The 115,343-nt window shown below is 39.4% G+C and carries 96 protein-coding genes and 13 pseudogenes (2 of these 109 only partly in view); 56 read left to right on the plus strand and 53 right to left on the minus strand.

The features are described from left to right. Nucleotides 1–184: the 3' portion of a hypothetical protein gene (locus tag IPK31_11700; protein MBK8088552.1), read on the plus strand. It extends 848 nt beyond the left edge of the window; the window shows 184 of its 1,032 coding nt (coding positions 849–1,032); its start codon lies beyond the left edge, outside the window; its stop codon occupies nucleotides 182–184. Nucleotides 185–339: 155 nt separating this feature from the next. On the opposite strand, the gene IPK31_11705 is transcribed toward IPK31_11700, so the two are convergent. The 3 genes and pseudogenes from IPK31_11705 to IPK31_11715 form a co-directional block, all read right to left on the minus strand. Continuing rightward, entirely contained in the window at nucleotides 340–600 is a 261-nt protein-coding gene (locus IPK31_11705) for a hypothetical protein (GenBank protein ID MBK8088553.1), read from the minus strand. Nucleotides 601–750: 150 nt separating this feature from the next. After that, a complete protein-coding gene (gene dinD / locus IPK31_11710; GenBank protein ID MBK8088554.1) occupies nucleotides 751–1,596 on the minus strand; it encodes a DNA damage-inducible protein D in 846 nt (281 codons plus the stop codon). 52 nt (nucleotides 1,597–1,648) lie between these two features. Continuing rightward, nucleotides 1,649–4,827: pseudogene (locus IPK31_11715) on the minus strand (Eco57I restriction-modification methylase domain-containing protein). Between the two features lie 327 nt (nucleotides 4,828–5,154). Here IPK31_11715 and IPK31_11720 point away from each other — a divergent pair. The 6 genes from IPK31_11720 (at nucleotide 5,155) to IPK31_11745 (ending at nucleotide 12,347) form a co-directional block, all read left to right on the plus strand. Next, entirely contained in the window at nucleotides 5,155–6,654 is a 1,500-nt protein-coding gene (locus tag IPK31_11720) for a F0F1 ATP synthase subunit beta (GenBank protein ID MBK8088555.1), read from the plus strand. 83 nt (nucleotides 6,655–6,737) lie between these two features. Then, on the plus strand, nucleotides 6,738–6,989 hold the full coding sequence (gene atpC / locus IPK31_11725) for an ATP synthase F1 subunit epsilon (protein MBK8088556.1): 252 nt from the start codon (nucleotides 6,738–6,740) through the stop codon (nucleotides 6,987–6,989). 402 nt (nucleotides 6,990–7,391) lie between these two features. Continuing rightward, the gene (locus IPK31_11730; protein MBK8088557.1) at nucleotides 7,392–8,852 is read left to right on the plus strand and encodes a M6 family metalloprotease domain-containing protein; all 1,461 of its coding nucleotides are present in this window, start codon (nucleotides 7,392–7,394) and stop codon (nucleotides 8,850–8,852) included. A gap of 73 nt (nucleotides 8,853–8,925) precedes the next feature. Next, entirely contained in the window at nucleotides 8,926–9,237 is a 312-nt protein-coding gene (locus tag IPK31_11735; GenBank protein MBK8088558.1) for a hypothetical protein, read from the plus strand. A 54-nt stretch (nucleotides 9,238–9,291) separates the two neighbouring features. Then, nucleotides 9,292–11,184: a mucoidy inhibitor MuiA family protein gene (locus IPK31_11740; GenBank protein ID MBK8088559.1), complete on the plus strand. Its 1,893-nt coding sequence runs from the start codon at nucleotides 9,292–9,294 to the stop codon at nucleotides 11,182–11,184. Between the two features lie 98 nt (nucleotides 11,185–11,282). Continuing rightward, nucleotides 11,283–12,347: a VOC family protein gene (locus IPK31_11745; GenBank protein MBK8088560.1), complete on the plus strand. Its 1,065-nt coding sequence runs from the start codon at nucleotides 11,283–11,285 to the stop codon at nucleotides 12,345–12,347. Nucleotides 12,348–12,349: 2 nt separating this feature from the next. Here IPK31_11745 and IPK31_11750 read toward each other — a convergent pair whose 3' ends face one another. Beyond that, nucleotides 12,350–12,901, minus strand: a complete 552-nt coding sequence (locus IPK31_11750) for a YqgE/AlgH family protein (GenBank protein MBK8088561.1) — start codon at nucleotides 12,899–12,901, stop codon at nucleotides 12,350–12,352. Nucleotides 12,902–13,036: 135 nt separating this feature from the next. Between IPK31_11750 and IPK31_11755 the strand changes: the two are divergent. From IPK31_11755 to ftsZ, 14 genes and pseudogenes are all read left to right on the plus strand, one after another. Further along, nucleotides 13,037–14,363 (plus strand): annotated as a pseudogene (locus tag IPK31_11755) (HAMP domain-containing histidine kinase). 331 nt (nucleotides 14,364–14,694) lie between these two features. After that, nucleotides 14,695–15,153 carry a division/cell wall cluster transcriptional repressor MraZ gene (gene mraZ, locus IPK31_11760; protein MBK8088562.1) on the plus strand — a complete coding sequence of 153 codons (459 nt, stop codon included), beginning with the start codon at nucleotides 14,695–14,697 and terminating at the stop codon, nucleotides 15,151–15,153. Nucleotides 15,154–15,158: 5 nt separating this feature from the next. Beyond that, on the plus strand, nucleotides 15,159–16,115 hold the full coding sequence (rsmH, locus tag IPK31_11765; GenBank protein MBK8088563.1) for a 16S rRNA (cytosine(1402)-N(4))-methyltransferase RsmH: 957 nt from the start codon (nucleotides 15,159–15,161) through the stop codon (nucleotides 16,113–16,115). A gap of 64 nt (nucleotides 16,116–16,179) precedes the next feature. Next, a complete protein-coding gene (locus tag IPK31_11770; protein ID MBK8088564.1) occupies nucleotides 16,180–16,506 on the plus strand; it encodes a hypothetical protein in 327 nt (108 codons plus the stop codon). Next, nucleotides 16,506–18,608, plus strand: coding sequence for a transpeptidase family protein (locus IPK31_11775; GenBank protein MBK8088565.1), 2,103 nt, complete (start codon nucleotides 16,506–16,508; stop codon nucleotides 18,606–18,608). The genes IPK31_11770 and IPK31_11775 overlap by 1 nt, the downstream gene beginning before the upstream one ends. Continuing rightward, entirely contained in the window at nucleotides 18,608–20,074 is a 1,467-nt protein-coding gene (locus IPK31_11780; protein ID MBK8088566.1) for a UDP-N-acetylmuramoyl-L-alanyl-D-glutamate--2,6-diaminopimelate ligase, read from the plus strand. Before IPK31_11775 ends, IPK31_11780 begins: the two co-directional genes overlap by 1 nt. A gap of 19 nt (nucleotides 20,075–20,093) precedes the next feature. Next, the gene (locus IPK31_11785; GenBank protein MBK8088567.1) at nucleotides 20,094–21,371 is read left to right on the plus strand and encodes a phospho-N-acetylmuramoyl-pentapeptide-transferase; all 1,278 of its coding nucleotides are present in this window, start codon (nucleotides 20,094–20,096) and stop codon (nucleotides 21,369–21,371) included. 225 nt (nucleotides 21,372–21,596) lie between these two features. Continuing rightward, nucleotides 21,597–22,937, plus strand: a complete 1,341-nt coding sequence (gene murD / locus IPK31_11790; protein MBK8088568.1) for a UDP-N-acetylmuramoyl-L-alanine--D-glutamate ligase — start codon at nucleotides 21,597–21,599, stop codon at nucleotides 22,935–22,937. Nucleotides 22,938–22,942: 5 nt separating this feature from the next. Next, a complete protein-coding gene (locus IPK31_11795) occupies nucleotides 22,943–24,193 on the plus strand; it encodes an FtsW/RodA/SpoVE family cell cycle protein (GenBank protein MBK8088569.1) in 1,251 nt (416 codons plus the stop codon). Nucleotides 24,194–24,345: 152 nt separating this feature from the next. Next, nucleotides 24,346–25,506, plus strand: a complete 1,161-nt coding sequence (murG, locus tag IPK31_11800) for an undecaprenyldiphospho-muramoylpentapeptide beta-N-acetylglucosaminyltransferase (protein MBK8088570.1) — start codon at nucleotides 24,346–24,348, stop codon at nucleotides 25,504–25,506. A gap of 87 nt (nucleotides 25,507–25,593) precedes the next feature. Continuing rightward, a pseudogene (locus tag IPK31_11805) lies at nucleotides 25,594–27,012 on the plus strand (UDP-N-acetylmuramate--L-alanine ligase). After that, nucleotides 27,013–28,167: an FtsQ-type POTRA domain-containing protein gene (locus IPK31_11810; protein ID MBK8088571.1), complete on the plus strand. Its 1,155-nt coding sequence runs from the start codon at nucleotides 27,013–27,015 to the stop codon at nucleotides 28,165–28,167. It begins immediately after the preceding pseudogene. Between the two features lie 100 nt (nucleotides 28,168–28,267). Beyond that, nucleotides 28,268–29,668, plus strand: a complete 1,401-nt coding sequence (gene ftsA / locus IPK31_11815) for a cell division protein FtsA (protein ID MBK8088572.1) — start codon at nucleotides 28,268–28,270, stop codon at nucleotides 29,666–29,668. A gap of 110 nt (nucleotides 29,669–29,778) precedes the next feature. After that, nucleotides 29,779–31,605: a cell division protein FtsZ gene (gene ftsZ / locus IPK31_11820; GenBank protein ID MBK8088573.1), complete on the plus strand. Its 1,827-nt coding sequence runs from the start codon at nucleotides 29,779–29,781 to the stop codon at nucleotides 31,603–31,605. A gap of 140 nt (nucleotides 31,606–31,745) precedes the next feature. Here the strand turns inward: ftsZ and IPK31_11825 are convergent, their stop codons facing one another. Further along, a complete protein-coding gene (locus tag IPK31_11825; protein ID MBK8088574.1) occupies nucleotides 31,746–32,153 on the minus strand; it encodes a hypothetical protein in 408 nt (135 codons plus the stop codon). Nucleotides 32,154–32,458: 305 nt separating this feature from the next. On the opposite strand from IPK31_11825, the gene pta reads away from it, so the two are divergent. Both pta and IPK31_11835 read left to right on the plus strand, forming a co-directional pair. After that, entirely contained in the window at nucleotides 32,459–34,552 is a 2,094-nt protein-coding gene (gene pta / locus IPK31_11830) for a phosphate acetyltransferase (protein MBK8088575.1), read from the plus strand. Between the two features lie 50 nt (nucleotides 34,553–34,602). Continuing rightward, entirely contained in the window at nucleotides 34,603–35,811 is a 1,209-nt protein-coding gene (locus IPK31_11835) for an acetate kinase (GenBank protein MBK8088576.1), read from the plus strand. 21 nt (nucleotides 35,812–35,832) lie between these two features. On the opposite strand, the gene IPK31_11840 is transcribed toward IPK31_11835, so the two are convergent. The 13 genes and pseudogenes from IPK31_11840 to IPK31_11900 all read right to left on the minus strand — a co-directional run bounded on the left by IPK31_11840 (nucleotide 35,833) and on the right by IPK31_11900 (nucleotide 49,573). Continuing rightward, nucleotides 35,833–36,111, minus strand: a complete 279-nt coding sequence (locus IPK31_11840; protein ID MBK8088577.1) for a hypothetical protein — start codon at nucleotides 36,109–36,111, stop codon at nucleotides 35,833–35,835. Then, on the minus strand, nucleotides 36,108–36,731 hold the full coding sequence (locus IPK31_11845) for a class I SAM-dependent methyltransferase (GenBank protein MBK8088578.1): 624 nt from the start codon (nucleotides 36,729–36,731) through the stop codon (nucleotides 36,108–36,110). Before IPK31_11845 ends, IPK31_11840 begins: the two co-directional genes overlap by 4 nt. Before the next feature lie 60 nt (nucleotides 36,732–36,791). Beyond that, nucleotides 36,792–38,420, minus strand: a complete 1,629-nt coding sequence (locus tag IPK31_11850; GenBank protein MBK8088579.1) for a beta-N-acetylhexosaminidase — start codon at nucleotides 38,418–38,420, stop codon at nucleotides 36,792–36,794. Nucleotides 38,421–38,514: 94 nt separating this feature from the next. Beyond that, on the minus strand, nucleotides 38,515–39,039 hold the full coding sequence (locus IPK31_11855; protein MBK8088580.1) for a DinB family protein: 525 nt from the start codon (nucleotides 39,037–39,039) through the stop codon (nucleotides 38,515–38,517). 106 nt (nucleotides 39,040–39,145) lie between these two features. Then, nucleotides 39,146–40,183, minus strand: coding sequence for a hypothetical protein (locus IPK31_11860; GenBank protein ID MBK8088581.1), 1,038 nt, complete (start codon nucleotides 40,181–40,183; stop codon nucleotides 39,146–39,148). Between the two features lie 148 nt (nucleotides 40,184–40,331). After that, nucleotides 40,332–40,694 carry a hypothetical protein gene (locus IPK31_11865; protein ID MBK8088582.1) on the minus strand — a complete coding sequence of 121 codons (363 nt, stop codon included), beginning with the start codon at nucleotides 40,692–40,694 and terminating at the stop codon, nucleotides 40,332–40,334. Nucleotides 40,695–40,862: 168 nt separating this feature from the next. Continuing rightward, entirely contained in the window at nucleotides 40,863–41,942 is a 1,080-nt protein-coding gene (locus IPK31_11870) for an acyltransferase (protein MBK8088583.1), read from the minus strand. A 220-nt stretch (nucleotides 41,943–42,162) separates the two neighbouring features. Further along, entirely contained in the window at nucleotides 42,163–42,903 is a 741-nt protein-coding gene (bla, locus tag IPK31_11875; protein MBK8088584.1) for a BlaB/IND/MUS family subclass B1 metallo-beta-lactamase, read from the minus strand. A gap of 166 nt (nucleotides 42,904–43,069) precedes the next feature. Further along, complete coding sequence (locus IPK31_11880) at nucleotides 43,070–45,430, minus strand: hypothetical protein (protein ID MBK8088585.1); 2,361 nt, start codon at nucleotides 45,428–45,430, stop codon at nucleotides 43,070–43,072. 149 nt (nucleotides 45,431–45,579) lie between these two features. Beyond that, on the minus strand, nucleotides 45,580–47,199 hold the full coding sequence (locus IPK31_11885) for a M1 family metallopeptidase (protein MBK8088586.1): 1,620 nt from the start codon (nucleotides 47,197–47,199) through the stop codon (nucleotides 45,580–45,582). A 419-nt stretch (nucleotides 47,200–47,618) separates the two neighbouring features. After that, nucleotides 47,619–48,679 (minus strand): annotated as a pseudogene (locus IPK31_11890) (IS3 family transposase). A 217-nt stretch (nucleotides 48,680–48,896) separates the two neighbouring features. Then, nucleotides 48,897–49,169, minus strand: coding sequence for an acylphosphatase (locus IPK31_11895; GenBank protein ID MBK8088587.1), 273 nt, complete (start codon nucleotides 49,167–49,169; stop codon nucleotides 48,897–48,899). Further along, nucleotides 49,169–49,573 (minus strand): Rrf2 family transcriptional regulator, encoded by a 405-nt coding sequence (locus IPK31_11900; GenBank protein MBK8088588.1) that lies wholly within the window; start codon nucleotides 49,571–49,573, stop codon nucleotides 49,169–49,171. Before IPK31_11900 ends, IPK31_11895 begins: the two co-directional genes overlap by 1 nt. Before the next feature lie 82 nt (nucleotides 49,574–49,655). Here IPK31_11900 and IPK31_11905 point away from each other — a divergent pair, with 82 nt between their 5' ends. Continuing rightward, nucleotides 49,656–50,159 carry an outer membrane beta-barrel protein gene (locus IPK31_11905; protein MBK8088589.1) on the plus strand — a complete coding sequence of 168 codons (504 nt, stop codon included), beginning with the start codon at nucleotides 49,656–49,658 and terminating at the stop codon, nucleotides 50,157–50,159. Nucleotides 50,160–50,185: 26 nt separating this feature from the next. On the opposite strand, the gene IPK31_11910 is transcribed toward IPK31_11905, so the two are convergent. From IPK31_11910 to IPK31_11950, 9 genes are all read right to left on the minus strand, one after another. Beyond that, nucleotides 50,186–50,830: a response regulator transcription factor gene (locus tag IPK31_11910; protein ID MBK8088590.1), complete on the minus strand. Its 645-nt coding sequence runs from the start codon at nucleotides 50,828–50,830 to the stop codon at nucleotides 50,186–50,188. A gap of 34 nt (nucleotides 50,831–50,864) precedes the next feature. Continuing rightward, nucleotides 50,865–52,823: a sensor histidine kinase gene (locus tag IPK31_11915; protein ID MBK8088591.1), complete on the minus strand. Its 1,959-nt coding sequence runs from the start codon at nucleotides 52,821–52,823 to the stop codon at nucleotides 50,865–50,867. Nucleotide 52,824: 1 nt separating this feature from the next. Next, on the minus strand, nucleotides 52,825–54,648 hold the full coding sequence (locus IPK31_11920; protein MBK8088592.1) for a sensor histidine kinase: 1,824 nt from the start codon (nucleotides 54,646–54,648) through the stop codon (nucleotides 52,825–52,827). 5 nt (nucleotides 54,649–54,653) lie between these two features. Next, nucleotides 54,654–55,370, minus strand: a complete 717-nt coding sequence (dapB, locus tag IPK31_11925; protein ID MBK8088593.1) for a 4-hydroxy-tetrahydrodipicolinate reductase — start codon at nucleotides 55,368–55,370, stop codon at nucleotides 54,654–54,656. A 43-nt stretch (nucleotides 55,371–55,413) separates the two neighbouring features. After that, the gene (locus tag IPK31_11930) at nucleotides 55,414–56,034 is read right to left on the minus strand and encodes a hypothetical protein (protein ID MBK8088594.1); all 621 of its coding nucleotides are present in this window, start codon (nucleotides 56,032–56,034) and stop codon (nucleotides 55,414–55,416) included. 3 nt (nucleotides 56,035–56,037) lie between these two features. After that, nucleotides 56,038–56,949, minus strand: a complete 912-nt coding sequence (locus tag IPK31_11935) for a ParB/RepB/Spo0J family partition protein (GenBank protein MBK8088595.1) — start codon at nucleotides 56,947–56,949, stop codon at nucleotides 56,038–56,040. A 157-nt stretch (nucleotides 56,950–57,106) separates the two neighbouring features. Continuing rightward, nucleotides 57,107–57,472, minus strand: a complete 366-nt coding sequence (crcB, locus tag IPK31_11940; GenBank protein MBK8088596.1) for a fluoride efflux transporter CrcB — start codon at nucleotides 57,470–57,472, stop codon at nucleotides 57,107–57,109. A 104-nt stretch (nucleotides 57,473–57,576) separates the two neighbouring features. Continuing rightward, nucleotides 57,577–57,981 carry a DUF4878 domain-containing protein gene (locus IPK31_11945; protein ID MBK8088597.1) on the minus strand — a complete coding sequence of 135 codons (405 nt, stop codon included), beginning with the start codon at nucleotides 57,979–57,981 and terminating at the stop codon, nucleotides 57,577–57,579. Nucleotides 57,982–58,179: 198 nt separating this feature from the next. Further along, nucleotides 58,180–59,163, minus strand: a complete 984-nt coding sequence (locus tag IPK31_11950) for a PhoH family protein (GenBank protein ID MBK8088598.1) — start codon at nucleotides 59,161–59,163, stop codon at nucleotides 58,180–58,182. 356 nt (nucleotides 59,164–59,519) lie between these two features. Between IPK31_11950 and IPK31_11955 the strand changes: the two genes are divergently transcribed. After that, on the plus strand, nucleotides 59,520–59,948 hold the full coding sequence (locus tag IPK31_11955; protein MBK8088599.1) for a hypothetical protein: 429 nt from the start codon (nucleotides 59,520–59,522) through the stop codon (nucleotides 59,946–59,948). A 334-nt stretch (nucleotides 59,949–60,282) separates the two neighbouring features. Here IPK31_11955 and IPK31_11960 read toward each other — a convergent pair whose 3' ends face one another. The 9 genes from IPK31_11960 to IPK31_12000 form a co-directional block, all read right to left on the minus strand. Then, entirely contained in the window at nucleotides 60,283–61,005 is a 723-nt protein-coding gene (locus IPK31_11960) for a hypothetical protein (protein MBK8088600.1), read from the minus strand. Further along, complete coding sequence (locus IPK31_11965) at nucleotides 61,002–61,850, minus strand: hypothetical protein (protein ID MBK8088601.1); 849 nt, start codon at nucleotides 61,848–61,850, stop codon at nucleotides 61,002–61,004. Before IPK31_11965 ends, IPK31_11960 begins: the two co-directional genes overlap by 4 nt. Before the next feature lie 301 nt (nucleotides 61,851–62,151). After that, nucleotides 62,152–62,787 (minus strand): methyltransferase domain-containing protein, encoded by a 636-nt coding sequence (locus tag IPK31_11970; GenBank protein ID MBK8088602.1) that lies wholly within the window; start codon nucleotides 62,785–62,787, stop codon nucleotides 62,152–62,154. Between the two features lie 19 nt (nucleotides 62,788–62,806). Further along, nucleotides 62,807–63,715, minus strand: a complete 909-nt coding sequence (locus IPK31_11975; GenBank protein ID MBK8088603.1) for an AMP-binding protein — start codon at nucleotides 63,713–63,715, stop codon at nucleotides 62,807–62,809. A gap of 33 nt (nucleotides 63,716–63,748) precedes the next feature. Next, on the minus strand, nucleotides 63,749–64,447 hold the full coding sequence (locus IPK31_11980; GenBank protein ID MBK8088604.1) for an AMP-binding protein: 699 nt from the start codon (nucleotides 64,445–64,447) through the stop codon (nucleotides 63,749–63,751). Between the two features lie 136 nt (nucleotides 64,448–64,583). Beyond that, nucleotides 64,584–67,067 carry a TonB-dependent receptor gene (locus IPK31_11985; protein ID MBK8088605.1) on the minus strand — a complete coding sequence of 828 codons (2,484 nt, stop codon included), beginning with the start codon at nucleotides 67,065–67,067 and terminating at the stop codon, nucleotides 64,584–64,586. Nucleotides 67,068–67,113: 46 nt separating this feature from the next. Further along, nucleotides 67,114–67,560: a hypothetical protein gene (locus IPK31_11990; GenBank protein MBK8088606.1), complete on the minus strand. Its 447-nt coding sequence runs from the start codon at nucleotides 67,558–67,560 to the stop codon at nucleotides 67,114–67,116. Nucleotides 67,561–67,594: 34 nt separating this feature from the next. Beyond that, nucleotides 67,595–68,245 (minus strand): ribulose-phosphate 3-epimerase, encoded by a 651-nt coding sequence (locus IPK31_11995; GenBank protein MBK8088607.1) that lies wholly within the window; start codon nucleotides 68,243–68,245, stop codon nucleotides 67,595–67,597. 66 nt (nucleotides 68,246–68,311) lie between these two features. After that, on the minus strand, nucleotides 68,312–69,136 hold the full coding sequence (locus tag IPK31_12000; GenBank protein MBK8088608.1) for a tetratricopeptide repeat protein: 825 nt from the start codon (nucleotides 69,134–69,136) through the stop codon (nucleotides 68,312–68,314). A 94-nt stretch (nucleotides 69,137–69,230) separates the two neighbouring features. Here IPK31_12000 and IPK31_12005 point away from each other — a divergent pair, with 94 nt between their 5' ends. After that, a complete protein-coding gene (locus IPK31_12005; protein MBK8088609.1) occupies nucleotides 69,231–70,337 on the plus strand; it encodes a PD40 domain-containing protein in 1,107 nt (368 codons plus the stop codon). 52 nt (nucleotides 70,338–70,389) lie between these two features. Here the strand turns inward: IPK31_12005 and IPK31_12010 are convergent, their stop codons facing one another. From IPK31_12010 to IPK31_12025, 4 genes are all read right to left on the minus strand, one after another. Beyond that, the gene (locus IPK31_12010) at nucleotides 70,390–71,019 is read right to left on the minus strand and encodes a response regulator transcription factor (protein MBK8088610.1); all 630 of its coding nucleotides are present in this window, start codon (nucleotides 71,017–71,019) and stop codon (nucleotides 70,390–70,392) included. A gap of 183 nt (nucleotides 71,020–71,202) precedes the next feature. After that, entirely contained in the window at nucleotides 71,203–71,589 is a 387-nt protein-coding gene (locus tag IPK31_12015; GenBank protein ID MBK8088611.1) for a hypothetical protein, read from the minus strand. Nucleotides 71,590–71,633: 44 nt separating this feature from the next. Next, the gene (locus IPK31_12020; GenBank protein MBK8088612.1) at nucleotides 71,634–72,998 is read right to left on the minus strand and encodes a T9SS type A sorting domain-containing protein; all 1,365 of its coding nucleotides are present in this window, start codon (nucleotides 72,996–72,998) and stop codon (nucleotides 71,634–71,636) included. Nucleotides 72,999–73,016: 18 nt separating this feature from the next. Beyond that, nucleotides 73,017–73,883 carry a hypothetical protein gene (locus IPK31_12025; GenBank protein MBK8088613.1) on the minus strand — a complete coding sequence of 289 codons (867 nt, stop codon included), beginning with the start codon at nucleotides 73,881–73,883 and terminating at the stop codon, nucleotides 73,017–73,019. A gap of 637 nt (nucleotides 73,884–74,520) precedes the next feature. Between IPK31_12025 and IPK31_12030 the strand changes: the two genes are divergently transcribed. The 3 genes from IPK31_12030 to IPK31_12040 all read left to right on the plus strand — a co-directional run bounded on the left by IPK31_12030 (nucleotide 74,521) and on the right by IPK31_12040 (nucleotide 79,669). Further along, nucleotides 74,521–76,773, plus strand: a complete 2,253-nt coding sequence (locus tag IPK31_12030; GenBank protein ID MBK8088614.1) for a PAS domain S-box protein — start codon at nucleotides 74,521–74,523, stop codon at nucleotides 76,771–76,773. A gap of 131 nt (nucleotides 76,774–76,904) precedes the next feature. Further along, on the plus strand, nucleotides 76,905–78,248 hold the full coding sequence (locus IPK31_12035; GenBank protein ID MBK8088615.1) for a PAS domain S-box protein: 1,344 nt from the start codon (nucleotides 76,905–76,907) through the stop codon (nucleotides 78,246–78,248). Between the two features lie 11 nt (nucleotides 78,249–78,259). Then, nucleotides 78,260–79,669 (plus strand): PAS domain-containing protein, encoded by a 1,410-nt coding sequence (locus IPK31_12040; protein MBK8088616.1) that lies wholly within the window; start codon nucleotides 78,260–78,262, stop codon nucleotides 79,667–79,669. On the opposite strand, the gene IPK31_12045 is transcribed toward IPK31_12040, so the two are convergent. Continuing rightward, nucleotides 79,656–80,018 carry a hypothetical protein gene (locus tag IPK31_12045; protein ID MBK8088617.1) on the minus strand — a complete coding sequence of 121 codons (363 nt, stop codon included), beginning with the start codon at nucleotides 80,016–80,018 and terminating at the stop codon, nucleotides 79,656–79,658. The two genes, IPK31_12040 and IPK31_12045, sit on opposite strands and share 14 nt — an antisense overlap. 114 nt (nucleotides 80,019–80,132) lie before the next feature. Between IPK31_12045 and IPK31_12050 the strand changes: the two genes are divergently transcribed. Further along, nucleotides 80,133–80,573 (plus strand): hypothetical protein, encoded by a 441-nt coding sequence (locus IPK31_12050; protein MBK8088618.1) that lies wholly within the window; start codon nucleotides 80,133–80,135, stop codon nucleotides 80,571–80,573. A gap of 148 nt (nucleotides 80,574–80,721) precedes the next feature. Here IPK31_12050 and IPK31_12055 read toward each other — a convergent pair whose 3' ends face one another. After that, nucleotides 80,722–81,819, minus strand: a complete 1,098-nt coding sequence (locus IPK31_12055; GenBank protein MBK8088619.1) for a histidinol-phosphate aminotransferase family protein — start codon at nucleotides 81,817–81,819, stop codon at nucleotides 80,722–80,724. A gap of 60 nt (nucleotides 81,820–81,879) precedes the next feature. Next, the gene (locus IPK31_12060) at nucleotides 81,880–82,380 is read right to left on the minus strand and encodes a metallophosphoesterase family protein (protein ID MBK8088620.1); all 501 of its coding nucleotides are present in this window, start codon (nucleotides 82,378–82,380) and stop codon (nucleotides 81,880–81,882) included. Between the two features lie 277 nt (nucleotides 82,381–82,657). Here IPK31_12060 and IPK31_12065 point away from each other — a divergent pair, with 277 nt between their 5' ends. After that, nucleotides 82,658–83,815, plus strand: a complete 1,158-nt coding sequence (locus tag IPK31_12065; protein ID MBK8088621.1) for a homogentisate 1,2-dioxygenase — start codon at nucleotides 82,658–82,660, stop codon at nucleotides 83,813–83,815. 60 nt (nucleotides 83,816–83,875) lie between these two features. Here IPK31_12065 and IPK31_12070 read toward each other — a convergent pair whose 3' ends face one another. Continuing rightward, the gene (locus tag IPK31_12070; protein ID MBK8088622.1) at nucleotides 83,876–84,244 is read right to left on the minus strand and encodes an SPOR domain-containing protein; all 369 of its coding nucleotides are present in this window, start codon (nucleotides 84,242–84,244) and stop codon (nucleotides 83,876–83,878) included. Nucleotides 84,245–84,392: 148 nt separating this feature from the next. Here IPK31_12070 and IPK31_12075 point away from each other — a divergent pair, with 148 nt between their 5' ends. From IPK31_12075 to aroQ, 19 genes and pseudogenes are all read left to right on the plus strand, one after another. After that, nucleotides 84,393–85,010 carry a TetR/AcrR family transcriptional regulator gene (locus tag IPK31_12075; GenBank protein ID MBK8088623.1) on the plus strand — a complete coding sequence of 206 codons (618 nt, stop codon included), beginning with the start codon at nucleotides 84,393–84,395 and terminating at the stop codon, nucleotides 85,008–85,010. 42 nt (nucleotides 85,011–85,052) lie between these two features. Beyond that, nucleotides 85,053–86,305: pseudogene (locus tag IPK31_12080) on the plus strand (TolC family protein). Between the two features lie 10 nt (nucleotides 86,306–86,315). Then, nucleotides 86,316–87,251 (plus strand): HlyD family efflux transporter periplasmic adaptor subunit, encoded by a 936-nt coding sequence (locus tag IPK31_12085; GenBank protein ID MBK8088624.1) that lies wholly within the window; start codon nucleotides 86,316–86,318, stop codon nucleotides 87,249–87,251. Nucleotides 87,252–87,305: 54 nt separating this feature from the next. Beyond that, entirely contained in the window at nucleotides 87,306–88,223 is a 918-nt protein-coding gene (locus IPK31_12090; GenBank protein MBK8088625.1) for an ABC transporter ATP-binding protein, read from the plus strand. 1 nt (nucleotide 88,224) lies between these two features. After that, on the plus strand, nucleotides 88,225–88,968 hold the full coding sequence (locus IPK31_12095; GenBank protein ID MBK8088626.1) for an ABC transporter ATP-binding protein: 744 nt from the start codon (nucleotides 88,225–88,227) through the stop codon (nucleotides 88,966–88,968). Between the two features lie 62 nt (nucleotides 88,969–89,030). Further along, on the plus strand, nucleotides 89,031–90,194 hold the full coding sequence (locus tag IPK31_12100; GenBank protein ID MBK8088627.1) for an ABC transporter permease: 1,164 nt from the start codon (nucleotides 89,031–89,033) through the stop codon (nucleotides 90,192–90,194). Continuing rightward, nucleotides 90,191–91,308: pseudogene (locus IPK31_12105) on the plus strand (ABC transporter permease). Before IPK31_12100 ends, IPK31_12105 begins: the two are co-directional and overlap by 4 nt. A 186-nt stretch (nucleotides 91,309–91,494) precedes the next feature. Continuing rightward, a complete protein-coding gene (locus tag IPK31_12110; GenBank protein ID MBK8088628.1) occupies nucleotides 91,495–92,940 on the plus strand; it encodes a tagaturonate reductase in 1,446 nt (481 codons plus the stop codon). 20 nt (nucleotides 92,941–92,960) lie between these two features. Next, nucleotides 92,961–94,449: pseudogene (locus tag IPK31_12115) on the plus strand (altronate dehydratase). A 143-nt stretch (nucleotides 94,450–94,592) separates the two neighbouring features. Continuing rightward, complete coding sequence (locus IPK31_12120) at nucleotides 94,593–95,000, plus strand: hypothetical protein (GenBank protein MBK8088629.1); 408 nt, start codon at nucleotides 94,593–94,595, stop codon at nucleotides 94,998–95,000. A gap of 118 nt (nucleotides 95,001–95,118) precedes the next feature. Next, nucleotides 95,119–95,337 carry a translation initiation factor IF-1 gene (gene infA, locus IPK31_12125; GenBank protein ID MBK8088630.1) on the plus strand — a complete coding sequence of 73 codons (219 nt, stop codon included), beginning with the start codon at nucleotides 95,119–95,121 and terminating at the stop codon, nucleotides 95,335–95,337. 46 nt (nucleotides 95,338–95,383) lie between these two features. Then, complete coding sequence (rpmJ, locus tag IPK31_12130) at nucleotides 95,384–95,500, plus strand: 50S ribosomal protein L36 (protein MBK8088631.1); 117 nt, start codon at nucleotides 95,384–95,386, stop codon at nucleotides 95,498–95,500. A 71-nt stretch (nucleotides 95,501–95,571) separates the two neighbouring features. After that, nucleotides 95,572–95,952, plus strand: coding sequence for a 30S ribosomal protein S13 (rpsM, locus tag IPK31_12135; GenBank protein MBK8088632.1), 381 nt, complete (start codon nucleotides 95,572–95,574; stop codon nucleotides 95,950–95,952). Nucleotides 95,953–96,111: 159 nt separating this feature from the next. Then, nucleotides 96,112–96,518, plus strand: a pseudogene (gene rpsK, locus IPK31_12140) (30S ribosomal protein S11). A gap of 139 nt (nucleotides 96,519–96,657) precedes the next feature. Beyond that, a pseudogene (gene rpsD / locus IPK31_12145) lies at nucleotides 96,658–97,259 on the plus strand (30S ribosomal protein S4). A gap of 119 nt (nucleotides 97,260–97,378) precedes the next feature. After that, nucleotides 97,379–98,377 (plus strand): DNA-directed RNA polymerase subunit alpha, encoded by a 999-nt coding sequence (locus IPK31_12150; protein MBK8088633.1) that lies wholly within the window; start codon nucleotides 97,379–97,381, stop codon nucleotides 98,375–98,377. A 164-nt stretch (nucleotides 98,378–98,541) separates the two neighbouring features. Then, on the plus strand, nucleotides 98,542–99,027 hold the full coding sequence (rplQ, locus tag IPK31_12155; GenBank protein ID MBK8088634.1) for a 50S ribosomal protein L17: 486 nt from the start codon (nucleotides 98,542–98,544) through the stop codon (nucleotides 99,025–99,027). 72 nt (nucleotides 99,028–99,099) lie between these two features. Further along, nucleotides 99,100–100,221, plus strand: a complete 1,122-nt coding sequence (carA, locus tag IPK31_12160; protein ID MBK8088635.1) for a glutamine-hydrolyzing carbamoyl-phosphate synthase small subunit — start codon at nucleotides 99,100–99,102, stop codon at nucleotides 100,219–100,221. A gap of 61 nt (nucleotides 100,222–100,282) precedes the next feature. Further along, nucleotides 100,283–100,702, plus strand: a complete 420-nt coding sequence (aroQ, locus tag IPK31_12165; protein MBK8088636.1) for a type II 3-dehydroquinate dehydratase — start codon at nucleotides 100,283–100,285, stop codon at nucleotides 100,700–100,702. Nucleotides 100,703–100,704: 2 nt separating this feature from the next. Here the strand turns inward: aroQ and IPK31_12170 are convergent, their stop codons facing one another. From IPK31_12170 to IPK31_12210, 9 genes and pseudogenes are all read right to left on the minus strand, one after another. Next, on the minus strand, nucleotides 100,705–101,685 hold the full coding sequence (locus IPK31_12170) for a sulfatase-like hydrolase/transferase (GenBank protein MBK8088637.1): 981 nt from the start codon (nucleotides 101,683–101,685) through the stop codon (nucleotides 100,705–100,707). A gap of 530 nt (nucleotides 101,686–102,215) precedes the next feature. Beyond that, nucleotides 102,216–103,799, minus strand: a complete 1,584-nt coding sequence (locus IPK31_12175; GenBank protein MBK8088638.1) for a sulfatase-like hydrolase/transferase — start codon at nucleotides 103,797–103,799, stop codon at nucleotides 102,216–102,218. Between the two features lie 4 nt (nucleotides 103,800–103,803). After that, entirely contained in the window at nucleotides 103,804–103,983 is a 180-nt protein-coding gene (locus tag IPK31_12180) for a hypothetical protein (GenBank protein MBK8088639.1), read from the minus strand. After that, nucleotides 103,980–105,350, minus strand: a complete 1,371-nt coding sequence (locus IPK31_12185; GenBank protein MBK8088640.1) for a hypothetical protein — start codon at nucleotides 105,348–105,350, stop codon at nucleotides 103,980–103,982. The genes IPK31_12180 and IPK31_12185 overlap by 4 nt, the downstream gene beginning before the upstream one ends. 15 nt (nucleotides 105,351–105,365) lie before the next feature. Next, nucleotides 105,366–106,742, minus strand: a complete 1,377-nt coding sequence (locus IPK31_12190; protein MBK8088641.1) for an SAM-dependent methyltransferase — start codon at nucleotides 106,740–106,742, stop codon at nucleotides 105,366–105,368. Next, nucleotides 106,726–106,899, minus strand: coding sequence for a hypothetical protein (locus IPK31_12195; protein ID MBK8088642.1), 174 nt, complete (start codon nucleotides 106,897–106,899; stop codon nucleotides 106,726–106,728). The genes IPK31_12190 and IPK31_12195 overlap by 17 nt, the downstream gene beginning before the upstream one ends. Further along, a pseudogene (locus IPK31_12200) lies at nucleotides 106,896–108,010 on the minus strand (M20/M25/M40 family metallo-hydrolase). Before IPK31_12200 ends, IPK31_12195 begins: the two are co-directional and overlap by 4 nt. A 62-nt stretch (nucleotides 108,011–108,072) precedes the next feature. Further along, nucleotides 108,073–108,867, minus strand: a complete 795-nt coding sequence (locus IPK31_12205) for a hypothetical protein (protein ID MBK8088643.1) — start codon at nucleotides 108,865–108,867, stop codon at nucleotides 108,073–108,075. Between the two features lie 15 nt (nucleotides 108,868–108,882). After that, nucleotides 108,883–109,356, minus strand: a complete 474-nt coding sequence (locus IPK31_12210) for a hypothetical protein (protein MBK8088644.1) — start codon at nucleotides 109,354–109,356, stop codon at nucleotides 108,883–108,885. Nucleotides 109,357–109,408: 52 nt separating this feature from the next. On the opposite strand from IPK31_12210, the gene IPK31_12215 reads away from it, so the two are divergent. The 6 genes and pseudogenes from IPK31_12215 to IPK31_12240 form a co-directional block, all read left to right on the plus strand. Then, nucleotides 109,409–110,386, plus strand: a complete 978-nt coding sequence (locus IPK31_12215; GenBank protein MBK8088645.1) for an acyl transferase — start codon at nucleotides 109,409–109,411, stop codon at nucleotides 110,384–110,386. A gap of 6 nt (nucleotides 110,387–110,392) precedes the next feature. After that, nucleotides 110,393–111,339, plus strand: a pseudogene (locus IPK31_12220) (class I SAM-dependent methyltransferase). Nucleotides 111,340–111,454: 115 nt separating this feature from the next. Then, nucleotides 111,455–113,677, plus strand: coding sequence for a response regulator (locus IPK31_12225; protein ID MBK8088646.1), 2,223 nt, complete (start codon nucleotides 111,455–111,457; stop codon nucleotides 113,675–113,677). A gap of 77 nt (nucleotides 113,678–113,754) precedes the next feature. Then, a pseudogene (locus IPK31_12230) lies at nucleotides 113,755–114,459 on the plus strand (CoA transferase subunit A). A gap of 103 nt (nucleotides 114,460–114,562) precedes the next feature. Next, the gene (locus tag IPK31_12235; protein ID MBK8088647.1) at nucleotides 114,563–115,228 is read left to right on the plus strand and encodes a CoA transferase subunit B; all 666 of its coding nucleotides are present in this window, start codon (nucleotides 114,563–114,565) and stop codon (nucleotides 115,226–115,228) included. A gap of 36 nt (nucleotides 115,229–115,264) precedes the next feature. Then, nucleotides 115,265–115,343: pseudogene (locus tag IPK31_12240) on the plus strand (hypothetical protein); it runs 151 nt beyond the window's last position.

The raw sequence follows: 115,343 nt of genomic DNA on the forward strand, positions 1-115,343 counted from the left end.
TTTGGGTATTAAAACAACACTGCAATATAATAGTTTCGTATTTTTCTTTGATATCAGACAAACTCTAAACACTGCTACTAATATGGCTGATACAAATCCTTTTAAAGGAACCCTTGTTAATGTTGGCTTTTCAACTAATATTAAACTTACTCTTGGAAAAAAGAAGAAAGAAGATGACAATTAATTATGAGTACTGATGCTTTACCGGCTTTTGTTTCAATTGGCTGACCTATGCAAAGCAAAACAGGTGACATCTTTTCAAAAGATGTCACCTGTTTTTCACTTACTTCTTTTCTCAATTTATAAAACGTATACACTTTTTCATTAGCCGTTACTAACCTATGTTAAATAATCCCATGTCTGTTCTTCGTTACCCTTTTTCGTTGCAATGGCTTCCCTGATCTGGCTGCATTTTTCTCTGATGACAGCAGCGCTTTCACTAAAGCCTGCTTCTTCGGCATCAGTGGCATACTGAAAATAGCATGCCTTCAGTTCGTCTAGTTTTTCAAAAGAAAGATCTGTCATCTTTTGAATATTGGCAGACTTGTTTTCTTCCAGTTGCTTTAATGCAGCGATAAATATTTTTGAATCTGGTGACATAAAATTTAGTTACACTACCTCCCCTCCACAACCTTCACTTCCTCTTCACTCAATCCGTAAAGCGTATATACTTTTTCATTGATTTGATCATCGGTATAAGCAATGCGCTGTTCTAACTGTTGCAGCTGATAGGGAAGGGAAGTTGCTGTATTATTTTTTCCCCTTTCTTTTTATTTCTTTGGCAAGTTTCTTTTCTTCGCTTTCTAATCGCCTGGCTGTTTTTTTTACATCTTCATCGGGTGGCAGGGTTTCGGGTTTAACGCCACGCTGCAGCAGCATATCCCGTACTGCTTTGTTGTTTTCTATATGTTCCCTGCCAATTTGCTGTTCGCCTTTTAAATCTTTTTCTGTTACATTATGGCTGGTAAGTTCATTGGCAAAATCTTTGGCTTTAATAGTGAGGGTAGGTAAAAAATCGGCTAATGGTTTGGTGGAGGGCACAGCAAGTTTCCGTTTCATATCAGTGGTGGTAAAACCGCCAAACAATGCCTGGTCGCCTTTTGATCTTATCACAGCAAAACCTGCGCTGTCTATTCCCCGTTCAAACAAAATACCAGACAGTTTTCTTTCGCTTTTACTGAGTTTTTCACGGGCACTTACTCTTGCAACATCCAGCAGGCGCTGTTCAATAATTTCCTGCTTTCTTGTTTGTACTGCAAAATAAGTTTGTGCAAAAGCAATAGATGGTTTGGCAGGGTCGCCATTTTGTGCTACTAAATAACAGGCATATCTTGTAAGGGCAATATCATCCAGTTGTCTTTCGGCACCGCTTCCTAAAGAAACCATTTTCCCGACACCGGCAAAATGGTCGGCAACTGCTGCACCACTGCTTTCGCAGGTGGTTTTTGCTTTGTCAATTACTTTATAAAAATTATCCCATTTGGTATATCCAAACAGGAGTTGCAGTTCCCTTGCGCTCCAGCACTCAATGCCTTTGTAAGCATAAGCTGCCTGTTCAAACTGCAGGAATAATCCTTCGATTAATTCTTTTTTCATGTTAATGTGATTATTCGTTATCGTTAAGTAAACACATTTCCCCTTATTTTTTTTACCTCCCCTCCACAATCCTAACTTCCTCTTCACTCAATCCGTAAAGCGTATATACTTTTTCATTGATCTTGTCATCGGTATAAGCAATGCGCTGTTCTAACTGCTGCAGCTGACCGGGCAGTGTGCTGCTTTGCTTTTGCTGCTGCAGTTGAAGCATGGTTTCGACCAGCTGAACAATTTCATCGTGGAGGGATTGTTCTTTTGGAATAATAATGGGAAGTGTTTGAATGTATTGCTTGGCCATCATAAAATAGCCGCCACGGATTTTCCCGCATATCTTATCAAGAATATAAAAGATGAGTTTTGAATTTAATATTCCAAGCAACAGCTTATCAGAACCCGGTAAGAAAAAACAGGTCTTATTTAAAAATAACTTTGAATTGTCGTTCATGAAATTATTTGGAAATGAATTCTCCGGCCAGATTATTTTAGGCTTTTCAAATTCATCATAATATCCGCAGGCTCTCAGTTCCCACCAATATTCACCCTGATCGGTTCTGTTTTTCCCTTTGCTTTCAAATGGTTTTAAATGACTGGCAATTGCAGTATAATTTTCTTCCAGCCATTTCCATGCGTTTTTAGGATTACTGCCTTTTTGATTCGTAAATCCTTTGGGAAATAAAATAAGATAGGAATCGGATTGCAAAGGTTGATATCGCTTGATGTCTTTACCTGATAAAAATGGTTTTATAACTTCAGCATTTTTTTTATCTTCTTTAATTAACCTGTTCTTAGTTGCCTCATCAATTACAAACGCTTCGTTCAACGCAGTTTTAATCCCGTAATAAATTTTCTTTTTTACATAAGTACCTAATGGAATGCCAACACTTAATAATTTCTTTAATAGCAATTGTTCAGTTTCACTTCCCAAATTCCAGCCAGCATCTTCTAGCGCAGTTTTGTTTGTCCATGTTCTGTGTTCATTAATATATTCTTTCAGGCTGCTGAACTCTAATGTTTTAATATTGGTTACTTCAATGGTTTCTTTTTTTCTGTTCTCATTTGCAGGTGAAGCAATAATTATAGCTGGATATGTAGTTGCGCCCTGGAAAACAGGGAGGTCACCAAAATCAATAATCTCCTTTATCAGTTGTTGCTTAAGCCATTTACGAAGCGGTTCTCCATAATTTGCTCTCATCCATTTATTGGCAATGATCATTCCAAACAAGCCATCGGGCTTTAGTAAGCTGATTCCCTTTTCAAAAAAATAACTGTACAAGTCGGCAGTGCCATGATATACTCTGTACTTCTTCTGAAAATACAATTTCTGTTCACCTAACAATTCCTGCCTAACATAAGGCGGATTGCCAATAACAACATCAAAACCGCTTACTTTACCATAATCAACTTGAGGCTCGTTGAAACTTCCTCCCATCTTACGTATAAGTTCTTTCGCTTTTTCTTCCTGTTCATCTGCCTGATCAAATACTTTTTTATTGTGCCATTTCATTTCTTTTGAAACGCTAACCTTCTGCACTTTAAAAACTTCTGGAAAAGCTCTTTGCCAGTTAAAAGGTTTTATTTTCTTTTCATCACCATAGTCAATTTCGCCATCATAAAAATCAACATCCACTAAACTGTTGCCGCTTTTAATATTACTGTCAAGCGTTGGCAGTATACGTTCACCAAAACGCATTTCAGCACTAATGCTGCTGCCCGTTTCACCTTCCATACATTTCAACAGCAAACTAAGCTTGGTTACTTCCACTGCCTGTGTATCAATATCAACTCCGTAAATATTATTGAGTAAAATCTGTTTCTTTAAAGCCGTGGTTAAATTGCCGGTTGGTGTAAGCGGCAGTTTGTTGCGTTCTTTCAGTGCATCGTTGCGCTGCTTTTCATTATACTCTTTACTGTTCTGTGCAATGGCAGTAAGTTTTTCAAACTCAGGTTTATAATACTGCAAATGCCAGTTGAGTAAATACTGGTATGCACCCAATAAAAAACTTCCGCTGCCACAGGCAGGGTCAACAATTTTTAATTTTGCAACGGCCGCAGGTGTAATCTGCTTTGCTCCTTCAGTAGTATTGAGGGGTGCTAATTTTCCTACGGTATTTTCTACAATGTATTCAACAATATACTGCGGTGTATAATACACGCCGCCTGCTTTGCGCACTTCGGGTTTTTCTTCAATGGTTGCACGGTGGCCTGCACTCAGTTTAATCTGCTTGCCCAAAAACTGTTCATAGGCACTGCCCAATATTTCCACACTCAGCACACTGAACTCATAGGGGCTGATGGGATAATACAGTTCATTGATAATGCCTTTGACAGTTTTGTTATCAATAACGGTTTTGCGGCTAATGGTATCTTTCTTAAAATCAAAGAGGCCGCTGTTGTACTTGCTGTCGGCTTCTTTAAAATAGGTAAAGAGATTGTTATAGTAATCGTCTCCCTTTAATAAATTCTTAAGTCTGCCGTATTCTTCCACACCACGATCTTCAGCAATACGTAAAAAATTAACCGGTCGAGTGTTTGCTGCACCACAAAATTCAGTTCGTCTTCAGTTAATGTTTCATTGCGTAAGGCAATATTGAGTGCAAGCTGTTTTCGCCATTCATCTAAAGAAATTAAAAATTCTTTATCAACGGTGGCGGTTCCTTTCTTGTGTTTGTCGGCTGCAATAAACTGATCGAAGCTGCCTTTGAGTACCCGTTCTTTGGAAAACGTGTTCCAGATAAAATCGAACTCTTTTAAATAATCTTTATAGGTGAGGTATTTAATGCGGCCAACGCTTGACTTATCGGTGGCATTTGGTTTTTTCGTACAATCGTAAATGGCAAACTCTTCAAAGTCGGTTAAAATACTCACGGGCAGTTTGGCGCTCCATGCATAACGGCGAACCTGGTAAGCAGGCAGCACTTCATCTTTCACCACTACACTTGGTTTTTTTGCTTCCACAAAAAACAGCCGTTTACCTCCGGCGAGTTTAAAGGAGTAGTCGGGTGCTTTGGTGGCAGCGCCTACTTTTACTTTGTCTTCATGAATCACTTCACGGTAAGCTTCAGCATTGCCCTGGCTGTTATCCATATCCCAGCCGAGTGCTTTAAAAAACGGGTCAATAAAATCTTTACGGGTGGGGGTTTCGTTGTAATCGCTTTTCTTGTACGACAGAATCTGTTCTCCAAAACGTTCTACCAGTTCTTCAATGGTTTTATAAGCAGCGTCTTTGTTCATCATACCAGCAGACAGGTTAATGATCAAATATAATTAATCTGCTGATGCGGCTTTGGGGTTTAAATCCTGAAAGGATAAGTTGAGGGGAGCTGAAAATGATTGAAATCAGTTTCTTTTTGAACCTACAAACCCCGGTTTTACTGCCTGAAAACCAGCCAGCCCCAAATTTTCCCCAATCGCAAAATTCCGAATCTTCTTATTGGTACATTACCGCCTCACCCTTACCTTTGCGGCCAAATAAAACAAAGGTTTTATTCAGCGAGGCAAAAGATAAGAACAAAGAATAACGAGTTAATTTTAAACCCCTTTTCTTTAAATACATTTAATATGGCCAATTTTGGTAAGGTTAAACAGGTAATCGGCGCCGTAGTTGACGTTCAGTTCCACGGCAAACTCCCCGAAATTTACAGTGCTCTTGAATTGAAACGTCCTAACGGGGATATCCTCGTAATGGAAGTGCAGCAGCATCTTGGTGAAGACAGCGTTCGCACCATTGCGATGGACGGTACCGAAGGTCTCGTTCGTGGAATGGAAGTTGTTGACACGGAGAAAAACATTGTAATGCCTGTCGGCGAGTTGATCAACGGCCGCTTATTTAATGTAACCGGCGATGCCATTGATGGTTTGCCCCAGGTAAGTAAAGAAGGTGGTCGTGCTATTCACGCCAAGCCCCCTGCTTTCGAACATTTGAGTACAACCAACGAAATCCTGTTTACAGGGATTAAAGTAATTGACCTGATTGAGCCGTATGTAAAAGGTGGTAAGATCGGTTTGTTTGGTGGTGCCGGTGTGGGTAAAACAGTATTGATTCAGGAATTGATCAACAATATCGCCAAAGGATATGGTGGTTTGTCTGTGTTTGCAGGCGTGGGCGAAAGAACCCGTGAAGGAAATGATCTGCTGCGTGAAATGATTGAAGCCGGTATCATGAACTATGGCGACAATTTCAAACACAGCATGGAAGAAGGTGGATGGGATTTGAGCAAAGTGGATATGGAAGGATTGAAAACATCAAAGGCAACCTTCGTGTTTGGCCAGATGAATGAACCTCCCGGTGCACGTGCCCGTGTTGCCCTTTCAGGTTTAACCATTGCCGAGTATTTCCGTGATGGAGATGGCACAGGAAAAGGAAAAGACATTCTGTTTTTCGTAGATAATATCTTCCGTTTTACTCAGGCTGGTTCTGAAGTATCTGCGTTGCTGGGCCGTATGCCTTCAGCGGTGGGTTATCAACCAACACTTGCTACGGAAATGGGATTGATGCAGGAGCGTATCACTTCAACCCGTAACGGTTCAATCACTTCTGTACAGGCGGTATATGTACCTGCGGATGATTTAACCGATCCGGCACCTGCTACAACATTTGCTCACCTTGATGCAACAACAGTACTGGATCGTAAGATCGCCGATTTAGGTATCTATCCTGCGGTAAGTCCGCTGGAATCTACATCAAGAATCCTTACACCAAGTATCGTTGGTGATTCACATTATAACACTGCCAACAGTGTAAAACTGATTCTTCAGCGTTATAAAGAATTGCAGGATATCATTGCCATTCTTGGTATGGATGAATTGAGCGAAGAAGATAAAATGACTGTATACCGTGCACGTAAAGTACAGCGTTTCCTTTCTCAGCCTTTCCATGTGGCAGAAGCCTTTACCGGTTTGAAAGGGGTGTTGGTTCCAATTGAGGAAACAATTCGTGGATTTAATATGATTATGGATGGAGAAGTAGATGAATATCCTGAATCAGCCTTCAACCTGGTGGGAAGTATTGATGATGCAATTGAAAAAGGTAAGAAGTTAATGGCAGCAGCGAAAGGCTAATTAGCCAATTAGTTGATGTGCTGATTTGCTAATGGGTTTTCAATTTGCACATTAGCATTTTATCAAATTATCACATTGTTCTTATGAATTTAGAAATATTAACTCCACTCGGAAAAACTTACAGCGGCGAAGTAATTGGCGTACAGTTACCGGGCATCAGCGGTAGTTTTGAAGTACTCGATCACCATGCACCATTGGTAAGTGCACTCAAAGCCGGTCAGTTAAAGATCCTGGTTGAAAAGAACCGTAATGAGCTGTACAAAATTCAGGGTGGTTTTGTAGAAGTGCTGAACAATAAAGTAACTGTGCTGGTAGAAGGCAGTGAAGCAGTTTAATTCAAAACCAAAATTCTCATAGGTGATCCCGTCAGAAATGGCGGGATTTTTTTTGAGCCCCCTTCCGACTTCCCCCGAAGGAGGAAGCCACCGACTCACAGCCCTCGCTTATTTAAATAGGCAGATGATTTATTAATAGTGTGAAATGTGACGATCATCGATAAGATGTTGATGTGATAGAATAAAAAGGTGATTGATAAGATGGTGTACCGTCCTTCTCCTTTGGAGAAGGATAAGAGGATGAGGCCTTACTGGTAGAAGGCAGTGAAGCAGTTTAATCAGAAACCAAAATTCTCATAGATGGTCTCGTCAGAAATGGCGGGATTTTTCATTTCCTCCCCGCAAAGTGGTATTGCATTTTATCAAAGGATGAAGTAATTTTTTACTTCAAACTAAATCATCATGAAATCAAAAACTATTTCTCCGCTCTTTCAGAGTTATCTGCAGCTCATGCAAAAAGCTGCTGAAAGCAATGACGGCGAACGTTGTATGATTGCTCCCCATCCCGACCTGAAAGACAAACTAAAAAAGGAATTCAAAAAACTGAAGAAAGAATTGGGCTCATTTGCTTTGGGAAATTTACTGAAACCCGAAGGCAAAACGAGGCTGGGTATGAACGATGGTATGCTGCAGCCCGGCAATGTTTTTCCATTGGGCACTTCAGCGGCAAGGGTAAGAAGTATCTCGGCAACAAAAACACCACCAACCGGAACCCTGCGGGTAATTGTTGTGCTGGTTGATTTTTCAGATAAAGTAATGACGAAGACAAAGAAGCATTTCCAGGATTTATTTTTTTCTGAAGGAGTTATTCCAACAGGCAGTGTGAAAGAATATTTTAAGGAAGTAACCAATGGCATGGTAACTATTGCCGGTGAAGTGGTTGGTACTTACCGTATGCCACGCACTATGAAAACTTATGCAGGTAATGGTGCCGGAACGGATAACGGATTGCCCAATGCAAGAACCATGTGTATGGATGCGGCTAAAGCGGCAAACGCTGCAGTCAACTTTTCTCAGTATGATAATGACAAGGATGGATATGTAGATGCATTCGTAGTGATCCATGCCGGACGTGGTGCAGAAGAAACAGGAAACAACAATGATATCTGGAGTCACAAATGGGTATTCCCCAGTGTGTATAATGCAGACGGCACACATGTATATGCCTACTTAACAGTTCCTGAAGATTGCAAGCTTGGTGTATGCGCACATGAGTTGGGACATTTGTTATTTGGTTTTCCTGATCTTTATGATGATGATTACACCAGTGAGGGAATCGGTGACTGGTGTTTGATGGCTGGTGGCAGCTGGAACAATGGCGGATTAACCCCCGCTCATCCCTGTGCGTGGTGCAAGGCAGATCAGAACTGGGTGAACACTGTTAATCTCAGCAGTAATAAGAAAGCTGTAAGTATGGATGATGTAAAAACAGGTAAAACGATTTATCGTTTATGGAAAGATGGTGGTCCGGGGAATGAATATTTTTTACTGGAGCACCGTATGAAAAAAAATTACGACAAGTACCTGCCCGGTGAAGGATTACTTATTTATCATATTGATGATGCCATGAGCAGTAATGCCAATGAAATGCATTACAAAGTAGCGTTGGTACAGGCCGATGGAAAGAAACACCTGGAGGCAGGAGCCAACCAGGGCGATACGGCTGATCCGTGGCCGGGGAGTGCAGGCAAAAAAACATTCAGCAATACATCCAAGCCGAATTCAAAATCATACGGCGGATTGCCAACTACAGTTGCTGCAAGAAATATTAAACTCAATGCAGGAAAAATTACGGCTGATCTGTATATCAAAACAGGCCCGGCAACAGCACCAAAGAAAAAGAAAGCAGCCAGGAGAAGATAGTCTTTCATTTCTATCAGCGCATCATGAAGCGGCTATCTTTGTATAGTCGCTTCATCTTTTAAAAAACAGAGTTATGGTACAGATGGCTCCTAATAAATCAACTGTTTCAGCAACTGTGCTGGCTATGGAAACATATGCAGCACAGGCTGATTTTTATATTCTTGATTTAGAAATAAACACTTCTAAAAAAGCAGCGGATCAACTGCAAATGCCCGGCGCTGAAAAGGGCAGTCAACTGAAGGCTATTGTATCAAAATCAATGGCCGATGAACTGAAGATTTCTTCAGGCAGTAAAGTGGAATGTGAGCTGAAAAAAGTTTCACTTAATCTCTGGCGGGCAGGTTCAATTATCCTGAAGTCGTCTGCTAAACAAAAAAAGAAATAAGGCTTTATGTAATCCTCTTCTTTGCTGCATCCTTCCTTCATAAAACAATTGTTTATGAACACGAAATGGATGCAACTCTGTCTTTTTTTCTTCCCCTTTACATTATTGGCACAATCAGTTAAACGTGTTCCTGTTGAAACTAAAATGGAACAGGTAACGGTATTTATGAAAGGTGCCCAGGTTAAACGAACCGCTAAACAAATGATCAGTTCCGGGAAACAGGAAATTGTTTTCACAGGTATTTCAACTGATATAGAAAAGCAAAGTGTACAGATAAAAGCTGATGGAAAGCTGACGATCCTTTCCGTGAAAGTGCAAAGGGATTTTTTGAAAGAGCAGGAAGTAAGAGAAGAAATCAAAACATTGCAGAATAAACACCTGCAGCTAAATGAAAAAATAGCGATGACAGCAAAAATGCTGGAAGTGTTTAAGCAGGAAGAAACGATGATCATTAAGAACCAGGATATCGGCGGAGCAACATATGCATTAAAACCTGAAGAGTTGAGACAGTCGCTGGATTTTCAACGGGCAAGATTAACGGAAGTATTGAAGCAGCAGATGGCTTTGCAGAAAGAGATTGCAGAAATGGAAAAAGAAAGGAATAAACTTTCCAATCAGCTCAGTGAAATGAATAAAAAATTTGATCTCTCCACCAATGAAATCATTATCCTTGCTGATGTAAAAGAAAGTGCAACGGTTCCATTTGAAATTACCTATCTCGTTCAGAAAGCAGGGTGGTATCCAACTTATAATATCCGTGTAAAAGATGTGGTGAGTAACCTGCAACTGGAAATGAATGCAAACGTTTATCAAACAAGCGGAGAGAACTGGAATAATATTAAAATGATTTTGTCAACAGGAAATCCCAATGAAAATAATTCTAAACCATTGATCAGTCCATGGATGCTGTATTATGTAGATGCGCAGATGAGTAATTATATGAAGCAGTGGCAGATCGGCGGAGCAGATCAAATGCTGATGGGAAGAGTAACGGATGACAAAGGTATTCCTGTTGCTGGAGCAAGTGTTGTAATCAAAGGAACATCACAGGGAACCACAACCGATGCGAACGGGTTTTACAAAGTGAAAGCAAGTGGAAATTCGCAGGCATTAACAGTTTCTTCTGTTGGTTTTTATGCTGCAGAATTTGTTGCCGGTACAAGTTTTACCAATGTTTCATTAAAACCAGCCATCACGGCTATGAATGAAGTTGTCGTAGTTGGTTATGGAACTTCAGATGGATATTTAGAAGGAAAAGCTTCAGGAGTACAGGTAAGAGGCGCATCAAGCTTAAAAAAAGAAAAGTCAATTCCTTTACAGGTCGTCACCACTTTTCAACCCATCACCACCCAATACGAAATTGAGGAAGTCACAACGGTGAATAATGATGGAAAGATGAATACTATCAGCATTAATGAAACAAGCATTGCAGCATACTACGAATATTATACCGCACCTAAACTGGATGAGGCTGCTTACCTCACAGCAAAGATCACCAACTGGCAGGATTTGAATTTGATTCCCGGTGAAACGAATTTGTTTTTTGAAGGAACCTATCTCGGTAAATCCTATCTCGATTTATCAACAGGTTCTGATACATTATCACTTTCATTAGGCATTGATAAAGGCATTACAGTTAAACGGACTTTATTAAAAGAATTCAGCAATAAGAAATTTCTTGGAAACAACCGTACCGATTACCGTCAGTTTGAAATTACTGTACGGAATAACAAGAATGTTCCTGTTAATATTATAGTGGAAGATCAGTTCCCTATTTCAACCATGAAAGAAATTGAAGTGGATGATTTGAAATATGATGGAGCCAAACTGAATGAAGATACAAAGGTTGCTACCTGGAGCCAGGCAATCGAGCCAAAACAGGTAAAGAAAATGGAACTGAAATACAGTGTGAAATATCCAAAAGAAAAACGCCTGCAGCTGGAGTAAATCAACGCTGATTTATAAAAAAGAAATAAACTGCCTTAACTGAATGTTGAACTGAAAAACTGAATATCTTCATCTTTTGAAGATAAAACAAACAGGCTATGGAACGTATAATCAGCGGTATTCAACAGGTCGGAATCGGTGTAACAGATGCAGACCAAGCGTTTAAGTGGTACAGTAAAATTTTCGGAACAGATGTAGTAGTGTTTAAAGATGCAGCAAGGGCTGATCTGATGAAACGGTACACAGGAGGTGAAGGACATGAACGTTATGCAATTCTTGCATTGAATATGCAAAGTGGAGGTGGTTTTGAAATTTGGCAGTACACGAGCCGCAAATCACAACCTGCAGCATTTGAGTTACAGATAGGCGATCTCGGCATTTTTGCAGTAAAGATCAAAAGCAAGGATGTTAAAGCAACTTATGAATATTATAAAACACAGGGAGTAAACCTGCTGTCGGAGCCAACAAAGAATCCCGGCGGACTGGAAACGTTCTTTATGAAAGATCCATATGGAAATGTGTTTGAGATAATGGAAGATAATTACTGGTTTGTAAACACAGGCGATTTAACAGGCGCTGTATGTGGTGTTACCATCGGTGTATCATCCATTGAAAAAGCGATTCCTTTTTATGAAAAAGTATTGGGATATGATAAAGAACTTTTTGTAAGCGAAGGAGAATATCCTGAGTTCAAAAATATTCCCGGCGGCACACACAAATTCAAACGGTTATTGCTGGGGCATAAAAGAGAATTAACAGGTGCTTTCTCCCGTTTACTCGGTTCAACATATATTGAACTGATTGAAGTAACAGACAGAACACCAAAGAAAATATTTGAAAACCGTTACTGGGGCGACCAGGGTTTCATTCATGTTTGTTTTGATATCAATGGATATGAAGAACATGAACGAATCTGTAATGAAAGTGGTTTTCCATTTACAGTTGACAGTGCCAACAGTTTTGATATGGGCGAAGCTGCCGGTCATTTTTCTTACAATGAAGACCCTGACGGAACATTGATTGAATATGTAGAAACACACCGTGTTCCTATTCTGAAAAAGATTGGCTGGTACCTGAATCTTAAAAAAAGAAACCCCGCAAAACCTTTGCCCAACTGGATTGTAAAAAGCCTTGGCTTTTCAAGAGTGAAAGAAAAATCTTAAAATTAATTAAGTTGCGGATCAATGGGGTAGTGGATGATTTGCTCATATGGTCCACCCATTGATTTGATAGCATCTTTCCAGATGGCATCTGTTTCTGTATTGAAAATAAGTGTTTGTGTGGCAGATACAGTAAGCCAGCTTTTCACATTCATTTCTTCACTGAGCTGACCGCTGCTCCATCCACTATAACCGAGGTAAAAACGGATTTTCGTTAAATCAAGAGTTCCGTTTTTCAGCCCGCTTACTACCGATTCAAAATTACCGCCCCAATAAATTCCATTGGTAATTTCCTGTCCACCGGGAATTTCATCAGGCAACTGATGCAGAAAATGAAGTGTATCCATTTGAACAGGGCCGCCATAATATACCGGCACCACATAGCCCTCAAGTTCTGTTATGAGTTCATCAAGTGTGTGGTCAAATGTGCGGTTGAGTACCAGTCCAAAGCTTCCCTCTTCTTTATGTTCACATAGTAACACAACAGTGCGTTTGAAATTGGGGTCTTTCAAAAAAGGATCTGATATCAGTAATATGCCGGTGGCTGGCTCAATCATAGAATTAATTTACAAACTAAATTTCAGATAATTATTCTAAGTTTTCAGTAATTGCAGTTGTCAAAATCAAGTTAAAAGGGTACAACTGTTGATTTTAGCATATTTCCTTTTACTTTCACGGGTATTTTTGCAGTTATGAAGAAAACGTTCCCCATAATCATTGCGCTCATTACGTTATCCCTGCTTGGTATTATTTATATCCAGGTATCGTGGATTCGTACGCTTGCATTGTTCAGGGAAGAACAGCTGGAAGAAAATATTTCAGCTATCAGTCAGCAGGTGGGAGAAGAACTGGTAGCGCAGCGAAGTGTAACGTTTAATAACCCCGGTCAAATGCCCGGTTTAAAATTTCCGGGTGAAGCCTATGATATTTATAAACAGTTTTCTGTTACCAACCGTTTTACTATTTATGAGATAAAAGAAAAATTGCAGAAAGCTTTTTTAGCACAGAATATGAAGGACACAAAGTTTGAATTTGCAGTTGCAAGTGATAATGTGTTCGGTCATTATGAAATGAAATCGCCGAAGTTTTATGAAATGGCAATGGATAGTGTTCATAATAAACGTGTTTATTATCCGTTGATTCCTGCAGGTGGAAGTGTGCTGGAAAGTTTAGCACCTGAAGAAGCACTTGTGATTGTTGTGCCCAATTATAAATCATATATATTTCAATCACTGGGGTGGATGATTGCCGGTGCTATTCTGTTTACTGTGATTATTATTACTGCATTTTTCTTACCATCAGAACATTGCTGCGTCAAAAGAAATTGGGTGATATGAAGAATGATTTCATCAATAATATGACGCATGAATTAAAACTCCGCTTGCTACCATTTCACTGGCCGTTGATGCATTGAAGAATGAAAAAGTTTTAAGCAATCCTGAGAAGCATAATTATTTCACCGGCATGATCAAAGATGAAAACAAGCGGATGAACAAGCATGTGGAATCTATTCTGCAGGCAGCACAAATGGACAGACAGGAAGTGCAGTTGAACAAACGGGATACACATGTGCATGAGATTATCAAAAACGTTTTGAATAATCTGCAACTGCAGATTGAAGAGAAACATGGTAAGGTGGAAGTACAACTCAATGCAGCAAGCGATTTAATGGAAGCGGATGAAGTGCATCTCACCAACTTGATCAATAACTTAGTTGATAATGCACTGAAGTATTCGAAAGATGATTCTTTTCAACTGAAAATTTCTACAAAAACTATTGGTAAGAGTATTCGTATCCAGGTTGAAGATCATGGAATAGGAATGAATAAAGAAACACTTGCCCGTGTATTTGAAAAATTCTATCGGGCACATACAGGAAATGTACATAATGTAAAAGGCTTCGGACTTGGATTGAGTTATGTAAAAACAATGGTAGAAGCCCATGAAGGAAAAGTAAAAGCTGACAGTGTAGTTGGCAAGGGCAGTACGTTTACCATTGACTTCCCACTCAAAAAATAGTTCAATCGTTTTTCTTCTTTGATTTCATGAAATATCTTACTTCTCTGCAGTGTAAAGCTGTTGGTGAACTAATACAATGAATCATCTTATAACTGCCCGACCTTATTAGCCTGCTTAAAGGTAATGCACATCAAAAGCAGGCTTTTCCACAGCCAATTCACTGTAATCCACATCACATTGTACTAAAAGCACCCGTAAACGGGCTGTATCCCTTTGCTGTTATGGCTCAGCGCTTTGTGGAAAAAATAAAGTAACCCCATTTTGGTCTCAAAGTGGGAATTTGTGTTATTTTGTGTAGAATTGTGTAGATATATTTCAAAATCAAGTATAAATGATTGGTTTTCTTGGTGAATATGAGGTTACGTTGGATGCAAAAGGTCGCTTCTTGCTACCGGCTGGCTTTAAAAAGCAGATGCCGGAAGACTGGAGCAACCAGTTTGTAATCAGCCGGGGCATTGAGCCATGCCTCACTTTATATCCTATGAAAACCTGGGAACCCATTTTTACACAAATAAGTCAGTTAAATGATTTTGATCCGAAGGTACGCAACTTCCAACGCCTTTTTTTGAACGGGGCAACCAACGTTGATATGGATACCGCCGGCAGGTTACTGATTCCTCAGAACCTGAAAGACATTGCCGAGATCGATAAAGACATTGTGTTGTTTGCCAAAGTAAAGGTGATTGAGATATGGGATAAACGTAAGTATAAACAGCTCTTTGAAACCCTTTCAGCCAATGATTTCAGCAGCCTCGCCAACGAGGTAATGGTGAAGCCGCCAACGGTGTAAGAAAGATGGTGAAGAAAACGAACATACAATCTGCTGACGATGAGTTAACCAATCAGCAACAGGATGCTTATCATATTCCTGTAATGCTGATGGAAGCAATTGATGCTTTAAACATTCAGCCAAACGGTGTGTATGTTGACTGCACTTTTGGAGGAGGAGGACACAGCAGAGAAATATTGAAACGATTGAATGAAGATGGACGTTTGGTTGCATTTGATCAGGATCCTGATGCAAAAAGGAATTTGCCTGATGATGAACGTGTGGTTTTTGTTCCGCATAATTTCAAGCACATCAGCCGTTTTTTAAAGCTGAACCGTTTCGACAAAGTGGATGGTGTGTTAGCTGATCTTGGAGTATCCAGTCATCAGTTTGATGAAGCAGCAAGAGGTTTTTCAACAAGATTTGACGGACCACTTGATATGCGGATGGATCCATCGCAGTCAGTAACGGCATCATTTATTCTTCAAACCTATTCGCAACAGCAGCTGCATAAACTGTTTGAGCAATATGGTGAAGTAACAAATTCAAAAACACTGGCCGCTGTAATTGTTCAGCAACGCAGCAGCAATTCGTATCAAACCATTGAACAGCTAAAGCAGGCACTGCAATCTGTGGTGAAAGGGAATCCCAATAAATATTTTGCGCAGGTGTTCCAGGCGTTACGGATTGAAGTAAATGAAGAGCTGAATGTGTTGAAAGAACTGCTGGAACAATTACCCGGTATCCTGAAACCCAAAGCCCGTGTAGCAATCATTTCCTTTCATTCGCTGGAAGACAGATTGGTTAAAAACTTTTTTAAAAAAGGAAGTTTTGAAGAGGAAGTGTATAACCCTTTTGAAAGGGAAGAGAAGGAAAAAGTTTTCAGCATCATCAGTAAAAAACCAATTGAAGCATCACCTGAAGAACAGAAGCGAAACCCAAGATCAAGAAGTGCAAGGCTGAGAGTAGCCGAAAAATTGTAAACCCATTGTAAACTAACTGACTTATCCGAAAAAAAACTGAAATAAAGAACTTACAAACAAACCAATGGCAGGCAAAGAACCGAAGATTGATTTTAAAAAGTGGTTCAATCACCAGTGGATCGTTAAAAACGTTCCATACTTCCTGTTTCTCTCTGTGATGGCGATCATCTACATCGCCAACGGGCATTATGCCGACAATACGATCCGCAACATTAATAAAACTACCAGGCTTTTAAAAGAACAGGAGTATGAATTTAAAACACTGAACGGAAAACTCATGTTTCAAAACCGGTTGAGCGAAGTGGCAAAATCAGTTGAGCCAATCGGGTTAAAAGAAAATATTCAGCAACCGGTTAAAATAACAGACAGGACACAACAGAAGAAGAATTAATGGAAGTTAAAAACGACATATTGTGGCGGGTGAATCTTGGCTTCCTGGGGTTGGCACTTTTTGGTATGTTCATTCTGGGCAAAGCGTTTTATACGCAGCGCTTTGAAGGAAGCTACTGGAAAAATATGAGCGACAGTATGCACACCAAAATTCTTGACCTGGATGCTGAACGTGGTACTATTTACAGTGAAGATGGGAGTATGCTCAGTACCTCATTACCACAGTTTGATATTTTCATTGATTTTGGTGCAGAAGGTTTGCGTCAGAAAAAAGGTGAACGTTTTTTTGACAATATTGATTCGTTAGCTATTTCATTAGCTGGTTTATTTAAAGATAAAAAAGCTGAGACCTATAAGAAAGAACTGAAACTGGCATATAAAAATAAAGAGCGCTACTATCCGCTGCATAAAAAAGTATCTTTTGAAGAATACAAGGAGTTGCGTGAATTTCCATTGGTACGTTTAGGAAAAAATAAAAGCGGCTTTATTGCTGAAGTAAAAACAAAACGATTGAATCCGTTTGGTGAATTGGGTTTCAGAACAATTGGTTTGTACAGGGAAAACTCAAAACTGGTTGGCCTCGAACGTTCATTCGACAGTGTGTTACGAGGTACTACCGGTAAACGCTTGGTTCGTTTTGTAGCAGGCGGTGTAATGATGCCGGTTGAAGGTTATGAGGTAGAGCCCGAAAACGGAAATGATGTGTACACAACTATTGATGTAAACATTCAGGATATAACTGAACGTGCATTAATGCGTACAGTTGCAACCAATGAAGCATTGGAAGGAACCTGTATTGTAATGGAAGTAGCCACTGGAAAAATCAAAGCCATTGCTAATCTTGGACGCACGCCCGATGGAACTTATTTTGAAACAGATAATTATGCATTGCGTACTTCAGAACCGGGTTCAACTGTTAAACTGGTAACATTGCTGGCTGCACTGGAAGACAAGCACGTAACGATTAATGATAATATTGTTATTAATGGTGGACGCTGGAATTTAAATGGGCGTACAATTGTTGATGATCATCATGGTCCTGAAGTAACAACCATCAAACATGCGTTTACACAAAGCTCTAACGTTGCAATGAGCAAACTGGCTTACCAGTATTACACCAGTGATCCGAAAAAATATTATAAGCATTTCACCAATCTTCATCTCACCACCAAAACAGGGATTGAGTTGAATGAAGAGTTCAAGCCATCCATCAAAAACCCAAACAAAGCAAAGTACTGGCATCCGCAAACTTTGGCATCATGGGGTTTTGGTTATGAACTGATGTTGTCGCCATTGCAATTGCTGATGGTGTACAATGCAGTTGCTAATAATGGAAAAATGATGAAGCCTTACCTGCTCAATGAAATCAAGAGTTACGGAACAGTTATTAAAACAAATGAGCCTGTTGTATTGAATGAAGCAATTGCAAGTGAGTCAACCATCAAACAATTGCAGGAATGTTTGGCCGCAGTTTGTACAGAAGGTACCGGAAAAAAACAGTTTGAAACAGCTGTGTATAAAGCAGCGGGTAAAACAGGAACAGCAAAAGTTAATGATGGTAAATATAAATACAGTGATGGTGTATATCAATCGGCTTTTGGAGGATACTTCCCGGCAGAAGCTTTAAAGTATTCCATCATCGTTGTAATAAAGAATAAACCACACGCAGCTAACTACTATGGAGGATCTGTGGCAGCACCCGTATTCAGAGAAATTGCTGACCATCTTTATAAATACAGCCAGGAACAGCAGCAACCTTATCAACTGCAGCCACTTGTTGATTCTATGCTGTACACATTCGCAGGAATGAAAAAAGAAATACAGTCTATCTCTGCGCAATTTGGTTTCAGTTATACGGATCAATTGGTAGGTAACTGGCGCATTTCTTTTCTGAAAAATAAAACAATGCAGTCGCAGGTGTTCAATACTGCAGGTGCAGTGATGCCCGATGTAAAAGGAATGGGATTGAAAGATGCATTATATGTTTTAGAAACTGCAGGAATGAAAGTGCAGGTGAATGGAAAAGGAAGAATTAATAACCAGTCTGTAGCTGCGGGTTTGCCTGTTGCAAAAGGACAACAAATCATATTGTCGTTGAACTGATGGCTTTGTTAAAAGACATATTATATAAAGTGCATATCCGCAGCGTTCACGGATCAACCGGCATTGATATCAATGACCTGCAGATTGATTCACGCAACGTAAAGCCGGGCAGTTGTTTTATTGCCATCAAAGGTGTTGCAGCTGATGGACATGAATTTATCAGCAAAGCCATAGAGTTGGGTGCGTCAGCAATTGTATGTGAACACCTGCCTGAACAATTGAATGATGATGTTGCATTCATCCAGGTTGCAAACAGTGCAGAAGCAGCAGGTTTTATGGCCAACCAGTTCTTTGGAAATGTAAGTGTGCAGATGAGAGTGGTTGGTGTAACGGGTACAAATGGTAAAACAACCATTGCTACATTGTTATTTAAGTTATTCAGTGCATTGGGTTACAGGTGTGGATTGGTTTCAACAGTTGATTATCATATTGCAGATAAAGTAGTTCCGTCAACACATACAACTCCTGATGTAATCAGTTTGAATAGTTTGCTGAAGCAGATGTATGATGCAGGTTGCACCTATGTATTTATGGAATGCAGCAGTCATGCTATTCATCAGCACCGCATTACAGGTATTCACTTTGTTGGTGGATTGTTCAGCAACATCACACATGATCACCTGGATTATCACAACACATTTGATGAATACATCCGTGTAAAGAAAAGTTTTTTTGATGGGCTTGGCTCTGATGCATTTGCCATCAGCAATAAAGATGATAAGCGTGGTGAAGTAATGCTGCAGAATACAAAGGCAAAGAAGCAGTATTACAGTATTAAAAATTTGGCAGAGTTTAAAGGAAAGATCCTGGAAAATGGTTTAACAGGTTTGCAGATGATGGTGAATAATGAAGAAGTGCATTTCAGGTTGATTGGTGAATTCAATGCATATAATCTGTTAGCAGTATTTGGCGCAGCTGTTTCATTAGGTGAAGACAAACAGAAAGTGTTACAGGTGTTGAGTGGATTAACCGGAGCTGAAGGAAGATTTGATTATATCATTTCGCCAAAAGAATTAATACTTGGTATTGTTGATTATGCACATACACCCGACGCACTGGAAAATGTGTTGTCAACAATTAAAAAATTAAGGCGTGGACATGAGCAGATCATTACGGTGGTTGGTTGTGGCGGCGACAGGGATAAAACGAAACGACCCATCATGGGAGAAGTGGCATGCGAGCTTAGCGATAAAGTGATTTTTACCAGCGATAATCCACGTACAGAAGATCCATTAGAGATTTTGGGTGATATGGAATATGGATTGAGTTCTGCATCGAGAAGAAAATTTATTTCAATCGCCGACAGAAAGGAAGCAATTAAAACAGCCGTGAGTTTGGCAGGACATGAAGATATTATTCTCATTGCCGGAAAAGGACATGAGAAGTACCAGGATATAAAAGGAGTGAAGTATGAGTTTGATGATAAAAAAGTATTGCAGGAAATATTTGAATTATTAGAGAAGTAACAATTGAATAACTGAACGCATGCTAAAGAATTTATTTGACTGGTTAAACAGCAACGGGATCAAATTTCCCGGCGATAACCTGTTTCAGTTTATCACCAGCAGGGTTATGCTGGCAGTATTGCTGTCGCTGCTTATTTCAACTGTATTTGGAAAGAAGCTGATTAATTATTTGCGGAAGAAACAGGTTGGTGAAACCGTAAGGGATCTTGGCTTGGCCGGTGAGCAGCAAAAGAAAGGAACACCAACAATGGGCGGATTGATCATCATTGTTGCAATTATTGTTCCTACAGTGCTGCTGGCTGATGTTAGCAAAGTATACATTTTATTAATGCTGTTTGCTACTGTTTGGATGGGTTTAATTGGATTTATTGATGACTATTTAAAGATCCGTTCGAAGCGTATGGCCCAGCAGCAGGGGCTCAATTATAAGAAAGGCGATAAAGATGGATTGGCAGGATGGTTTAAAATATTAGGACAGGTAGTATTGGGCGTTGCAGTTGCAACAACACTCATGTTCAATGACTCGGTAAGTGCATACAGAGAATTTACCGGAACAAATCTGCCTGCAAATGCTGAGGTTAAAAAACCAAAGCTCAATGGAAAGGAAAAGATTTTTATTAAAGCCGATGAACCGGTAACGACGATACCATTTGTTAAGAGTCATGAATTTAATTATGCAAAACTGTTACCAAAAGCTATACGTGGTATTACATGGTTGTTGTATGTGCTGATTGTAGTATTTATTGTAACAGCTGTTTCAAATGGCGCAAACATTACCGATGGCATTGATGGATTGGCAACAGGAGTATCTGCATTAATAGGAATTGGTTTGGGCATTTTTGCTTATGCAAGCGGTGATATACGTTTTGCTGATTATCTCAACATCCTGTATATACCCGGCATTGGTGAGCTGTCCATTTTTATAGCTGCATTAGTAGGAGCATGTGTAGGATTTCTCTGGTACAACTCATACCCTGCACAGGTGTTCATGGGTGATACAGGAAGTTTAATGCTGGGAGGAGTAATTGCATCATTAGCGTTTTTAGTAAGAAAAGAATTATTGATACCGATATTCTGCGGTGTGTTTTTAGTAGAAGTGTTGAGTGTTACGTTGCAGGTGAGCTACTTCAAATACACCAAAAAGAAATATGGTGAAGGCAGAAGGATCTTTTTAATGAGCCCTTTGCATCATCATTATCAAAAACTGGGATTTCATGAGAGTAAGATTGTAACACGATTCTGGATCATTACGATTCTCTGCGTTGTGTTTGCCATCGTTACACTCAAGATCAGGTAAAAGAGTTTAATGAAAAACCATCGTGGTTTTTTAGGCCAAATCCAATGAAAGATTAAAAATCCAAACCATGAAAACCGGGATAGAGTACTAGCCCATACTTATGAAGAATCTCTTTTTATTTTTTTAACAGAGAATAGAAAGATGGTTCACAAAACCAAAACAAGAAAATGTTACCGGTTCCAGTTACCGGCAACAAGTAACAGGAAACTGGAAACGAAAATGATTATGGCACACAAATGTTACATACTTGGAGCTGGAGAAAGCGGAGCAGGCGCCGCTATTCTTGCTAAACAGCAGGGGTATGAAGTATTTGTAAGTGATGCCGGTCCAATCAAGAACCTGTACAAAGATGAACTGAATGAATTTGGAATTCAGTTTGAAGAAAGCATGCACACAGAAGAAAAATTACTGAGTGCCGATGAAATTGTAAAGAGCCCGGGTATTCCTGAAAAGAGCGACATGATGAAGAAGATCCGCAGCAAAGGGATTCCGGTGATCAGTGAAATTGAACTGGCCTGGCGTTTTAAAGGCGAAAGTAAAATCGTTGGTATTACAGGCAGTAATGGTAAAACAACCACCACTGCTTTAACCTATCACATTTGCCGTCATGCCGGATTGAATTGTGCAATGGTTGGTAATATCGGAATCAGCATTGCCAAACAGGTGGCACTTGATCCCAAAGAAATTTATGTGGCTGAGATCAGCAGTTTTCAGCTGGATGATATTAAAGACTTCAGGGCAGAAATAGCGTTGATGACAAATATTACAGAAGATCATTTAGACAGGTACGAATACAAATTTGAAAACTATATCAACGCAAAATTTAAGATCATCCAAAATCAAACGAAAGACGATTATTTCATTTACTGTGCCGATGACCCGGTAACAGCAAAGTATCTCAGTAAACTTACTATCCATTCAAACCCATTACCATTCACCATGAAACAGGAACCACAAAAAGGCGCTTTCATTAAAGACGGCACTATGACGATTGCAGTTAACGACGACAAGGTTACAATGAGCGTAGACGATTTTAAGATCAAGGGAAAACACAACCAGTACAACACCATGGCAGCAGGTATTGCAGCGGCTACTTTAGGTATCCGCAAAGAAAAAATCAGGGAAGCGGTTACCACATTTGAAAGTCTGGAACACAGAATGGAAATGGTGGCAATGGTAAAAGGAGTTGAGTATATCAATGACAGTAAGGCAACCAACATCAATTCAACCTGGTATGCACTGGAAAGTATGACAAGACCAACCATCCTCATTCTTGGCGGTGTAGATAAAGGAAATGATTATGAAGTGTTGAAAGAACTGGTGAATGAAAAAGTAAAAGCCATTGTTTGTCTTGGTTTGGATAACAGAAAGATTCATGAAGCATTTGGCGGTTCAGTTGCATTGCTGGTAAATACAACCAGTGCAGAAGACGCAGTAAAAGCAGCTTATCATTTTGCAGAAAAAGGCGATGCAGTTTTATTAAGCCCGGCCTGTGCAAGTTTTCATTTATTTAAAAATTATGAAGACAGGGGGATTCAGTTTAAGCAGGCAGTAAGAGATTTATAATATACATGAGTACGCTCAACGAAATATCATCCAAATTTTCACCCTTCGGTTTAAGAGAAAGAACCAAGGGCGATAAAGTAATCTGGGCCATTGTGATTGTATTATCACTGGTGAGTTTGCTGGTGGTATACAGCGCAACCAATTCACTGGCGTATAAATTATATAAGGGCAACACTTATGTGTACCTGTTTAAACAAATTGCTTTTATTACTCTTGGAATACTGATTGTTTATTTCGCACACCGTGTTAACTACACCATCTATTCAAGAGTGGCGAAAGTGATTTTTTATATTTCAATTGTGCTCCTGATATATACATTGTTCTTTGGTGCAAGAATCAATGATGGCAGCAGGTGGATCAAATTGCCGATTATTAATCTTACAGTGCAAACATCTGATATTGCCAAGCTGGCCCTGTTCATGTATTTATCAAGGTTGCTTTCCAAGAAGCAGGATGTCATTAAGGATTTCAAAAAAGGATTTATTCCGTTAATGATACCAATTGTAATCATTTGTGCGCTGATTGCTCCGGCCAATCTTTCCACTGCATTACTTACAGGTGCAACCAGTATGCTGTTATTATTTATCGGCCGTGTAAAAATGAAACACATTTTATTGGTAATTGGAGTGGCGATGATTCCTGTGTTGTTTTTAATCATTATCGCTTCAAGTTATTACGATAAGGAAGAAGGCAAAACCAAAGAGTTGCCGGCATTGCTTTCCGCAGGCCGTATTCCAACATGGATCAAACGTGTACAGGATTTCCGTTATGCAAAAAATGATGAATCGCCTTACCAGGTTCAGCAGGCAAAAATTGCAGTAGCAAAAGGCGGCCTGTTTGGTTTAGGTCCGGGTAACAGCGAGCAGCGTAATTTTTTACCGCATCCTTATTCCGATTTTATTTATGCCATCATCATTGAAGAGTATGGGTTGATTGGTGCGGCATTTATTGTGTTTATCTATATGGTGTTCCTTTTTCGAAGTATCAAGCTGTTCAGGAAATGCCCTTATGCATTTGGGGCATTCCTGGCATTGGCACTGAGTTTTACATTGGTGATACAGGCCATGACAAATATGGCGGTGAATGTGGGATTGTTTCCCGTAACAGGTGTTACACTTCCGCTGGTAAGTATGGGTGGCAGCAGTTTTCTGTTTACCTGTTTATCTATCGGAATTATTCTAAGTGTTGCAAGAAATGTGGAGGAAGCAGAAGGAGTAAGCCCCCAGCCCCTGAAGGGGGGTGAGGCAACAGCATGATGAATTTGTAACATCATGTTGTTTAAAGTTCTTTTTAATAATTGTGTTACCAGCTGTTGCAATACTATGTTACTTCAGTTGCGTCGCACACTTAATCGTTCTTAATATGGTTAAGTATGTAAGAACTGTAAATGAAAAGTTGAAATTAAAGGATGAATAACGGAGAGTTAGGAAATAGTGATACTGCTGCCGGTTCCCCCTTAAGGGGGCGGAGGGGGCTTCGTATCATTATGGCAGGTGGAGGAACAGGCGGACATATTTTTCCGGCCATTGCCATTGCAAATGCCATAAAGAAGATAAAGCCAGATGCAGAGATTTTGTTTGTGGGCGCAAAGGGAAAAATGGAAATGGAAAAAGTGCCGCAGGCAGGTTACGAAATAAAAGGGCTGGATATCGCAGGTTTTAACAGAAGTTCTTTGATAAAAAACATTGGTTTGCCGTTTAAGCTGGTAAAGAGTTTTATACAGGTGCGGACAATCATCAATCAGTTTAAACCAGATGCGGTAATTGGAGTAGGTGGTTATTCCAGTTTTCCCGTACTGCGTTTTGCCCAGGGTAAAGGCATTCCAACCTTTATTCATGAAAGTAATTCGTTTGCAGGAAAATCAAATATCCTGCTGGGGAAGAAAGCAAGGAAAGTGTTTGTGTCAGGTGATGGAATGGAGAAATTTTTTCCCGCTGCGAAATTGATGATTACAGGTAATCCTGTCCGGGCTTCTATTTCACAATCAACGGTGGCAAGAGGAGAAGCATTGAAGTTTTTTTCACTTGACCCGGCAAAGAAAACAGTAATGGTGGTGGGAGGAAGTCTTGGTGCAAAAAGTATTAACGAAGCTATTGATGCAGGAATTGATGAGTTTGAAAAAAACAACCTGCAGCTCATTTGGCAAACAGGAAAACCGTATGCAGCAAAAGCAAAAGCAAGAGCTGAAGGAAAATACAATGTGTGGGTGAATGAGTTTATTACGCAGATGGAACATGCTTACTCAGCAGCTGATGTGGTGATTTCAAGAGCTGGAGCGATGGCGATTACTGAAATCTGTTTAGTTGCAAAGCCGGCGGTATTTGTTCCGTTTCCTTTTGCAGCAGAAGATCATCAAACAGCAAATGCGCAGCACCTCGTTGCAAAACAGGCAGGGGTGATGGTAAAGGACAGTGAGGCAAAAGATAAACTGGTGAATACCATTCTTACGTTGGCAAAAGATGATGCAAAGCAGGCCGAATTGAAACAGAATATCGCAAAGCTTGGTGTAAGTGATGCTGATAGAATTATTGCAGAAGAGATTTTAAAAAATATAGTTCACTCCGTCTGACGCCCTCGTCGGACGGGATAACAAGAAGAAAAGTAAAAAAAAATAAGAATCGGTCGGACGAGGGCGTCCGACCTCGTAACAAGAATGATTCAGTTGAACGATATAAAGTCTGTGTATTTCATTGGAGTGGGTGGAATTGGCATGAGCGCACTGGCAAGGTTCTTTAATGAAAGAGGAGTGAAGGTTAGCGGTTATGATAAAACAGTTACGCCATTGACCACGATGCTGGAAGAAGAAGGAATTGAAGTTCATTATAAAGAAGATGTTGAACAGATTCCGAAGGATGTGCAACTGGTGGTATATACACCGGCCATTCCAACGGAACAGAAAGAGTACCAGTATTATCTGCAGAATGGGTACAGTGTAGTAAAGAGAAGTGATGTGCTGCAGATCATAACGCAGAGTTCTTTGAATATATGTGTGGCAGGTACATGGTAAAACAACCATCAGTACCATGACGGGGCATTTGTTGCGCCACAGTGGTTTTGGATGCAATGCATTTCTCGGAGGTATAGCGGTGAATTATAACCGCAACTTCTGGTCGCAGACCCCGTCTTCAGCGGGAGCAGTGAAAACAATGTGTGCGTAGTGGAAGCAGATGAGTATGACCGTTCCTTTCACAAACTGAGCCCGGATATAGCAGTGATCACAGCAATGGATGCAGATCATTTAGATATCTACGGAACAGCAGAAAATATGGAAGAAGCGTTCATTGAGTTTACACGTAAGATAAAACCAGGTGGATGGCTCATCAGCAAACATGGAATGAAGCGGACGAATGATCTTGTTGCAGGGAATCATATCACTTATCATTTAAGCAATGAGCAGGCAACTGTACATGCGGTGAATCTGAAAGTGAACAATGGAGGTTATTTGTTTGATGCTGTGATGGGTGATCCGATAGATATCGGATGGCAGCTAAAGAATGTGCAATTAAATATTGGTGGCTTGCACAATGTGGAGAATGTACTTGCAGCGATAGCTGTTGCACATATACTGAAGATAGAAGATGATAAAATAAAAAAGGCCGTTGCTGACTTTAAAGGAGTTAAAAGAAGATTTGAGTATGTGATTGCTCCGGGTGATGCTGATGTAACATTTGTTGATGATTACGCACATCACCCGGAAGAATTGAGAGCATTGATTAGTGGTGCAAGAAGTTTATTTGCCGGGAAGAAACTGGTGTTGGTTTTTCAGCCGCATCTCTTTACACGTACAAGAGATTTGGCGGATGGATTTGCTGAAAGCCTGGATATGGCAGATGAAGTAATTCTTCTTCCCATTTACCCGGCAAGAGAACTGCCAATTGAAGGTGTAAGCAGTGAATTGATTTTAAATAAAATGAAGTTGAAGAAGAAAAGGGTACTAACGAAAGAAGAGTTATTAAATGATGTGAATAAGATTGTTGATGAAGCATCCGGAAACGGCGTGGTTTTTATTACAGCAGGTGCAGGCGATATTGATGCAATGCTGCAGGAATTAAAAAAGAAGATTGAACAGAAATAAATGAGCAATAGAAAAATTTCATGGAAGAAGTTATTGCTGACCATCATCTGGATGGCAGTGGGAGCAGGCACAATTGTGGTGCTGGTTGCTGCTGCGCAAAACCAGAAAGGGAAACATTGTAAAGATGTAATTGTAACAATAAAAGGAATAGATGGCACGGAGTATGTTAGTAAGAAGCAAATTCTGAAAACCATTTCCGGCGGCAGACCTGATTTAATGAAAGGACAGCTTATCAGAACATTTGATTTGCAGCAACTGGAACAATTACTTGAAACAAATCTCTGGATCAGGAATGCAGAACTGTTTTTTGATAACAATGACGTGCTGCATGTTGATATAACAGAACGTGAACCGGTGGCAAGAGTATTCAGGGTAAATGGTGAATCATTTTATGTGGATGAACTGGGCGATCAGTTGCCGGTTACTAATGATCAGATTGCAAGAGTGCCTGTATTTACTTCCTTCCCCAATGAAACAACGAAAGAAAGAGAAAAGGACAGTGTGCTGCAGCAACAGGTAAAAGAGATGGGGCATTATATTCTGAAGAATGATTTCTGGATGGCGCAGGTTGACCAGCTGAATATTAATAACTATGAGTTTGAGCTGGTACCAAAGTTGGGCAACCATGTGATTTTGTTTGGTGATGGTAATGGCATTGAGCCAAAGTTTAACCGCCTGCTGCTGTTTTACAATCAGATCATGAATAAAACAGGATGGAATTATTACAGTGCACTGGATGTTCGTTACGATAAACAATTAGTTGCTGTAAGACGAGACAGTGCAAGCCTGTTTAAAAGTTTTGTACTGAAGCCCGATCAGTTTCAGATGAACACAGCTATTGACAGTAATGCCATCAGCAACGATTCAATTGTTACAACAGCGAACACTAATAATAAAGACAGTTCAAAGAGTTTGTTTACCTCCGGAACCCTTAAGAGTACCCAAAAACCAGAGTCCGTTTTACAATCCGCACCTGTGAAATCACAAAAAAACCAAAATCTCAATGCTTTGAAGAACCAATTCCCTACCCCTTCGAAAAAAGCAGATAAACCAGTGCTTACAAAAAAACCTCCATCGCAAACAGATGAAGAAAAAGTGCTGAGTGAAGCGAAGAAACAACCCAAGGCGGTAATGAAAAAGAAAGACGGACAATAAGCAAATGCAGAAAGTAAACTTAAAGAACAGGTAAAAATATCATTCGAATCAGTTAATCAGAACATCAACGGTTTTACACAACTAAAAACAACATACAACAATGACAACGGAATCACCCACCAACGGAACAGCAATCAGTGCACAGGCTGTAAACAACAACCCCATTATTGTGGGTTTGGATATTGGTACCACCAAGATCGCTGCTATTGCCGGAAGAAAAAATGAATTCGGTAAACTGGAAATTCTTGGCTTTGGCCGTGCTAACTCAAGCGGTGTACAACACGGTATGGTGTTGAACATCGATCAAACCATTAAAGCAATTGAACAGGCTTTACAGAATTGTTATGCCAGTAACCCTAACTTAGAAATCAATGAAGTGTATGTTGGGATTGCAGGTCATCACATTAAAAGTCTGCAGACACGTGGCGACATTGTACGTCAGAATAATGAAGAAGAAATTGCACAGCGTGAAATTGATCAGCTTATCAGCGATCAGTTCAAAACATATATTCCTGCAGGCGATCAGATCATTGATGTGATTCCGCAGGAGTTTACTGTTGATAATTTTCAGAATATTCCCAATCCAATTGGGTACAGCGGTGTAAAAGTGGGTGCTAATTTTCATATCATCACCGGTGATAAAAACGCCATCCGCAATATCAACCGCAGCGTAGAGAAAAGCCATTTAAAAGTAAAAGACCTTGTATTGCAGCCATTGGCTTCTGCAGCTGCTGTTATGTGCGAGCATGATCTTGAAGCAGGTGTAGCCATTGTTGATATTGGTGGTGGTACAACTGACCTGGCTGTATTTTATGAAGGTATTTTAAAACATACAGCTGTGATTCCATTCGGTGGTGAAAATATTACCAACGATATTAAAATGGGATTGGGTGTATTACGTACACAGGCTGAGCAAATGAAAGTGCAGTTTGGCAGTGCGTTGGCTGATGAGGCAAAAACAAATGCATTCATCACCATCCCCGGTATTCGTGGTATGCAGCCAAAAGAAATTTCTGTAAAGAATCTTGCACACATCATCCAGGCACGTATGAGTGAGATCATGGATTTTGTTACCTATCATTTAAAGCAGGTTGGTTTAGATAACCGTATGCTCAACGGTGGTATTGTATTAACAGGTGGTGGTTCACAATTGAAACATCTGATTCAGTTAACAGAATATGTAACAGGATTAAATGCAAGAATTGGTTATCCCAATGAGCATTTAGCATCAGGACATATTGATGAACTGGCTAAGCCAATGTACTCAACCTGTATTGGCTTGATATTGAAAGGATACAACGTGTACGAGAATACACAGAATAAACTGAAAGGCATTGAAGTGAAAGAAGAAACCGTTGCTGAAGTAATGAATGTGTATGATGAGCAAACCGATACACATACAGTACGGATTAAAAAACGCAAGAGCCTGAAAGGATTTATGGACAGTATCAAAGACGGATTGATTGACATGTTTAATGAAGAGGAAGACAAGAAATTCTAAATACAAGTCTTGAGCCGATAGTCCTTAGCGGATAGTAAACTGACTAAAGACTAATTACTACCGACTATCGGCTAAAACAAAAACTTACAACCTAACAAACCCGGAAATTTATGATACATTTTGATCTGCCAAAAGAAAAGTCATCCATCATCAAAGTAATTGGTGTTGGTGGCGGCGGAAGCAATGCTGTGAATCACATGCATTCACAGATTATAGAAGGAGTAAACTTTATTATCTGCAATACAGATGCGCAGGCTATTGCACAGAGTTTGGTGCCAAACAAAGTACAGCTGGGCCCGCACTTAACGCAGGGATTGGGCGCTGGCGCTAATCCTGAAATTGGCCGCCAGGCAACAGAAGAAAGCCTTGAAGAAATCAAGCGCATACTTGAAGTGAATACCAAGATGGCGTTCATTACTGCAGGTATGGGTGGCGGTACAGGAACAGGTGGAGCACCAATCATTGCAAAAATCTGTAAAGATCTCGGTATTCTTACCGTTGGTATAGTAACAACTCCGTTTGGTTATGAAGGAAAGAAAAGAATCCTGCAGGCAGAGGAAGGAATTAATAAACTGAAAGACTATGTTGACACATTACTTGTGATCAGCAATGATAAACTGCGTCACCAGTTTGGTAATTTGAAAATGAAGGAAGCATTTGCCAAAGCAGATAATGTACTGGCAGCTGCAGCAAAATGTATTACGGATGTAATCAACAGCACCGGGCAGATCAATGTGGATTTTGCGGATGTATGTACTGTAATGAAAAATGGTGGTGTGGCCATACTTGGTAATGCAAGTGCAAATGGAGAAAACCGTGCACAGCGTGCTATTGAAGAAGCATTGAATTCACCTTTGCTGAATGATAATGATATAAGCGGCGCAAAATGGATTCTTATCAACATCAACAGTGCAGAAGGTGATCATGAATTTACCATGGATGAAGTGGAGATTATTCAAAACCATTTACTGAGCCAGGCTGGAGAAAATACAGATGTGATTCTTGGTTTGGGATATGATGCTACATTGGGCGATCAGATCGGTATTACATTGATTGCAACAGGGTTTGAGCAAAAGAATCCATTCGATAAAAAACCTGCTGTGGTGGAAGAAGTAAAACCAAAGCCTGAAAAAATTGTATTAACATTAGGAGAACCTGAAAAGAAAGAATACAAACAACCTGTGTTATTTGAAGAAGCAAAAGATCTCTTTGCTCCAACAATTGTAGAAGAAACAACCCCTGTTGTGCAAATGTCAACTGCACCGGTTGTAGAAACAACAAAAATTGAATTTGTACTGGAGCCTGTTTCTGTTCCTGCAATGATGCATCCGAAAGTTGAAGAAATGAAAGAAGAGTTTTCTCCAATGGCTGCTGCAAAGGAAGAACCCGTGATGCAGAAATCAATGAATCCTGTTGAACATACAAGAGAAGTAAAACCTGCTGGCGGTTTTTTACAGAAGCCGGCAGTTATTTACGCAGAACCAAAAGAAGAATCCATTCCGGAAATAAAGTCTGAAGAAAAGCCAGTTGAACTTCCCGCACAGTTACGTATTGTTAAGGACGAGGAAGAATCGTTCAATATGCAGCTGGTGGAAAAGAAGGAACAACAACCGGCGGAGAAAGAGCTTAGGAGCGATCAAAATGTTCATCTTGCTTCTTCGGAAGAGCCTCCGGTAACGGATGAGGCAGAAGAGCAACGGAAGAAAGCAGCAGAACGGTTACAGAAGTTGAGAAACCTCTCGTTTAACATTCATGCAGCTGATCCGAATAATGAGTTTGACAATGTGCCGGCATATCTCCGCCGTAATTTAGAATTGTACAATACGATTTCGTCTGCAGAGAATTTCTACAGCAATTACACTGTGCAGGCCGATGAAAATAACCAGGGTCAGATCAATACCATCAACACCTTTTTAGATGGTAAAAAACCTGACTAGCTCTGTGCTTTAGCACAGAGAAAATTTGTTTTTAGTTGTAAGGTGAATTTTAGAATGTAGAGTTTATTCGTTGTGTAAATCCCCCCGCCTGAGCGGGGGGATTATTTAGCAGGTATCAGCACTTATCGAAAAGAGTTGCGTTATGCATGCATTCTTGAAAAAATAACTCCCGCAATTAACGCCTGAAAAAATCCGTAAAGCACCCATGACCAGATCGTCATCAGGCTTACATCAATAGCACTGTAAGTAATAAGTAAGGAAGGGATAGTGGCAACTAACACATAAATGATTGCCATTTCAATTCCCTGCATAAACGCATTGCCCTTCAGCAATGATTTAAACCTGTTCCAGAACCATGCAAGTGCAAATGCCAGTATAACCGGGTGTACATAATATAAAAAGTTGCGGGATTCGTCATTTACAAATGCCGGATTGTAATACTCTTCTGCTACTTTTGGAAGCAGGATGGGCATTACAAGCAAAGCAACATAAGCAAACAGTAGTAAAGCGGCACTGGCAACAAGGCCTGAAGTGATAATTTTTTTCATTAATTGATTTTTAAAGAGGAAAGATAAAGTGAGTTTCTGTTTGTTGCAAGAGTTCAGGTAATCAGGTTTTATGATCTTAATCAGTATTGGCAGATTCCCTTTTTTACGAAATCAGGCGAATCTGAAAAACCATCCTGAACTGTAGCCCCTCAGCTTTTCCGAAATCAGTCAGGCCGGGCTGTGGGTAATCCTCCTTTAACTGCATAAATTTGAAGGAAAAGTGACTTTCTTCATTTATAAACATGATTTTGATTAGACTATTTAGATAGATGCCTGTCTAACTTTGCCCAATTCAAGCATTACTTATGACGAAGACAATTTTTATAGCCACAACGGAACCTTATAGCGGAAAGTCAATTATTGCACTTGGTATTGTAAACATGTTACTGGCCAAAGCCCGGAAAGTGGGTTATTTTAAGCCAATTATCAACGATGATCCAAAAGGAAAAAGAGATGTTGATATTGAAACTATTGTTCATCATTTCGGTCTTCCTATTGCATATGACGATACTTATGCATTTACCCGCCAGCAGGCAATGCGGCAAATGGAAGGGGAAAATCGTGGCGATCTGATCAATACAGTTATCCGGAAAGTGAAAAAGCTGGAAGAGACGTATGATTTTACAGTGATTGAAGGAAGTGATTACCTCGGTGAAGGAACGGCTTTTGAATTTGAAACAAATGTTAGCATAGCCAAGAATCTCAATGCACCGGTGGTAATGGTTATCTCAGGCGAAAATAAAACAACGGCCCAGATTGTAAATACTGCACAGACGGTATTGAGGAATTTTAAATCACGTGAAGTACAGGTGCTGGCAGTTGTTGCCAATAAAGTAAAAAAGAGTATGGTGGATGATGTGCAGCTGCTGCTTTCATCACAATTAAATGGCGGAACAATCCTTTCTGTAATACCTGAAGATAAAAACCTGCAGAACCCAACCATGAAAGAAATTCATGAGCAGTTGGGAGGTAAACTTCTTTTTGGTGAAAAACAATTAACCAACCAGGTTGACAACTTTGTTACAGGTGCCATGCACCTGCCGCATTTCCTGAACCATATTGTTGAGAATGTACTGATTGTTACCCCCGGCGACCGTGGCGATATTATTATTGGTGCATTACAGGCAGGTATTTCAGTAAATTATCCAAAGATTGCAGGCATCGTACTTACAGCAGGTATTGAACCGGAAGAACCTGTCATCCGTTTGCTGGATGGGTTGCAAACAGTGTTGCCTATCATATCTGTAAAAGAAGGAACCTTTCAAACAACAGCATTGCTTGGCTCTATTAAATCAAGAATATCCTCCGATAACACCAAAAAAATTCAGTTGGCCATCAGTACATTTGAAAAGTATGTTGATGTAAATAAACTGGATGAAAAAATTATTACGTTTAAACCCGAGGGTATAACGCCGCACATGTTTCAATACCAGCTGGCAAAACGTGCAAAAACCAAGATCAAACACATTGTATTGCCTGAAGGAAATGAAGACCGAATCTTAAAGGCAGCAGCCCGGTTAATAAACCAGGAAATTGTAGAACTTACCCTGTTGGGCGATGCCGGAGAAATTGCAGCATCTATTAAACGTCTTGGTTTAAATCTTGATTTAAAACGTATTCATATTATTGATCCTGTATTATCTGACAAATTTGATGATTATGTTGAAACTCTTTTTGAATTAAGAAAAGGAAAAAACATCACCATGGAGTCAGCCCGGGATCTGATGTCTGATGTATCGTATTACGGAACAATGATGGTGTTCAAAGGACATGCAGATGGAATGGTATCAGGTGCAGTGCACACAACACAGCATACAATTCGCCCGGCATTACAGTTTGTAAAAACAAAGCCCGGCATTTCAACCGTGTCTTCTGTTTTCTTTATGTGTTTGCCCGATCGTGTTTCTGTATTTGGCGATTGTGCGGTGAATCCTGATCCTACAGCAGAACAGTTAGCAGAGATTGCTATTTCATCAGCAGAAAGCAGTTTGAGTTTTGGTATTGAACCAAGAATAGCAATGCTTTCTTATTCTTCCGGAACATCAGGTGAAGGTGTTGATGTTGAAAAAGTAAGACAGGCTACACAAATAGTAAAACAAAAAAGACCTGATCTGAAAGTGGAAGGCCCGATTCAGTATGATGCAGCTGTTGATCCTGTTGTTGGTAAACAAAAAATGCCTGATTCAAAAGTAGCAGGACAGGCAAGTGTATTAATTTTCCCCGATTTGAATACAGGCAACAATACATACAAAGCTGTACAGCGTGAAACAGGTGCGCTGGCTATTGGTCCCATGCTGCAGGGATTGAACAAGCCCATCAACGATCTCAGCCGTGGCTGTACAGTTGATGATGTATTTAATACAGTCATTATTACAGCCATACAGGCACAGGATAAATAAAACAATAACTTACCGGCAGATTTTCATCTGCAAAAAATGATACTGATCGTATGAACATTTTTGTAATTAACACAGGCAGCAGTTCGCTCAAATACCAATTGTTTAAAATGCCGCATGAAAAACCGGTATGCAGTGGTTTGGTTGAGCGTATTGGCATGGATGGTTCTTCCATTACACATAAAACGTACCTGAATGGAGAAGAGAAAGTTGTAAAGGAACAGATTCAACTGGCCGATCATGAAGCAGGTTTGCATGAAGTAGTGAGTTTGCTCACCGATAAAGAAATCGGTGTAATAAAAAGTACTGATGAAATTGATGCAGTTGGTCACCGTGTTGTTCATGGTGGAGAAAGTTTTGCCGCAACAACCATCATCACCAATGAAGTAAAAGAAAAGATCAAAGAATTATTTTCACTTGCGCCATTGCATAACCCCGCCAATTATATCGGCATTCAGGTGGCAGAAAAAATATTTACCAAAGCAAAACAGGTAGCTGTGTTTGATACGGCCTTTCATCAAACAATGCCGGCGAAAGCATACAGGTTTGCTATTCCTCAAAATTTATATACAGAGCAGCATATCAGGGCCTATGGATTTCACGGTACTTCACACAAATATGTAAGCGAGCAGGCAATTGCTTACCTGCATAAGAAGGATGCGAAAGTGATTACCATTCACCTTGGTAACGGAAGCAGTATGACTGCAGTTGATGGCGGACGTTCTGTTGATACAACTATGGGCTTTGGCCCGGTTGGTGGTTTGATCATGGGAACAAGATCAGGCGATATTGATGCTGCTGTTATTTTTCATTTAATTGAACAGCTTGGTTACTCAGCAAAAGAAGTAAGTGAACTGCTGAACAAAAAAAGCGGCATGTCAGGATTAACCGGCTACAGTGATATGCGTGATATCCGCAAAGCAATAACAGAAGGTGATCAGCAGGCTGAACTTGCTTCAGAGTTGTATGCATACCGTATTAAGAAATATATCGGAGCGTATGCTGCAGTGCTCAACGGACTCGATGCAATTGTTTTCACAGCGGGAGTGGGAGAGAATGCAGTTGATATCCGCCGCCGTGTATGTAGCGATATGCAGTTCCTCGGTATTTATTTTGATGAAGCAAAAAATGAACTGCGCAGCTCTGAAATAAGAGAGATTAGTACAGCAGATTCGCCGGTAAAAATTTTAGTGATCCCTACCAATGAAGAGCTGGAAATAGTTAAACAGTGCTATGAATTGCTGAATGAAAAAGTAAATTAGCCTTTTAAAAAAGTCCCCCGTTTAAGAATTGGTGACCAGGAAGATCATTGTAGCAAGCTGAATAATAATTGATACAAAAGTGAAGCTTGCCACTTTGTACTTGCTTTTAACAAAGCGGATAACAGATATAATAAACATGGTCAACATCAACAGGAGAGCCGGTATTGTCAGTATCTCCACAATTACACCAAGAAGAACAGGTCTGTAGTGAAGTTTGTCTGCGGTAATAAGAAAAATAAAATAAGCCGCAACTGTCAGGCTTAAAAATAAAATGAGATTATTCTGTTTTGTTATTTTCATTTTCTAAAAAGAATCGTCAGTATCCTTGGAATTTCATTTCTGTTGTCATCATCAAAATATTCATTGATGTCAACAACAGACAATCCGTATTTTTTAGCAGGCAGTAAAAAATCAGAGAGATGATGATTGAAACATTGTATAACCTGTATGCCTGTTCCCGTTTCAAACCTTGCCTTGCTTCCGTTGTATTGTTTAAAGGGATGCAGCTCTCCAATATAAACATAGCCGCCAGTATTCAATGAGGCTGATACTTCTTTGAAGATGTGGTCAAGATTATCAATATGCTCCAGCACTAAACTGAAACTCACAAGATCGTATAATCCATTTCTGAAAGTCCAGTCTTTGGTAATATCTGCCTGTTTAAATTCAACTTTATCTGAGCTCACTTTCTCTTTTGCTTTCGCCAGCATTTCTTCCGATAGATCAACTGCTGTTACATGCTTTGCTTTTTCTGCAAACCAAACCGTATTCTTTCCTGTGCCGCAGCCAATTTCAAAACAACGGTTGAAGTTGATAGTTGCTAAATTGCTGCGCAGGGCAATGGCTTCCAGGTCTCTTGTTTTATTGAGATTGGTATCGTATTGCGATGCCCATGCATTGTAAGCCTGTTGAGTATTCATCCTGCCTGTTTATTATGATATGAAAGTAAGAAAAGCTGTAGAAATCATTTCAGCTCAAACTTATTTTTCTTTCGTCCAGATCCTGTAACCTTTAAAATAAGAGCTGTTCCAAACTTGATATCTCGGGATCATGAACTGATCCAACCTTCTTAAAAAGTCAGGATAGTTTTTTGTTTTGCTCCAGAGATTTTCACTGAGGGCAGTCATGCGTGGAAAAATCATGTAGTCAACTTTTGTTGAGTAGCCCATATACTCTGTCCACACATTTGCCTGTCCACCCACAATTTTATGCCCAAGGTTTGCTTTCTGTAAAGCATCAGGAATTACTTTGTAAGTATAAACAGCTTCTAAAGAATTATACCCTTTAATTGCCAGACTGTCGTTGGGGTCTTTCGATTGAAAATGATCAAAGTAAAAGGGAATACCCGGCGTCATAATAATATTGAATCCTTTTTTGGCTGCTGATAAAGCCTGCTTCTCATCGGCCCAGTTCATGATCAGTGTGGATGTATCCAGATCACCTTCAGCAATTTCATGCCAGCCAATGGCTTTCCTGTTCAATGTTTTTAAATAGGAAGCAATGTATTCAATGAAATAAGTTTGAAGTGCGGTTTCATCTTTCAGGTTGTTCTTCTGCATAAACTGCTGCGTTTTTTTATCCTGCTTCCACCACATCCTGCTGCATTCATCACCTCCAATATGAATATAAGTTGAAGGAAATAATTCAGTGAGTTCTTTAAACACTGATTTCAAAAACTGAAACGTGAAATCAGTTGGTGCCAGTACATTGTTCTGCCGGTTATACATTCCCCATGTAGTTGCCACATTCCACACAGTATCAGGTTTTGTACTCAGTTGCGGATAAGCCGCAATGGCAGCCCTGCTGTGACCGGGAATATCCAGCTCCGGAATAATGGTAATGCCACGCACAGTTGCGTAAGCAACAATTTCTTTTATTTCTGCTTTGGTATAAAAACCACCATAGCGTTTGCCATCATAACGGGCAGGTGCATCTTTAAAATGACCGATCAGTGTGGAATCTCTCCACGATGCAACAGGATTTAATTTTGGATAACTGCTAACTTCAAAACGCCAGCCCTGGTCATCGGTTAAATGCCAGTGAAATGTATTGAACTTATGAAAAGTGAGATAGTCAATATATTTTTTGATATAACTCGCCGGAAAAATATGGCGCACCACATCAAGGTGCATACCACGATAACTGAACTGCGGATAATCTGTAACAGCAACAGCAGGAAAAGTTATGGTTGATTGTTTCTTTAATGGGAATAATTGCAATAATGTTTGAGCTGCATTTACAAAACCACGAATATCTTTTGCAAGAATCAGCACACGTTCACCTCCGCTTTTCAACATATACATTTCTGCTTTGGTAATAGTTGCAGAATCGCAGAGCAATACAATTCCAGCAGGAGGTAATTTTTTTGTAAGTGGTATTTCCTGCAGCAACAGAGTAACACCGCTTTGCTTTTGCAGTTCATCTCGCAGGTATTTTGCCTGTGCTTCAAATGCTTTACTGTAATAGATCGTGGAATTCCCGGTAAGCTGAACAGCAGACGATTGAACTGTTTCAAATTTTACCGGCGCAGGTATAATATTATTGGCTGACTGTGCAAACGAATGAATTGATATAAATAAGACAACAACTACGAGACTGATTTTTTTCATGTGTAATAAGTTACAAACGTTTCAACGTTTTTCTGAATTGCCCTGCAAGATAACGGTCTTTGCTTTTTAAGATCAGCCGAAAAGGATCACCCGTTTATTTTGCTGCTAATGGAATATAGCGGGTGTTGATCAGTTTCAGGTGATGTGCCTGGTGGCCGATGATATTAAATCCCATTCCCGCTACAGAAATTTCAAACTGCCAGTTGATTCCTGTCAGCGATAATGTTTCCTCATCAAAATTATTGAACATCGCAATGGTCGATTTTCGTACAGCTGTCAGCTCTTCAAGAATCTGTTCAATTGTTTTTGTATTTGCTTTTGAATGTCTTGCCAGCAGGTCTTCATCAAAGCCAGGCTGTACAGATTTTTTTCTCCTGGCAAAAAGCAACGTACGGTACGATAAGATGCGTTCAAAATCTGCAATATGCTGCAGGGTTTCATTCACCGTCCATTTTCCTTCTGCATAAGTTTTTGTGCCAATTTTTTTCAGCAACGCAAGATCAAGCTGGGTGATCTGTTGCAGACTTATCTCAAACGCTTCACTTAGTTCAACATCATCAACAAGGTTAATATACTTTTCAAAAAATCCCGGCTTGGGGCTGATCTCTGATCTTTTCATGCTTGGCTGATTGAAGAATGAAATTAATTCATTCAATCAAAACTTCTGCAGCTGAAGTAAAAAAGCCGGTGTTAAAATAACACCGGCCTGTATAAACAAGAGTTTATTAATTCGCTTTCACCACTTCATACCAAACTTCACCATTGTCCTGTACAAAAGGTTTGTACTGGGCACCATCAACCATGTAATAGGTTTCGCCATCAATAGTAACCGTTTCATAACCTGCAGGTAAGCTTTCAACTACTGCACCAACCGGAGGTGATACAACATAGTAGTTACTGTTTCTGTAATCGTAATAGGTGCCGTTGTAATAATAGTAAGGATAGTCACGCACATAGATCCTGCTGTATCCAAAAGGTAACACGTTAATGTAAATACCAATCGGTGGCGCCACTACTCTGAATATATTATTGTACGGACGGTAATATACACCATCATAATACCTGTAACCGTAACCGCCAAAGTTTAAACTGATGTAAGAAGATGGCAGTGTATTATAATACCTGTTTCTTGCAGGCAGGTAAGAATATCTCCAGCTCGGGTTGTAGGCATTATACGCAGGTCTTCTGTAATTATTGCCATTGTATCCACGGTTGCCGTAGCTGTTGTTGTATCTGCGGTCATTGCTTCCACGGTTGTAACCTCCGTTATTATCCGGACGTCTCCTGTTATTATCATAACGGTCGTTTCCATTTCCCGGTCTGCGGTCACTACTGTTATTTATTCCACTGCCTCTGCGGTCGGGACTTGTTCTGTTGGTAGTTGCAGGATTACGGTTCTCCGTTCTGTTACGGTTTACATTATCCCTGTTTGCATAATCACGGTTGGATTGTCCCTGTCCGTAACGGTTGCCTCCATTTTGATTTTGCTGACCACGGCCAACATCGTTCCGGTTTGAATTGTTCTGACGGTTAACATCCTGCCGTTGTCTGTTATCAGCACCCTGTGTTTGCTGACGTGGGCCTTCATCCCTTCTTGAACTTTGTCTTACATTACCTTCACGGTTTCCCCTGTTACCATTTCCCTCGCTTCGGTCCCTGTTGCCCTGTGCCTGTGCATCCATGCTGTATAAGCCGGCCACAAGCAGTGTTAGCATACCGGCTTTCTGTAACTGCCTTTTTAATGTGTCGATATTCGTTTTCATGTTTTTCTTTTTAGTTGTAAAAAATGATTCAATACTTATCAGACGCATAAATGGTGCAAGAATCTTACCGCTTCATACATCTTCACATAAGTATAACAATGTTTTAGAGTTTGCAGGTACAGTTGATGTTAAAGCAGAGAATAAACAGTCAGGTATCTGCCTGCATATTTTGTTTTTTAACAGCTCTTATAATGAGCAGAATAACGGAGAGTAACCATCCGGCAGGGTAAGGAACAATGAGTAAACCCCAGCACCACGATAAAGAGGAGCTGCCGCCAAAACCTCCCAATGCAGAAAAGTAAAACAGGAAACACACGCCTGTTATAATCAGAATAAAACCGGTAAGGAACAGTTTGTAATGGCGATCTTTTGTAAGCCATGTTGATAAAGCAATCAATGCACTGCCGGTAAGAATAACAACCGATCCTTCAAGCGGGTCAAAGGCACCGGCAATCAGGAATACGGCGCCGGTAATGAACGCAACTTTCTTCCAGTTTGTTTTTTCCTTCACGGCTGATGCTGTTTTTGAGCATAGAAAAAGTAAAACTTATCACTGCAGCAGACAATGATGATGGTCATTCAAAAAAGAATTAACAGGAGTTAATTGTTGTCAGCTGGCAGGATAAATAAGTGCTGTTTCAAAAGCAGAAGGATCAGTAACACTGCAGTTATAAGCCGTTTAATTCATCTTCCTTCCTGCAGTTAAATACTTTCGCACAGGTATATCATAAATAACCATAATTATGTACGACAGGCCAACCAGCAGAAGGGTGCCTGCCGTAATAATAAAAACTAATTCTGTTGTACTTACTTTATGGCTGCTGTAATAATTTCCAAAAACCCAGATTGCTGCGTAGTGCGTCATGTAAAGCGGGTAGGATATTTTACCGGAGAATACACAAAGTTTTTTTACTTTATCTGAAAGTACGGCTCCTGCACCCAATGCAACCAGCAAAGGAAAATAAAACAGCACAACCATTGTTTCTGCCAGCCAGTTCCATTTAAACCAGGGCATTAAAAATGGCAACAGCAGCAATGCCGAAAGCCCGGCAAACCCAAGCTTTGTTTTTATAAGCCAGTTAAAACGGTAAATAACTAACCCGGCGGAGAATGAATAACAGATACGTGCACCGCCATCCCAAAAATTGTCTTTACTCCAGCCACCCATTAAATTTCCTGCACGGTAAACAACAATACAAACCGCAGCTGCTGAAAGGATGGTTAGTAAAAGCAATAAACGCCGGTTGATTTTGTAAAGCACAAATGCATAAAGAATATTGGCCGCATATTCCCAGAATAAAGACCAGGCAGGAGCATTAAAACTGAAGAGATTAAAGCCACGTTCCTGCATGGCGCCAAAAGGGATCAGTAAAACAGAGCATAGAAATATGAGGATGATTTTTCCTGCACTGTATACTTCAGGATGACCGCCAAACGGATCGAAGAAGAAACCCAGCAAGCCAAGTATGGAGCCTGAAATGACCAGGGGATGCAGCCTTATTAACCTTGATTTGAAAAATTCTTTTACACCCATTTTTTCAATACGGTCGTCATAGGCATAACCGATTACAAAGCCCGATAAGCAGAAAAAAAAGTCAACAGCTAAAAAACCATGAGCAATGAAATTTTTACTGTAATCTGTATAAGCCATTTCCATAAAATGAAAAACAACAACACTGAGTGCTGCAATACCTCTCAAGCCGTCGAGAATTTCAAAATGCTGCTTCGTTTTTAAAATGCCTGGGGCTGTTTTCTGCATATTGCTTATTCAATGGAAATGATTGTTGGGTAAAAAAGGTCTTACACACTGAAGATAACAACAAAAGTAAAAGAGGGAGAAAGCTTTTTGCAGCAATACTCTCAAAGCGGCTGAATAGAATTTCCAGCTGTTCTGCAGCAAAAACAATAGCTTGTATCAGCCGAATTACTGTTAAGCAAAGCCGTAGAAAAGATTAAATTTTATTTGTTTTTTACACCGTTCATTTACGGTTGTTTTTCTTTTTAAGTTCTTTTGCCATCATTAAAGAATGCTTCAATGAATTTATGTTGTTCCAGTCACTATGGGCTACAATAATAAACTTTGGTTTCCGGAATTTTTTCTGAACTTTTTTCAGCGTAGATGCATATGCTGTTACATTACCATCGCCTAAAAAACCTAAATTTTCATCATCAGCACCTTTTATTAAGCAACCACCGTAGAGAATTTTTTCTTTCTCAAACCAGATTACAATATTGTCTTCAGTATGTCCCTGGCCGGGATAATAAGTTTCAAAAGAATATTGGCCAACAGTAAAGACAGTGTCCTTTTCCATTAAAAATTCAGCCCTTTTTTCATTATTTTTTTCACTTAATTTATCTGTAAGCGCAGTAGTATAGGTTTTAATTCCCTGTTGCCTGTAATATTCAAGTCCGGCGGTTTTGTCGCTATGCCAGTGCGTAGCAAAACACATGACCACACTTTTGTTATGCTTCAATTTTATACTGTCAAGTAATGGTTGAAATTGTGTTGTGTCCCAGGGAGTATCAAACATAATAACACCATTGTTACTTACAAGATACATTCCGTTTGCAGGAACCTGGTTGTCTTTGTATGTATTGTAAGTTGTATAAATGTAAAAATCTCCTGTTAAATGTGCAATGGTAAGTTTCGCTTTCTCTGACTGTGCAAAAATATTGGTGAGAGAAAAAGTAAAGGCTATTGTTAATAGAATCGTTCGCATAATGTTTCTGTAAATTATGTGGTGCTGACTTATTGATAAAGTTAAATAGTAAAAACGAAAGCTGGCTTTGCTTCTCAATAACAAACCCTCCAGCAATTTACTAAACTGCAACTTTTTTGGCAGGGCAGCGCAATTCCTGTTGGTTTTATCATTGCAGTTGGCAGAACTATCTTTCGGGAACTTCATCAGGAATTTTAATAACTACTTTTTGCAAACCTGTGGTTTTAGATTTTATAATTCCATCAACTCGTATAAGCATTCCCTTTTTTCTGTTGAATTCAATATCAATATCATGGTTTCGGTAACGGATGTTTTTTACAGAAAACGAATTCCAGCCCATATCAACAGGATCAATCATCAAGTCGTCAGAATCCTGTGGAGTAATGCCGGCAACATGCTGCATCAACAGGTCAATCCAGGTGGAATGATTGTAGTCAAGCTCCGGCATAAAAGGACTTCCTGTATGAGGATCATACCGTTCAGCAATATTCGGTTTTTGAATAGTATCATTTGGAAAGTGCATACGGGTATACCGGTTAAAGAGTGTTGCAGCATTTTTAGATAACGAACTATCTAATGTTTTAGCAGCCCACAATGCTCCATCAACAACATGACAGGTTGTACGGGGCCATGTTGCACAATTCCAGTATGTCCAGCCAGTTTCCTGTAGCTGGGTATATTTTTCATAATCCAATGGCAGCGATGGCAGCGGATACTTCGTCCAGAAAGTTTTAGGATTGAAGATGTGTTGCAGCATCGGTACATGTGATTGGTCTGCTATTCTCGCCCAGAAAACATAAAACCCGGTGGTTGCTTTAACCCTTGCCTGTTTCTGTACAACCGGCTTTACATCATAGAAAAAACGATCAGCTGCATTCCACATTACTGAAAGCAATTGAGTGCGTGTGCGTTCACTCATGGCTGCATAAAGTTTTTCAGAGGCAGTGTCGTTCAATAACCCGGCAAGACTTGCAGCAGCGCAAAAGTTTTTATATGCATAGGTTGTTTGATCAACAGTTGCAAGGCGGTGATCTGCTGTTTCATAATAGATCCGGTAAAGTTCTTCAGCCGTTTTCGGCCAGTGTAAATCTGGATCAGTAACAACTGAGTTTCTTATTTTATTCATCAACTCCATATCTTCTGCCGACTTTGAACCATCCGGTTTATACGTTCTGCTTCGCTCATTCCTGAACATTTCAGGTATCGGATCAAAATAAGAATAACGTGCAGTCCATTCCTGGCCGGCTGAATTACTCCAGGGATATGTTTCATAAAGCCCATCTTTATCAACATCAAATATTCGCTGGTACGATTGAAGGTTACTCTGCATTTGCGGCCATACATCCTTCAATGTTTTTTGTTCCTTTTCCGGGTGAACAAGCAAGGCTCCCCTGAAAGCATCAACCGCATAATTCTGGTAAGGTACTGAACGGCCAGAAACATCCATATTGCTTGAATCTGCATCAACGCCCCAATCCCAGATATGGTTCGAGAGATATCCATCATTGAGATTCTGTGCTGCGAAAAATTCTTTCGTTGTTGAAAAGGCCCAGTCAGGTTTTCTCATCCAGCGGAGTTCATCAACAGAAACACAGGAACCGGAATAGGAAACAACTCCATCATATGCTACTGTACCTTCACGGGGCGACGGGAAATAGAAATGGCCGACCTGTGCAAAAATCATTTTTGTATAAAGCGACCACCAGCGGTAATAATATAGTTTTTCAAAATAAGGATTGCTGCAACTGAAACGGGGAATTTCTTTTTCAAACCAATTGTTCCAATCCTGCCTCACTGCTGCAGGAATATCAGATATTTTTTTCCAGCGGTTCACTGCTTTGTTTGCCAGCTGTAGATTTGTTGCTGTACTCAATAAAATAGTTAAGGATTTTTTTTCTCCCGGCTTAATGGAAATAACATAAGCCGCATTATAACTGTTGTTGTGTAAATCTACTTTGCCGGGTTTTAAAGAAGAGCCCAGCACATAGTGAACAGGTTGCAAAACTTTATCGCTGTATGGAACGGTTGCATACAAAAAACCGGCATCGGTGTTTTGACCGGTTGTTGTATTGCCCGGCAGCATACCTGTAAACGAAGCATGGACAGAGATTTCATTGGCAGTATTATTTTTCCAAACCAGTTCCATTCCTGCCACATCATCACGGGTAATAAAAATTTTTCGTGAAACGGGCGCATAAGAAATTGTTGCTCCCAGCGGAGGCATCGCTTCATTCATTTCTATCCTGTCAGGACACCAGGAACGAACGGTACCTGTGGCCCAGTCGAACAACCCTTTTTCTTTCCATTGCTGTACAAAAAGAACTTTTGTTTTGCCCGGTTCAATAACAAGGGCAACATTTCCGCTGCCGAGAAAATTTTTATCGGCACGGCCACCAAGATAAGCACAGATATTTCTGATCTTATCCTGCTGTGCATTTACACTCAGTATGCAGCAGGGCAGCACCTGTACCAGCAGAAATAAAAACAACAACTTATTTTGATTGTTATGTTTTGATTGCCTGTGCATTTTGTGATGAATCGTTTTTAGCAGGTAAAATTCCACCCGCAACCGCTGCTGATTGAAATTGTTTATTTGAAGTTAAGAACTAATGTTTAGTTCTCAGCAATGGCTCTCTAATAGCCAGCGCTTTGGCCGGAGACTTTGTTGCAAAGAAATCATTTGTTTTCTCTTACAGTGATATAGAAATTTCTGTCAACATGAAAGCCTTCTGAACTGGTAGTCGAAACTTTAAAAGTTTGCCATTCTGTTGACGGAAAAATGAATTGATCGTTTTTTCCATCAAAGGTTATTCTTAACGGCATCGAGAAATCTTTTATGCAGTTTTCCCAACGATACAAGAACATACTGTCCTTGAAAGAGTAATTAAGTGTGGGTATTTGAATTGTTTTTAAGTATTGGTCAAAGATTTTTGTAAAATCCTTTTTCGTATAACGATTGAAAAAATTCAGTATTTCATTTGTATTAACTGTCTGATGATAGAACTCTTTATTTAACCCTGTCAAAATTCCTCTAAAGAGGGAATCTCCAATACATTGCCTTATCATATGAAGCATCGCACCTGCTTTATAATATTTATCCGAAGTATTTGTACCTAAAATTGGTTCATCGTTCTTTATTCTTTTCCAGGTTCCGATTGAGTAGTCGTTACCTGCTTCAGTACCGAATTGATATGATGTGTACAGTGTTTCCAGGTATTTTGTGAAACCTTCATGTATCCAGCCATCTCCATAGTTGCTGGCAGTAATGCTGTTTCCAAACCATTCGTGACCACTTTCATGCACAAGGATGAAGTCGAATTTAAGCCCCCAGCCACTTCCTGAAATAAGGTCTTTTCCTTTTAAGCCGTTTTGAAATCCATTGCCATACGCCAATGCACTTTGATGTTCCATACCGTCCATAGGAGCTTCCACCACTTTATAACTGTCTTCATAAAAGGGGTAAGGTCCGGCCCAATATTCGAAGGCTCTCAGCAACGAATCAGTTTGTTTAAAATGGATTTTTGCTTTAGTAAGGTTATAATCTAATACCCAATAATCACAATCAAGTTTTCCTTTTAATCCGGCATAGTTCTCATGCCAGCTGATATATTTTCCAATATAGGGGATAATGCTATAGTTGTTGATCGGGTTTACCACCTCCCAGGTATAAGTAGTCGTCCCCTGTTTGGTGGTTGATTTTTTTTTAAGTCTGCCGTTGGCAACCGCTGTTAAGGTATCAGGCACTGTGATGCTGAAAGAAACACCATTATCAGGTTCATCATACAAAACATCCTTACAAGGCAACCAGATGCTTGCCCCGGAACCTTCACAGGCAACACTGATAAATGGCCGTCCGTTTAAATCTTTAGCCCATATCCAGCCATTGTCATAGGGTGGCTTTACTGATTCTTTCGGCTCTCCTTCAAAATGAATTGATATTGTTTGTTTCTCACCTGCTTTGATAACTGTTGGAAATGTTACGAGGTAGCTGTCTTCTTTACTGCGTTTAAAAACAAGATTTTTATCTTTCCACTTCACGCTGGTAATTCGCATGGGTTCCTGCAAATCAATTTGCAGTATTGTACCGGACTGTAAAGCGGAGAATGTTATACTGTTTGTTCCGGTTATATATTTTCTTCCATAATCAGGTGTAATAATAATGTTGTAATATAATAAGTTCCACCACTTTTGTTCCTGCCGAACACTGCCGGGAGCTGTTTCTTTATTGTCTTTCTTTTTTGTTGAAAGAATTTGTCCATGTACAAAAAATTGATAAAAATAGTCCGGACAACACAAGTTTCAATTGTTTAATACTCATCATAATTTAAAGGAGAAGCTGAGAGTTTATTTGTTTAACGATTACGGGACTGTATCAAATGACACACAACACTTAAATATACGCTGTCTTATCGAACTTTTTTTCTTATCGGTTGGTGTCTCTTCACTGGCGCAAGAAGGAGGCGTTGGTACTGCAGCCCTGCTTCTTGTGCCTTGCAGGGTACTTATTTTACGGTAATCATTTTACCCTTACTATACTCGTGTAGGCTCCCCTTATTTTACTGCCAGTTTTAGTTAGAGTTTTCTAAGTTAATCATCTTTTTGTTTTCAATTATTTTATCCACTAAACGGCTCTCTTCAATTTGGATCTGATTTTCGTTCGCCGTTTGTGGATAAAGCTGCGGCATAGTTGCTGAGCTTTTGTTCCATTGTTCTGCATACTTTACAGGTGACAGGTAGCCCAATGATTTATGTGGCCGCTCTGTGTTGTAATCATTTCTCCACTGTTCACTCATTGCTCGTACTTCTGAGAGATTGTAAAAAGATATGCGTTCAGTAATTCTCTTCTCATACTTCCCTTTTTTCTTTCGATGTACGCATTCTGCATTGGCCTGCCTGGTTGTATATACTGCAAACTGATTTGCTGATCCTCACACCAGTGTTGCAGCTTATGACTGATAAATTCATGACCATTATCTGTTCTGATATTTACTGGTTTACCTCTTTGTTCAATCAATCGGTTCAGCACTCTGATGACTCTGAAGATGGCAGTGAAGTATCTACTTCAATAGCTAATGATTCCCTGTTAAAGTCATCTATGATATTGAGCAAACGGAACTTGCGGCCATCTACCAGACTGTCGCTCATAAAATCAATACTCCACATTTGGTTAGGTGTTGTCGGGATCATTAATGGTTGTTTTATTCGTTCAGGCAGTCGCTTTTTTGCTCTGCGACGGATATTCAGTTTCATAGCAGTATAAACCCTGTAGATCCGTTTATGATTCCAATGATGGCCTTTGTGCCACAGACGATAACAGCATTGCCAAAAGCCGATGGCTGCATGTTTGGCAGTTAATGCAGTTAAAGCCAACTGCAGCTCTGTATCATCTTTGATTTTAATCTTATACTGACAGGTTGTTCGGGCTATACCTATCAGTTTACACGCCTTTCGGTTACTTAGCTGTTCCTGATTAACAAAGTGGTCAACTGCTTCCCCCGTTTCTCCTGTGGCGTTACAACTTTTTTTCAATGAAGCTTTTCATGGCTCGGTTCTCAAGGCTCATCTCTGCAAACATTTTCTTCAACTCCGCATTCTCTTTTTCTAACTCACGCATCCTGGATACATCGCTTGTTTCCATACCCCCATACTTTGCCTTCCAGTTATAAAAAGTTGCATCACTGATACCCAGTTCACGGGTAATGTCTTTCACAGCTATGCCGCTTTCCTGTTTCTTAATCGCAGCCACTATCTGGCTTTCGGTAAATCGCTTTTTCATGTATTTAAAATTTAAAGTTAACAAGTTCATTGTTTGTTAACTCTAACTACATGGCCGTACTTTGGGGGAGCTTACATTGTGATTGAATTACTACTTACACTTAAATATACGCAACTCCTTTCAAGTTCAAATTTTTCAACCAATTGATTTAAATCAGGAGTTTTATGTGTTTTTTGTATCACCGAGTTGCGGCAATGCACTAACTAAAACTGTGTATTTATCTCTCAACCTGAAACAAATTAAAATGCTTTAACTCCATTTCTTTCACTTCAACGTTCTCAACCTTACTCCTCGGTGAACCCTGCCAGCACCAGTTAATAAATTCTTGTAACTGCTCATTGGTTCCTGTTGCAAGAATATAAACGGATTGATCGGGCAGGTTTTTTACAAAGCCGGTTACACCAACAGCATCTGCTGCTTCGCAGGCATATTTGCGGAAGAACACGCCCTGTACCTTACCGGTAATAAGTATTTCTTTGGTGAACAGCATTAAACAATATCAGCCACTGTTTTCTTTTCCAGGAGTTTCAGATTGGCATCTCTCACTTTCGCCATCATATCATGCAGACCGCAATGTTTTTCATCGCAGTTTTTACAGCGCTCATAAAAATGCAGACTGACACAGGAGAGGGGAGCAATCGGTCCGTCTAACAAACGGATCACTCTTGCAAGTGGAATCTGGGAGGGTTTCAGTTTAAAAAAATAGCCGCCGCCTTTTCCTTTTTTACTTTCAAGAATACCATCCTTCCGTAAAATGAGTAAAATGTTTTCGAGGAACTTTAATGGGATCTTTTTCTTTTTTGAAATCTCTGCAATCAGCAGGGGTTCGTTACCCGGTAACTGTGCCATGTAAGAAAGTGCCTGGAAAGCGTACTGTGTTTTTTTTGAAAGCATTGTGTGGTTGTTAAACTGAAAATACCTGCTATACGGTATATGTAAACATAGCAAAGATGATACTTTTATGCAAAAATATTTTATGCCGAAATCTTATGCTGTTTTGCTCATTTGCTTTTTTACCATTTGTACACTGGGCGCTTCTGCTCAAAAAACAAAACCATTTCTTGGTGGCAACCTCATTCTGGGTTTCCCCAGTGGTGATTTTAAAACTGCTTACAAAAGTGCTTTGGGTATTGAAGCTTCCGCAGGTTTTGGAAGTAAACGAATCTTTGTTCTTGGTACGCTTGGCTATGTTTCCTACAAAGCCGAATCAGGAAATCCTTATGGAAAAATCACTGTGATTCCGTTAAAAGCTGGGTTACGGGTATATCCAACCAAGCGTTTGTTTCTTACAGGAAATGCCGGTTATGGGTTTCTGAAAGATGAAACAATGTCTAAGAGAGAAGCAAGATTTGTGTATGATGCAGGTGTGGGTTTACACTTTCTTCTTTCACAAATCAGTGTGCATTACGATGCATGGCAGCGAAAAAATAATGCAGGTGTTTCCAGTTCCATTCAGCTGAAACTTGGACTGGCTTTATAATAAAGTGATTCAGCAGCTGAAAGTCATCAGATCATTTTGCGTTCATACGCATATTTAATAAGCCCTATAACAGAGTTGGTTTTTGTTTTGCGGAAGATATTTTTCCGGTGTGTTTCAACCGTACGTTCGCTCAGGAAAAGTTCTTCCGCAATCTGTTTATTGCTGTATTCCTTTTCAATAAGGCGCACAATTTCTATTTCACGGTTGGTGAGTTTGGTTTCCTCATCTGTTTCCTTTTTCCGTTCACTTGCTTTCAGCATTTCCTGCAACACTTCATCACTGAAGTAAATGCCACCGGCTGCAATTTTATCAAGGGCTTTCAGGAATTCCGTTTGACCAATATTTTTCAGTAAGTAACCGCTGATATCACTTTCTTCAATCATCTGGTTGACCAAACTGCCTTCACCATTCATAGAAAGAGTAATGATCTTAATGGAAGGGAATTCTTTTTTCACCAACCGGGCCAGTTCAACACCGGTCATTACCGGCATCATTACATCGGTAAGTAAGATGTCAACCGGTTGTTTTTTTAATTGAGCTAAAATCGTTTCCGGATGTGTTGATTCAAGCACAATTTCATACCTGTTATGGCCTTTCAGCAGGGAATGAAGACCATCAATCACTATCTGGTGATCGTCAACAATCGCAAGTTTAATTTTGTTTACTATCATGGGCTTTCAGGTAATCTACCGAAATTATAGAAAATTAGCTCTCCACCGCTTCTTTATTTATTAACGGAATATGAATGGCCACCAGGGTTCCCCTGCCGGGCGATGAATCAAAGTCGATGGTTCCTTTGAGGTATTCAACCCTTGCCTTCATATTTTTTAAACCGAGTCCTGCTTTTTCAGAAAGGTTTTTACTGTCGAACCCTTTTCCATTGTCTTCAATGGTGGCGCTGATTCCATCGGCATCTTTAATCAATGAAAGATCAAGCTCCGATGCACCGGAATGTTTAATGACATTGTTCACACTTTCCTGCAACACACGGTAGAGCACAATTTCAGTGGTTGCTTCAATATGCTCATTCAGTCCTTCTGTATGCAGGTTTACTTTCAACACTTTCTGATCAATCTTATCAAGGAATTCAGCAACTGCTTTTCCAAGTCCTGATTTGAGTAATACATTCGGCATCATTTGATGCGATACACTTCTTACTTCTTTGCAGCCTTCATCTACCAGACTGATGATGCGTTCAAACGAAAGTTTCTGTTCCTCATCTTTAAACTGCAGATCATTTTCAAAAGAAGACAGGTTCATTTTTGCGGCACTCATAATTTGCCCAACACCATCGTGCAGATCTTTAGCGATCCTTTGCCGTTCATTTTCTTCGGCCTGCAAAATTGCTGCGGCAGCTATTTGCTGCTGGCTGAGTACGGCAGCCTGCAGTTTTGTTTCCTGTTTTAGTTTTGTACGGTTATAAAAAAGCCATGCCAGTAAAGCGCCCAATAAAACAAGAGCTGAAATGGTAATGATAAAATAGTTTTTCTTCTTCAGGTTAAATTGCTGCTCCTGGATAATGCGTTCTTTTTTTTCTGTTTCATATTTTGTTTTCATTTCAACTACAGCTTCTGCTGAGGCATTTTCATACATACTGTCCTTCAGTACATTTACCTGTTTATACAATTCTGCTGCCGCAGCATAGTTGCCGCTTTTTTCATAGTTGAGTGCAATTGCCTTGTAAATCATCGGGAGCTTTGACTGCAGGTTTTCTTTTTTTGCAATTGTCAGTGCTTCGTTTCCGGTTTGCAAACCTTCAGCTGTTTTATTCATCATAGCATAGAGTTCCGATAAAACAGCAAGATCAGATACAATAAAAAACGGGTCGCCGATTTTTGCACGGATAGGTTTTGCTTTCAGAAAACAGGCAAGTGCCTGCTCATATTTCTTTTCATTTGTATAAGCGGTACCCATGATGTACCATCCGTTTGCCTCTGTTTGGTAATTGTTCTGTTCATGCGCCATCTTAATACCCTCGCCTGCATATTTATAAACGGAGTCGTATTTATTTAAGGCGCCATAGCAGGAAGCAATATTGGCATAGGACACAGCCATTTTAAAGGGAATTTTATTCTTCTCAATAATTTGCAGGGCAGAGGTAAAATGTGTGATTGCTTCGGTGTATTGATTTAATTCCATATAAGCCCACCCGATGTTGTGCTGGGCTTTTGCCATCATCAATTTATCTCCTGCCTGTTCAGAGGTTTTCAATGCATTGAAAAATTTTTCCATGGCATCTTTCTGCCTGTTCAGCCGCATTAAGCTGAGACCTGCTGCTGAAAAGTATTGGGCCAGTAATGAATCATTGCCTTTTGATTTCAACAGGCTGCGGATATTTTTTTCACTTACCGAAAGCCCTGAATCAGCATTGCTTTTATTGAGATAATAATATACTTTATTGATTTCTGCTTTCTGGTGCAGGGGAATATTTTTTTGCTGCGCAGAAAGTTTCATCAGCTGTTCACTGATATTGTTTGATGAATCGGGGTTGATTTGTCTGAATTCAATGGACAATAAAAGCAGGAGATCAGTTCTTCGCTGTTCATTTGTTTCAGTAGTAATTAATTTCCTGAGGCTATCTGTTTTTGATATCTGCCCTTTTGCTGATACAGCAAGAAACAGAAGTACAGCAAGGGTTTGTATGAAAAACTTATTTGCTCTCATATCAGGGTATCATTTTAGATGGTATATGAATGGCCACCAATGTTCCGTTGCCGGGTGAAGAATCAAAATCAACCGTTCCTTTCAAAAATAAGATACGGCTGCGGATATTTTTCAAACCAATCCCTTCATCTTCTTTTGCAGGATCATATGCAAATCCTTTGCCGTTGTCTTCAATAGTAACACTGATGCCGTCTTTGTCTTTGATGATAGAAATGTCCAGCTCAGTTGCATCTGCATGCTTAATCATATTGTTTACACATTCCTGTATAACACGGTACAGAATTGTTTCAGTATTTGAATCAAGCCGCTGATCAAATCCTTCACTGTGAAAACTTACTTTCAGCTGATTGCTGCTGATCTTTGAAATTAATTCATCTACTGCATCAGGTAAGCCTTTGCTGAGTAAGGCAGCAGGCATCATGCTGTGGCTTACAGCCCTCACTTCTTTACAGCTTTCATCAACCAGTTGAATGATGTTATCTAAGGATTTATTCTGCGATTCATCTTTAATCTGTACCGTATTATAAAAGGAAGATAGATTCATTCTTGCTGCACTCATCATTTGTCCAACACCATCATGTAAATCTTTGGCAATACGGCTGCGTTCTTTTTCTTCTGCTTCCAGTACCGATCTTGTGGCAAGTTCCTGCTGGTTTAAAATTTCTGTCTGCATTTTTGCCTGCTGCTTCCATTTGTAACGGTTGTAGAGAAGATAAGCAACAAACAATGCAAATAGTGCTGCGCCTGAAATAATACCTATTAACGAATTCCTTTTTTTAATAGTGAGCTGCTGTTCCTGTATCTGCTGTTCTTTCTTATTGGTTTCATACAGTGTACTCAGTTCTTCTACCTGCCTGTTTTTCTGCGATGAAAAAATGGAATCCTTCAGCTGAGTGTACCAGGTATAATAGTCAAGTGCTTTTTTATAATCGCCGTTTACATTGGCCAGCTTACTCATTTCGGCATAGTTGTTCGAAAGCAGTTCCCTGTATCCCATTCGTTCAGCTACTTTATTACTTTCTTCAAAATAATAAAGAGCCCTTTCCGGTTTACCCCAGGCACTGTACAAAACACCAAGATCAGAAAAACTCAATGCGATAGAAAACGTATCCTTTAGTTTTTGACGGATTGCCAATGCCTGCAGGTTAAAATCTTCGGCCAGTTCATATTTGCTTTGCAGTACATACACACCTGCAATAAAATTGAAGCTCCAGCTTTTTCCCATTTCATCTTTTAAACGTTTGGCAATTTGCAGCGATGCATTGTAACGTTTCAAAGCTTCTGCATAGTTACCCTGGTATTCATATACCACACCACTTTCATTCAGGATCATTTGTATGCCGCTTGAATCTTTCTGTGTACGAAAGATGGCTAATGCTTTTTCATAATTATCTGCTGCACGTTTCAGGTCCCGATTTTTACGGAAGAGTTTGGCAATATCGTTGTAAACATAGGCAAGTGGTTGTTCTTTACCGGCCCGTTCATAAATACGTACAGCAGTATAGTAGAGGGAAGCTGCCTTTTCGTAATCGCCTTTAAAATAATACGACACGCCCATGTTACGGCTCAGTTCTGCATAAGCCATGGAGTCTTTGAGTTTGGAAGCAAGCTCTATTCCCTGTTCTGCAACTTTAATGGTTTCATTAAAACTTACAAAGCTGATCTTGCCGCTAAGCTGAATATAGGCAGATAGTTTTTCTTCATCTTTTGCAGAAGAAGAAATGACAGCACGGAGACGGTCAATGGTTTTATCCTGTGCTGTACTGCAAAGACAAATAAGCAGAAAGAATACATTAAAAAGAAGGCTTTTTGGTTTCAGCAGCATGGTGCTTACAAGTTAAGAACTTCTTTCATTCCAAAGAATCCTGATTTGCCGATTAAGAATTCACCGGCGAGCACTGCTCCTAAAGCAAAGCCGCTGCGGTTATGGGCAGTGTGAATGATTTCAATATCATCCACGGCAGATGAATATTTTACATGATGTGTTCCGGGTGCAGGATCAATGCGTTCGCTGATGATGGAAAGTTCAGCAGAATTAACTGCTGCATCATTTACCCATTTTGTTTTTCGTTCTACAGCATCCAGCACCTGTTCTGCCAACGTAATAGCTGTACCGCTGGGTGCATCTTTCTTGGCGGTGTGGTGAATTTCTTTCAGCGTTACATCATAACTGTCCTGTTGCGACATCAGCTGTGCAAGCCGTTTATTTACTTCAAAGAAAATATTTACACCCACACTGAAATTGCTGGCAACAATTAATCCTGTTTTATTTTGTGCGGCAACATGTTTGGCTTCATCCAGTTTTTCAAGCCAGCCGGTAGAGCCACAAACAACGGGTGTTTGATGCTGCAAACAAAACAGTACGTTGGCCAGTGCGGTATGCGGACTGGTAAATTCAATGGCTACGTCTGCTTTGGAAATGTTTTCAGCAGTAAGATCGTGCAAGTTGTATGCATCAATAATCAGCACCGCTTCATGACCACGCTGTTTTGCAATTTCATGAATGGCTTTTCCCATTTTTCCGTAACCGATGAGTGCTATGTTCATCTTCGAGTAATTATAATTGATGTTGAAAATGTTGAGCAGGTGTTTACCTGGATGCTGAACTCCTGTTCTTGCCAAAGTTAAAGACCAATCCAACATTGGCCTGTTTTGTAACGGGATTATATGCAGGATTAATGTGCATGGATAAATTCTCACTTACTTCAAATGCTTTTAAATGTCCGTCAACAGTAGCATCCACCACATTTAACCCCCACAAAACAATAAATGCAAGTACAGAATAATCAACATACTGCCGTATAGCAATCCTGTATTGCCGTACAGCTTCCGGGTCAACCTGGCTGAATTTCGGATCAATGAGATTGTTATTTGTATCATCACCATCCATGAGATTGCGGTAAGCATCTCTTGAGGAAATATATTCCTTGTTGTTGTAAATAAAAAAACCGGCGGCTGTTCCTAAGGCTGCATACACAATCGGGATCTTCCAGTACTTTTTATTGTAAGCCTGTCCCCAGCCGGGAATAATGGCAGAACGGATGGTTGCTTTTCGTGGTGAATGAGCTTTTGCAGAATCTTTTTTTGTTTGAATAATGGTATCAGCTTTCAGCACAGTGCCTCCACCCAACTGAATGCTGGTATCTTTTGTTTGCGCTGAAATGATCAACGAAAAAAAACAAAATGCTATGAAAAGGAATAATTGCCTCATGTGTTATTCAACATCGGTTCCCAGTTGTTTCAGGATCTGGTTAAACTGATCAAGCGAATAGTATTCTATGAAAATACTTCCGTTTCCTTTTTTGCTGTGACTGAGTTTTACTTTCGTACCAAACTGTGTTGCTAAATTATCTTCAATTCGCTGAAAGGCCTGTGGCAATCCGCTCTTTACCGATTTTTTAACAGGGGCTGATTTATATAACTGCCGTACCAGTGCTTCTGTTTGGCGGACGGATAAACCTTTCTGGCGGATATGATGATAAACGTAGAGTTGCTTATCAACTGTATCAACATTAATCAAAGCTCTTGCATGTCCCATACTCAATTCACCCGAACGGACAGCTAACTGAATATCGGGAGGAAGTTTCAGCAAACGGATATAGTTTGTAACAGTTGTTCTGTCTTTTCCCATCCGTTCTGCCACCTGTTCCTGTGTGTAGTTCAGTTCTTCCATCAGTCGTTTATAACTAAGGGCAATTTCAACTGCGTTAAGATTTTCTCTCTGCAAATTTTCCAGCAAAGCCAGTTCAAGTAATTCCTGGTCGTTTGCCTGGCGGATATAAGCAGGAATGTCTTTCAATCCCGCCAGCTTACTGGCACGCCATCTTCTTTCACCTGCTATTAAACGGTATTTATTAGCACTGATCTTTGAAACGGTAACCGGTTGAATAATATCATGCATCTTGATGCTGTCGGCCAGTTCTTTCAGCGACACTTCATCAAAATCTCTTCTTGGCTGTTTGGGGTTGATCTCAATTTCACCAACAGGAATCCGTAACATATTGGTTACAGCTTCCGTTACCGCCGGCTTTAATTGCCCGGCCGTAGTTTTCAGATCTTCATCAATACTTTGCAGCAGGGAACGGATTCCCTTTCCTAACGCATCTTTCTTTCCGGGGGTAGACATAATTTGATTGTTACAGTCTGCGAAGTACCTGAAAAGAAGGGAAAGAACAAAATGCGGGGAGAAAGAAGTTTATAAGGGGAAGGCAAGAGGCAAAAAGGCAGATGCAGAGGCAACGAGGCAATGAGTTAGGAAGGCAATAGTCTTTAAGTTGAAGAATTTATCCCTTCAACAAAATATAGCCAAGCCAGGAAGCCAGTAAACCTAAAGCAACTGTTGCTAAAAGATAAACTGCAAAAGTGCCGAAACGGTTTTGCTGCAGGAGGGTGAGCATTTCAACCGAAAAGGCGGAATAGGTTGTAAACCCGCCGCAGATTCCGGCTACGAGAAACAGGCGCCAGGTGTCAGAAAAATCTTCATTACGGATGGCATATCCAAACACCGCTCCAATAATGAAACTGCCGATCATATTTACTAAGAAGGTAGAGAGCGGAAAAGAGGAACTCTTAAACCAATGGAAAAACGCATAACGAAGCATACTGCCCATAGCACCACCAAGACCAACAAGAAGAAAGTTTTTCAGCATGATAGATGAAAATTGTACAGAAGTAAAAATGCTTAACTGTAACTGTTGAACGAATTTCTAATGCCCGGCCTCCTTCTCCTTCGGGGAAGGAACGAGGATGGGGCTTACAAATTACCCGTAAATGTATAATTAAAATCAACCTGCCATACACCGTTTCTTTTAATCACTTTCACCGGCATTTGTTTCTTTTTGTAAGAGTTGGAGTAATTCACAATCACCACAGTGTCGCTTACATTATCAACTGAATGAACAAGGATAGATGAGTTTTTATATCCTTCCCTGTCTTTTGCACTCATTTCGTTTTTATATTTTTTTTCAATTTCTCCCAGCTCATATAAGTTCAGACTGTCTTTGATCATGAGTTCCCTTGCCCAATCGTAATCACCATCCAATGAACTGCGGATAAATTCACGGGCAGTATCGAGCGCATCGGTAGGGCGTTCATGCTGATTGTTTTTGCAGGCAGCAATTGAAACAACAACCAGGAGGAGAAGTATAATTTTCTTCATATCAACCAAAAGTACAAAAGGGATTGATTGGAAAAATAGTTTTAACAGTAGCGTCTTCAACTTTGCCAAAGTTAGGAAGGATGCCTTTATACTTTTAAAAACCGGGTAAACTTTGGCAAAGTTATTTTTCCGTGTTTCTATAAAAAAAATCCCATCTCAATTGAAACGGGATTCGGTTGTATGCTGCGGTGTAAGTACTCATCTCCTGTAACCACCCTGTTCTTCCTCCTGCTGATGATCTTTATCATAAGCCCGGATGATGGCTTTCACCAGGCGGTGACGAACCACATCTTCCTCATCCAGTTCAATATGTGAGATACCGTCAATATTTTTCAGGATGTTGATGCCCTTGATTAAACCACTGCGTTGATTCTTGGGTAAATCAACCTGTGTAAGATCACCGGTGATGATGGCTTTTGCATTGGCGCCAATACGGGTAAGGAACATTTTCAACTGCAGATCAGTTGTATTCTGTGCCTCATCCAGGATGATGAATGCATTATCCAAAGTGCGGCCACGCATATAAGCCAATGGTGCAATTTCAATAACACGGGTGCTCATGTAGTAGCCAAGTTTGTCAGCAGGAATCATATCATCGAGTGCATCATACAAAGGACGCAGGTATGGATCAATTTTTTCTTTCAGATCACCGGGTAAGAAACCAAGACTTTCGCCGGCTTCAACAGCGGGGCGTGTAAGAATGATTTTCTTCACCAGTTTATTTTTCAATGCTCTTACTGCCAGGGCAACTGCAGTGTAGGTTTTACCTGTACCTGCGGGACCAACAGCGAACATAATATCATTTTTATCGATTGCTGCCACCATACGTTTCTGGTTGGCGGTTCTAGCCCTTACTGAGCGGCCGTTAGGGCCAAATACCAGTACATCGCTTGGATTGCGTTCAATAAAATTGTCAATGGTTTCCTGGTCATCACCACCAAGAATCTGTTCCAGATAATTTTCACTCAGGTTACCATTCCGTTCCAGGTAGGTAATGAGCAAATCAATTTTTTCTTTGGCTAATGCTACCTGTTCGGGACTGCCGCTGAGTTTGACCTGTGTACCCCGTGAAAGGATTTTTAAAAGTGGAAATTTTTTCTTGAGAATGTCGAGCTTGCCGTTGTTGATACCGAAGAACTCAATAGGGTTGACGGTTTCGAGGTTAATGATTGTTTCAGTCAATGCTTTTTCATTTTAAGGTTGGTGCGGAATTACTTTTGACTACGCAGCCTTAGCGTAGTAGTTGAGTTTCAGAACCTACCATGTTCACAAATAAGTGTCTGCATTTTACAGATACTTCTAACCAATCCATCTGTATTCAATATTAGTTATTGAAAGCTGAATAACATAAAGTTACTTATTAACAGTCTGTGGAAAGTGTTAAGATATTTGGAATAAGAATTCCTGTAGTTCTTTCATTGCGATTCTGTTGTTTCTATAAAGATGCTGGGGTGAAACATTCATTATTTGCATACAGTAACCGCTGCTTAAAATTCATTTTATAATCTGGCTTTCTTTTTTCTTACTTTCATCTTCTCATGCAAAGAAAAAAAGCAGATGTGGATGTTACAAGAGATGTGCTGCAGTTAATGCTGGCAGCCAGGCCCGATTCAGTCTTTATTAAAAGTCTTGCGTTTCAGTATGAAGAAAGAGGAGGGTTAAGTAAAAAGCAATTAGAAGGATTGTATCAGAAAGCAACAGCAGTTGGAAACATACCCGAAAATAAGCTTGCCACATTGGAAGCAATCATTTTAAAAAAACCTACAAGAGAACGTGCAGCTGCATCAGCACCTACACCTATGTTCGTAAAAGATGAAGTTGTGGGAGCAATCATTCATGCAATTCTTGAAAAATATCCACAGCACAAACGCATCTTATATTTCAAAGCAAAGTTTGATAACAACGAAATCATCAGCAGTGCTGATTTAACAGAGTTGAAAAAATTCGAGAAACTGCTTCTTCGTTAACAGGAATGCTGCTGCCTTTGTTTTGTGCGGTAATAGTATAGATAGTGAGCAGAGAGTTAACGGAATAAAGTGATGCTTATTCCCCTCCGCATGAGTGCATCTGGCATTCTTGCAATGTCTTAAACTTTGTTGAAGTAGCACATTGCTCAAATGAACCATCAGGTTTTTGAACCATGCAAAAATAAAATCTGCCGAATTTTACACAGGTACAGGGTACAATAGGGCTTACTCCTCTTTTTAGAGCTCTTGAAGGAGGTGAAGATTTTTTAGCTGCTTTTTTTTAAGGCTTTCTTTTTAGGCGCTGCCTTTTTTGCTTTAGCCATGACAGTAGAGGTTAGAATTTAGTGAAATAACTGAAGCGTAATGCGTCAGGGTCTTCAAATATGGTACCTATATTAAATATCAATGGTTTTTTGCCGCCAAATCTGTTATCACTTAACTGGTAAATTTGTGTAACAGTAAAAGCAGACAGTTCAGGAATCGGATCGATTTCACTTGTAATAAAACGGATATTTAATTTTGTTTTCGATAAGTCAAAAGGACTGTAGAGGCTTCTGTTAGGATAGTAAGTTGACTTCTTATCTAATACCCATTCATTTTTCCTGCCTTTCTTTTTCGAATAGAATTTAATTCGTTTGTAAAACACTAATTCTCCATAATCATATTTCCCAATTAAGGCAGGGCCCATTCCAATACATCGATTGGCACCATCTAATATAGCAGGGAGAAATATTGCTGCATTAATTGTATCTATTTTGGTCTTAATCACAAACAGTTTAAACTTCTTATCTAGTAAAGGAATTTCAAGTTTTTGTTTAGTTGAACTGTCATTCATAATTGTTTTTTCTGCAAGACCATCCCGATAGATATAGTTTTCTGATAAATTAGCAACATATATTTTGCCACTTTTTATTTTAGACGTATCGTAGTTTTTATCTGTCGCAAACATGTTTTTTACATGTGTGATGTTCATTTGTGCAGGCGAAAATGAAAGTTGTGTTGGTTTACAGCTAAACAACGCAATTGAAATGAATAGTATGGTTAATATCTTTCTCACCATTTAATGTTTTGCAGGTTATTGTATGAGCCACCGATAAAGAAGCGTGTATAATCTTTATTCGGATGAAAAGGATAATTACCCTTCAGATGAATCCAGTCTTGCACACCCCAAAAACGACCTTTCCGATCGATCATAGAACCGGCAAAGCCAATATCAAAACTTGTGTAAGGTCCTGTGCCGATCTTTAACTGATAGACTGATGTGTTGAAATTATTCGGCGTTTCTTTTTTCTTTTGTGCTGAATCGCCATACAATGGAACACTGATGCCGATGATATTGGCCAATTCATACAGCAATGGTTTGTAACCGGTATATTGATCGTATCCAAATTCAAAAGTGTTATAGCCTTTAGGATGATGAACGAACATGGTACCGCCACCTGTCCAGTAACGGTCGAACCCATCAGACAATCCTAATTTATTAAAAGGCACTGCATCATTATTATAGGTTACACCAACATCGCCAAAGGTTCCGCTGACGGCACCAAGAATCTGGTTCCTTCTGTGATTGTTGAGCAGAAAATTTGTAGTAAGAAAAATTGCATAGCGCTGATTGGTGATGAGGTTGTAGTAGTCGCCATTGTGTAGTGTGCGCAGCTGTTTCAGGTAGGGCATATTTTTTCCCCAGCCTGCACCAATGGAAAAACTATTGGTAAAGTCAATTTGAATATCTCCAACCAGGGGATTAAGATTGGCGCCAATTGTTTTTGTATAAATGCTGACAGATGGCCCGTAGTGAAGCATGTAATGCTTATTATAAGTGCCAATAATGCTTAGTGAAGAAAAACCCTGATGCCCGGAAATTTTGCTGCTTACTCCGATGGAGCCAGATATTGCAGCCAAAATTTGCATTGAGATCAGTTGTCCATTTTGATTGACTGTAAACAATTGTTTCAGTGCTGAAAATAAAAAGCAGCAGTACAAAAAGAAGCAGGCGCTTGCTGAGTTGAATGATAGGTTGCTGGTGCATCTGAAACAGGTTTCCGGTTAACGATACAGCACAAGAAATGGTTTTTTGGGGAGAAATGAAATAGCCTGCTGTTGTAAGTTTTGCACATTGACTGCTTATGCAAAAAAATACAGAGGGATACAGAAAATTTACGGTGAGGTAACGAGAAGGTTGAAGCAGCAGTGGAGTAAAAACTTATTTCTTTAGCACCATCACTGTACAAATGGTTCCAGGTAAGGGGTCCTTTACAGTGATTTCTTTTTGCAGAATACAAAACGGAACCAAACGTTCAATAAATGGTTTTGCCATTAACCGTTGGGGAGTTGAAAGCAGAATGATTGTGTCAGCATCTAAAAATCCATTAATCACTTTATAAATTGTTTCAAATACTTCCGGTTCATAGTTGATGTCGCTTACCAATATAACATCAGCAGTAAGATTTGGTGGCAATGCATCCCAGTCAAGCACACGGCTCTGCATGTTTTGAAAACCATTCTGCTCAATGGATTGTCGAATGCTTTCTACAGCTTCTTCTATATAGTCACTGCTAATCACTTCGTATGCAAACTGTGCTGCCAGTAAAGATGGCAAACCTAAACCTGCAGCCAGTTCCAGTATTTTTTTATGCTCAATCCAATGCGGCTGTTCTGCAATAAAACTGCAAAGTGCTCTTGCTGCGGGCCACACCTGCGCCCAGTAAGGTGATGGGAAAGATGGATTATTTTTTTGCTGTGCTGTATACCATTGCTGCAACAGTAATGCATCGGGCACATAAGCCTGCACGTGATAATCATCAAACTGAAATGTCTGTAATGTTGATTCCGGGTTCATCAATGATGCAAAGAAAAGATTATTCCCAGATCACTTTTCCTTTTTGTTCAAACCAAACCGGATAAAAGGACTGATGAATTTTTTCTACCTGGTTACGTTTTACTTTCAGGGTAGGAGTGAGCAGGCCGTTTTCGACTAGCCAGTTTTCACGCATGATCACTGCTTTTCCCAGACGTTCAAAATTTTCGAGTGTAGGGTTTACTGAATCCAGCGAAGCAGCCAAACTCTCTATCAACTCTTCTTTTGTTTTCTGCTTACCGATATCAGACAAAGTAATTAAAGCAATGGGATGTGGAATGCCCATACCCACAACACAGGTTTGTTCAATATCTGTATTGGCCAGCAGTTTCATTTCAATGGGAGCAGGAGAAATATATTTCCCTTTATCTGTTTTAAACTGATCTTTTATGCGGCCTGTAACATATAAAAATCCATCATGATCATATTCGCAGATATCGCCGGTTTTTAAATATCCATCTTCATCAAACATTTCAGCAGTGAGCTCAGGTTCTTTGTAATAGCCTTTCATATTGGCAATACTTTTTACTCTCAATTCACCTTCTTCCGAAATCTTTACACGCAGGCCGCTGAATGGTTTTCCAACCGAACCATGCCGGTATTCAAACGGACGTTCAAAGTGTGCATACACACAATCTTCCGTCATACCCAATGCCTGGATTATTTTCACGCCGAGTTTATCGAACCATTTCAGCATATCAACCGATATGGGTGCAGAAGCACTGTAAATATGTGTTGCTCTTGATAGGCCGAGTTTCTTTCGAATCCCTTTTCTTACAACACTATTTAGAATAGGAATGGATAAGAGCAGGCTTAATTTTTTCTGTGGAATTTTTTTCAGGATACCTTCCCTGAACTTTCCCCATAAACGTGGCACGGCAAAAAATAACTGCGGTTGAATTTCTTCCACATTTTTTGCAAAGGTTTCAATTGATTCGGCAAATCAAATGGTTGAACCGCTGTAAAGTCCATTCATTTCAACACCTACACGTTCTGCAATATGACTGAGCGGCAAATAAGAAAATAATACCGACCTGTTTGGTAACTGAAGATCTTTTATTGCTACGGTTAATACTGCATCAAAATTCCCTGCTGTATGAACTACACCTTTTGGTTTACCTGTTGTACCCGATGTATAAATGATGGTCATGATTTCATCAGCCGTCCAGTTATATACATCTGTCAAGGGAGCTGATTGCTGAACAAGTTCATTCCAGCTATGTTTTTCTTTGCGTTCGTAATCATCAAATCCAATACGGATCAGGTTAGAAGGTATACCATTTTCCTGCGATGCAAAATCATCGAGCTTGCCAATGAAAATTGCTTTGGCATCGCTGTGTTCAAGAATTGGTTGTATTGATGCTGCTGTTAATGTAGGATAGATGGGGATTGAAACACATCCTGCCATCATAATGGCGATATCAGCCATCATCCAGTGTGCACAGTTTTTTGAAAGAATAGCTACATGACTTTTTGCAGGAAGGTTTAATGCTTTTAATGCAGAGGCCATTCGCCTGCTTTCATCAGCAGCCTGTTTCCAGCTCCATTCTTTCCATTGCCCATTGAAAGGTTGACGGAGAAAAATATCATTGGGTATTTCCTGTTCATACTTCAGGAACTGGTGCAGAGGGGTTGATGGCATGGCAATCGTTTTTGGATAAACTAATCTACTGAATATATTTTTCAGAAACTAAACTTTGACAAAGTTTTGAAATGACCGGAGTAAATAAAATAATGCTTAATGCCGAGAACTAAAGACAATCGGCTTTTGACTGATTTTACCACCTCGCTACAATCTTAAAATTGATCAACCGTGGAGTTAAGCGGTTGGGAATAGAAAAAACAGTATTACTGAAGTCTTTAATAAGCATATAAGAAATTGTATTGGGGCGGTCAATAACATTGAAAATTTCCAGACTTGCCCAGATGCTGTTGAATTCCCTGAAAGGATTGTGGCTTCTTCTTTTGCTGCTTTCACCATCAAGCAATAATGCACTGAAACCAAAATCAACACGGATATACGGATCAATGGTTAATGCATTCCTGTACTTCACACTGTTTGGAATATTATAGGGCAGATTAGTGCCGTATAAAAAGTTCATGGAAAATTTAAAGTTCTTATTGGTTGCCAGGTAATCCTGGTAAAACATACCAAAGGTAAGGAAACGGTCTGTCGGTCTTCTGATCCATCCTCCCTGCATTAATGTGCTGTCAATTGGATTGTTTAATGAATCGAGTTTGTAATTGTACCACTGATCATTGTTTAAGTTTTCTCTTGAACGCATCAAACCAATACTCACCCAGCTTTCTGCATCCTTCACCAGTTCTCCAAATATTCTTGCTTCAATACCGGTAGTGTATGCTTTGGCACTGTTGCTGCCGAAATAGCGAATACGTACATTATCTATATCATAAGGCACCACATCGTACATGTGTTTGTAATAAGCTTCTACCTGCAATTTAAATGGCCGATTACCCCAGCCTTTAAAATTATAATCAATGCCTGCAACTGCCTGCCAGCTTTTTTGTGCCTTTACATCTTTATTCACTGTTCCATCGTAACGTCTTAGTTCACGGTAGAAAGGTGGCTGATGATAAGCTCCTGCTGATGTACGGATGATGATATCTTTCTTCCACTTTGGTTTAAAGGCAAACTGAATTCTTGGCTGTACAAGGAATTCATTATTCAATGTGTTGTAATTATAACGAACACCAACCTGCAATGTCATGTTCAGTGAATCATTCAAAACAATATTATCCTGCACATAACCCTGTGTGCGGAAGAAAGAAAAATCAGATGTTGATTTAATGACTTTGCTCAACTGCAGCAGGTTTGGATTGAAGGGTAGTGTATAACCTGCGCTGTCCTGCAACTCCCATTCATTTAATTTATCGCTGATGGTTTGACGTTCGAAGCTGTTTCCCCATTGAAAAAAATGTTTCCCTTTTTCAAGGCTTCCTTTGTGTGTTGCATTCTGTATTTGAATGTTGAGACGGTTCCTGGCAAAATTTTGAAACACACCTGAACCCAAAGGGCTAACGATTAAACCAAAACTTGCACGGCTTCTGTCGAAGTCACGTTCACCAAATAAATAAGCACCCTGTATATCGAACGATTCTTCTTCCTTATTGCTGAACTGGCTCAGCATCCATTTCAACTTTAAATTTTTCCGTGGCTGATGATTGGCTGCAATGCCAAACATGGTAGTGCTGTACTGATCTCTTTCACCACCGGCAAAATAAATATCCAAACCAAGATTGGCAGTGAAGAAAGGAGAGAAGACAGAAGCCGTTTGACTGCTGAATTCAGGATTCAGTTTGAATTGTGTTCTGGAAAGATTGGTCATTCCTTCAAACATCCATTTGTTATTTGGCTGCCAGGTAATATATCCCTGGAAATCGTTGCTGGATGGAACATAGTTTCCTTTTGTTTGCTGACTGCTCAGCAAACTCTGGTTGCTTTTATTTCTTGCTCCTGCAACAAAACTTACTTTGCCATCTTTTGTGCCACCTTCAAAATGCAAACCCTGTTCAAGCAATGAAATGTAAGCAGAACCTCCAAAGGCTTTAGGTCGTTTGTATTGAATGTCGAGCACGCTGCTCATCTTATCGCCAAACTTAGACTGAAAACCTCCATTGTAAAATGTAAGACTCCGCACCATTTCAGGATTGATGAAACTCAACCCTTCCTGTTGCCCCTGGCGAACGAGATAAGGACGGAATACTTCAAAATCGTTTACATAAATTAAGTTTTCATCATAACTGCCGCCACGTACAGAATACTGTGATGTAAGTTCATTGTTACTTCCTACAAAAATTTTGATCAGTGCTTCCACACCACCTGTGGCAGAAGGAAGGATCAGTGCATTTTTTGGATTGATACGGAAGGAAGAGGCTTCTGTTCTTATCCGGTCATCTTTTACCGTTACTTCCTGTAATTCTTTTACACCTTTTTCCAAACGGAGTACAATCTGTTCTTCTTCTCCTTCATTTAAAAAGAAATTTCGTTGTTCGGTGCGGTAAGAAGTATAGGAAAAGATGAGGGCAAATGCTTTATCAGCAGGAACTTTTATTTTGAAGAAACCGGAATCGTTGCTGATAACGCCTGTTGAACGGCCAAGAATAACAACCGAAACATTGCTGAGCGGATGTTCATTATCATCCAGCACTTTGCCGCTTACAGTTGCGGATTTCTTTTGCGAATAAGCAAAAGAAGAAACAAGCAGCATGAGTAAGAGGAAACAGTTTTGGGTTGCTTTCATGAAAGATAAAACTAAGCCTTTCTGCTATAACGGAAAGGAGAAGAACTTATTTTTTAAGGTACAGGTAATCATGTCTTATTGGTGTGGCTGCTCCATTGATTTTACAGGATTGAATAGAATTACCACACATGACCTTATATCTTGATTTACGGCCTTCCTGTTGAGGTTCGTTCATCTCTGTAATATAAAATACTGAGTTGGTTGACGGGATGCGGATGAGGTAATCATATTTGCTTAAGAGTCTTGCTGTGCTGGTGGAGGCTGTGATTATCAATGTATCATTACTTTGCCTGTAACGGGTAACATTACTGTCAATCACAAGGCTGTCAATCTGTGCTGCAAATTCTTTGCCTTTTTCATATGTTTTCAGAATAATGATATCTGCCTCCTGTTGCGTAAAGCCAACTAATTGTATTTGCAAACCATCTGAAGGCGCACAGGGATAGGTACAGGAAAAGAAAGCGAACAATAAAAGAATGCTGATGTATTTCATACAGGTAAGAGTTCCATTTGAATACCAATGCTGCTTACTGTATACTTTTCAGTTGACTGATTGTTTCTTTTGGATTAGCAGATCTGAATACAGTATTACCGGCAACAAGAACCGTAGCACCGGCATCAAGTATGGTCTTTGCATTGTCCAGCGTAACGCCACCATCAATTTCAATCTCAACCTTCAATCCTTTTTCATCAATCATTTGTCGCAGCTCTTTTATTTTATTGAGTGTGTTGGGAATAAAGGATTGTCCGCCAAAGCCGGGGTTTACACTCATGATGCAAACCAAATCAATATCAGCCAGGATATCTTTCAGTACAGAAACCTTTGTGTGCGGATTCAATGCAACACCAGCTTTCATTCCAAGGCTTTTGATTTGCTGAATATTGCGGTGCAGATGCGGACAGGCTTCATAGTGAACAGAAAGAATATCGGCTCCGGCTTTCTTAAACAGCTCCGTATATTTTCCCGGTTCTTCAATCATCAGGTGTACATCAAATGTTTTGGTTGAAGCTTTGCGTAAAAACTCAATGATCATTGGCCCGAAGGTGATATTGGGAACAAAATGGCCATCCATTACATCAAGGTGATACCAATCGGCCTCGCTGGCATTGAGCATTTCACAATCGGCCTGGAGGTTTATAAAGTTTGCTGATAATAATGAAGGAGCAATAATCGCCATTTGAATAGTTTGTAGTTTATTGTTTGTAGTTGACTTTCTTATTTTTTATTCGTCATTTCTGATTTCTCATTTCAATGCACCCAATCGTTTCAGCGCATCTCTTGCTTCTGTAATACTTTGGTCAAGTGCCAGTGAACGTTTATAATTGTCAATGGCTTCCTGTGTTTTGTTCAGCTTTTCTTCTGCCTTCGCCATCCAGAAATAACCGTCGGCAAACTTGTTGCTGATACTGGTGCTGCGCTCAAATTGTTTATGTGCTTCAGCAAAGTTGCCCATATCATAGTATACCAGTCCTTTTTCTATATAAGCTTCGAGGTAGGTATAATCTTCTTTAATGATCTGGTCGTAAATGCGGAGGGCATTCTTTGTATCTTTTACCTTATTATAATAAACAGCTTTTACAAAAAGAATATCACTTCTCAATTTTACAGCTGTTGGATCTTTCAGCATTACTTCACAAATGGTCAATGCATTTTTGTTTCCTGTTTCCGCATACAAAGATGCCAGGCGCAATTGAGCTTCTGTAAAAATTCCTGCTGCTGTTATTGATTGCTCAAAGAAAGAAATGGCACCGGTTGTATCGCCTTTCTTTTCCAGCGCATCGGCTTTCATAAACAGATAAGCCGGGCTGGACGGATTTTTTTTCAGTAATACTTCCACCTGCTCCAGTGCTTTGCCGTATTGATTTGTAAGAACTAGCTGCTCCACCAAACCTTCTCTTAAACTGTCGGCCTGGGGTTCTTTACTGAGTTCTGTTTCCAGCTCTTTGATCTGAATGCTGCCTGTGGCAGTATCAATTGCTGCGTCTTCCTTTTTTGTGCTCCCATTATTATTACATGCGGCAAAAAAGAATAAAAAAAAGACGGAAACGGGAACAGCTCTCAAATTCATGCGGCAAAACTAAATTATTTTCTGTTTGGGGTTCTTACAAATTCCTGACATTTGCAGCTTTCAGAGACAATATATTTACCAAAATTTTTGATTCATGTATAAACGTTTGCTCTCTTTTTCCGCCCTTGTTTTTGTTGTAGCCCTTATTTCCTTCAAAACAGTCAGTAGTATTTCACAGAACCCGGTAAAATCAACTGGGGATACCATCTTATATCCAGAAGAAAAACACTTTAAAAATATTCAGCAGCTCACATTTGGCGGCGATAATGCAGAAGCTTATTTCAGTTTTGACGGCAAATGGATCATTTTTCAGAAAACAAATCCTAAAGAAGGCATTCAGTGCGATCAGATCTTTATTGGTAAAGTACCCAAGGCAGGTGAAAAGTTTCAGCCAAAACTTATCAGCAACGGCAAAGGAAGAACTACCTGTGCTGCTTTTATGAAAGATGGCAAACATATAGTTTATGCATCTACACATTTGGGTGCAGATACCTGCCCGCCTGTTCCTGACCGCAGTAAATATGGTAATAAATATATATGGCCCTTGTACGACAGCTATGATATTTTCATGGCTGACCTTAATGGAAAAATTGTAAAGCAGTTAACACACAGCAAGGGTTATGATGCTGAAGCTACGATTTCACCCGATGGGAAAAAGATGCTGTACACCAGTACAAAAGATGGCGATATTGATTTGTATATCATGGATCTGAAAACCGGCAACGAAAAAAGAGTTACCAACCTGATTGGTTATGATGGAGGTGCATGGTTCAGTCCCGATGGTAAAAAACTGATCTGGCGTGCAAGCCGTCCAAAAACAGAAGCAGAAATTAAAGAATACAAAGAGCTGCTGGCACAGGGTTTAGTTGCTCCTACCAATATGGAAGTATGGGTATCGAATGCAGATGGCAGCAATGCAAGACAGGTTACTCATTACGGGCAGGCCAACTGGGCTCCTGCTTATATGCCCGACAGCAAGCGAATCATTTTTGCCAGTAATCATGAATACAAAAGAGGATTTCCGTTTAATTTATATACTATTAATGAAGATGGAACGAACCTCGTAAAAATAAGCCGTGATAAAGGGTTTGATGCGTTCCCGATGTTCAGCCCCAATGGGAAGAAAATTATTTTTTGCAGTAACCGCAACAACGGAGGCACAAGGGATACCAATATTTTCCTTGCTGATTGGGCGGAGTAATAACTTCAGAAGAAAAATGAAATAGCTGATAACTTTTTCTCATTCAGCTTCTTTACATCATTTTATGAAGATTGGCTAATTGAATTAAATCAACGAGGGTGGTAATATTCAATTTTTGAAAAATTCTTCTCTTATAAGTATTGGCCGATGAAATACTCAGGTTCAATGCTGTGCTGATGCCTGTTACTGTGCCGCCTTTAATTAACAAAGCAAGTACTTCCAGTTCACGTGCACTCAGGTTTTCAAACGGGTTTACTTTTTGTTTTGCCTGTAATGAATCCACTAACAGTGACGCTAAATTTTCACTGATGTATTTTTTGCCCTGCAAACTTAGCTCAATAGCTTTTCTGAGTTCACTGAGGCCACTGTCTTTTGAAACAAATCCGGATGCGCCTGCATTGAGAAATCTTTTTGCGTAGATATGTTCGGCACCCATTGAGAAGATGAGCACTTTCGTAGCCGGATAAAAATTTTTAATTTTTTCTGTAAAGGTTAATGCATCTGAACCCGGCATATGGATATCCAGGATTATAAGATCAAATTCTTCCTTTTTTAACAGCACCCATGCCTCGTCTTCATTGGAGGCTTCATAAACTTCACAGGAAGGGAAATCGTTTTTTAAAACACTTGCTACGCCGGAACGTACAACCTCATGGTCGTCTGTGAGTAAAAATCGTTTCAAATGTTAAGGTTAAATGGGATGTAATGTTAAAGTTACAATCAAATATAGAATAATGTTACAATAGATTACAGGGGCAGGTATTTTTTTGGGAAAGCGTCTTCAACAGTGGTATAATCCTGTATTAAAAAAAGCGCCCTGACACAGGGCGCTTATGTTTTCGGGTAATGCTGAAAAATGCTGAAATTATGAAGCAATTTTCATCAGCATTTCAGACAGCACATTGCAATAATCATTTTTCAGAGAGGAAAAAACATTTTTTTCGGTATCAATTCTTTTGCGGAGTGCCTGCTGCTGCTGTTCAATCCTGCTTTGCCATTCTGCAGAATTATTAAGGGCTCTCAGTGTTTCTTTCTGATGAACCAGTACTTTTTCCAGGTCATCCAGTTTTTTTTCTTCTTCTATAATGCGGTGCTGTAAATGATCAACCTTTTTTGTTGTTTCTGTAGGAATGGCCCTGTCATTTTTATGGATAATGTCAAGTCTTTCTTCAATCATAAAGGCCGCTTTCTGATAACCGCTTATTTCCCACTGCCAGCTTGCCAGCTCCTGGAATAATTGTTTATTTTTCATTTTGTAGGGTTTTGGATATAACGATGTTGTTTTCTGTATTGTTGTTACATTTTAAGGAATTTCACAGATTGATTGTTTTTGCCCGAAAGATTAATGTAATAGAGGCCTTTTGGCAAATCTTCTATATTAATGGTAAAATTGTTTTCACCTTTTTTGCATTTCAGTGAAATGAATTTATAAATTTTTCCGTGCTGGTCCATCAGTTTAAGGTCTATTTCATCGGCTTCCAGTCCGTTTATTTTAACAAATAACAGGTTGGTTGCCGGGTTAGGCGAAAGACTGATACCAATCGCCGGTTCTGTAATCTGTACTGAAACGATTCCTGAGTACATAAAATCAAGATTGGTATCCACTTGTTTTATCCTGTAATAGTTTGTTCCTGTCAGAGGGTGCTCATCGGTATACTGGTACGTTTTCTGAATACTTGTATTGCCGCTGCCTTTTACTGTTCCAATTTTTAAAAACGTAATTCCGTTAGCTGAGCGTTCAACATCAAAGTAATCATTGTCAATTTCGCCACTGGTAGCCCATTCAAGTAATGCACTCCTGTTGATTGCTTTTCCTTTTAAGTACAAAAGGTGAACAGGTAAATCGGCAAGACTGAATAAAGAAAGCAAGTGCAGTGAGTTTACATTCGTACTGGTTATGTAATTGCTGATGGTGTTTAGGTCTGGTCCGCCACTAATATAAAACCAATTTGTACCGCCGTTACTGCTTGAATAAGTACTTAAGGTTGATTCTATAGTAGTTCGTAATTCAGAATGGAAATAATTAAATACTAATGTTGCATTCAGTGCAGCATTGTTGGTTGGAGTAATATCGAAGTTACGGGTGACAGATCTGTCTCTGTAAACAGTATGTGCCCGTTTGATCACTGTACTCCCCAGGTTTGCGGCACTTGTAATTTCCATACCTAAGTTACCCGGGTTTACTGCGGAAGGAGCATTTAATGATTGTGTAATCATAATGTATCCGCCTGTTTGACCTGTGAATCTTTTCGAACTTGTTTCGCCCGATAAACTTCCGTTACTGCCAAGGTCAACATTGTAGGTATTCAGAAAAATACTGTCACCACTGGTAAATGTAACCAGGTTCGATACCCCGATATTTCTATTTAACTGTAATCCGTTTGCAGATTTATTGAGGGTTAAATTATAAAAATCTGTTGTTGTTGTACCTGCTATAAATGAATTGGCTGTTGCAGTACTTCCTGAAAATACAACCGAACCTGTGCTTTTGGAAAATGTACCATTATTAGTAAAGCCGCCGTCGTTTATGACAATACAGGCTGCCCCGTCAACAACCAGCTGAGTTCCACTTGTATTGATGATGCCCTGTGCCATGATGCACATTGGCACCAACAGCATGGTGGCGAACAGAGAGTATAAAATTGGTATATATGTTTTCATCGAAATATGGTTTAGTTATTATTTTATATACTCCTGGTGGCTGCCGTAACCATCTATCTGAATATGAAAATCCATAAACAAGACGCCGGCATCTGCACTGTAAGTATCATTACTGTTACTTGAATTTCTCCAGATTCGGCAGATGAGAATACTGGATATTTTTTTACCTGTACCATCAATGCCGGTATTACCTGTAGTTAATGAAGTTATTGAGTGTGCTTTTGCTGTGAAGGGACCGGTTGATGTAACTGTACTGGTTGTAATAGCCGGGAAAACCTCCGGTGTTGCAGCATCATAATTAGCCCAGCTGTATTCAAAATTCCATTCAACATTTCCTGTAGCTGTTGATTTCGGTAACCAGTGAAGGTGAGGGTGAATAGTACTGCCTTCTTTCCATCCATGAGGTAATTGAACAGTAAATGACATAGCTTCAACTCCTTCATTATTCCGGAAATACCAGATCTGAGGGCCTGAACTTCCTGTAAGGTATTCTAAGGAAGCAGCGTTTGAGCCTTTATCTAATGTAACCCTCAGGTCATCCCACCTTAAGCCCACCGGAGCAAGCTTTGTCCATGAAGGTGAACCGGATGTGCCTGCATTATAATAATAACCAACACCATCTGCATTATCGCCTGTAAGACCTGCATTTGTATTGTACACCAATAAGCTTGTTGCAGGTGAAACAATTGTAGCAGCGTCTGTAGTTGATGTAAGCGAAACCCTTGGCAGCAGCAATCCTTTGTTTGAGCTCACAATGTCAAGCATAGCTGAAACGTCAGGTGCATTACCCGTTGTGTTGATGGCTACATTTTGACTATATACCTGATTGAATGTTATCAGGATTAAAAACAACGTAAGTTTTAAGAGGTATAATGCTTTTTTCATAAGAATGGTTTTATTGGTAATAGTTGTTTTGATCAGTGCATATAGATGATGCAGATGACTATAAAGAAGCCAACAGCAGCGTCGTTCAATGAAATGTTTTTGGAGATAAATGATTGGGTTGCCTGCGGAAGGAATGAACAGTGGTTCAACAGGGATCTGGATTTCTTCATATATCGGATTTTCAGGAGTGTCAGTCAGTAAACAGATTAGCCGATGTTGTTTCAGAACAATTCTGTTTGCTGTTAACAAACTTAAAACATGTGCCTGCTGTGTTTTATGACTATGGTCAGCAGAAAAATGTATTTTTCTGAACTAAGTGTTTTTATTTAATGATAGTTGTGGAAACGGTATAGCGGCGGAGGAGTTGCTTAAAATGCCGGGAAGAAAAGCGTAAATTTATAAATTGCCTGTAAGAATGTTAAAGCAGAATCAGATGAATTGTTACACAGGCATATTTTGGGTTGTTGTAACTTTTGGCCCCGTTTTAACAGTTTAGCTGATTAGTATCAGCTTTTTTTAAATCGTGTATTTGCAAAACTGCTGTAGATTAATAACTTGATATAACTCTTAACTGATGGTTACGATATTTTTGCCTTCAGTAATATAGTATGCAAAACTTCTTATTCCTCTTTATTGTATGTTAACTAAATCCTACTCCGATTATCAAATCCGGGAACTGATTCCCGATGCATTGATTACACTTGACGTCCAGGACCGTTTTGTTTATGTGAACCAGATTGCCGGCGATATGCTTGAGCGTAAGCCCATGGAATTGATGGGCAAACATATCTGGACAGAATTTCCTGAAGCAGCCAATCAACCCATTCACGACGCATATATAAAAGCAAGACAGAGTAAACAGCATATTTACCTGGAAGAATATAATTCAGCACATGACCGGTGGTTTGAAAATCATATCTATCAATCACCGGGGGGAGTTTCTATTTGCTTCAGTGATATTACAGAACGGAAAAAGAAAGAGGGGATTTTTCAATCCAATGAGCTGAAGTATAAAGCTTTTTTTGAAAACAGTATGGATGCTGTAGTTCTTGGATATACTGACGGTACTGTTTATGCTGCCAACCAGGCAGCATGCTGTTTGTTTGACAGATCAGAAGAGGAAATATGTTCATTGGGAAGAGGTGGTTTAATGGATGCGACCGATCCGCAATTGCAGGTTTTGCTAGAGGAAAGAAAAGCAACAGGCAAAGCAGAAGGAGAAGTAAGGGCAATACGAAAAGATGGAACGAAAATTCAGGTTGGTCTCAAATCAAATTATTTCACAGAATCAAATGGAGAGGAACATACCATTGTTATCATGCGGGATAACAGCGAACTCTATAAAGCAAAAGAAAAAATACAGGAAAGTGAAGAAAAGTACCGGGAGCTGGTTGAAAACTGGACTGAAGCAATTGTTATTTATACAGAGGAGAAAGTTGTTTTTGTAAACAAAGAAACTCTTGTTTTAATGCGGGCAGCAAACAAGGGGCAGCTGATCGGTAAATTCATTCTTGATTTTATTCATCCTGATTACCGACCATTTGTTGTTGAACGGATGAAAAAAGCTGCAGATGAAGGGAACATTCTGCCTTTAGCTGAAGAAAAATTTATTTGTCTTGAAGGTACTGAAATTGATGTAGAGGTAAAAGCATTACCAATTGTGCATGATGGCAAACCTTCTGTGCAATTGATTATCCGTGACATTACTGAACGGAAAAGAGCTGAAGAAATTTTGCATGAAAGCGAGCAGAAATGGAGTAAGCTTGTAACATTTATTCCCGATTATATTGCCCTGCACGATCTGGATGGCCATTATCTTTTCCTGAATCATTTTGCAGAAGGATATTCTTACAAAGATTTTGTTGGGAAAAAAATGTACGACTTCATGGCTGATGACTCAAAAGAATTGTTCCGTAAGCATTTTGAACAATGCATAAATGCAAATCAACCCCGTCAATTTATATTTACTGCTTTTGGAGATAATGGCGTATTGAGAATTTATGAAAACTCCCTTGTCCCGATAGTAGATAAAGAACAGAAAGTAGTTTCTGTCTTGTCTATTGCGAAAGACATCACAGAACGTAAGCTGGCTGAGGAAAAAGTGAAAGAGAGCGAACAACTGCTGAATCAATCACAACGGGTTTCAAAAATTGGAAGTTACAAACTTGAAATGGGTAAAGGTGAGTGGCAATGTTCTCATGAATTGGAAAATATATTCGGGATCAGGGAAAGCGAAGTACATACTATGGAAGAATGGGAATCTGTCCTACATCCTGATCATCGTGAAATGATGAAAGAATATTTTGAAAAGGAAGTATCTGCCGGGTATAATCGGTTTAACAGGGAGTATAAAATTGTTAATAAAAAAACAGGCGAAACACACTGGGTTCATGGTGTTGGTGATTTAACATTTAACAGTAACGGTAATGCAGAGCAAATGCTTGGCACAATTCAGGACATTACTGAACGCAAACAGGTAGAGCAATCTCTTCAACTGGCTCATCAAAGCTATTTCGATATCTTCAACTCTGTTTCAGAAGCTATTTATATTCTTGATGCTGCGGGAACATTTATTGATGTAAATAAAGGTGCAGAAGAAATGTATCTTTTTACAAGGGCAGAACTCATCGGACAATCTCCGGCAACTGTTGCTGCACCTGATCGTAATGATCTGGATAAAATACAAAAGGAAATGCAGAAGGTGTCTGATACCGGTATTCCTGCCCGCTTTGATTTCTGGGCTGTTCGTAAAAACGGAGAAATTTTTCCAAAAGATGTAATTGTTAACAGAGGTAAGTATTTTGGACAGGATGTATTGATTGCTGCTGCCCGGGATATGACTGAAGTTAAAAGGCAGAGCAGGCTCTTCGGGAAAGTGAGCATTTTTTAAGCGAAGCACAGCGTATTTCAAAGATTGGCAGTTATAAACTGGACCTGGTTACCGGCGAATGGATTTTTTCTGTTGAGCTGGATGATTATGTTGGATTATCAGCAGCTGACAGTCATACACTGCAGGATTGGGTGTCACTTATACATCCTGATCATGTAAATATGGTTCAGGAATATTTTATAAAGGATGTAATAGGGAAAAAACAACGCTTTGACAAGGAGTATATGTTTGTCAACAAAAAAACCGGGAAGTCATTCTGGGCGCATGGAATTGGTGACCTGGAGTTCAATGAAAATGGTTTGCCGGTTAAAATGATTGGTACTATTCAGGATATTACAGAAAAGAAAGAAGCAGAAGAGATACTGCAAACACAAGAAAAATTGTACAGGGCGTTGATTGAAAACAGTAACGATGGGGTGGTTATTCTTGATGGCTGGGGTAAGTTCAGGTATATCGCACCATCTATTAAAACTGTACTGGGTTATGATGAAGAAGAACTGCTGAATACAGGCTTGCTTGATATAACCCATCCTGATGATCATAGTAAAGTTGTGGAAATTTACACGGAATTACTGACTAATCCAGGGTTATACAATCCTGAATTTATTCCCAGGATTAAGCACAAAGATGGAAGCTGGCGCTGGATATCGGGGGCTCTGAATAATTTAATAAATGATACTGTAGTACATGGGGTCATTGGCAATTTCCGTGATGTTACAAAACAGGTAACCGCAGAAAAGGCTATCAGGGAAAGCGAAATAAAGTATCACTCACTCATTGATAATGCAGGTGATGGCATTGCTATTTATAATGCTGCAGGAACTATTCTTGATGTAAATACAACCGGGCTGGATATGCTGGGTTATACAAAGGAGGAAGTGCTTAAGATGAAAGTGACAGATTTCTTTTTGGAAGAAGAAATTCAATCCAATCCCATGACTTATAATAAACTGAAGCCTGGAGAATCAACTTTAAGGCAGCGGAATTTTAAACGGAAAGGCGGAGGATTTGTTTTAACAGAAGTAAGATCACAGGTTTTACCCGATGGGAACCTGCTTTCTATTATTCGTGATCTTACTGAACGGATGGCAATCCAGGAGCAACTGCGTATATCAATCGATAACTATTCAGGTTTAGTCAATACAATTGAAGGTATTGTATGGGAAGCTGACGCACAATCAACTCAATTCAATTTTGTAAGCATGCAGGCCGAACAGATTTTAGGCTACCCGGCACAGCAATGGATCACTGAAAAAGATTTTTGGCCAAATCATGTGCATGAAGCCGATCGGGAGTGGGCAGTAAATTATTGTGCAAAGTATACAAGTGAAAAAAAATCGCATGATTTTGAATACCGGATGATTGCTGCAGATGGAAGAGTTGTATGGCTGCACGATATTGTAACAGTTGTGGTAGAAAATAATGAACCTGTAAAGCTGAGAGGTTTGATGATTGATATTACAGAGAAAAAATAATAGAAAAAGGATTGGAGGATTACAAGTTTGCGTTGAATCAATCTTCTATTGTTGATGTTTCAGACAGTACAGGGAATATTCAGTATGCGAATGAAAATTTTTGCCGTATTTCCGGTTACAGCCTGGATGAGCTGAAAGGCCAGAGTCACCGCATACTGAAATCAGGGTATCACAATAAGGAACATTATAAGAACTTATGGGATACTGTAACAGATGGTAAAGTATGGCGGGCTGAGGTGAAGAATAAAGCAAAGGATGGTTCTTTTTATTGGGTTGATTCAACGGTCATTCCTTTTTTAGATGATCAGGGAAAACCTTTCCAGTATATTACCATCCGTTCAGATATAACAAAAAGAAAGGAAGCTGAAACACAAATCATGAATGCTCTTGAACGGTACGACATTCTTTCAAAAGCTACCAGCGATACCATCTGGGATTGGGATGTGCTGAACAATGTGATTGTTTATAACCAGGGAATTGTAAAAAACTTTGGCTATAAAGTAACGAAAGTAAAAAATGCAAAAGAAGGGTGGGACATGAATATTCATCCCGACGACAGGCGAAAAGTACAGGAGGGATTTGAAAAGGCATTTCAAAAAAAGAAGGCTGTGGTGCAGGTTGAATACCGGTACCGGTCTGCTGACAGGAACTACAGGTATATTCTTGACCGTGCTTTTATCATTTACGGTGTTGATAAGAAGCCTGAAAGAATGATTGGTTCTATGCAGGATATTACCAGTGAAAAAGAGATTGCCATCAGGATTGAAAAAGAAGTAATAGATGCACAGGAAAGAGAGTGGAACCAGATTGGAATGGAACTGCATGATAATGTGAACCAGATTTTAGCTGCCTCTATGCTGTTAATGGGATTGGGAAAAGAAAAAATGGAGAGGGGACAGAATGCTGCATCCATTATTAATGAAAGTGAAAAGCATGTGGGAGAAGCGATTGCTGAAATCAGAAGACTGTCGCATCAGCTGGCACCGGTTTCTGTTGCTAATCTTTCGCTGGAACAGGTATTTGAGTCTTTATTTGAAACGGTTAATGTTAATAAGCAGATTAAAATAAAATTACAAATGAAGGGGATGAAAGAAATTCCTATTCCTCATAAACTGCAGATTAATTTATACCGCATTTTACAGGAGCAGTTGAATAATATTATGAAGCATGCAAAGGCAACAGAAGTGACCGTGAGCTTTAAAAAAATTAAACATTCATTTGTGTTTAAGATTGCTGATAACGGGCTTGGTTTTGATCAGGAAGCACATACAGATGGGATTGGTCTTGAAAATATTAAACGAAGGGCCAAAGTATTTGCCGGAGAATTTAAATTGAAAACCGCACCCGGTAAAGGATGCGAAATAATTGTTGAAATACCGGAGAATGCATTTGCTGAACAGGAAATAGTTAGTGGATCTTGATTCGCTTCGGGCCAGATGGCGTTAATATCATAAGCGAATCCTTTTGCTTTCTTTGCAGCAGTGGGTTTGGCTCTGGCAGTTTTGGATACGTTAGTATTCTAGGTTTTTGTTTGTAACCTTTTATCGGCATATGATAAGCAATACTTGTGTCGGGTCTTAATGCAGGCATATTATCCTGTGGAAGTGCATAAACAATTCCTTTTTGATTATTGGAAATAATTCGCAATGAATTGTATAGCTCGTAATTTAATTTGCCAGTAACAGGCATAGAGTCTGTTTTTACAACAAACTGTGCAGAAGCAGTAAAAAAGATAAAAATGCTGATTGCGGTAATAACTGTTTTTTTCATAGTCAGTCAGTTTGATTAATAAATCTAACAATTTCGACCGCTGAAATAAATCAAAAAGTGTTAATTTTCTGAATAATGATTCAATCAATGCTTAGATTTGAAAAAAAATAAATTATGCTACAGGGACTGATTCATTTACACAATGCCTTACGCTGGGTCATTCTGATCCTTTTGCTTATTTCATTAATTCAGGCATTTACAAAAAATGGAGGAATACAGAAAACCAGTTTGTGGTTGCTGATTGCTGCACATATTACTCTGATACTTGGATTGTTTCAGTATTTCAACAGCCAGGCAGTTGGTTTTCACCTCATTGAATTAAAAGGTGGTTTTGGCGAAGTAATGAAAGATTCTTTTGCCCGCTTCTGGGTGGTAGAACATATTACAGCCATGATACTTGCCATTGTATTAATTACAATAGCCAGGGGAAAAGCAAAGACACTGAATTTTAATGCAGCTAAATGGTTGTACCTCGTGGCGCTGATCTTACTCCTTGCAGCTATTCCATGGCCTTTCAGAGAAGGAATTGGAAGACCCTGGTTCCCGGGAATGTAAGCCTCTGATAAAAAATTGAAAGGAGAATCATTTGATTCTCCTTTTTTATTTTTCTGAAATGTCTTTATTGAACAAAAGGTTGGGAATGTTTTTCAGAAACGGCATAATTACAGGTTAAGGCTGAATTGTTCAACAGCGAATTTATAAATTATGCTAGTAAAGCAGCAGCTACTTTTTTCATTTCTTCCTGTGTACCTACACTTAATCGTAACCATTTGGTTCCTTCTTCAAATGTGCGGGCGCCAATAATCCTGTTTGCTTCAAGAACAGCTTTTACATCTTTCCTGTAATTGATCGTATTGAAATAAACAAAACTGGTGTGTGAGGGAATGTATGGGATGCCTTCCTGTTCCAGTGCCTTGCAAAATATAGTTCGTGCCAGTGCATTTTCCTTTTTGCAAAATTCAGTAAAGCTTTTGTCTTTCAATGATGCCAGTGCACCTGCCACTGATACCGCACTTGCACCTGCATTAGCCCATGGCTGCAGATCATTTAATTGTTTGATCGTTGTTGGATGTGCCAGTGCATACCCAACCCGGGCACCCGCCATACCATAAATTTTGGAAAAGGTTTTAGCAATCACCAGGTTTGGGTAATCATTTACCAAGTGTGCCATGGAGGGTTCATTGCTGAATTCTGTATATGCTTCATCTAATAAGATGATAGCTTTGGGTGCAATATCTTTAATAAATGCTTCCAGTTCATTTGCCGGTAATACTGTACCGGTTGGATTATTTGGATTGCAGATATAAACCAGTTTCGTTTGCTGGGTCATTGCTTCTTTCATCCGTTGCAGGTCGGTTACTTTTTTATCTGTTAAAGGAACCAGTTTAATATCGAGCCCGGTTTTACGTGCTGCCGGCATCCATAAACGAAAAGTGGGATCGGGTGCAACTGCATTTCCTTTTTGCATGGCAGCCCACATAGCTGTTAAGCCCAATAGTTCAGACGAACCGGCACCAATTACAATGTGTTCTTTAGTATGACCGGTGAGTGCACTGATCTGCTCTCTTAATTGTGTGGTAATTTCAAATTTATAGCGGTTGCTGCCATTTACCGCATCCATCATTTGCTTCCGTGCAGCAGGGGAAGGGCCATGCGGATTTTCATTTGAACTTAACTTAATGATTTTTTCAACATCAGGGAACCGGAATTGTTTTTCTGCTTCAGCTGCAAAAAGATCCCTGCTCAAAGTAAAAGCTGCAAGGGTAAGAGCGGTTTGTTTCAGTAGTTCACGACGTTGCATGGTTATTGTTTTAGTTCCTGTAAGTTAATTCAAAAAGCTGTTTGTTCCTATAGAAACCCGTCAGCGTTTACCCAGTTCAATCACTTCACAATTTTTCATATCCTTTCCATCAATTGCAAAACGGATAATGGTTCTTACTTTATGCCAGCCATGTTTGCCAGCCGCACCGGGATTCATGTGCAGGCAATTGATCTTATCATCATACATCACTTTTAAAATGTGAGAGTGACCGCTGATGAATAATAAGGGTTGGTGAAGCAGCAATTCCTTCCTTGTTTCAGGATTATACCTTGGCGGTGATCCGCCGATATGCCGCATCATTACTTTCACGCCTTCACACATAAAAACAAGTTGCTCTGGGTAGATGCTTCTTACATCCTGCCCGTCAATATTTCCGTAAACCCCTTTTATCGTCAGGCCGCTCAAATCGGCCAGACGGTTAGATATTTCAATATTTCCAAAATCTCCGGCATGCCAAATTTCATCACAGTCTTCAAAATGTTTGAATACCGTTTCATCAAGAAAACCATGTGTATCTGATATAAGTCCAATGCGTGTCAATTGTATAAATAAAGTTTAGTAGTTTTAAATCTGAAACGATCACTATGCCATTCCACCGCAATTTCACTTATTGGATTGATAAACGGAAGTGGAAATATATTTTTCTTCTTTCGACACTTGAACTGTCACGAAACTGATGATTGAGTGTGTTACAGTTCATTCTATGCACAGTATACATATGAACGTACAAGTGAGTGACACAACCAAGGCTTAATCGTATTCATGAAGCTGGATACCGCATTTTCAAATTTCCAAATCAACCAATCACCAAATCATTATGCCTCATTATTATAAACTGGGAACTATTCCACACAAACGTCATACACAATTCCGCAAACCAAACGGGGAACTGTACAGCGAACAGTTATTTTCAACAGAAGGATTCAGTGATGATTATTCATTGCTGTATCATTGTCATCCGCCAACACAGATCATTAAAACCGAAGCGCAGATTGATGTATCGCCAATTATTGCAGAAGAGAAAATGCTGCAGCATCGTTGCTTTGAAGGTTTTCATGTAAAGCCGGCGAAAGATTTTCTCGAAAGCCGTGTGCCTGTTTTGGTGAACAGTGATTGTCATATTGTACTGGCAGCACCGCAGCAAAGCATGAAGGATTATTATTACAAGAACACAGATGCAGACGAAATGATTTTTGTACATGAAGGAACAGGCAAAGTAAAAACGCAGTATGGCGAATTAACTTTCGGTTATGGAGATTCTAACATTTTGCCGAGAGGTACAATTTACCAGATCGAATTTAATGATGAAAAGAATCGTTTGTTTATTGTTGAATCATTTACTCCGCTGCGTTATCCAAAAAGATACATGAGTAAATATGGTCAGCTCATGGAGCATTCACCTTATTGTGAACGGGATATCCGTGAGCCGCAGAATTTACAGACGATTGACGAAAAAGGTGACTACCTGATTAAAGCAAAGAAGAAAGGAATGCTGTACGGACTGCATTATGGAACCCATCCTTTTGATGTGGTAGGCTGGGATGGATGCTGTTATCCCTACATTTTTTCTATACATGATTTTGAACCCATTACAGGTCGTGTGCATCAGCCACCACCTGTACACCAAACCTTTGAAACCAATGCATTTGTGGTTTGTTCTTTTGTGCCACGTTTATACGATTATCATTCTGATGCCATTCCTGCACCATATAATCACAGCAATATCGACAGTGATGAAGTAATTTATTATGTAGATGGAGATTTTATGAGCCGCAAAAATGTAACAAGGGGAATGATCACCTTACATCCTGCCGGTATTCCCCACGGGCCGCATCCCGGTGCTGTTGCAAAAAGTATTGGAGCTAAAGAAACCAAAGAACTGGCGGTAATGGTAGATACCTTCCGTCCGTTGATGCTTACAAAACAGGCACTGGATATTGAAAATGGAAATTATGTAATGAGTTGGGCTGAATAGCGGAAAGATCAAAAGAGAGAAAAGAGTTTGAAGAAAGCTCTTTTTTTTTGAAGGATGTTTTTACTCTTTCACTTTTATTTCAAACTTCGCAGGTATTACAAAAACATTGGTAAAGCTAGATTTGATTTTTTTTTGGTAACTCACTGCTTCAGCCTGCGTCAAAAAATTTCCAAATCGTATTTTATAGTAGGGGCTCTGAAACATCAGGAATGTTTTCTGTTGTGGGTATTTTGTGAGCAGCAATGATTTTGCGTTGAGAGCTTCATTTCTGTCAATAGTATTTAGTACCTGCAGTTGGTAGCCATTCACCATTTTTTTTGTGATAGTTTTTTCCTTAGTTGGAGCCGAAGTACTGGTTGTCTTTGGGCCTGTGCAGGCCGCCAGAACAATAGGAATGAAAATGGTATAAATGATTTTTTTGATCTGCATTACGTCGGGATACACTGAACAGGCAAAATGCAAGCCAGAATCATATTTGCCGCTTTTCTTTTAATGAACCGCTAATTTGAGGCCCGGTAAAAAAAAATTTGCAGGTATGCAACAAGTTTTTACATTTGTTAACCATTTGGTTAAATTTATGTCTAAACTGGTAAAAGATAAGACTACAGAAGAAAAGATCCTTGATGCTGCCCGAAAGGTGTTTGTAACCAAGGGGATGTATGGTGCCCGGATGCAGGATATTGCTGACGAAGCCGGTATTAACAAAGCCCTGCTTCACTATCACTTTGAGAACAAAGAAAAGCTGTTTGAAACCGTGTTTTTAGAAGCCGCAGGTCAATTGTTCCCGAGAGTGAATGCAATTTTTAATTCAGATGAACCGCTGTTTGAAAAGATTGAAAAATTCTGTGACGAGTATATTACGATTGTGATTGCAAACCCTTACCTGCCTTTGTTTGTAATGAATGAAATGATGCAGGACCCAATGTACTTTATGAAGAAAGTGTGGGGTACAAAGAACAAACCTGACCCGACAAATTTTCTGAAACAGATTCAGGAAGAAGTGGAAAAAGGGAATATTAAACCGATCAGCCCATTACACCTGCTGATGAACCTGATTTCGATGACGATCTTTCCTTTTATTGCCAAGCCCATGTTTCAGCTGAACCTGGGATTGGATGAATTTCAGTTCAGGCATGCAATGGAGCAAAGAAGAAAAGAAATTCCAAAGTTTATTATTGATGCCATCCGAAAATAATTTTTTTGTTACTAATTAACTATTTGGTTAAATATTTTTTACATGAAGAAAATGCTGTTTTTATTCCTGGTTCTTGCAGAGGTTTCTTTTTCACAGACGGTAACGCTGGAGAAAGTGAATCAACTGGCAAGACAGAATTATCCACTGATCAGGCAGAAAGATCTGATCAGGCAAACAAAAGAGATCAATGTTGATAATCTTAAAAAGGGATACCTGCCGCAGCTTTCAGTAAGCGGTCAGGCTTCTTATCAATCAGATGTTACCAGCGTAAAAATTTCTGTTCCAGGTGTAAACATTGTACCTCCAAGTAAAGATCAGTACAGGATTGTGGCCGATGTGAATCAAATGATTTATGATGGCGGGTTAACAAAGCAACAGAAAAGTATACAGGGCATAAATGCAGAAGTGGAAGATCAGAAGATTGAAGTGGAACTGTATAAACTCACTGATCGTATCAACCAGATTTATTTAAGCATTTTGTTCATTGATGAACAATTGAAACAAACTGAACTGATCAGGAAAGATCTTGAAACAGGATTAAAAAAAATTGATGCGCAGGTGCAGAATGGGGTGGCATTTAAGTCAAATCTTAACCTGTTGAAAGCAGAGATTTTAAAAGTTGATCAACGTGTAATAGAGCTGAAAGCTACCAGAACAGGTTTGATGGATGTGTTGAGTTTATTTACAGGCGAAACATATTCTGCTGCAACTGTTTTTGAAAAGCCGGCTGTTGTTTCAGCAACTGCGGAACAAACCATTCTTCGGCCGGAATTAAAACTTTTTCAATCGCAGCAAAAATTACTGGAAGGGCAAAACAATATCATCAAAGCAAAGAATCTTCCAAAGACCAGTTTGTTTCTGCAGGAGGTTATGGAAGGCCGGGATTGACCATGCTTGAAAATAAGTTTGCGGCTTACTATATAACCGGAGTTCGTTTTAACTGGGCCTTTGGTGGATTGTATACTTCTAAGAAAGAGAAAGAGCTGATTGAAGTGAATAAGAAAATTGTAATGATTCAGCAGGATGCTTTCCTTCTCAACACGAATACCCAGTTAAAACAGCAGCAGGCAGAAGTTGATAAAATCAATCAGCTGATTGCAAAAGATGCAGAGATCATTAACCTGCGTATCATGGTGAAGGATGCAGCAAAAGCACAACTGGAAAACGGAGTGATTACAGCCAATGATTTCCTGCGTGAAGTAAATGCTGAAGACCAGGCCAGGCAATCACTCATTGTACACCAGCTGCAATTATTACAGGCACAAATTAATTATCAAACTATCAAGGGCAAATAAAATACAGCGTATGCGAAAAATTATTCTATCAGTAATGGCAGCAGTTTCATTTGCAGCCTGTAAGAACAACGAAAATAAATTCGATGCTTCGGGCACATTTGAAACAACAGAAGTAATTGTTTCTTCTGAGCTCAATGGAAAAATTCTTTCATTGAATATAAGTGAAGGCGATACTGTTTCATCGGGCAGAGTCGTTGGAACTGTTGATGCAGAAGGCATCTCCTTACAAAAGGAGCAGGTGGAAGCAAGCATCAGTTCATTAGGTGATAAAACAGCTGATGTTGGTCCGCAGGTTCAATTATTACAAAATCAATTGGCGGTGCAGCAATCACAACTCAGCAATTTGCTGCATGAAAAAAAGCGGATTGAAAATCTTATCAGTCAGGATGCTGCAACGGGAAAACAACTGGATGATATTAATGCACAAATTGATGTGGTGACAAAGCAAATGACTGTAACGCAGCACCAGATTGCGGTACAGCGTAGCAATGTTTCCACACAAAACAGAAGTATTCTCAGCGAAAATAAACCATTGCAGAAAAGAGTGGCACAGCTGAATGATCAGCTAAAGCGTGCCGATGTTGTGAATCCGATCAACGGAACTGTTTTAACGAAGTATGCTGAAGCAGGTGAATTAACAGCAGCAGGAAAGGCATTGTATAAAATTGCTGATCTGACAGTCATGAAACTCCGTGCTTATGTTACAGGCGATCAGCTTTCGCAAATTAAATTAGGCCAGCAGGTAAAGGTTTTAATTGATGACGGAAAGGATAAATACAAAGAGTTACCCGGAACCATCACATGGATTTCTGATAAAGCGGAGTTTACGCCAAAAACCATTCAGACAAAGGAAGAAAGGGCCAACCTTGTTTATGCAGTTAAGATTGATGTAAAGAACAATGGCTATCTGAAGATTGGAATGTATGGAGAAGTAATGTTCAAGTAGAAAGATCAGGTCGGCCCACGCCTCGTGGTCTGACCAATTCAAGAGGCAAAAATTATGATCAGCGTTTCAGCACAGCATATTATCAAGTCGTACGGAGTTAAAAAAGAAAAAGTTGCTGTCCTGAATGATATTTCATTTGATGTAAGTAAAGGGGAACTCTTTGGTATTATTGGTCCTTATGGTGCAGGTAAAACTTCTTTGTTCCGTATTCTTACAACATTGCTGTTAGCCGATAGCGGAACTGCATCAGTTGATGGGTTTGATGTTGTGAAAGATTATAAAACAATTCGGCGGAGAGTTGGTTACATGCCCGGACTGTTTTCATTGTACCAGGATTTAACAGTACAGGAAAATCTCAATTTTTTTGCCACCATCTTTAATACTTCGGTTGAAGAGAATTACGATCTCATCAAAGATATCTATTCACAGATTGAACCATTCAAAGACCGCAAAGCTGGAAAGTTATCAGGCGGTATGAAACAAAAACTGGCGCTGAGTTGTGCATTAATCCATCGCCCATCCATTTTATTTCTGGATGAACCAACAACAGGTGTAGATGCAGTATCGAGAAAAGAATTCTGGGAAATGCTGAAACGTTTGAAGCAACAGGGCATTACAATTCTTGTTTCTACTCCATATATGGATGAAGCAGGTTTGTGTGATCGGGTAGCATTAATGCAGAACGGTAATATTCTTTCCATTGATACTCCGCAGCAAATTGTAAAGTCATTCGGTCATTCTTTATGGGGGGTCAGGGCAAAAAATATGCTGCATTTATTAAACGATCTCAAAGCATTTGATGCGGTGAAGCATGCTTATCCCTCCGGTATTTATCATCATGTAATTATGAAGGATGAAAAAAGTAAAGAAGATCTGCAGCAATATCTGCAAAGTAAACAGCATACTGAACTTGAGGTTATGCTCACTGAACCGGATATTGAAGATTGTTTTATGCAACTGATGGATTATTAATATGAGTACTGATAAAATTATAACAGCGCACCAGCTCACCAAACGTTTCGGCGACTTTACAGCCGTTGATGAGATTACGTTTGATGTATACAAGGGAGAGATCTTTGGTTTTCTTGGCGCCAATGGTGCAGGCAAAACAACTGCCATGCGTATGTTATGCGGTTTGTCGATGCCCACCAGCGGACAGGCAACCGTTGCAGGTTTTGATGTGTATAAACAGAACGAAGAGATTAAGAAGAATATCGGTTACATGAGTCAGAAGTTTTCATTGTATGAAGATTTAACAGTGAAAGAAAATATGCAGTTTTATGGTGGTATTTATGGAAAGAGCAATGCTTTTATCAAACAGAAAACAGCATTTATTCTTGATCATCTGCATCTTGAAAAGGAAGCAAATAAGCTGGTGAGGTCGTTGCCGCTTGGATGGAAGCAGAAGCTTGCTTTTTCTGTTGCTGTATTTCATGAACCTGAAATTGTTTTCCTGGATGAACCAACAGGAGGTGTTGATCCCGTTACCCGCCGTGAGTTCTGGAATATGATATACCAGGCATCAGATATGGGGATTACTGTTTTCGTAACAACACATTATATGGATGAAGCTGAATACTGCAGCAGGGTAAGTATTATGGTTGATGGGAAAGTGGAAGCTCTTGATACTCCTGCCGGGCTGAGGAAGATTCATCATGCATCATCAATGGACGAAGTGTTTTTAAAGCTGGCAAGAAAGGCAGTACGAACAGAGTGATTAAATGTGTAAATAGTAAGCAGGTAGTTTTCTTTTTGATTGCAGATAATATAAAAGTAAAAATGAAAGATGATACAAATAAAATAGTGAAGCATAGAAGCTCCCCTTTAGGGGCGGGGGGGCATCAGTTTCTCTCATTTGTAAAAAAAGAATTCCTGCATATCTGGAGAGATAAACGAACCATGTTTATTCTGCTGGGTATGCCAGTAGTGCAGATCATCATCTTTGGATTCGCTTTAACTAATGAAGTAAAGAATTCAAAAATTGCGGTACTGGATCAGTCGAAAGATATTGTAACAGCATCGTTGATTAATGAACTGGATGCAAGCCGTTATTTTGATGTGGAACAGAATCTTCATTCCTATAAAGAAATTGAAGCTGCTTTCCGGAAAGGAAAAATAAAACTGGTGGTTGTTTTCCCTAATCAGTTTAACAAAAACCTGCAGCATGTCAATAAATCAACTGTTCAGTTAATTGCTGACGCATCCGATCCAAATGTTGCGAATGCACTGACGAATTATGCAACAGCCAGAATCATGGATTACCAGAACCGCATCACCAATAATGCAAAACTGCCCTATACAATTAAAGTTGAAACAAGAATGCTGTACAATCCTCAGTTGAAAGGGGCCTACAATTTTGTTCCGGGCTTAATGGCTATGGTACTGCTGCTTGTCTGTACAATGATGACGGCAATAACCATTGTTCGGGAAAAAGAAACGGGCACAATGGAGATTATGCTGGTGTCTCCAATGAAACCGCAATTAGTTGTGTTTTCAAAGGCCATTCCTTACCTGCTGTTATCGGTTATTAATATTGCTACGATTTTATTGTTGAGTGTATATGTTCTTGAAGTGCCGATTAATGGCAGTCTTTCTTTACTCGTGCTTGAAAGCGTTTTGTTTACATTGGTTTCCCTGTCGCTCGGGTTATTGATTTCGTCAGTAACAGATTCGCAACAGGCTGCAATGTTTATTTCGCTGGTTGGTTTATTTCTGCCAACTGTTTTATTAAGCGGCTTTATGTTTCCGGTTGAGAATATGCCTTTGCCATTGAGAACTATTTCGAAAATTGTGCCGGCATCATGGTATTACAGTATTGTAAAGTCAGTAATGATAAAAGGATTGGGAATAGGAGGCGTATGGAAAGAAACACTTGTTCTTGCCGGTATGATGGTGTTTTTCTTAACGGTAGCTGTTAAACGTTTTAAAATCCGCCTGCAATGAGAACATTAAAATTTTTATTACAAAAAGAATTCAGGCAGATTTTTCGTGACCCCATGATTCTTAGGCTCATTTTTGTATTGCCTGTTATTCAACTCGTAGTGTTGCCGTGGGCAGCAGATTATGAAATAAAGAATATCAAATTATCGGTTACCGATCTTGATCATTCAGCCTATTCAAGGCAACTGGTTTCAAAGATCACTGCTTCCGGATATTTTCAGCTTACTCATTATTCCAATTCTTTTCAGGAATCGTTTCAGCAGATTGAAAATGATAAGGCCGATCTGATATTGGAAATCCCTGCAGCATTTGAAAAGCAACTCATCAAAGAAAGTGAAGCGAAGCTTTTTATTGCGAGTAACGCAATTAATGGTGTTAAAGGAAGTTTGGGAAGTGCCTATCTGCAAAATATTCTGATGGATTTCAACAGGGAAGTTCGGCTGGAGTGGATTCAGCTTCACAGGTTCCGCCCGCACACACAGATAGAAGTTACTTCATCAAACTGGTATAACCCGTCGATGAATTACAAATATTTTATGGTGCCGGGAATTCTTGTTTTGCTGTTAACGATTGTTGGCGCAATTCTCTCTGCAATCAATATTGTAAAGGAAAAAGAAATTGGTACAATTGAACAGATTAATGTAACTCCTGTTAAGAAACATCATTTTATTTTAGGGAAACTGATTCCTTTTTGGGTGCTTGGTTTGCTTGTTTTAAGCATTGGTCTTTTGATTGCAAGAGTAGTTTACGGAATTATACCTGTGGGGGGCTTTCTCCCTATTTATGTTTTTGCTGCAGTTTATTTACTGGCAGTACTGGGATTGGGCCTGCTTGTTTCAACCTATGTATCCACTCAGCAACAGGCAATGCTGATTTCTTTTTTCTGATGATGATTTTTGTTTTGTTGGGCGGACTTTTTACCTCCATCGACAGCATGCCGGTTTGGGCACAATGGGTCACCAGGTTCAACCCTGTTTCTTATTTTATTGAAGTAATGCGGATGGTAGTGCTGAAAGGGAGTACATTAAGCGATATCAGAATGCATCTGCTCATCATGGCCGTTTTTGCAATTGTATTGAATACATGGGCTGTTTTCAGCTACAGAAAGCGCACATAGTAAATAAAATCACATATTATATAATAAGGAAGACAAATCTTTGCTTTTTAATTCAGCTCAAATGGGTATAAAAAACGAAACGGCTTTACGCAATCGATGGCGTAAATAAATAACCTCAAACAGACTTCAATACTGGGTTTCTGCGGGAAACTCTGTTTACTTTTATCGCCTAATAATACTAACGAAATGCTTCTTTCAAAAAAATCTTTTACCGGATATCAGCAATATCCTGAAAAAGTACTTCAGTTCGGAGAGGGAAATTTTCTCCGTTGTTTTGTCGATTGGATGTTCAATGAATTGAATAAAAAGGCAAATTTTAATGGTTCTGTTGTGGTAGTTCAGCCAATTGAAATGGGAATGGCCGATATGCTGAATGAACAGGATGGCCTGTATACAATTTATTTGCGTGGTTTGCAAAATGGCAAGGTTGAAAACTATCACGAAACAATCAATGTCATCAGCAGGGCTTTAAATCCTGATACACAGTTTGCCGGTTATGTACAAACTGCTGAAAACCCTGATAGGCGTTTTGTGATTTCCAACACAACAGAAGCAGGGATTACGTATAAAGCAGATGATCAGTTGTCGGATACACCTCCTGCTTCTTATCCAGCTAAGCTTACTGTTTGGTTATATCATCGTTATAAGACCTTTGAAGGCGATCAGTCAAAAGGTGTTCATTTAATTCCATGTGAATTGATTGATAAAAATGCTGATAACTTAAAGAAAGTAATTCTGCATCTCGCTGCTGACTGGAAATTGGATGCCGGTTTTGTTGATTGGCTGAACAGCGCCTGTACATTTAATAATACGTTGGTTGACCGGATTGTGCCCGGCTACCCAAGAGACAGGATGGCTGAAATTACAGCTGAGCTGGGTTATGAAGATAAGCAGGTGGTTGAAGGTGAACCCTTCCATTTGTGGGTAATCCAGAATGAAAGCGGGTTGGAAAAAGAATTGCCTTTCCCTTCCATTGGATTGAATGTATTGTATGTAAAAGATGTTACTCCTTATAAAGTACGGAAAGTAAGAATCCTGAATGGTGTGCATACAGCATTAGTTCCCGTAGCTTACTTATATGGTATAGATACAGTACGTGAATCAATGGAAGATAAAGCGGTGGGTAAATTTATCAAGGATGCATTGTTTGATGAGATTATCCCAACACTGGATCTGCCTTTGCAGGAACTGCAGGATTTTGCGGCTGCTGTACTGGAACGTTTTTCAAATCCATTCATCAAGCATCTGCTGATGAGTATTTCTTTAAACTCATGGAGCAAGTTTGAAACAAGGGTGCTTCCTTCTTTATTAGAATACAATAAAAGAAAAGGAACATTGCCAGACAAACTCACTTTTTCACTCGCATCAACCATTGCTTTTTATAAAGGCAAAAGAGGTGAAGCGGATATAGCGTTGAATGATGATGCAGCATTAATGAGCCTGTTAAAAGATGCATGGGCCAAATATGATGGAACAGATGCATCAGTAAAACTTGTTGTAACAGATGTACTGGCTTATGATAAGAACTGGAAAATGAATCTGAATGAAATAAGTGGACTGACTGATCTTGCTACCAAACATCTTGTAAGCATTTTAAACAATGGTATGCAAAAAGCCATTGAATTAGTTTAAGCAGTATAAATAACCACCAAATGAAGGAACTGATAAAAATAAATCCAAAGGACAATGTTGTCATTGCACTGAGGGATTTTAAAGAAGGCGAAACCATTACTGTTGATGGCAAAGAAATCAAATTGCTGAATGATATTGCCCGTGGACATAAAATTGCATTAGCTGATATGCCCGAAGGAACTGATATTATTAAATACGGTTACCCGATCGGGATCAGTAGAACTGAGATTAGAAGAGGTGAGCATATCCATGTGCAGAATGTAAAAACCAAGCTGGGAGATGTATTTGATTATTCTTATAACCCTGTATTGCATGAACTGGTTCATCCCAACCGCAATTTAACGTTCAACGGATACCGCCGTAAGAATGGAGAAGTGGGTATCCGCAATGAAATATGGGTTGTGCCTACAGTAGGTTGTGTAAATGGAATTGCTGAACAGATCATCCGTGAATTTAAAGCGGGAAGTAAACCCAACTGACCTGGAAGGGATTGAAGTGTTTAAACATAACTATGGTTGTTCCCAGTTGGGTGATGATCATAAAAACACAAGACAAATTCTTGCTGACATTGCTTTGCATCCAAATGCAGGTGGTGTATTGGTGCTGGGGTTAGGTTGTGAAAACAATAAGATTGACGAATTTGAAATAAACCTGGGTGAATTTGATCCATCAAGAATTAAATTCTTATCTACTCAAAAAGTGCAGGATGAGGTAACAGAAGCTGTTACGTTATTAAAAGAAATTTATGAAGAAATAAGAAAAGATAAAAGAGAACCCATTCCACTTTCTGAATTAAAAGTTGGATTGAAATGCGGTGGTTCAGATGGCTTATCTGGAATTACTGCAAATCCATTGGTAGGATATTTTTCTGATTTCTTAATCAGCCAGGGCGGAACAACGGTGTTGACAGAAGTTCCTGAAATGTTTGGAGCTGAAACTATTTTGATGGATCGTTGTGTAAATAGAGATGTGTTTGAAAAAACTGTTCATCTTATTAACGATTTCAAACAATACTTTATTGATCTCAAACAGCCGATTTACGAAAACCCGTCACCCGGAAATAAAACCGGCGGTATTTCTACACTCGAAGATAAATCGCTGGGTTGTACACAAAAAGGTGGCAATGCAACAGTGGTTGATGTATTAAAGTATGGTGAGCGTTTAAAAACCAAAGGACTGAATCTTTTAAGCTCCCCGGGGAATGACTTGGTTTCAACAACAGCATTGGGTTCAGCAGGCAGTCATATTGTATTGTTTACAACAGGAAGGGGAACTCCATTCGGCAGTTTCATTCCTACATTGAAAATTGCTACCAATTCTGAGCTGGCAAAGAATAAGCCGCATTGGATCGATTATAATGCAGGTCCATTAGCAGAAGATAAAAGCTTTGATGAAGGACTGGACGAACTGATTGATAAAATTATCAAAGTAGCCAGTGGCGAAAAAGCAAATCATGAAAGAGCTGGTTTCCGTGAAATAGCGATTTTTAAAAGCGGAGTAACTTTATAAGAATATTATTATTGAATGATGGCAGCACAGTCTTATTGATTGTGCTGCCTTTTTATTTGCCCGGCTGTTGAGAATCATCTGCCCGAAACTTTGCAATGGCCGGATATTTGATTAAATTAGGATGAACAAAAAACGACTGTCATATGATCAAAATTTCTGAACTCAAAGAAGGCGACTTTGTTATGGTTAATAATGAAGGAACACAAATGGAAGGAGAAGTGCTGGAAGTAGACAATGTACAGCACATGGCACTGCTTGAAACAAACGGACAACAGGATTTTTGGTATCCCGGCGAAGACCTGAGTGCCATTCCGTTGAGTGATGCAGCCCTTAAAAAAATAAATTTTCAGCGGGAGGATCATGAAGACGGCTCAGTAAAATATTTAAAAGGGTCGTTCCGGGTACACCTTGATAGAAAGGACGACTTCAGTAATATCAGTTTCTGGTACAGAGAAGATAAACGCCATGTAAATCAGTCAATTGCATTGCATCAGCTCCAGAATTATTATCTGGATATGACGAAAGTTCATCTTACTGCTGAGGCTATTTAAGCAGAAGAAATTCATATTTTTGCCCCCGGTCACATATTTTTTTTTAAGAATTGTGATCGGGGCTGTTTTTTTTGTAAACTTTTCCATAAATCCTCCTATCTTTGCGACCCCAAAAAGTATGGCTAAACAAGCATTAATTAAACAGGACGGTAAGATTTTAGAGGCATTGAGCAATGCTATGTTTAGGGTACAGCTTGAAAATGGGCACGAAATTCTGGCTACAATTTCAGGAAAAATGAGGATGCACTACATCCGTATTCTTCCCGGCGATAAGGTTGGAGTTGAAATGAGTCCATATGATTTAAGCAGGGGCAGCATCATTTTCAGGTATAAATAATGCTTAACGCCAAAAGCCGAAAGCTTAACGCAGAAAACATAAAACGATGAAAGTTAGAGCATCCATTAAAAAGCGCAGCGTTGACTGCAAAATTGTACGCAGAAAAGGCCGCCTGTACGTAGTTAACAAAAAGAATCCCCGCTTTAAACAGCGCCAGGGATAAGAAGTCTGCAGGTTACCAGTAACCAGCAACTTGTAACTCAAGATTAATTAAAAACAACAATTAGATAAATTATGGCTCGTATTGCCGGTGTTGATTTACCAAAGAATAAAAGAGGAGAGATAGGATTAACCTATATCTATGGTATTGGTCCCTCTACTGCCCGTTACATCTTAGAAAAAGCTGGTGTTGACGTGAATAAGAAAGTGAATGCATGGGACGATGATGAGCAGAATGCCATCCGTAACATCATCACCAACGAGTTCAAAGTAGAAGGTCAGTTGCGTAGTGAAGTGCAGATGAGCATCAAGCGTTTGCTTGATATTGCCTGTTACCGTGGCCTGCGTCACCGTAAAGGATTACCAGTTCGTGGACAGCGTACGAAAACAAACAGCCGTACACGTAAGGGTAAACGTAAGACAGTTGCAGGTAAGAAGAAAGCAGCTAAGAAATAATACCGGAAGCTGTTAGCATTAGCTATCAGCTTTTGGCTTTATATAATGCACCGGTTCTTACAGATCAATTACAGATGTTTGGTGCAGATGGAGTGTTGATCTGGTCCCGTTTAAAAGCGGGATAATTATTAAAAATAGACTACCTCGGTTTTTTAAGTTATGGCAAAAGCACAACAACAGGTGAGCGCTAAAGCAGCCGCCAAAAAAAGAATTGTAAAGGTTGATTCGCATGGTGATGCACATATCAGTGCAACCTTCAACAACATCATTATCAGTTTAACCAACAAGCAGGGACAGGTTATTTCCTGGAGCAGCGCCGGTAAAATGGGCTTTAAAGGTTCCAAGAAAATACTCCTTATGCTGCACAGGTTGCATCTGCAGAAGCTGCAAAAAAAGCTTTTGACGCAGGTGTTAAGCGTGTAGATGTATTTGTGAAAGGACCGGGTTCTGGTCGTGAAGGCGCCATCCGTGCTTTATCACAGAGCGGTATTGAAGTAGTAATGATTAAAGACGTTACTCCTTTACCACACAATGGTTGCCGTCCTCCCAAAAAGAGAAGAGTTTAATCTCCGAAACTCCAATAGGAGCCAGGATAACATATTGAATCGCCAGGATTCATTCATTTAATAAAGGGTGTCTGATTGATTTTTTAACGCTTTTACTGATCAGCGCACCGGTTTCTAAAAGCGTAAATGAATAAAAATTATGGCACGTTACACAGGTCCAAAGACCAAGATCTCCGTATTTTCGGTGAGCCCATTTTAGGAAATGGCAAGTGGTTGGTAAAAACAGCAACCCTCCGGCCAGCACGGCGCACAGCGTAAACGTAAAACTTTAGGTGAATACGCTTTACAGTTGCGTGAAAAACAAAAAGCCAAATACACTTATGGCTTATTGGAGAAACAATTCGCAAAACATTTGATGAAGCTGCCCGTATAAAAGGAGTTACAGGTGAAAACCTGATCCGTTTGCTGGAAGCCCGTTTGGATAATGCAATTTACCGTTTAGGTATTGCTCCAAGCCGTCCTGCTGCACGCCAGCTCGTAAGTCACAAACACGTTACTGTAAATGGTGAAGTGGTAAACGTACCATCTTTCAGCCTGCAACCTGGTGATGTAATCAGTTTAAAAGAAAAGAGCAAGGATAATGTATCTGTTACCGGAATGGTAAAAGGAAAGAATCCTAAATTCAACTGGTTAGACTGGAATGAAGCTGAATTAAAAGGCACGTTCATTGCATTCCCTGAGCGTGAAAGTGTTCCTGAGAATATCAAGGAACAACTGATCGTGGAATTGTACAGCAAGTAATCGTGAGGTGTGAGTCGTGAATGGTGAGCAGGTATACAAACTGTACAAGAGTGCGACGCAACGGAAGACAAACAAGGCTTAACAGCCGATTCAAAAAAATGTAAAACAGAAACTTCAATATGGCTATTTTGAATTTCGTAAAACCCGACAAAATTGTTCTTCAGAAGGCAAATGACTTTGAAGCTCAATTTGAATTTCGCCCACTTGAACCCGGATATGGTGTTACCATTGGTAATGCATTACGCCGTGTGTTGTTGAATTCACTGGAAGGTCATGCAATTGTAGGTATCAAAATTGAAGGCGCAGACCATGAATTTGCAACTATCAAAGGTATCAGCGAAGATTTAGTAGAAATCATTCTTAACCTCAAGCAGGTTCGTTTTAAAAAGAAAGTAGAGCATGATGTGAGTGCTGAAAAAATCACATTGAGCCTGAAAAATAAAACTGAGTTCACTGCTGCTAACATTGGTGAAGCAACAGCAAGCTTTGAAGTAATGAATCCTGAGTTACTCATTTGTACTCTTGATCCAAGTGCTAAGCTTGATATTGAAATCAACATTGCGAAAGGCCGTGGTTATGTTCCTGCAGAGGACAACAAACCAAAGGATGCACCATTTGGCTACATTGCTACTGATGCCATCTTTACGCCAATCAAAAATGTAAAGTACCTGATTGAAAATACCCGTGTGGAACAGCGTACTGATTTTGAAAAATTAGTAATGGATGTAGTAACTGATGGTACTATTCATCCGGAAGAAGCTGTAAAGCAGGCAAGCCGTATTTTGATTCAGCACCTGATGATTATTACAGACGAAAATATTACGTTTGATAATAAAGAAGAGAAGAAAGAAGATGTAGTAGATGAGCAAATGCTGCAATTACGTAAAGTGCTGAAGACTCCATTGGAAGACCTCGATCTTTCAGTTCGTGCCTTCAACTGTCTGAAAGCTGCGAAGATCAATTCATTAAGTGAGTTGGTACAGTACGAGCAGGAAGACCTGATGAAGTTCCGCAACTTTGGTCAGAAATCTCTGGCTGAAATTGAGCAGGTGTTAGGCGAAAGAGGCTTACACTTCGGTATGGATCTTCACAAAATGGGATTGGATAATATCGATTAAGCAGCCCCTCTAAATCTCCCCCGAGGGGAGACTTGAAAGGCAACAGTATAAGTATTTAGGAAAAGGCTGTAATTCCTGACACGGTACAGCTTATTAATAACAAGGATTTGATGTTGGGTTAATTTTCAAATTGTCCAATTTTCAAATTATCAAATTCAAATGTCATGCGTCACGGAGACAAAATCAAAAATCTTAGTCGTACCGCTTCTCACAGAAAAGCGTTGCTGACTAACCTCGCAATCGAGCTGATTCAGCACAAGCGTATTGTTACAACCTTAACAAAGGCAAAAGCATTGCGTACATGGATCGAGCCACTGATTACAAAATCAAAAGACAACTCAACACATTCACGTCGTGTTGTGTTCAGCTATTTACAGAATAAGGAAGCGGTTACTGAACTGTTCAGCACAGTTGCAGAAAAGATCGCCAGCCGCCCCGGTGGTTATACACGTATCCTGAAATTGGGTATCCGTGTGGGTGATAACGCAGAAAAAGCCATGATTGAACTGGTTGATTTCAATGAAATCTACGGTAAAGGAAAAGGTGAAGCTGCTGCTCCTGCCAAGAAAACACGTCGTGCCGGTGGTGCGAAGAAAAAGGCTGAAGAAGCTCCTGCTGCTGAAACTACAGAAGAAAAAACAGCTGAATAATAGCAATGTTGAAAAAAATCTGATAAAGAGGCGGGACAATTGGTTCTGCCTCTTTTATTTTGCATACTAATTATGACACAACCACACAAGCCAACAGGAATTCAGACAGCTATCTTGATGCTGGAAGACGGAAATGTTTTTTACGGTAAAGCTTTTGGAAAAATCGGGACTGCAACCGGTGAAATTTGTTTCAATACCGGTATGACAGGATACCAGGAAGTATTTACTGATCCCAGCTATACCGGCCAGATCATCATTATGAACAATGTGCATACAGGTAACTACGGCACATTTGTGAAAGATGTAGAAAGCAACAGTGTAAAGATTAAAGGACTGATAGGACGTAACCTGGAAGACCGTTACTCAAGATATTATGCTGATCATTCTTTACAGCAATACTTAGAAGCACAGAATATTGTGGCGATTGAAGATGTAGATACAAGAGCTCTTGTGGCACATGTGCGTACGAAAGGTGCTATGAACTGTATTATATCATCTGAAACAATGGATGAAGCAAAACTGAAAGATGAGTTAGCAAAAGTTCCATCGATGGAAGGGTTGGAATTAGCAAGTACCGTGAGCACCAAAGAAGCATTTACAATGGGTGACGAAAAATCACCTGTACGTATTGCTGTGATGGATTTTGGTACAAAGCTGAATATTTTACAGTGCATGGTTGATCGTGGCGCTTTCCTGAAAGTATTCCCTGCTAAAACGAAAGTGGATGAATTAAAAGAATTCAATCCAAACGGATACTTTATTTCAAATGGTCCCGGCGACCCTGCAAGCATGGACTATGCAATTGAAACAGTGAAAAATATCATCAGCGAAAAGAAGCCAACCTTCGGTATTTGCCTGGGACATCAGTTGCTTGCTTTGGCGAATAATATCCCCACTTTTAAAATGCATCATGGGCACAGAGGATTGAATCATCCTGTAAAGAATATGATTACAGGCTTATGTGAAATCACTACACAGAACCATGGCTTTGGTGTTGATCCGGAAGCAGTACGTAAAGCTGAGAATGTAGAAATAACTCATCTGAATTTGAATGATGGTTCTATTGAAGGAATCAGGTTGAAAGATCGTCCGGCTTTCTCGGTGCAACATCACCCCGAAAGTACGCCTGGCCCGCACGACAGCCGCTACCTGTTCGATGATTTTATACAAATGATTCAAAAGAGTTTAAATTAATAAGAAGCCCCGACCGAAACGTTGGGGCTTTTCATCTGCAGTTGTTTCTTATATTTATATTATGAAGAAGATCGCCATCATTAACGGCCCCAACTTAAATCTGCTTGGTAAAAGAGAAACAGATATTTATGGAAATAAACCATTTGAAGATTTTTTAAATGAGTTGAAAGCGAAATTTCCAACTGTCGAGTTTCATTATTACCAGAGTAATGTAGAAGGTGAGTTGATCAATGAACTGCAGCGTGTGGGTTATTCATTTGATGGAATTGTATTCAACCCTGCAGGTTATACGCATACTTCTGTAGCTATTGGCGATGCCATTGCTGCTATTAAAACTCCTGTAGTTGAAGTGCATATCTCTAATGTACATGCAAGGGAAGATTTCAGAAAGCTTTCTCATGTAAGCGGAAAAGCAGTTGGGAGTATTTTTGGGCTGGGGCTTAAGGGGTATGAATTGGCAGTGACATATCTGATACAATAAATTTACTTTTTTAGCAATGGAATTTGCTGGTTGAAATACTTGTTTAGAATAATTCTGAAAGTATTGGGTGAGAAGAGGCTATCGGATATCTGGCTGTAGTCCTGATCAGGGAAATAAATGGCCGAAAGAATTTTATATTTATTATCGACGGAGTATTTATTCAGATCAAACATTCTATATCCGTGATCGCCCTGTACAATGATAATTGCAGGGCGTTGATTCCCTTCTCTGATTTTTGCTGTTAGATTTATGATAAACTTTCTTGTATATTCCAGTTGTGACAAATAGGTTTCATTAGAAGAGTAATCATTGAGATAAGTTTCATAAGTCCAGTGAATTACATTTCCTTCCCTGTTAAATTTATAAGGGAGATGTGGAAGAAAAAAATGCCCATAAAAAAATTTGGGTTTATTTGCCTGCAAAAGTAATGAAGAGTCAATTAAATGAACAATCTCTTTTGTATAAGCAACTTCTTTTTTAATTGTGGAATTCAGATCTCCAATAAATTTTCGTTTATAAAGATTGGTATAGTTCCAGCTCAAGTCTTCCTTTATCCTGTTGAAAAATGTTTGCTTTCGTATCATATCTTCAGGAGTATTCCAGTCTAAATAATTTCGAACAAGAGATGGTTTTTTTTTCACGTCAAAAATACTGGCGTTAATAAAGTTGTATCCGTTAGTCTGCAGAAAAGGGATAAGCTTATTATCAGTAAGATTATCTCCGACAGCATTGAGTTCTTTAAATGTAAAATCAGCAGTATTGTTTGAATGAAATTCATTTAAACCCAAAAGAGAGTAAAGAGAAGGCACAGTATAAGGAAATTGACTTGTTGCATTGGAGGAAACCTTAAACCCCAGGTTGGTTAAGCTGCTGTCTAAAGCCGTATTGTCATAGTTAAACAGTGTTTTCAACGATTTGCTGCTTGGGTGCTCATCAAAAATTAAAAGATAGATGTCAGGTTTTAACTCATTTGATATGTTCACCTGTTTTAATTGCACTTCATTTGTTATCTGAAGTGAGTTTCTCGATTTGAGTTTTTCAGGGCCAATGCCTGCAAGCCTGATTATATCAAATGCAAGTAAGGATAGGAAAGTAATTGATAAAAAGAGATGTGTTGTATAAAAGTTTTTTTTGTTTTTGAAAAGCTGTATATGAATATATGTGATCAGAATAAACAGGAGTGGAATAAGCACCGAGTATTTAAACAAAAAGTGGAGATACGGGAGATCTTTAAATTCTTTTATAAGAGGACCGGTAAAAAAATAGATGCAAAGCAAAACTGTAGTAATGAGTGAGGCTTTTTGTAAATCCTTCAGTAGTAACCGGTAAACCAGTATTAACAAAAGCGGCGCAGTTAACCATACTGCTATTGACCAGGATAATTTACTAAAATCAGTAAGCCCCAAAAAATCAACATAGTTGTGAATTATAAAAAACAATGGGACTAAAAAACAATGCAGGGGAGCGGGCCATATTTTTTTCAGGTATTGCATTTAAGCCGGTTTTCAATTTGTTATTTCTGCTTTGTAATCTTTTCAGTCTTTCGGATTGTTTCCTTTTGTTGAGTAACAAGTGTGCTGCTGTCTTTTAGTAAGGGCAAACCCGCAGCAAAATATTTGTTTAATACAATTCTGAAAGTATTTACCGGAGAGAGTGAATCGTATAGCATTTCATATTTCTGATCAGGAAAATAAACTGCATTGAGATTCTGAAATGTATATCCTGCTTTATTCCCTTCGGATGTTCTGTATCCATGATCGCCTTCAACGATGATGATTGTATTCTTTTTATTGTGCTGTTGTATATAAGCAACAAGTTCTTGAATCACTTTGTCTGCAAAAACAACCTGGTTAAAATAGGCTTCTGCATCATCTTCTCTATGTTTGATAATTGTTTGCTCAGCTGTTTTTACTTTTCCGGTGCTGTCAAACGTATAAGGTTCATGAGGAAGCATAAAATGCCCATAAATGAATTTCGGGTGGCCGGTTTGAGAACAGGAATTTTTGATCAGCGCTTTAGTAGTATCAAAAAGCAGTTTCTTTTCATTATTTCTTACATCAATGATCTGCATCTGCTGTTCTTTTATAAAGCCAATATCAATTTTAGAATAATTCCAGAAAACATCCCTGTAAATACGGCCGGGCAGAGTTTTATAATAGTAATGACTTTCTTTGAGGCTGTTGAAGTAAGATACTCCCGGCCAATCTGGGTTTGCATAGGAAACAGGTTGATAACTTTTCGTTTGATATCCTTCTTTCTTCAGAATTGAAAAAAGCGAATTGTTGAGGATGGAGGCTGAACCCCAGAAATATGCTTTAGGATCATTCATAACCGGAGCAATCCAGTTGGGCAGATAATCCATGTTGAATGTACTGCTGAGTGAATGAATGGTCCAGTTGTAATTTGCTTTTGCATCAGCAGCAACATAAAAACCATGCTGCAGAAGGAATGTATCAAGCTTGTAATTATTCTTTCCAAAATTTTCCTGCAAACTTTTTGATGATGCCATGGCATCAAATACAAGAAAATAGATATCAGGCTTTAAGGAATCAGGTGTTATTTGCAGTGGGTTATATTCATTAAAAGCGTTAAACCGGAAGTCAATGAGATTGTGAACGCTTTTGTCCAGCCTGTATCTTTTAACACTGTTTGGGATTTCCGATAAAATCAAAATCACAAAAAGCAGGTTCAGAAACAGGTAAAGTTCAGCGAAGCTGCTTCTTCTTTTACGCAGGTAGATTAACAGGATCACAAACAACAGCACAAGTATTGGTAATATACCTGTGAACTTAGTAAGAAACGGAGATAGGTTTAACTGCTTCAAACTATCGTGCAGATAGCCAAAGCTGAGGCATATGAGACAGAAGAAAAATGTAAAAATTGCAGCTTTTGCCCCATTTCTGAAAAGCAGGAAGCTTATAGTCAACACAACGAGTGTACCTGTTACGATAAACAGAAAATTAACAAGCAGGAATTTTACACTGAGAAAGCCGAATAATTCATTGTACCCGCTGTAAATAAAAAAAACAGGCAGTAACAGCAGAAAGAACGGCCAGGCTTTGAGAAATGTTTTTACTTTTTGGTAGAACAGGTTCATACTGCTATTTTTCTCCCGGTAATGTATAAGGAATGAAAATACTGCTATCTTTTAATAAAGAGAGATTTGATGAAAAGAATTTATTCAGCACTGCACGAAAGCTGTTCACAGGGCTGATAGAGGGGTAAAGATTTTGGTAATCTTCATCAGGATAATAAATACTATTCAGGTTATCGTAGATCATATACCCTTTTTCACCGTAGATATTGCGGTATCCATGATTGCCTTCGAGGATGATGACTGTATTTTTTTATTACTGGTTTTAATGTGAGAAACAAGCCCGTTAATGAGATTATTTGCAAATTTCACCTGCTCAATAAAAGCCTGCTGCTGTTCTGCTTCAGATAGCTGTATTGTTTTTTCAACCGGCTTTAGTTTTCCTGTGCTGTCAAATATATACGGATCATGCGGCAATTGAAAATGGGCATATATAAATTGAGGTGAACTTCTTTTTAATGAGCAACTGTTTTTTACAAGATCAGCGGTCATATGCAAATCGTCTTCCGCCTGTTTATTTCTTTTCGCATACTTTGAAAGTGTAAAATCAGCAATGATTCTCAGCTTTAGTCTGGAAAGATTCCAGCCCAAGTCCCTATAAATACGTCCCGGCAATGTTTTATAGAAGTAATTCATGTACAGCATATCCTTGAAAAAGAGATTCCCTTTCCAGTCTTTATTAGTGAATGAGATTGACTGATACTGAGAAATGCTGTAACCTTCTTTTCTCAGAATTCTTGTTAAAGAATTGTCGACAATTGATGAGGCAGCTTTGAAATACATTTTCGTTTCATCCTGGTAAAAATCAACCCTAGGTGTGTAATCCATATTCAACGTACTGCTGACTGATAATACAGTGAGGTTATAATTACTCTTTGAATTATGGCTGATATGGAAGTTTTCATTGAGCAAAAAACTATCCAGCGAACTGTTGTCATAGTTCCAGCTTGTTTTCATTGCTTTGGTTGACGGCATGGCATCAAACACAAGGAAATAGATATCCGGTTTGGCTGAATCAGAAACCTGTATTTGCGGATTGAAACTGTTAAATGCGTTGAACCTGTTATCAAGAAGGTTATTTCCTTTTTTAAATTTACTGAAATTAATAACTGCATCTGCAATTTCATAAGCAAGCAGAAATAAAAGGAGCAGGTTTAGGAATTGAAACGAGCGGATAAATAAGGACTTACTCTTCTTCAAATAGATGAAAAGCATGATAAAAAGCAGTAAGAAGAAAGGAATAATAAATGTATAGCTACTGAAGAAACCTTCATGAAGCAGTTTTTTCAGAACATCATGTATTGTTCCAAATACAAGCATGAACAATAACAGCCAGAAAGTAAACAAAGCATTTTTTCCCTTCTTTCTGAATAAAGCAGCCGCAAGAAGGTATAAAACCGCAGCACAAAAAAGAACAGCAATTAAATTGAACAGAACGAATTGGAAAGGAAAGAAACCAAAGAAGTCATTATACCCGTGCGCAATGAAAAAAAACGGCAATAAAACCAGGAAGTATGGTTTCTTCTGCAGGGCCGATAATAGCTTTTCCTTCATGGTAAGCTGTGTGGTTTACTGTTGTTTCTGAAAGTGATATAACACCCTTACTGAACCCGGAACAGGTATTTTAGTTTTCAATTCAAACTGATTTTCAAAAACAGTTTGAAAATGATCCTCAGTATAGTTTTCAAAAATATCCTTTCTCCAGGTTAGCATTTCTTTCACTTTCGGATCTTCTTTTGGCACAAATTCAATCACCAACTGGCTGCATGACTCTGCAAAGAAAACAGCAAGTTGTTCAAACGATAGATTCTTTCCAATTGCAAGGTGATGAATCAGCGCCAATGCAAAACCCACATCAAATTTTTCCGACTGAAAAAAAGCAGGGCGTTCAGTATTCACCCATCCCATATCAGGAGATGGGTAAGTAAGATCAACAACCAGTGGTAAAATGTTCTTCTGCTTTTGTTTTGTAAGTGTTGTATAAAATGAATTGATACAGGCACTGTCAAAGTCTGTTGCAATAACAAGCGCTTCTTTTTTGCAGAGTAAAGAAAACTCACCTTCATTTGCACCAAGATCAATAACCGTGTTATAAGTCATTTTCTCAAGTAATGATGAAACCAGTTTCTTTTTTTCCGAAAGATAGTTTACACTCAATATTGTTTCTTCGTAATAGTTATTCCAGGTTGTAGTGGTTTCAGGAACTGAAAGTCCTTTAATACAATCATACAGGCTTTGAATGATTTGCTCAATATTTTTTACGGATACCTTTCTTGTTGCTTTCGTTTCTTTTGAAGTCTTCTTTCCTGAAAGTTTTGCATGTAAATGCACATGCAGATAAACAACAGGGTTGAGCTTTGTTTTAAAAGGCAGCAGTTTTGCAGTTAACTGCGCAGGAATTCCATCAGGATAACTCAGTAATAATTTATGCACTTCAAGACCCTTATGTGCAACAAGCAGCAATGGATTGAGAAAGCATTCACAAAACTGGCGGTAGGCAATCCATGATTCACCTTGTTCATATGTTTCAAACGAAATGGTATCTATCAGCTTTGCTTTACCATCAACAAACTGAATATTTGTATGCGAAGCATCTTTTAAGATCATTCCTTTTTTCAGAGATGCTTTACAAATTGAAAGTGTAGCTAATGCAGCATCCTTCAACTGTTCAAAACTCCATTCCCATGCATAAGAGATAAAGGGAATCTGTTGCGGTTGTAATGTTTTATACCAGTCAGTTCTCCCTGTATGATTATCATTTACTTCTGTAAACGGGAGCAGTAAGTTTTGTTTGATTAATTCTGCAGCAAGCCCTGATGATTGCAGCTGGTCATAATGCGGCTGATAAACAGATGAGACAAACCTGTAAACAGTTCCATCTTTTTCATAAATAAATCCGGATGGATCACGGAACGAAGCAGGATGATGATTAATCAGTTGATTCATTCTTTTCTTCTTCTGTTTCCGGTTTTGGTTTACTGAAGAAACTTTTGATCCGGTTCCATGCACTCTTGAAATAAAACAATGCACCCAATGCAGCAGCAATGATCACCTCTATCAGGTAACTGCCGCTTCCGGGATCAAGGTATAATAACTGCATCATAAGTAACGTAGATTGGTCTTTGGCGTTAATGCAAGCAAGGTCTCGTAAATCAGGTGAATGGTATTTTCAACATCACTCTTATGCAGCATTTCAACAGTAGTATGCATATAACGTAAAGGAATACTGATCAGAACCGAAGGGCAACCATCATTCGCATAGGCAAATGAATCGGTATCTGTTCCTGTACTGCGGCTCAAGGCACGCCATTGAACATCAATTTTTTTCTTTTCTGCAATATCAGCTACAAAATCGAGAAGCTTATTGTGAACTGCAGGTGCAGTTGCAAGCGACGGACCTTTGCCACAACTGATATCTCCTTCAACGATCTTACTGATCATAGGAGTGGTTGTATCATGTGTTACATCAGTTACAATCGCAACATCCGGTTTAATTCTGCGGGCAATCATTTCTGCTCCCCGTAACCCGATTTCTTCCTGTACAGCGTTTACAATATATAATCCAAAGGAAGTTTCTTTTTGTTTTCTTTCAGCAGCCTCGCCACTTCAGCAATCATAAAACCACCAATGCGGTTATCAAATGCACGGGCAATATAATAGTCATGCGCCAGTTCATCAAAACCTTCTTCATAGGTAACAACACATCCTATTTTAATGCCTAATGCTTCTACTTCTCTTTTCGTTCTTGCACCGCAATCAAGCCATAGATTATCTACTTTAGGTTGTGGCTCTTTTGCATCAGGGCTGCTGTGGCGTGTGTGAATAGCGGGCCATCCAAACACAGCTTTCACCATTCCTTTTTTACCGTGGATCAATACACGTTTCGCAGGAGCAATCTGGTGATCAACACCTCCATTGCGTTTTAAGTAAATTAATCCATCAGAGGTAATATAATTTACAAACCAACTGATCTCATCAGTGTGTGCTTCTATCACAACTTTAAATGAGTGTTCAGGATTTAGCACACCAACTGCTGTTCCATAGGAATCAGTAAAATGCGTATCGATATATGGTTTGATATATTCAAGCCAAACTTTCTGTCCGCTGGTTTCAAAACCAACAGGAGAATGGGTATTATGATAATTTTTCAGAAAGTCGAGTGAGGCAGCGGTGAGTATTGATTTCTTCTTAGTTGTTTTTGTTGCTTTTGCCATCGTTCATGGTTTTAGCAAATGTAATTAAAACAGGAGGAATAAACTCAACAGGGAAGAAAGGATCAGCACACCGTCAACCCAACCGAGATAAAAAGATCATTGTCCTGCCGTTTTGATTCCCGCAGCAGATAGATTAGTACCAGGCCCGGAATGATTTGCAGCAGATGAGCAGAATTGCTGAAACGGTATGCAAGAAACACAACGGTGAAGAGATAAATCAAAACATTGATCAGAAAGAAAACAGTAAACTGTTTTTCATTCATCAGGTTGGCCGGAGTATGTACGCCCGATTCAAAATCACGGAGTTTATCCCTGTAATCAAAGATCATCGTGGCTAATGCTACCAGCAGAATACGGCTGGCAAAAAGAAAAATTTCATTCAGCTCCGGTTCAACATGAAAGAAAGCCAGTGGCAGCACAACAGTGGCATACGACCATACAAAGCCGATAAAATAGCTTTTGATGAATGTAAGATAAGAAGGAAGCTTAATGGGTTTCTTTAACAGCAGCGGAGCCGTATAGCTTGCGTTGATCAGGATTGAAATAAGAATAAGTACTGTAATCTCTCTGATCTTCCACCAGAACCAAAGCATAGCCAGCAGTGTAAGCAGGTTAAAAATTAGCGTAAAGGTTTTTGTTCTGTGAAACCATAGCAATTGATCTGTTGATGTGCTTTTTTGTGCGGCTAAAGTAAAATGCACATTATAGCTTAGCAGGGTTGCAAAGAATACAAAAGAAATCAGCGTAAGAGGATAATCAAAAAGGGAATAGAACATCTTTGTCTGCACACATAATGCAGCTGCACATAATGCAATAACAATATGATGGAAAAAGAAAAAGCGGAAGATGGCTTTCATCTGCCTGCAAATAGTTTATAAAGGAAAAGCAATCACTGCGGTTTTGAGCGTATCACTTTTGTTGCCAGCCTTATCTTTTACAACAAACCGGAAGTAAGAAGTGTCTTTCCGTGGTGGGCAGGCAGGGCCTCCTAATAATGCGTATCCTTCAACATTAAGTGTTGAAAAACGAACCCTGAATAGAACCTTCTGGTTAGATGAATTAGGGTAGTCAGGAATTTTATAATCAAGATTGGTGAGGATTGAGTTTCCCGGACAAGGGACGTTGGCAGCATCTACTTTCTGAATGAAAATACTATCTTCCACATCACCTTCCTTATCAGTTACTTCAAAATCAATTTCAACGGCTGATCCGGTTCCATTTAACGTAGTAATGGTACCCACTGTCAGATCTTTGATCTTTAATTGAGGTTTTGTTTGATATTTATCTTTTTTACATCCAGCAAGGATACCGGCAAATAGGAAAAGAAATAATAGTTTTGCTCTCATTCGGAATTGTTCTTATTTCAAATTTAAGCATTAATACAGCATTAAAAAATTGATTCCTCCTTTTGTTAACAATCTTTTTGAAGTAAATGCCGCTAATTTCAACACGGCAGCACATAATGCATTCCGTTTTCAATATGAAAACAGTGCTGTTTATCAGTCATTCTGTAAAGCATTGAAGATTGATGCGGAGCAAGTACCCGCTGATCAGCAGATCCCTTTTTTACCGATCGGATTTTTCAAAACGCATAACGTAGTGTCAACCACTTTTCAGCCGGAAGCTGTTTTTGAAAGCAGCGGCACATCACAAACCATTCAGAGTAAACATGCTGTCAAAAGCCTTGCTCTGTATGAAGATTCTTTTTTCAATGCGTTTCAACTGCAGTATGGAAACCCTGAAAACTGGTGCTTTCTCGGGCTGCTGCCTTCTTATTTGGAACGCAGTCATTCATCATTGGTATATATGGTAAAGCGCCTGATGGATGAAAGTCAGCATCTCAACAATGGGTTTTATCTTAACGAATTTGATAAATTGTATGATACACTGAAACTTCTTGAAACAAACGGACAGCAAACGATGTTAATAGGGGTAACATTTGGTTTGCTTGATTTTGCAGAGAAATATCAACTGCATTGTTATAACACAACCATTATGGAAACCGGTGGAATGAAGGGCAGGAGAGAAGAGTTGACAAGAGAAGAAGTACATCAGTTACTTAAGAAAAGTTTTGGGGTAAAGACAATTCATTCTGAATACGGAATGACGGAACTGCTGAGCCAGGCTTATTCAGCAGGAGATGGATTGTTTCATTGTCCGCCATGGATGAAAGTACTGGTAAGAGATGAAGATGATCCCTTGCAGATGCATACAGTTGGGAAAGGTGCATTAAATATTATCGACCTTGCTAATTTGTATTCCTGTTGCTTTATTGCAACCGATGATGTGGGCGAAGTGTATGAAGATGGCAGTTTCAGGGTGTTGGGCCGAATGGATAACAGCGATATACGTGGATGCAGCTTATTAGCTTTATAATTGACTATGCTTACAGAAAAGTTACAGATGTTTCAGAACCGTTTAGCGAAAGTGTATAAACACCGGAGCAAACAGGCGAAGCGTATGCATATATCCTGTTACCGTTTGTATGATAAGGATTTGCCGGAGTTTCCCGTAAGTATTGATATTTATGGAGAGAAAGTTTGTTTGAGTGAATACAGGGCCAAACATCATTTAACGGAAGATGAACATATGGATTGGCTGAATGGTACAGCAGCAGTTATTGCTGATGTACTGCAGGTTGATGATGAACATATTTATACGAAGGAACGCCGAAGGAAAACAGATCGGTTATCACAATACCAGAAGGTAAGTGAAGAGAAGGAGTTTTTTGAAGTGGAAGAAAATGGACTGAAGTTTTTAGTCAATCTTTCTGATTATCTTGATACAGGTTTGTTTCTCGATCACCGCATTACAAGAAAAATGCTGATGGATGAATCCAAAGGGAAAAAAGTACTCAACCTCTTTGCTTATACAGGATCGTTCAGTGTATATGCGGCTGCAGGAGAAGCTGAGGAAGTAGTTACTGTTGATCTTTCTAACACTTATATCGATTGGGCAAAAAAAATTTTGAAGCAAATTTTCTTGTCGATCACCGGAAGTACAAATTTGAAGTGGCTGATGTAAAGCAATACCTGCAAACGCTTACACCCAATACATTTGATCTTGTGATCATGGATCCGCCAACCTTCAGTAACAGTAAAAAAATGAAGGATTTCCTGGATATTCAGAAAGATCATGTTGAACTGATCAATCAGACATTCAGGGCTATGAAAACGGGTGGGGTTTTGTACTTCAGCAATAATGCAACAAGGTTTGAACTCAATAAAGATGCTATCGAGGCATCGGTGATCAATGATATAACCAAGGCAACCACTCCCTTTGATTTTGAGGGAAAACTCAGGCGCTGGTGCTGGAGAATGATCAAATAAGCCATAATTCATGCTTATTTTCAGTTATTATCTGAAAATCAATTCTTTTTGATTGGATTTTACAATGAAAATCCCTAATTTTTCGTTTCAGTTTAATATCCTACAATCCAATTCTATGAAACCAGTACTTTCTTCATTCAAGGGAAATCCCCGTCTTAAGCAGATTCTCGCATTTTCGGCAGTTATTCTTGTTTTATTTGTTGGCATTGCTGTGAACTATATCATAGAGTTGAAAGTTCTTCATTCGGTTCAGGATCACAATGCAAAAAACGACTCAGTTATTCTGCAGCAAAAGTATCAGCAGGTTGTAGAAAAGACGATGTTTTTGATTTCACAGGCAGATCACAGTCTTGAACGGTTTATTCAAACCGGCGATTCAGCAAAGCTGGAAGAATTTAAGAACAACAGCACAATCGTTGGGGGAAACCTAGAATTGATAAAGACAAGCTATGCGGTGTATGTTCCAAAATACCTGGTTAATATTTTTATTCATAAAGCAAAAAACAGGCTTGCACTTAATAACGAAATTCTTGAAACATACACTGCCAAAGGAGCAGGGAAAGCATTGGAGATTTTAAATGGCGGAGAAAACAAACGGAATCTTTCAGAGCTTTCTTATGGAGCACAAGAGTTGGTGAACACAATGAGTTCAAAAATTTCCTCATTGAATCTTGCTATTGCCTCAGAAAGAACATCCATGCTGAACCTTGATAAGAAATGGAACCTGATCTCTTTGGTTTTTATGCTGCTGATTGCTTTTCTGGTGTTATATAAAATGATTGAAACAAACCGGTTAAATAACAGTCTTTCCATTGCTGTTCAAAAAGAACACAGTGCATTGATGGTAAAAGATCAGTTTATTTCAAATGTTACACATGAATTACGTACACCTTTAAATTCCATTATCGGTTATACAAACCTGCTGCTGAAAAAAGATCATAACCAGGAAACAAAGCAATGGATCTATGCCATGAAAGTTTCCGGCAACCTGTTGATGGAAGTAATCAATGATGTACTCGATTATTCTAAACTTGAATCAGGCTATATACAGTTTTCAAAAGAACCATTTGCGCTGAATGATGTATTGAGTAACCTGAAGAACGTAATACAAAACCGTGCAGACAGTAAAAATCTGCTGTTAATTATTGAAAAAGATGAGCAGGTGCCTGTTCATTTGCTGGGCGATGAAAAGAAACTGATGCAACTGCTTGTGAATTTAACCGGTAACTCCATCAAGTTTACAGATAGCGGAAGTATTAAAGTACAGGTGAAACTGGGAAAAATAACTGAAGGAAAAGCATGGCTCCAGTTTATTGTTTCTGATACAGGAATTGGTATTGACGAAAAGAAAATGCCTCATATTTTTGAACGTTTCTACCAGGTTGATTCAGGCTTGCAGAAAAAATACTTTGGTACGGGTCTTGGCTTACCTATTGTAAAACAACTGGTGGAAATGCAGGGTGGAACTATTACAGCTGTTTCTTCACCGGGTATGGGAACAAAGTTTGAAGTGCTGTTACCCTATTTCATTGATACTGATGTTGAAATACATTCGTTGGTAGAAGAAATTGAAGTAATTGAAGAAGATGATGAAAGGAATGAGCAGCTGAAAATTTTAATAGTAGATGATAATGAAATGAACCGTGATTTACTTGGCTTCATTTTGAAAGAACATAATTATTCATTTGAAAAAGCAGAAAATGGATTGGTTGCGTTGAAAATGCTGAAATATAACAGTTACTATTTTATCATCATGGATGTACAGATGCCGCACTTAAATGGCATTGAAACAACAAGGAAAATCAGGGCTGAATTAAAAATACAGACTCCGGTTATTGGGCTAAGTGCATTCAGTCAGCCCGAAGAACAGCAGGCCAGTATTCATGCAGGGATGAACGCTTATCTCACCAAACCAATTGATGATGTAAAATTATTTGAACTGCTGGAATATTATAAAGACTGGAATGCATTGCCAACTCCTTCGCAGTTGAAACTGATCAACATTGAATACCTCGAACGCATAACAGGAGGCAGTAAAGAATATGTAGAAGAAGTGCTGTTGAAAGCAGCTGATCTGTTACCAACTGAAGTGAAAAAATTGCAGGATTCATTTGCTGCTGAAGATGCTGAACGGGTAAAAGAAGTGGCACATAATATGAAAACCACACTGGGAATTTTGGGTGTGAAGGAAGTTGTTTCGAATAAGGTAAGACAACTGGAAAAAGCTGATATAACGAAACCTTCTGAAAAAGAACAAATGAGTGTATTGGTGGCAGAATTAGATCATTCAGTCAAAATTGTACTGGAAGAATTAAAAGAATATTTAAACGCTGCCTGAATTTGACCGGCACGAAAATGTAAACAGGAAATGAGCAATTCGTCATCTTCCACTACATTTACAGAAACGATTGTGTTATGAACAAAGTTGTTTCAAATGCCAGTGAAGCAATCAATGATATTTCTAATGGAGCAACTCTCATGCTCGGTGGATTTGGATTGTGCGGTATTCCGGAAAATTGTATTTCAGCATTAGTTAAGAAAGGAATTAAAAACCTTACCTGCATTTCCAACAATGCAGGCATTGATGATTTTGGCATTGGTTTAATGCTGAAGCAAAAGCAGGTGAAAAAAATGATCTCTTCTTATGTTGGAGAGAATGCTGAATTTGAACGGCAACTGTTGAGCGGTGAACTGGAAGTTGAACTCATTCCGCAAGGAACCTTAGCTACACGTTGCATGGCTGCAGGTTATGGCATGCCGGCTATTTATACTCCGGCCGGAGTTGGAACAGAAGTAGCCGCCGGAAAAGAAATCAGAAACTTTAAAGGGAAAGATTATTTACTTGAGTGTGCATTGAATGCCGACTATGCAATTGTGAAAGCAGGGTAGGGTGATACGATGGGGAATTTAATTTTTAAAGACACTGCAAGAAATTTTAATCCCTTAATGGCAATGGCTGGAAAAATTACCATTGCTGAAGTGGAAGAATTAGTGGAAGCTGGTATACTTCATCCAAATGAAATTCATGTGCCCGGCATTTATGTACATCGCATTTTCCAGGGAAGTAATTATGAAAAGAGGATTGAACAGAGGACTGTAAGAAAAAAAATAGCTAATTAGTTAATGTGCTGATGGGCTAATGTTTTAGCTGCACCATCGGTTTAATTTTTATGCTGATTGTAGTTTAGGTTATCAGCATATCAGCAAATTGTCAAATTATCACATTGTTTGTTATGGCTTTAACAAAGAACAAATTGCACAACGCATTGCAAGGGAATTAAAAGATGGTTATTATGTTAATCTCGGCATTGGTATTCCAACGCTGGTCGCTAATTATATTCCCAAAGGCATTCATGTTGAATTGCAGAGTGAGAACGGCTTGCTGGGGATGGGGCCTTTTCCGTTTGAAGGAGATGAAGATCCTGATCTCATCAATGCAGGAAAACAAACCATCACCACATTGCCCGGTTCAGCATTCTTCGATAGCGCCATGAGTTTTGGAATGATCCGTGCAGGTAAAGTTGACCTCACTGTTCTTGGCGCAATGGAAGTAAGTGAACAGGGTGATATTGCTAACTGGAAAATCCCCGGTAAAATGGTAAAGGGAATGGGTGGAGCTATGGATCTTGTTGCCAGTGCAAAAAATATTATTGTGGCCATGATGCATACCAATCCCAAAGGTGAAAGCAAATTACTGCCTCAATGCGCTTTGCCATTAACAGGCATAAGGTGCGTGAAGAAGATTGTCTCTGATCTCGCCGTATTAGATGTTACGCCTGACGGATTTAAATTATTAGAAAGAGCTCCCGGTGTTTCAGTTGAAGAAATAATTGCTAAGACGGCAGGGAAGTTGACGGTGGAAGGGGAAGTGCCGGAGATGGTATTTTGAGTTTAAAAGGTTAAATTTGGTTTCAATATAAAGACTATGAGTAAAACAGAACTCATTCATAAAGCAGTGAAAACACTGGAAAAATTACCTGCTGATAAAATAAGCGAGGTAAATG

Source organism: Chitinophagaceae bacterium (assembly GCA_016713085.1).
GTDB lineage: Bacteria > Bacteroidota > Bacteroidia > Chitinophagales > Chitinophagaceae > Lacibacter.

Excerpts from the sequence above, each read along its gene's own strand:
- IPK31_12015 (MBK8088611.1), bottom strand. The coding sequence starts at position 71,589 with ATGAAAAATAAACAATTATTCCAGGAGCTGGCAAGCTGGCAGTGGGAA.
- IPK31_11740 (MBK8088559.1), top strand. The coding sequence starts at position 9,292 with ATGAACACGAAATGGATGCAACTCTGTCTTTTTTTCTTCCCCTTTACA.
- IPK31_11990 (MBK8088606.1), bottom strand. The coding sequence starts at position 67,560 with ATGAAATACATCAGCATTCTTTTATTGTTCGCTTTCTTTTCCTGTACC.
- pta (MBK8088575.1), top strand. The coding sequence starts at position 32,459 with ATGACGAAGACAATTTTTATAGCCACAACGGAACCTTATAGCGGAAAG.
- IPK31_11720 (MBK8088555.1), top strand. The coding sequence starts at position 5,155 with ATGGCCAATTTTGGTAAGGTTAAACAGGTAATCGGCGCCGTAGTTGAC.
- IPK31_11955 (MBK8088599.1), top strand. The coding sequence starts at position 59,520 with ATGCAAAGAAAAAAAGCAGATGTGGATGTTACAAGAGATGTGCTGCAG.
- IPK31_11980 (MBK8088604.1), bottom strand. The coding sequence starts at position 64,447 with ATGCCATCAACCCCTCTGCACCAGTTCCTGAAGTATGAACAGGAAATA.
- IPK31_11780 (MBK8088566.1), top strand. The coding sequence starts at position 18,608 with ATGGCTTTGTTAAAAGACATATTATATAAAGTGCATATCCGCAGCGTT.
- carA (MBK8088635.1), top strand. The coding sequence starts at position 99,100 with ATGACACAACCACACAAGCCAACAGGAATTCAGACAGCTATCTTGATG.
- ftsZ (MBK8088573.1), top strand. The coding sequence starts at position 29,779 with ATGATACATTTTGATCTGCCAAAAGAAAAGTCATCCATCATCAAAGTA.
- IPK31_12190 (MBK8088641.1), bottom strand. The coding sequence starts at position 106,742 with ATGAATCAACTGATTAATCATCATCCTGCTTCGTTCCGTGATCCATCC.
- dapB (MBK8088593.1), bottom strand. The coding sequence starts at position 55,370 with ATGAACATAGCACTCATCGGTTACGGAAAAATGGGAAAAGCCATTCAT.
- IPK31_12100 (MBK8088627.1), top strand. The coding sequence starts at position 89,031 with ATGAAAGATGATACAAATAAAATAGTGAAGCATAGAAGCTCCCCTTTA.
- bla (MBK8088584.1), bottom strand. The coding sequence starts at position 42,903 with ATGCGAACGATTCTATTAACAATAGCCTTTACTTTTTCTCTCACCAAT.
- rsmH (MBK8088563.1), top strand. The coding sequence starts at position 15,159 with ATGGTGAAGAAAACGAACATACAATCTGCTGACGATGAGTTAACCAAT.
- IPK31_11970 (MBK8088602.1), bottom strand. The coding sequence starts at position 62,787 with ATGAACCCGGAATCAACATTACAGACATTTCAGTTTGATGATTATCAC.
- atpC (MBK8088556.1), top strand. The coding sequence starts at position 6,738 with ATGAATTTAGAAATATTAACTCCACTCGGAAAAACTTACAGCGGCGAA.
- IPK31_11870 (MBK8088583.1), bottom strand. The coding sequence starts at position 41,942 with ATGCAGAAAACAGCCCCAGGCATTTTAAAAACGAAGCAGCATTTTGAA.
- IPK31_12020 (MBK8088612.1), bottom strand. The coding sequence starts at position 72,998 with ATGAAAACATATATACCAATTTTATACTCTCTGTTCGCCACCATGCTG.
- rpmJ (MBK8088631.1), top strand. The coding sequence starts at position 95,384 with ATGAAAGTTAGAGCATCCATTAAAAAGCGCAGCGTTGACTGCAAAATT.
- IPK31_12120 (MBK8088629.1), top strand. The coding sequence starts at position 94,593 with ATGATCAAAATTTCTGAACTCAAAGAAGGCGACTTTGTTATGGTTAAT.
- IPK31_12025 (MBK8088613.1), bottom strand. The coding sequence starts at position 73,883 with ATGAAAAAAGCATTATACCTCTTAAAACTTACGTTGTTTTTAATCCTG.
- mraZ (MBK8088562.1), top strand. The coding sequence starts at position 14,695 with ATGATTGGTTTTCTTGGTGAATATGAGGTTACGTTGGATGCAAAAGGT.
- infA (MBK8088630.1), top strand. The coding sequence starts at position 95,119 with ATGGCTAAACAAGCATTAATTAAACAGGACGGTAAGATTTTAGAGGCA.
- IPK31_11835 (MBK8088576.1), top strand. The coding sequence starts at position 34,603 with ATGAACATTTTTGTAATTAACACAGGCAGCAGTTCGCTCAAATACCAA.
- IPK31_12075 (MBK8088623.1), top strand. The coding sequence starts at position 84,393 with ATGTCTAAACTGGTAAAAGATAAGACTACAGAAGAAAAGATCCTTGAT.
- IPK31_12175 (MBK8088638.1), bottom strand. The coding sequence starts at position 103,799 with ATGAACCTGTTCTACCAAAAAGTAAAAACATTTCTCAAAGCCTGGCCG.
- rpsM (MBK8088632.1), top strand. The coding sequence starts at position 95,572 with ATGGCTCGTATTGCCGGTGTTGATTTACCAAAGAATAAAAGAGGAGAG.
- IPK31_12045 (MBK8088617.1), bottom strand. The coding sequence starts at position 80,018 with ATGAAAAAAACAGTTATTACCGCAATCAGCATTTTTATCTTTTTTACT.
- IPK31_11945 (MBK8088597.1), bottom strand. The coding sequence starts at position 57,981 with ATGAAGAAAATTATACTTCTCCTCCTGGTTGTTGTTTCAATTGCTGCC.
- IPK31_12050 (MBK8088618.1), top strand. The coding sequence starts at position 80,133 with ATGCTACAGGGACTGATTCATTTACACAATGCCTTACGCTGGGTCATT.
- IPK31_11985 (MBK8088605.1), bottom strand. The coding sequence starts at position 67,067 with ATGAAAGCAACCCAAAACTGTTTCCTCTTACTCATGCTGCTTGTTTCT.
- IPK31_11850 (MBK8088579.1), bottom strand. The coding sequence starts at position 38,420 with ATGAAAAAAATCAGTCTCGTAGTTGTTGTCTTATTTATATCAATTCAT.
- IPK31_11810 (MBK8088571.1), top strand. The coding sequence starts at position 27,013 with ATGAGCAATAGAAAAATTTCATGGAAGAAGTTATTGCTGACCATCATC.
- IPK31_11775 (MBK8088565.1), top strand. The coding sequence starts at position 16,506 with ATGGAAGTTAAAAACGACATATTGTGGCGGGTGAATCTTGGCTTCCTG.
- murD (MBK8088568.1), top strand. The coding sequence starts at position 21,597 with ATGGCACACAAATGTTACATACTTGGAGCTGGAGAAAGCGGAGCAGGC.
- IPK31_11845 (MBK8088578.1), bottom strand. The coding sequence starts at position 36,731 with ATGAATACTCAACAGGCTTACAATGCATGGGCATCGCAATACGATACC.
- IPK31_12205 (MBK8088643.1), bottom strand. The coding sequence starts at position 108,867 with ATGAAAGCCATCTTCCGCTTTTTCTTTTTCCATCATATTGTTATTGCA.
- IPK31_12180 (MBK8088639.1), bottom strand. The coding sequence starts at position 103,983 with ATGATCTACGATAACCTGAATAGTATTTATTATCCTGATGAAGATTAC.
- IPK31_12065 (MBK8088621.1), top strand. The coding sequence starts at position 82,658 with ATGCCTCATTATTATAAACTGGGAACTATTCCACACAAACGTCATACA.
- IPK31_12095 (MBK8088626.1), top strand. The coding sequence starts at position 88,225 with ATGAGTACTGATAAAATTATAACAGCGCACCAGCTCACCAAACGTTTC.
- IPK31_11915 (MBK8088591.1), bottom strand. The coding sequence starts at position 52,823 with ATGAGAGCAAATAAGTTTTTCATACAAACCCTTGCTGTACTTCTGTTT.
- IPK31_11930 (MBK8088594.1), bottom strand. The coding sequence starts at position 56,034 with ATGAGGCAATTATTCCTTTTCATAGCATTTTGTTTTTTTTCGTTGATC.
- IPK31_11860 (MBK8088581.1), bottom strand. The coding sequence starts at position 40,183 with ATGAAAACGAATATCGACACATTAAAAAGGCAGTTACAGAAAGCCGGT.
- IPK31_12090 (MBK8088625.1), top strand. The coding sequence starts at position 87,306 with ATGATCAGCGTTTCAGCACAGCATATTATCAAGTCGTACGGAGTTAAA.
- IPK31_11855 (MBK8088580.1), bottom strand. The coding sequence starts at position 39,039 with ATGAAAAGATCAGAGATCAGCCCCAAGCCGGGATTTTTTGAAAAGTAT.
- IPK31_11900 (MBK8088588.1), bottom strand. The coding sequence starts at position 49,573 with ATGCTTTCAAAAAAAACACAGTACGCTTTCCAGGCACTTTCTTACATG.
- IPK31_11935 (MBK8088595.1), bottom strand. The coding sequence starts at position 56,949 with ATGTCTACCCCCGGAAAGAAAGATGCGTTAGGAAAGGGAATCCGTTCC.
- IPK31_11730 (MBK8088557.1), top strand. The coding sequence starts at position 7,392 with ATGAAATCAAAAACTATTTCTCCGCTCTTTCAGAGTTATCTGCAGCTC.
- IPK31_12195 (MBK8088642.1), bottom strand. The coding sequence starts at position 106,899 with ATGATGCAGTTATTATACCTTGATCCCGGAAGCGGCAGTTACCTGATA.
- IPK31_11910 (MBK8088590.1), bottom strand. The coding sequence starts at position 50,830 with ATGATAGTAAACAAAATTAAACTTGCGATTGTTGACGATCACCAGATA.
- IPK31_11785 (MBK8088567.1), top strand. The coding sequence starts at position 20,094 with ATGCTAAAGAATTTATTTGACTGGTTAAACAGCAACGGGATCAAATTT.
- IPK31_11995 (MBK8088607.1), bottom strand. The coding sequence starts at position 68,245 with ATGGCGATTATTGCTCCTTCATTATTATCAGCAAACTTTATAAACCTC.
- IPK31_11895 (MBK8088587.1), bottom strand. The coding sequence starts at position 49,169 with ATGCTGTTCACCAAAGAAATACTTATTACCGGTAAGGTACAGGGCGTG.
- IPK31_12150 (MBK8088633.1), top strand. The coding sequence starts at position 97,379 with ATGGCTATTTTGAATTTCGTAAAACCCGACAAAATTGTTCTTCAGAAG.
- IPK31_11840 (MBK8088577.1), bottom strand. The coding sequence starts at position 36,111 with ATGAAAATAACAAAACAGAATAATCTCATTTTATTTTTAAGCCTGACA.
- IPK31_12210 (MBK8088644.1), bottom strand. The coding sequence starts at position 109,356 with ATGAGAGCAAAACTATTATTTCTTTTCCTATTTGCCGGTATCCTTGCT.
- ftsA (MBK8088572.1), top strand. The coding sequence starts at position 28,268 with ATGACAACGGAATCACCCACCAACGGAACAGCAATCAGTGCACAGGCT.
- IPK31_12185 (MBK8088640.1), bottom strand. The coding sequence starts at position 105,350 with ATGAAGGAAAAGCTATTATCGGCCCTGCAGAAGAAACCATACTTCCTG.
- IPK31_12085 (MBK8088624.1), top strand. The coding sequence starts at position 86,316 with ATGCGAAAAATTATTCTATCAGTAATGGCAGCAGTTTCATTTGCAGCC.
- murG (MBK8088570.1), top strand. The coding sequence starts at position 24,346 with ATGAATAACGGAGAGTTAGGAAATAGTGATACTGCTGCCGGTTCCCCC.
- IPK31_12030 (MBK8088614.1), top strand. The coding sequence starts at position 74,521 with ATGTTAACTAAATCCTACTCCGATTATCAAATCCGGGAACTGATTCCC.
- IPK31_11745 (MBK8088560.1), top strand. The coding sequence starts at position 11,283 with ATGGAACGTATAATCAGCGGTATTCAACAGGTCGGAATCGGTGTAACA.
- IPK31_11920 (MBK8088592.1), bottom strand. The coding sequence starts at position 54,648 with ATGCTGCTGAAACCAAAAAGCCTTCTTTTTAATGTATTCTTTCTGCTT.
- IPK31_11750 (MBK8088561.1), bottom strand. The coding sequence starts at position 12,901 with ATGATTGAGCCAGCCACCGGCATATTACTGATATCAGATCCTTTTTTG.
- IPK31_12070 (MBK8088622.1), bottom strand. The coding sequence starts at position 84,244 with ATGCAGATCAAAAAAATCATTTATACCATTTTCATTCCTATTGTTCTG.
- IPK31_11735 (MBK8088558.1), top strand. The coding sequence starts at position 8,926 with ATGGTACAGATGGCTCCTAATAAATCAACTGTTTCAGCAACTGTGCTG.
- crcB (MBK8088596.1), bottom strand. The coding sequence starts at position 57,472 with ATGCTGAAAAACTTTCTTCTTGTTGGTCTTGGTGGTGCTATGGGCAGT.
- IPK31_11825 (MBK8088574.1), bottom strand. The coding sequence starts at position 32,153 with ATGAAAAAAATTATCACTTCAGGCCTTGTTGCCAGTGCCGCTTTACTA.
- IPK31_12000 (MBK8088608.1), bottom strand. The coding sequence starts at position 69,136 with ATGAATTTGAGAGCTGTTCCCGTTTCCGTCTTTTTTTTATTCTTTTTT.
- IPK31_12055 (MBK8088619.1), bottom strand. The coding sequence starts at position 81,819 with ATGCAACGTCGTGAACTACTGAAACAAACCGCTCTTACCCTTGCAGCT.
- IPK31_11770 (MBK8088564.1), top strand. The coding sequence starts at position 16,180 with ATGGCAGGCAAAGAACCGAAGATTGATTTTAAAAAGTGGTTCAATCAC.
- IPK31_11705 (MBK8088553.1), bottom strand. The coding sequence starts at position 600 with ATGTCACCAGATTCAAAAATATTTATCGCTGCATTAAAGCAACTGGAA.
- IPK31_11795 (MBK8088569.1), top strand. The coding sequence starts at position 22,943 with ATGAGTACGCTCAACGAAATATCATCCAAATTTTCACCCTTCGGTTTA.
- IPK31_11880 (MBK8088585.1), bottom strand. The coding sequence starts at position 45,430 with ATGCACAGGCAATCAAAACATAACAATCAAAATAAGTTGTTGTTTTTA.
- IPK31_12110 (MBK8088628.1), top strand. The coding sequence starts at position 91,495 with ATGCTTCTTTCAAAAAAATCTTTTACCGGATATCAGCAATATCCTGAA.
- rplQ (MBK8088634.1), top strand. The coding sequence starts at position 98,542 with ATGCGTCACGGAGACAAAATCAAAAATCTTAGTCGTACCGCTTCTCAC.
- aroQ (MBK8088636.1), top strand. The coding sequence starts at position 100,283 with ATGAAGAAGATCGCCATCATTAACGGCCCCAACTTAAATCTGCTTGGT.
- IPK31_12005 (MBK8088609.1), top strand. The coding sequence starts at position 69,231 with ATGTATAAACGTTTGCTCTCTTTTTCCGCCCTTGTTTTTGTTGTAGCC.
- IPK31_11905 (MBK8088589.1), top strand. The coding sequence starts at position 49,656 with ATGCCGAAATCTTATGCTGTTTTGCTCATTTGCTTTTTTACCATTTGT.
- IPK31_12225 (MBK8088646.1), top strand. The coding sequence starts at position 111,455 with ATGAAACCAGTACTTTCTTCATTCAAGGGAAATCCCCGTCTTAAGCAG.
- dinD (MBK8088554.1), bottom strand. The coding sequence starts at position 1,596 with ATGAAAAAAGAATTAATCGAAGGATTATTCCTGCAGTTTGAACAGGCA.